General features: G+C 64.9%; 115 protein-coding genes and 1 pseudogene. 65 read left to right on the top strand and 51 right to left on the bottom strand.

From position 1 onward, the window contains the following. Nucleotides 1-98: 98 nt before the first annotated feature. From ccoG to ccoS, 4 genes are read left to right on the top strand one after another with little or no spacing between them, the layout of a single operon-like run. Nucleotides 99-1,529 (top strand): cytochrome c oxidase accessory protein CcoG, encoded by a 1,431-nt coding sequence (ccoG, locus tag LHL23_RS03965; RefSeq protein WP_226428879.1) that lies wholly within the window; start codon nucleotides 99-101, stop codon nucleotides 1,527-1,529. 2 nt (nucleotides 1,530-1,531) lie between these two features. After that, nucleotides 1,532-1,996 carry a FixH family protein gene (locus tag LHL23_RS03960; RefSeq protein ID WP_222479322.1) on the top strand — a complete coding sequence of 155 codons (465 nt, stop codon included), beginning with the start codon at nucleotides 1,532-1,534 and terminating at the stop codon, nucleotides 1,994-1,996. Nucleotides 1,997-2,001: 5 nt separating this feature from the next. Next, nucleotides 2,002-4,179, top strand: coding sequence for a heavy metal translocating P-type ATPase (locus LHL23_RS03955; RefSeq protein WP_226428878.1), 2,178 nt, complete (start codon nucleotides 2,002-2,004; stop codon nucleotides 4,177-4,179). Between the two features lie 30 nt (nucleotides 4,180-4,209). Next, on the top strand, nucleotides 4,210-4,368 hold the full coding sequence (gene ccoS, locus LHL23_RS03950) for a cbb3-type cytochrome oxidase assembly protein CcoS (RefSeq protein ID WP_222479326.1): 159 nt from the start codon (nucleotides 4,210-4,212) through the stop codon (nucleotides 4,366-4,368). A 148-nt stretch (nucleotides 4,369-4,516) separates the two neighbouring features. On the opposite strand, the gene LHL23_RS03945 is transcribed toward ccoS, so the two are convergent. The 3 genes from LHL23_RS03945 to LHL23_RS03935 form a co-directional block, all read right to left on the bottom strand. Continuing rightward, nucleotides 4,517-6,154 carry a D-alanyl-D-alanine carboxypeptidase family protein gene (locus LHL23_RS03945; protein WP_413229463.1) on the bottom strand — a complete coding sequence of 546 codons (1,638 nt, stop codon included), beginning with the start codon at nucleotides 6,152-6,154 and terminating at the stop codon, nucleotides 4,517-4,519. 260 nt (nucleotides 6,155-6,414) lie between these two features. Then, nucleotides 6,415-6,741, bottom strand: coding sequence for a hypothetical protein (locus LHL23_RS03940; protein WP_226428877.1), 327 nt, complete (start codon nucleotides 6,739-6,741; stop codon nucleotides 6,415-6,417). Between the two features lie 65 nt (nucleotides 6,742-6,806). Beyond that, a complete protein-coding gene (locus LHL23_RS03935; RefSeq protein ID WP_222479332.1) occupies nucleotides 6,807-7,520 on the bottom strand; it encodes an HAD family hydrolase in 714 nt (237 codons plus the stop codon). 106 nt (nucleotides 7,521-7,626) lie between these two features. On the opposite strand from LHL23_RS03935, the gene clpS reads away from it, so the two are divergent. From clpS to LHL23_RS03910, 5 genes are all read left to right on the top strand, one after another. Next, the gene (clpS, locus tag LHL23_RS03930; protein WP_226429038.1) at nucleotides 7,627-7,950 is read left to right on the top strand and encodes an ATP-dependent Clp protease adapter ClpS; all 324 of its coding nucleotides are present in this window, start codon (nucleotides 7,627-7,629) and stop codon (nucleotides 7,948-7,950) included. 12 nt (nucleotides 7,951-7,962) lie between these two features. After that, the gene (locus LHL23_RS03925; protein WP_226428876.1) at nucleotides 7,963-8,952 is read left to right on the top strand and encodes a methyltransferase; all 990 of its coding nucleotides are present in this window, start codon (nucleotides 7,963-7,965) and stop codon (nucleotides 8,950-8,952) included. Nucleotides 8,953-9,037: 85 nt separating this feature from the next. Continuing rightward, nucleotides 9,038-9,841: an SDR family NAD(P)-dependent oxidoreductase gene (locus LHL23_RS03920; RefSeq protein WP_222479336.1), complete on the top strand. Its 804-nt coding sequence runs from the start codon at nucleotides 9,038-9,040 to the stop codon at nucleotides 9,839-9,841. A 24-nt stretch (nucleotides 9,842-9,865) separates the two neighbouring features. Next, complete coding sequence (gene hemF / locus LHL23_RS03915) at nucleotides 9,866-10,747, top strand: oxygen-dependent coproporphyrinogen oxidase (RefSeq protein WP_264181145.1); 882 nt, start codon at nucleotides 9,866-9,868, stop codon at nucleotides 10,745-10,747. 178 nt (nucleotides 10,748-10,925) lie between these two features. Next, nucleotides 10,926-11,747, top strand: a complete 822-nt coding sequence (locus LHL23_RS03910) for a glycoside hydrolase family 25 protein (RefSeq protein ID WP_226428874.1) — start codon at nucleotides 10,926-10,928, stop codon at nucleotides 11,745-11,747. Between the two features lie 127 nt (nucleotides 11,748-11,874). Here LHL23_RS03910 and hemC read toward each other — a convergent pair whose 3' ends face one another. Continuing rightward, nucleotides 11,875-12,834, bottom strand: a complete 960-nt coding sequence (hemC, locus tag LHL23_RS03905) for a hydroxymethylbilane synthase (protein ID WP_222479342.1) — start codon at nucleotides 12,832-12,834, stop codon at nucleotides 11,875-11,877. 185 nt (nucleotides 12,835-13,019) lie between these two features. Between hemC and hemE the strand changes: the two genes are divergently transcribed. Both hemE and LHL23_RS03895 read left to right on the top strand, forming a co-directional pair. Further along, nucleotides 13,020-14,054, top strand: coding sequence for a uroporphyrinogen decarboxylase (gene hemE / locus LHL23_RS03900; RefSeq protein WP_226428873.1), 1,035 nt, complete (start codon nucleotides 13,020-13,022; stop codon nucleotides 14,052-14,054). A 63-nt stretch (nucleotides 14,055-14,117) separates the two neighbouring features. Beyond that, the gene (locus LHL23_RS03895) at nucleotides 14,118-14,285 is read left to right on the top strand and encodes a hypothetical protein (RefSeq protein ID WP_174146211.1); all 168 of its coding nucleotides are present in this window, start codon (nucleotides 14,118-14,120) and stop codon (nucleotides 14,283-14,285) included. Nucleotides 14,286-14,287: 2 nt separating this feature from the next. Here the strand turns inward: LHL23_RS03895 and LHL23_RS03890 are convergent, their stop codons facing one another. Together LHL23_RS03890 and LHL23_RS03885 are read right to left on the bottom strand one after the other, a co-directional pair. After that, nucleotides 14,288-15,373, bottom strand: a complete 1,086-nt coding sequence (locus LHL23_RS03890; RefSeq protein ID WP_226428872.1) for a CaiB/BaiF CoA transferase family protein — start codon at nucleotides 15,371-15,373, stop codon at nucleotides 14,288-14,290. 47 nt (nucleotides 15,374-15,420) lie between these two features. Continuing rightward, entirely contained in the window at nucleotides 15,421-16,281 is an 861-nt protein-coding gene (locus LHL23_RS03885; RefSeq protein ID WP_226428871.1) for a helix-turn-helix domain-containing protein, read from the bottom strand. 104 nt (nucleotides 16,282-16,385) lie between these two features. Here LHL23_RS03885 and pobA point away from each other — a divergent pair, with 104 nt between their 5' ends. Then, nucleotides 16,386-17,567, top strand: coding sequence for a 4-hydroxybenzoate 3-monooxygenase (gene pobA / locus LHL23_RS03880; RefSeq protein ID WP_226428870.1), 1,182 nt, complete (start codon nucleotides 16,386-16,388; stop codon nucleotides 17,565-17,567). A 208-nt stretch (nucleotides 17,568-17,775) separates the two neighbouring features. Here pobA and LHL23_RS03875 read toward each other — a convergent pair whose 3' ends face one another. Then, entirely contained in the window at nucleotides 17,776-18,447 is a 672-nt protein-coding gene (locus LHL23_RS03875; protein WP_226428869.1) for an NAD(P)-dependent oxidoreductase, read from the bottom strand. A gap of 176 nt (nucleotides 18,448-18,623) precedes the next feature. Here LHL23_RS03875 and LHL23_RS03870 point away from each other — a divergent pair, with 176 nt between their 5' ends. The 11 genes from LHL23_RS03870 to LHL23_RS03820 all read left to right on the top strand — a co-directional run bounded on the left by LHL23_RS03870 (nucleotide 18,624) and on the right by LHL23_RS03820 (nucleotide 27,723). Beyond that, nucleotides 18,624-19,151 (top strand): CoxG family protein, encoded by a 528-nt coding sequence (locus LHL23_RS03870; RefSeq protein WP_226428868.1) that lies wholly within the window; start codon nucleotides 18,624-18,626, stop codon nucleotides 19,149-19,151. A gap of 111 nt (nucleotides 19,152-19,262) precedes the next feature. Further along, a complete protein-coding gene (locus LHL23_RS03865; RefSeq protein WP_226428867.1) occupies nucleotides 19,263-20,222 on the top strand; it encodes an ABC transporter ATP-binding protein in 960 nt (319 codons plus the stop codon). Further along, the gene (locus tag LHL23_RS03860; RefSeq protein WP_226428866.1) at nucleotides 20,219-20,980 is read left to right on the top strand and encodes an ABC transporter permease; all 762 of its coding nucleotides are present in this window, start codon (nucleotides 20,219-20,221) and stop codon (nucleotides 20,978-20,980) included. The genes LHL23_RS03865 and LHL23_RS03860 overlap by 4 nt, the downstream gene beginning before the upstream one ends. A 300-nt stretch (nucleotides 20,981-21,280) precedes the next feature. Further along, nucleotides 21,281-22,078: a S49 family peptidase gene (locus LHL23_RS03855; RefSeq protein ID WP_226428865.1), complete on the top strand. Its 798-nt coding sequence runs from the start codon at nucleotides 21,281-21,283 to the stop codon at nucleotides 22,076-22,078. Nucleotide 22,079: 1 nt separating this feature from the next. Continuing rightward, nucleotides 22,080-22,253, top strand: a complete 174-nt coding sequence (locus LHL23_RS03850; RefSeq protein WP_019297160.1) for a hypothetical protein — start codon at nucleotides 22,080-22,082, stop codon at nucleotides 22,251-22,253. Then, on the top strand, nucleotides 22,250-23,212 hold the full coding sequence (locus tag LHL23_RS03845; protein WP_226428864.1) for a calcium/sodium antiporter: 963 nt from the start codon (nucleotides 22,250-22,252) through the stop codon (nucleotides 23,210-23,212). The genes LHL23_RS03850 and LHL23_RS03845 overlap by 4 nt, the downstream gene beginning before the upstream one ends. Then, nucleotides 23,193-24,023: an SDR family oxidoreductase gene (locus tag LHL23_RS03840; RefSeq protein WP_319005198.1), complete on the top strand. Its 831-nt coding sequence runs from the start codon at nucleotides 23,193-23,195 to the stop codon at nucleotides 24,021-24,023. Before LHL23_RS03845 ends, LHL23_RS03840 begins: the two co-directional genes overlap by 20 nt. 299 nt (nucleotides 24,024-24,322) lie before the next feature. Further along, complete coding sequence (uvrC, locus tag LHL23_RS03835; RefSeq protein WP_226428862.1) at nucleotides 24,323-26,215, top strand: excinuclease ABC subunit UvrC; 1,893 nt, start codon at nucleotides 24,323-24,325, stop codon at nucleotides 26,213-26,215. A 188-nt stretch (nucleotides 26,216-26,403) separates the two neighbouring features. Then, on the top strand, nucleotides 26,404-27,027 hold the full coding sequence (pgsA, locus tag LHL23_RS03830) for a CDP-diacylglycerol--glycerol-3-phosphate 3-phosphatidyltransferase (protein WP_226428861.1): 624 nt from the start codon (nucleotides 26,404-26,406) through the stop codon (nucleotides 27,025-27,027). Then, nucleotides 27,027-27,272: a molybdopterin converting factor subunit 1 gene (moaD, locus tag LHL23_RS03825; protein WP_226428860.1), complete on the top strand. Its 246-nt coding sequence runs from the start codon at nucleotides 27,027-27,029 to the stop codon at nucleotides 27,270-27,272. The genes pgsA and moaD overlap by 1 nt, the downstream gene beginning before the upstream one ends. A 4-nt stretch (nucleotides 27,273-27,276) precedes the next feature. Next, nucleotides 27,277-27,723, top strand: coding sequence for a molybdenum cofactor biosynthesis protein MoaE (locus LHL23_RS03820; protein WP_222479371.1), 447 nt, complete (start codon nucleotides 27,277-27,279; stop codon nucleotides 27,721-27,723). A 324-nt stretch (nucleotides 27,724-28,047) separates the two neighbouring features. On the opposite strand, the gene LHL23_RS03815 is transcribed toward LHL23_RS03820, so the two are convergent. From LHL23_RS03815 to ubiA, 3 genes are read right to left on the bottom strand one after another with little or no spacing between them, the layout of a single operon-like run. Beyond that, nucleotides 28,048-28,362, bottom strand: coding sequence for a hypothetical protein (locus LHL23_RS03815; protein ID WP_222479373.1), 315 nt, complete (start codon nucleotides 28,360-28,362; stop codon nucleotides 28,048-28,050). Then, nucleotides 28,362-30,248 carry an OmpA family protein gene (locus LHL23_RS03810; RefSeq protein ID WP_226428859.1) on the bottom strand — a complete coding sequence of 629 codons (1,887 nt, stop codon included), beginning with the start codon at nucleotides 30,246-30,248 and terminating at the stop codon, nucleotides 28,362-28,364. The genes LHL23_RS03815 and LHL23_RS03810 overlap by 1 nt, the downstream gene beginning before the upstream one ends. 60 nt (nucleotides 30,249-30,308) lie before the next feature. After that, nucleotides 30,309-31,271, bottom strand: coding sequence for a 4-hydroxybenzoate octaprenyltransferase (gene ubiA / locus LHL23_RS03805; protein ID WP_226428858.1), 963 nt, complete (start codon nucleotides 31,269-31,271; stop codon nucleotides 30,309-30,311). A 12-nt stretch (nucleotides 31,272-31,283) separates the two neighbouring features. Between ubiA and LHL23_RS03800 the strand changes: the two genes are divergently transcribed. From LHL23_RS03800 to LHL23_RS03785, 4 genes are all read left to right on the top strand, one after another. After that, nucleotides 31,284-32,009 carry a 16S rRNA (uracil(1498)-N(3))-methyltransferase gene (locus LHL23_RS03800; RefSeq protein ID WP_226428857.1) on the top strand — a complete coding sequence of 242 codons (726 nt, stop codon included), beginning with the start codon at nucleotides 31,284-31,286 and terminating at the stop codon, nucleotides 32,007-32,009. Next, nucleotides 32,010-32,990 carry a hypothetical protein gene (locus tag LHL23_RS03795; RefSeq protein WP_226428856.1) on the top strand — a complete coding sequence of 327 codons (981 nt, stop codon included), beginning with the start codon at nucleotides 32,010-32,012 and terminating at the stop codon, nucleotides 32,988-32,990. It abuts the gene before it with no gap. Further along, nucleotides 32,987-33,514, top strand: a complete 528-nt coding sequence (locus tag LHL23_RS03790) for a hypothetical protein (RefSeq protein WP_222479381.1) — start codon at nucleotides 32,987-32,989, stop codon at nucleotides 33,512-33,514. The genes LHL23_RS03795 and LHL23_RS03790 overlap by 4 nt, the downstream gene beginning before the upstream one ends. 65 nt (nucleotides 33,515-33,579) lie before the next feature. After that, the gene (locus LHL23_RS03785) at nucleotides 33,580-34,950 is read left to right on the top strand and encodes a glutamate--cysteine ligase (protein ID WP_226428855.1); all 1,371 of its coding nucleotides are present in this window, start codon (nucleotides 33,580-33,582) and stop codon (nucleotides 34,948-34,950) included. Nucleotides 34,951-35,054: 104 nt separating this feature from the next. On the opposite strand, the gene LHL23_RS03780 is transcribed toward LHL23_RS03785, so the two are convergent. Continuing rightward, on the bottom strand, nucleotides 35,055-35,531 hold the full coding sequence (locus LHL23_RS03780; RefSeq protein WP_019297145.1) for a YHS domain-containing (seleno)protein: 477 nt from the start codon (nucleotides 35,529-35,531) through the stop codon (nucleotides 35,055-35,057). 240 nt (nucleotides 35,532-35,771) lie between these two features. Here LHL23_RS03780 and lfb1 point away from each other — a divergent pair, with 240 nt between their 5' ends. After that, nucleotides 35,772-36,122 (top strand): LIC10280 family protein, encoded by a 351-nt coding sequence (lfb1, locus tag LHL23_RS03775; RefSeq protein ID WP_226428854.1) that lies wholly within the window; start codon nucleotides 35,772-35,774, stop codon nucleotides 36,120-36,122. On the opposite strand, the gene LHL23_RS03770 is transcribed toward lfb1, so the two are convergent. The 6 genes from LHL23_RS03770 to LHL23_RS03745 are packed head-to-tail and all read right to left on the bottom strand — an operon-like array spanning nucleotide 36,112 to nucleotide 40,165. Beyond that, nucleotides 36,112-36,384, bottom strand: a complete 273-nt coding sequence (locus LHL23_RS03770; protein ID WP_226428853.1) for a hypothetical protein — start codon at nucleotides 36,382-36,384, stop codon at nucleotides 36,112-36,114. The genes lfb1 and LHL23_RS03770 overlap by 11 nt on opposite strands. After that, nucleotides 36,381-36,986 (bottom strand): glycerol-3-phosphate 1-O-acyltransferase PlsY, encoded by a 606-nt coding sequence (gene plsY, locus LHL23_RS03765; RefSeq protein WP_226428852.1) that lies wholly within the window; start codon nucleotides 36,984-36,986, stop codon nucleotides 36,381-36,383. Before plsY ends, LHL23_RS03770 begins: the two co-directional genes overlap by 4 nt. Continuing rightward, nucleotides 36,986-38,296 (bottom strand): dihydroorotase, encoded by a 1,311-nt coding sequence (gene pyrC, locus LHL23_RS03760; RefSeq protein WP_226428851.1) that lies wholly within the window; start codon nucleotides 38,294-38,296, stop codon nucleotides 36,986-36,988. Before pyrC ends, plsY begins: the two co-directional genes overlap by 1 nt. Beyond that, nucleotides 38,293-38,676, bottom strand: a complete 384-nt coding sequence (locus LHL23_RS03755) for a hypothetical protein (RefSeq protein WP_226428850.1) — start codon at nucleotides 38,674-38,676, stop codon at nucleotides 38,293-38,295. Before LHL23_RS03755 ends, pyrC begins: the two co-directional genes overlap by 4 nt. Continuing rightward, entirely contained in the window at nucleotides 38,676-39,209 is a 534-nt protein-coding gene (locus LHL23_RS03750; protein ID WP_226428849.1) for a hypothetical protein, read from the bottom strand. Before LHL23_RS03750 ends, LHL23_RS03755 begins: the two co-directional genes overlap by 1 nt. A 5-nt stretch (nucleotides 39,210-39,214) precedes the next feature. Then, entirely contained in the window at nucleotides 39,215-40,165 is a 951-nt protein-coding gene (locus LHL23_RS03745) for an aspartate carbamoyltransferase catalytic subunit (RefSeq protein WP_226428848.1), read from the bottom strand. 153 nt (nucleotides 40,166-40,318) lie between these two features. Between LHL23_RS03745 and LHL23_RS03740 the strand changes: the two genes are divergently transcribed. The 6 genes from LHL23_RS03740 to LHL23_RS03715 all read left to right on the top strand — a co-directional run bounded on the left by LHL23_RS03740 (nucleotide 40,319) and on the right by LHL23_RS03715 (nucleotide 47,833). Beyond that, a complete protein-coding gene (locus tag LHL23_RS03740) occupies nucleotides 40,319-41,083 on the top strand; it encodes a uracil-DNA glycosylase (protein WP_226428847.1) in 765 nt (254 codons plus the stop codon). An 8-nt stretch (nucleotides 41,084-41,091) separates the two neighbouring features. Continuing rightward, the gene (locus tag LHL23_RS03735; protein ID WP_226428846.1) at nucleotides 41,092-41,691 is read left to right on the top strand and encodes a metallophosphoesterase family protein; all 600 of its coding nucleotides are present in this window, start codon (nucleotides 41,092-41,094) and stop codon (nucleotides 41,689-41,691) included. Next, nucleotides 41,688-42,308 (top strand): LysE family translocator, encoded by a 621-nt coding sequence (locus LHL23_RS03730; RefSeq protein ID WP_226428845.1) that lies wholly within the window; start codon nucleotides 41,688-41,690, stop codon nucleotides 42,306-42,308. The genes LHL23_RS03735 and LHL23_RS03730 overlap by 4 nt, the downstream gene beginning before the upstream one ends. Then, entirely contained in the window at nucleotides 42,309-42,851 is a 543-nt protein-coding gene (gene moaB / locus LHL23_RS03725) for a molybdenum cofactor biosynthesis protein B (RefSeq protein ID WP_222479407.1), read from the top strand. Nucleotides 42,852-42,977: 126 nt separating this feature from the next. Further along, on the top strand, nucleotides 42,978-44,432 hold the full coding sequence (locus LHL23_RS03720) for an efflux RND transporter periplasmic adaptor subunit (RefSeq protein ID WP_226428844.1): 1,455 nt from the start codon (nucleotides 42,978-42,980) through the stop codon (nucleotides 44,430-44,432). A 5-nt stretch (nucleotides 44,433-44,437) separates the two neighbouring features. After that, entirely contained in the window at nucleotides 44,438-47,833 is a 3,396-nt protein-coding gene (locus LHL23_RS03715) for an efflux RND transporter permease subunit (protein WP_222479412.1), read from the top strand. Here LHL23_RS03715 and LHL23_RS03710 read toward each other — a convergent pair. Both LHL23_RS03710 and LHL23_RS03705 read right to left on the bottom strand, forming a co-directional pair. After that, entirely contained in the window at nucleotides 47,803-48,264 is a 462-nt protein-coding gene (locus tag LHL23_RS03710) for an NUDIX hydrolase (RefSeq protein WP_226428843.1), read from the bottom strand. The two genes, LHL23_RS03715 and LHL23_RS03710, sit on opposite strands and share 31 nt — an antisense overlap. Next, nucleotides 48,261-49,082: a protein-disulfide reductase DsbD domain-containing protein gene (locus LHL23_RS03705; protein WP_413229462.1), complete on the bottom strand. Its 822-nt coding sequence runs from the start codon at nucleotides 49,080-49,082 to the stop codon at nucleotides 48,261-48,263. Before LHL23_RS03705 ends, LHL23_RS03710 begins: the two co-directional genes overlap by 4 nt. 179 nt (nucleotides 49,083-49,261) lie before the next feature. Here LHL23_RS03705 and LHL23_RS03700 point away from each other — a divergent pair, with 179 nt between their 5' ends. Further along, entirely contained in the window at nucleotides 49,262-49,819 is a 558-nt protein-coding gene (locus tag LHL23_RS03700; protein WP_222479416.1) for a YqgE/AlgH family protein, read from the top strand. Nucleotides 49,820-49,943: 124 nt separating this feature from the next. Here the strand turns inward: LHL23_RS03700 and LHL23_RS03695 are convergent, their stop codons facing one another. Further along, nucleotides 49,944-50,894: an L-threonylcarbamoyladenylate synthase gene (locus LHL23_RS03695; RefSeq protein ID WP_226428842.1), complete on the bottom strand. Its 951-nt coding sequence runs from the start codon at nucleotides 50,892-50,894 to the stop codon at nucleotides 49,944-49,946. A gap of 142 nt (nucleotides 50,895-51,036) precedes the next feature. On the opposite strand from LHL23_RS03695, the gene LHL23_RS03690 reads away from it, so the two are divergent. From LHL23_RS03690 to LHL23_RS03670, 5 genes are all read left to right on the top strand, one after another. Then, entirely contained in the window at nucleotides 51,037-52,740 is a 1,704-nt protein-coding gene (locus LHL23_RS03690; RefSeq protein WP_226428841.1) for an acyl-CoA dehydrogenase, read from the top strand. A 5-nt stretch (nucleotides 52,741-52,745) separates the two neighbouring features. After that, nucleotides 52,746-53,792 carry an MBL fold metallo-hydrolase gene (locus LHL23_RS03685; RefSeq protein ID WP_226428840.1) on the top strand — a complete coding sequence of 349 codons (1,047 nt, stop codon included), beginning with the start codon at nucleotides 52,746-52,748 and terminating at the stop codon, nucleotides 53,790-53,792. Nucleotides 53,793-53,820: 28 nt separating this feature from the next. Then, on the top strand, nucleotides 53,821-54,273 hold the full coding sequence (locus tag LHL23_RS03680; protein ID WP_226428839.1) for a DUF6173 family protein: 453 nt from the start codon (nucleotides 53,821-53,823) through the stop codon (nucleotides 54,271-54,273). A gap of 172 nt (nucleotides 54,274-54,445) precedes the next feature. Next, entirely contained in the window at nucleotides 54,446-54,580 is a 135-nt protein-coding gene (locus tag LHL23_RS03675) for an aa3-type cytochrome c oxidase subunit IV (RefSeq protein WP_226428838.1), read from the top strand. A gap of 16 nt (nucleotides 54,581-54,596) precedes the next feature. After that, nucleotides 54,597-55,214 carry a hypothetical protein gene (locus tag LHL23_RS03670; RefSeq protein ID WP_226428837.1) on the top strand — a complete coding sequence of 206 codons (618 nt, stop codon included), beginning with the start codon at nucleotides 54,597-54,599 and terminating at the stop codon, nucleotides 55,212-55,214. A gap of 180 nt (nucleotides 55,215-55,394) precedes the next feature. Here LHL23_RS03670 and LHL23_RS03665 read toward each other — a convergent pair whose 3' ends face one another. Beyond that, entirely contained in the window at nucleotides 55,395-55,724 is a 330-nt protein-coding gene (locus tag LHL23_RS03665) for an AzlD domain-containing protein (RefSeq protein ID WP_226428836.1), read from the bottom strand. Next, nucleotides 55,721-56,449, bottom strand: a complete 729-nt coding sequence (locus tag LHL23_RS03660) for an AzlC family ABC transporter permease (RefSeq protein ID WP_222479432.1) — start codon at nucleotides 56,447-56,449, stop codon at nucleotides 55,721-55,723. The genes LHL23_RS03665 and LHL23_RS03660 overlap by 4 nt, the downstream gene beginning before the upstream one ends. 64 nt (nucleotides 56,450-56,513) lie before the next feature. On the opposite strand from LHL23_RS03660, the gene LHL23_RS03655 reads away from it, so the two are divergent. From LHL23_RS03655 to LHL23_RS03640, 4 genes are read left to right on the top strand one after another with little or no spacing between them, the layout of a single operon-like run. After that, nucleotides 56,514-57,389, top strand: coding sequence for a formate dehydrogenase accessory sulfurtransferase FdhD (locus LHL23_RS03655; RefSeq protein WP_226429036.1), 876 nt, complete (start codon nucleotides 56,514-56,516; stop codon nucleotides 57,387-57,389). A 27-nt stretch (nucleotides 57,390-57,416) separates the two neighbouring features. Continuing rightward, nucleotides 57,417-58,061, top strand: coding sequence for a molybdenum cofactor guanylyltransferase MobA (mobA, locus tag LHL23_RS03650; protein ID WP_226428835.1), 645 nt, complete (start codon nucleotides 57,417-57,419; stop codon nucleotides 58,059-58,061). Continuing rightward, a complete protein-coding gene (mobB, locus tag LHL23_RS03645) occupies nucleotides 58,058-58,549 on the top strand; it encodes a molybdopterin-guanine dinucleotide biosynthesis protein B (protein WP_226428834.1) in 492 nt (163 codons plus the stop codon). The genes mobA and mobB overlap by 4 nt, the downstream gene beginning before the upstream one ends. Then, the gene (locus LHL23_RS03640) at nucleotides 58,546-60,678 is read left to right on the top strand and encodes a molybdenum cofactor synthesis domain-containing protein (protein ID WP_226428833.1); all 2,133 of its coding nucleotides are present in this window, start codon (nucleotides 58,546-58,548) and stop codon (nucleotides 60,676-60,678) included. The genes mobB and LHL23_RS03640 overlap by 4 nt, the downstream gene beginning before the upstream one ends. A 184-nt stretch (nucleotides 60,679-60,862) precedes the next feature. Here the strand turns inward: LHL23_RS03640 and LHL23_RS03635 are convergent, their stop codons facing one another. The 3 genes from LHL23_RS03635 to LHL23_RS03625 form a co-directional block, all read right to left on the bottom strand. Continuing rightward, nucleotides 60,863-61,897, bottom strand: coding sequence for a hypothetical protein (locus tag LHL23_RS03635; protein ID WP_222479442.1), 1,035 nt, complete (start codon nucleotides 61,895-61,897; stop codon nucleotides 60,863-60,865). Between the two features lie 19 nt (nucleotides 61,898-61,916). Then, nucleotides 61,917-62,387: a transcription elongation factor GreA gene (greA, locus tag LHL23_RS03630; RefSeq protein WP_222479444.1), complete on the bottom strand. Its 471-nt coding sequence runs from the start codon at nucleotides 62,385-62,387 to the stop codon at nucleotides 61,917-61,919. Between the two features lie 245 nt (nucleotides 62,388-62,632). Beyond that, on the bottom strand, nucleotides 62,633-63,013 hold the full coding sequence (locus tag LHL23_RS03625) for a VOC family protein (RefSeq protein ID WP_226428832.1): 381 nt from the start codon (nucleotides 63,011-63,013) through the stop codon (nucleotides 62,633-62,635). Nucleotides 63,014-63,111: 98 nt separating this feature from the next. Between LHL23_RS03625 and soxR the strand changes: the two genes are divergently transcribed. The 4 genes from soxR to LHL23_RS03605 all read left to right on the top strand — a co-directional run bounded on the left by soxR (nucleotide 63,112) and on the right by LHL23_RS03605 (nucleotide 68,072). Next, complete coding sequence (soxR, locus tag LHL23_RS03620; protein WP_174146155.1) at nucleotides 63,112-63,591, top strand: redox-sensitive transcriptional activator SoxR; 480 nt, start codon at nucleotides 63,112-63,114, stop codon at nucleotides 63,589-63,591. A 168-nt stretch (nucleotides 63,592-63,759) separates the two neighbouring features. Next, on the top strand, nucleotides 63,760-65,409 hold the full coding sequence (locus LHL23_RS03615) for an electron transfer flavoprotein-ubiquinone oxidoreductase (protein WP_222479448.1): 1,650 nt from the start codon (nucleotides 63,760-63,762) through the stop codon (nucleotides 65,407-65,409). Between the two features lie 136 nt (nucleotides 65,410-65,545). After that, complete coding sequence (locus tag LHL23_RS03610) at nucleotides 65,546-67,261, top strand: tetratricopeptide repeat protein (RefSeq protein WP_226428831.1); 1,716 nt, start codon at nucleotides 65,546-65,548, stop codon at nucleotides 67,259-67,261. Next, on the top strand, nucleotides 67,251-68,072 hold the full coding sequence (locus LHL23_RS03605) for a 4-(cytidine 5'-diphospho)-2-C-methyl-D-erythritol kinase (RefSeq protein WP_226428830.1): 822 nt from the start codon (nucleotides 67,251-67,253) through the stop codon (nucleotides 68,070-68,072). Before LHL23_RS03610 ends, LHL23_RS03605 begins: the two co-directional genes overlap by 11 nt. Before the next feature lie 181 nt (nucleotides 68,073-68,253). Here LHL23_RS03605 and LHL23_RS03600 read toward each other — a convergent pair whose 3' ends face one another. After that, nucleotides 68,254-69,252 (bottom strand): polyprenyl synthetase family protein, encoded by a 999-nt coding sequence (locus LHL23_RS03600; protein ID WP_226428829.1) that lies wholly within the window; start codon nucleotides 69,250-69,252, stop codon nucleotides 68,254-68,256. Nucleotides 69,253-69,309: 57 nt separating this feature from the next. Between LHL23_RS03600 and LHL23_RS03595 the strand changes: the two genes are divergently transcribed. Beyond that, entirely contained in the window at nucleotides 69,310-69,525 is a 216-nt protein-coding gene (locus LHL23_RS03595) for a putative signal transducing protein (protein WP_039181733.1), read from the top strand. A 10-nt stretch (nucleotides 69,526-69,535) separates the two neighbouring features. Further along, entirely contained in the window at nucleotides 69,536-70,303 is a 768-nt protein-coding gene (locus tag LHL23_RS03590) for a tRNA1(Val) (adenine(37)-N6)-methyltransferase (protein WP_226428828.1), read from the top strand. Nucleotides 70,304-70,328: 25 nt separating this feature from the next. Here the strand turns inward: LHL23_RS03590 and LHL23_RS03585 are convergent, their stop codons facing one another. Next, nucleotides 70,329-70,487, bottom strand: a complete 159-nt coding sequence (locus LHL23_RS03585) for a hypothetical protein (RefSeq protein WP_226428827.1) — start codon at nucleotides 70,485-70,487, stop codon at nucleotides 70,329-70,331. Between the two features lie 51 nt (nucleotides 70,488-70,538). Here LHL23_RS03585 and LHL23_RS03580 point away from each other — a divergent pair, with 51 nt between their 5' ends. Further along, the gene (locus LHL23_RS03580; RefSeq protein WP_222479456.1) at nucleotides 70,539-70,712 is read left to right on the top strand and encodes a YdcH family protein; all 174 of its coding nucleotides are present in this window, start codon (nucleotides 70,539-70,541) and stop codon (nucleotides 70,710-70,712) included. Nucleotides 70,713-70,792: 80 nt separating this feature from the next. Here LHL23_RS03580 and yddG read toward each other — a convergent pair whose 3' ends face one another. Then, complete coding sequence (yddG, locus tag LHL23_RS03575; protein ID WP_222479458.1) at nucleotides 70,793-71,656, bottom strand: aromatic amino acid exporter YddG; 864 nt, start codon at nucleotides 71,654-71,656, stop codon at nucleotides 70,793-70,795. Next, on the bottom strand, nucleotides 71,653-72,600 hold the full coding sequence (locus tag LHL23_RS03570; protein WP_226428826.1) for a transcriptional regulator GcvA: 948 nt from the start codon (nucleotides 72,598-72,600) through the stop codon (nucleotides 71,653-71,655). Before LHL23_RS03570 ends, yddG begins: the two co-directional genes overlap by 4 nt. 111 nt (nucleotides 72,601-72,711) lie before the next feature. Between LHL23_RS03570 and LHL23_RS03565 the strand changes: the two genes are divergently transcribed. Continuing rightward, entirely contained in the window at nucleotides 72,712-72,861 is a 150-nt protein-coding gene (locus tag LHL23_RS03565) for a hypothetical protein (protein WP_226428825.1), read from the top strand. Between the two features lie 79 nt (nucleotides 72,862-72,940). On the opposite strand, the gene phbB is transcribed toward LHL23_RS03565, so the two are convergent. From phbB to LHL23_RS03525, 8 genes are all read right to left on the bottom strand, one after another. Continuing rightward, nucleotides 72,941-73,663: an acetoacetyl-CoA reductase gene (phbB, locus tag LHL23_RS03560; RefSeq protein WP_222479465.1), complete on the bottom strand. Its 723-nt coding sequence runs from the start codon at nucleotides 73,661-73,663 to the stop codon at nucleotides 72,941-72,943. Between the two features lie 211 nt (nucleotides 73,664-73,874). Continuing rightward, complete coding sequence (locus LHL23_RS03555) at nucleotides 73,875-75,050, bottom strand: acetyl-CoA C-acetyltransferase (RefSeq protein WP_222479467.1); 1,176 nt, start codon at nucleotides 75,048-75,050, stop codon at nucleotides 73,875-73,877. Between the two features lie 478 nt (nucleotides 75,051-75,528). After that, nucleotides 75,529-76,368 (bottom strand): EAL domain-containing protein, encoded by an 840-nt coding sequence (locus tag LHL23_RS03550; RefSeq protein WP_226428824.1) that lies wholly within the window; start codon nucleotides 76,366-76,368, stop codon nucleotides 75,529-75,531. A 126-nt stretch (nucleotides 76,369-76,494) separates the two neighbouring features. Then, nucleotides 76,495-77,427, bottom strand: coding sequence for a sterol desaturase family protein (locus LHL23_RS03545; protein ID WP_226428823.1), 933 nt, complete (start codon nucleotides 77,425-77,427; stop codon nucleotides 76,495-76,497). Beyond that, nucleotides 77,424-77,822, bottom strand: a complete 399-nt coding sequence (locus LHL23_RS03540) for a hypothetical protein (protein WP_226428822.1) — start codon at nucleotides 77,820-77,822, stop codon at nucleotides 77,424-77,426. The genes LHL23_RS03545 and LHL23_RS03540 overlap by 4 nt, the downstream gene beginning before the upstream one ends. A gap of 89 nt (nucleotides 77,823-77,911) precedes the next feature. Then, complete coding sequence (locus LHL23_RS03535) at nucleotides 77,912-78,256, bottom strand: hypothetical protein (RefSeq protein WP_222479475.1); 345 nt, start codon at nucleotides 78,254-78,256, stop codon at nucleotides 77,912-77,914. A 95-nt stretch (nucleotides 78,257-78,351) separates the two neighbouring features. Beyond that, entirely contained in the window at nucleotides 78,352-78,981 is a 630-nt protein-coding gene (locus LHL23_RS03530) for a hypothetical protein (RefSeq protein WP_226428821.1), read from the bottom strand. A gap of 63 nt (nucleotides 78,982-79,044) precedes the next feature. Further along, nucleotides 79,045-79,608 carry a TlpA disulfide reductase family protein gene (locus LHL23_RS03525; protein ID WP_226428820.1) on the bottom strand — a complete coding sequence of 188 codons (564 nt, stop codon included), beginning with the start codon at nucleotides 79,606-79,608 and terminating at the stop codon, nucleotides 79,045-79,047. Between the two features lie 22 nt (nucleotides 79,609-79,630). On the opposite strand from LHL23_RS03525, the gene argH reads away from it, so the two are divergent. The 5 genes from argH to LHL23_RS03500 all read left to right on the top strand — a co-directional run bounded on the left by argH (nucleotide 79,631) and on the right by LHL23_RS03500 (nucleotide 85,993). Continuing rightward, complete coding sequence (gene argH, locus LHL23_RS03520; RefSeq protein WP_226428819.1) at nucleotides 79,631-81,025, top strand: argininosuccinate lyase; 1,395 nt, start codon at nucleotides 79,631-79,633, stop codon at nucleotides 81,023-81,025. A 36-nt stretch (nucleotides 81,026-81,061) separates the two neighbouring features. Next, a complete protein-coding gene (locus LHL23_RS03515) occupies nucleotides 81,062-81,241 on the top strand; it encodes a hypothetical protein (protein WP_222479483.1) in 180 nt (59 codons plus the stop codon). Between the two features lie 92 nt (nucleotides 81,242-81,333). Next, nucleotides 81,334-81,486: a hypothetical protein gene (locus LHL23_RS03510; RefSeq protein ID WP_222479485.1), complete on the top strand. Its 153-nt coding sequence runs from the start codon at nucleotides 81,334-81,336 to the stop codon at nucleotides 81,484-81,486. 562 nt (nucleotides 81,487-82,048) lie between these two features. Further along, a complete protein-coding gene (lysA, locus tag LHL23_RS03505) occupies nucleotides 82,049-83,314 on the top strand; it encodes a diaminopimelate decarboxylase (protein ID WP_226428818.1) in 1,266 nt (421 codons plus the stop codon). Between the two features lie 48 nt (nucleotides 83,315-83,362). Then, a complete protein-coding gene (locus tag LHL23_RS03500) occupies nucleotides 83,363-85,993 on the top strand; it encodes a TIGR02302 family protein (protein ID WP_226428817.1) in 2,631 nt (876 codons plus the stop codon). 61 nt (nucleotides 85,994-86,054) lie between these two features. On the opposite strand, the gene LHL23_RS03495 is transcribed toward LHL23_RS03500, so the two are convergent. Then, nucleotides 86,055-87,053: a zinc-ribbon domain-containing protein gene (locus tag LHL23_RS03495; RefSeq protein WP_226428816.1), complete on the bottom strand. Its 999-nt coding sequence runs from the start codon at nucleotides 87,051-87,053 to the stop codon at nucleotides 86,055-86,057. Between the two features lie 206 nt (nucleotides 87,054-87,259). Here LHL23_RS03495 and LHL23_RS03490 point away from each other — a divergent pair, with 206 nt between their 5' ends. The 4 genes from LHL23_RS03490 to LHL23_RS03475 all read left to right on the top strand — a co-directional run bounded on the left by LHL23_RS03490 (nucleotide 87,260) and on the right by LHL23_RS03475 (nucleotide 90,746). Beyond that, nucleotides 87,260-87,937, top strand: a complete 678-nt coding sequence (locus tag LHL23_RS03490) for a cell division ATP-binding protein FtsE (RefSeq protein ID WP_039181773.1) — start codon at nucleotides 87,260-87,262, stop codon at nucleotides 87,935-87,937. Further along, nucleotides 87,934-88,833, top strand: a complete 900-nt coding sequence (locus LHL23_RS03485; RefSeq protein ID WP_226428815.1) for a cell division protein FtsX — start codon at nucleotides 87,934-87,936, stop codon at nucleotides 88,831-88,833. The genes LHL23_RS03490 and LHL23_RS03485 overlap by 4 nt, the downstream gene beginning before the upstream one ends. Further along, nucleotides 88,830-89,579, top strand: a complete 750-nt coding sequence (locus LHL23_RS03480) for a lysophospholipid acyltransferase family protein (RefSeq protein WP_226428814.1) — start codon at nucleotides 88,830-88,832, stop codon at nucleotides 89,577-89,579. Before LHL23_RS03485 ends, LHL23_RS03480 begins: the two co-directional genes overlap by 4 nt. 159 nt (nucleotides 89,580-89,738) lie before the next feature. After that, on the top strand, nucleotides 89,739-90,746 hold the full coding sequence (locus LHL23_RS03475) for a sterol desaturase family protein (protein WP_226428813.1): 1,008 nt from the start codon (nucleotides 89,739-89,741) through the stop codon (nucleotides 90,744-90,746). Nucleotides 90,747-90,797: 51 nt separating this feature from the next. Here the strand turns inward: LHL23_RS03475 and LHL23_RS03470 are convergent, their stop codons facing one another. After that, entirely contained in the window at nucleotides 90,798-91,106 is a 309-nt protein-coding gene (locus LHL23_RS03470; protein WP_226428812.1) for an EthD family reductase, read from the bottom strand. Between the two features lie 249 nt (nucleotides 91,107-91,355). Between LHL23_RS03470 and LHL23_RS03465 the strand changes: the two genes are divergently transcribed. Continuing rightward, nucleotides 91,356-91,763: a hypothetical protein gene (locus tag LHL23_RS03465; RefSeq protein WP_226428811.1), complete on the top strand. Its 408-nt coding sequence runs from the start codon at nucleotides 91,356-91,358 to the stop codon at nucleotides 91,761-91,763. A 59-nt stretch (nucleotides 91,764-91,822) separates the two neighbouring features. Here LHL23_RS03465 and lpdA read toward each other — a convergent pair whose 3' ends face one another. The 11 genes from lpdA to mdh form a co-directional block, all read right to left on the bottom strand. Beyond that, nucleotides 91,823-93,214, bottom strand: coding sequence for a dihydrolipoyl dehydrogenase (gene lpdA, locus LHL23_RS03460; RefSeq protein ID WP_226428810.1), 1,392 nt, complete (start codon nucleotides 93,212-93,214; stop codon nucleotides 91,823-91,825). A 70-nt stretch (nucleotides 93,215-93,284) separates the two neighbouring features. Continuing rightward, nucleotides 93,285-93,554: a hypothetical protein gene (locus LHL23_RS03455; RefSeq protein ID WP_222479505.1), complete on the bottom strand. Its 270-nt coding sequence runs from the start codon at nucleotides 93,552-93,554 to the stop codon at nucleotides 93,285-93,287. A 164-nt stretch (nucleotides 93,555-93,718) separates the two neighbouring features. Further along, the gene (locus LHL23_RS03450; RefSeq protein ID WP_226428809.1) at nucleotides 93,719-94,111 is read right to left on the bottom strand and encodes an MAPEG family protein; all 393 of its coding nucleotides are present in this window, start codon (nucleotides 94,109-94,111) and stop codon (nucleotides 93,719-93,721) included. A 114-nt stretch (nucleotides 94,112-94,225) separates the two neighbouring features. After that, complete coding sequence (locus tag LHL23_RS03445; RefSeq protein WP_226428808.1) at nucleotides 94,226-95,077, bottom strand: sulfotransferase family 2 domain-containing protein; 852 nt, start codon at nucleotides 95,075-95,077, stop codon at nucleotides 94,226-94,228. A 12-nt stretch (nucleotides 95,078-95,089) separates the two neighbouring features. Next, complete coding sequence (odhB, locus tag LHL23_RS03440; RefSeq protein ID WP_226428807.1) at nucleotides 95,090-96,595, bottom strand: 2-oxoglutarate dehydrogenase complex dihydrolipoyllysine-residue succinyltransferase; 1,506 nt, start codon at nucleotides 96,593-96,595, stop codon at nucleotides 95,090-95,092. Between the two features lie 12 nt (nucleotides 96,596-96,607). Then, a complete protein-coding gene (locus LHL23_RS03435; protein WP_226428806.1) occupies nucleotides 96,608-99,559 on the bottom strand; it encodes a 2-oxoglutarate dehydrogenase E1 component in 2,952 nt (983 codons plus the stop codon). Next, the gene (locus LHL23_RS03430; protein WP_226428805.1) at nucleotides 99,556-100,062 is read right to left on the bottom strand and encodes a DUF805 domain-containing protein; all 507 of its coding nucleotides are present in this window, start codon (nucleotides 100,060-100,062) and stop codon (nucleotides 99,556-99,558) included. The genes LHL23_RS03435 and LHL23_RS03430 overlap by 4 nt, the downstream gene beginning before the upstream one ends. Before the next feature lie 95 nt (nucleotides 100,063-100,157). Next, nucleotides 100,158-101,042 (bottom strand): succinate--CoA ligase subunit alpha, encoded by an 885-nt coding sequence (gene sucD, locus LHL23_RS03425; RefSeq protein WP_222479516.1) that lies wholly within the window; start codon nucleotides 101,040-101,042, stop codon nucleotides 100,158-100,160. A 13-nt stretch (nucleotides 101,043-101,055) separates the two neighbouring features. Next, on the bottom strand, nucleotides 101,056-101,883 hold the full coding sequence (locus tag LHL23_RS03420) for a glycosyltransferase family 25 protein (protein ID WP_226428804.1): 828 nt from the start codon (nucleotides 101,881-101,883) through the stop codon (nucleotides 101,056-101,058). Nucleotides 101,884-101,895: 12 nt separating this feature from the next. After that, nucleotides 101,896-103,089 carry an ADP-forming succinate--CoA ligase subunit beta gene (gene sucC, locus LHL23_RS03415; RefSeq protein WP_222479521.1) on the bottom strand — a complete coding sequence of 398 codons (1,194 nt, stop codon included), beginning with the start codon at nucleotides 103,087-103,089 and terminating at the stop codon, nucleotides 101,896-101,898. 301 nt (nucleotides 103,090-103,390) lie between these two features. Further along, nucleotides 103,391-104,353: a malate dehydrogenase gene (gene mdh, locus LHL23_RS03410; protein ID WP_222479523.1), complete on the bottom strand. Its 963-nt coding sequence runs from the start codon at nucleotides 104,351-104,353 to the stop codon at nucleotides 103,391-103,393. Nucleotides 104,354-104,512: 159 nt separating this feature from the next. On the opposite strand from mdh, the gene LHL23_RS03405 reads away from it, so the two are divergent. Further along, a complete protein-coding gene (locus tag LHL23_RS03405) occupies nucleotides 104,513-105,268 on the top strand; it encodes a sulfite exporter TauE/SafE family protein (RefSeq protein ID WP_222479525.1) in 756 nt (251 codons plus the stop codon). Between the two features lie 99 nt (nucleotides 105,269-105,367). On the opposite strand, the gene LHL23_RS03400 is transcribed toward LHL23_RS03405, so the two are convergent. Next, nucleotides 105,368-105,682 (bottom strand): hypothetical protein, encoded by a 315-nt coding sequence (locus tag LHL23_RS03400; RefSeq protein WP_226428803.1) that lies wholly within the window; start codon nucleotides 105,680-105,682, stop codon nucleotides 105,368-105,370. Nucleotides 105,683-106,032: 350 nt separating this feature from the next. Between LHL23_RS03400 and LHL23_RS03395 the strand changes: the two genes are divergently transcribed. Beyond that, complete coding sequence (locus LHL23_RS03395; protein ID WP_226428802.1) at nucleotides 106,033-106,887, top strand: HpcH/HpaI aldolase/citrate lyase family protein; 855 nt, start codon at nucleotides 106,033-106,035, stop codon at nucleotides 106,885-106,887. Between the two features lie 34 nt (nucleotides 106,888-106,921). After that, nucleotides 106,922-107,027 (top strand): annotated as a pseudogene (locus LHL23_RS23625) (NnrU family protein); the annotation flags it as partial.

The raw sequence follows: 107,027 nt of genomic DNA, 5'->3' as shown, positions 1-107,027 counted from the left end.
AAACATGATTGTGTGATGCGCTTTTTGATCCACGTCAAAGTTCCGGCACTTTGCATCTGTGACAAGGGCGCGAGACAGCCACAAGACGGAGAGAGTCCGTGAGCGATTCCAACCCGGCCCCCAGCCTGTACGCCGCCAGAGAGCCGATCTTTCCGCGGCGCGTGTCCGGCCCCTTCCGGAACCTGAAATGGTACATCATGGCGGTGACGCTGGGGATCTACTACCTGACCCCGTGGATCCGCTGGGACCGCGGGCCGTCGCTGCCGGATCAGGCGGTGCTGCTGGATCTGGCGAACCGCCGGTTCTACTTCTTCTGGATCGAGATCTGGCCGCACGAGTTCTATTTCGTGGCGGGTCTCCTCATCATGGCAGGGCTTGGGCTGTTCCTGTTCACATCGGCGCTGGGCCGGGTCTGGTGCGGCTATGCCTGCCCGCAGACGGTCTGGACCGACCTGTTCATCCTGGTGGAACGCTGGATCGAGGGGGACCGAAATGCCCGCCTGCGCCTGCACCGGCAGAAAAAGATGGATTTCCGCAAGGCCCGCCTGCGGGTCACCAAGTGGACCGCATGGTTCCTGATCGGCCTCGCCACCGGCGGCGCCTGGGTGTTCTATTTCGCGGATGCGCCGACGCTGGCCTATGATCTGGTGACGCTGAACGCGCATCCGATCGCCTATTCCACCATGTTGGTGCTGACCGCGACCACCTTCCTGTTCGGCGGTTTCGCGCGCGAGCAAATCTGCATCTACGCCTGCCCCTGGCCGCGCATCCAGGCTGCGATGATGGACGAGGACACGCTGACCGTCGGATACCGCGATTGGCGGGGCGAGCCGCGCGGCAAGCTGAAGAAGGGCCAGGTGGCGGAAGGGCAGGGCGACTGCATCGACTGCATGGCCTGCGTCAACGTCTGCCCGATGGGGATCGACATCCGCGACGGCCAGCAAATGGAATGCATCACCTGCGCGCTTTGCATTGATGCCTGCGACGACGTCATGGCCAAGATCGGTAAACCGCGCGGCCTGATCGACTATATGGCGCTGTCGGACGAAACGCTGGAGCGCACCGGCCAGCCGCCCAAGAACGTCTGGAAGCACATCCTGCGCCCGCGCACCATCATGTACACCAGCCTGTGGTCGCTGGTCGGGCTGGGTCTGCTGTTCGCCCTGTTCATCCGCTCCGACATTGAGCTGACGGTGGCGCCGGAGCGCAACCCGACCTACGTCACTCTTTCGGACGGTTCCATCCGCAACACCTACGACGTGCGCCTGCGCAACAAGCATGGCGAGGACCGGGTGTTCAAGCTGTCGATCAAGGGCGATCCGACCCTGCGCCTGCAGCTTGAGGGGACCATATACCACGCGGTCAATGTGCCTGCCGACACTGCGCTGCTGCAACGGGTCTACATCGTGACGCCCAAGGGGTCCGGCCCCGCGCAAACCGGGTCCACCCCGGTTCGCATCTGGGTCGAGGATCTGATAAACGGGGAACGTGCCCACAAGGACACCAGCTTTAACGGCAAGGGGAACTGAGCATGGCCAAGCGCGAACGGGAATTTACCGGCAAGCACGCACTGATGCTGTTCGGCGGCGCCTTTGCGGTGATTATCGGGGTGAACATCATCCTGGCGGTCAACGCGGTGAAAACCTTTCCGGGGCTGGAGGTGAAGAACTCCTACGTCGCAAGCCAGGAGTTCGATCAGCGCCGTTCTGCGCAGGAGGCGCTGGGCTGGTCGGTCTATGCCTCCTCGCAAGGCGATCAGGTCAAGCTTGAGATCACCGATGCCGATGGCAACCCGGTGGAGGTCGCCAAGCTGAGCGCGACGCTCGGCCGGGCGACCCATGTGCAGGACGACCAGCAGCCGGAGTTCACCTTTGACGGCCGCGCCTATGTGGCGCCAGCCGACCTGGGGCCGGGCAACTGGAACATCCGCATGGTGGCGCGGGCCAAGAGCGGCACCGAATTCACCCAGCGGGTGATCCTCCATGTGAAGGGCTGACCGCCATGACCGCGCAGCTCCGTCCTTCGCTTGCCGCTTGTCCCGCCTGCGTCGCGGCCCCGCCCGACAGTTCTGATCACGCGCCGGCCGAGGCACGGCTGGCCCTGTCCTTGCCGGGCATCCACTGCCAGGCTTGCATTTCGGCGGTGGAGCGGGCGCTGAATGCCCATCCCGGCATCCATTCGGCGCGGGTGAACCTGACGCTCAAGCGGGCGCTGATCGAGGCAGAGCCAGAACTGCGCGCGGCGGATCTGATCCCGCTGCTGGAAAGCATCGGCTACGAGGCGCACGAACTGGATCTGGCAGCCCTGGCGGCAACCCAGAACGACAAGATGGGCCGGGACCTGCTGATGCGCCTGGCGGTGGCCTTCTTTGCCTCGATGAACGTGATGCTGCTGTCCATTTCAGTCTGGTCCGGGGCCTCGGATGCAACCCGCGACATGTTCCACTGGATCTCCGCCGCCATCACCTTTCCGGCAATCGTCTTCTCGGCGCAGCCGTTTTTCGCCAATGCCTGGACGGCGCTGCGCGTCAAGCGCCTCAACATGGATGTGCCGATCGTGCTGGCCCTGGTTCTGGCGCTGGCAACGTCGCTGTGGGAGACCTTCCTGTCGGGTGAGCACGCCTACTTCGATGCGGCGCTGACGCTGACGTTTTTCCTGCTGGCAGGCCGCTACCTAGATTACCGGACCCGCGCCGCGGCGCGCTCGGCGGCGGAGGAGCTGGCCGCGCTGGAGGTGCCCCGTGCAATCCGGCTTCTGGACGGCGATGAATACGAGGTGCCGGTTGCCGATCTGGCAATCGGCGACCTGATCCTGGTGCGGCCCGGCGGGCGGATGCCGGTGGATGGCGAAATCGTTGCGGGCCAGTCGGAACTCGACCGCTCGCTGCTGACTGGGGAAACGCTGCCGGTCTTTGCGGAACCGGGCCTGGCGGTTTCCGCCGGCGAGGTGAACCTCACCGGCCCGCTGACCATTCGCGCGACGGCAGTGGGCGAGGATACCTCTCTGCATCGCATGACCGACCTGGTCGCGATCGCGGAATCGGGCCGCTCCCGCTACACCTCCCTGGCCGACAGCGCAGCAAAACTCTATGCGCCAGGCGTGCATATCCTGTCGGCGCTCGCCTTTGCCGGCTGGTATCTTTACACCTTCGACATCCGCACCGCGCTGAACATCGCCGCCGCGGTGCTGATCATCACCTGCCCCTGTGCGCTGGGCCTCGCGGTGCCTGCCGTGACCACCGCCGCCTCGGGCCGGCTATTCAAGAAGGGCATGCTGATCAAACACGCCACCGCGCTGGAGCGGCTGGCGGAAGTGGACACCGTGGTGTTCGACAAGACCGGCACGCTGACCGCCGGCACGCCGCAGGTCACCAATCTGGGCGATCATGCCCGGGCAGACCTGGAGATCGCCCTGGCGCTGGCCGAAGGCTCTTCGCATCCGCTGTCAGTGGCGCTGACCCGCGCCGCGCGGGAGGCCGGGATCAGGCCCGCTGGCGTTCAGGACATCACAGAGGTGCCGGGCTACGGTGCCGAAGGCCTGTTCCGCGGCCGAACTGTGCGGCTGGGCCGCGCGGCGTGGGTCGGGGCTGAGCAGGGCAGCCAGACGGCGGCCTGGCTGGACAGCGGGGCAGGAGCGGCAAAACCGTTCCTGTTCACCGACGCCCTGCGCCCCGGCGCCGCCGAGGCCGTGCAGGCGCTAAAGCAGACTGGCAAGGAAGTCCTGCTGATTTCCGGCGACACCACCGGCGCGGTGGAGGATCTGGCGCAGCGTCTGGGGATCACCAAATGGGTGGCCGAGGCGCTGCCTGCCGATAAATCCGCCCGGGTGCAGATGCTTGCCGATCAAGGCAAGAAGGTTCTGATGGTGGGCGACGGCCTCAATGACACCGCGGCGCTGGCTGCGGCACATGTGTCGGTATCGCCCGCCTCGGCGCTGGATGCGGCGCGGGTTGCGTCCGACATCGTGCTCTTGGGCCAGGACCTCAGCCCGATTGCCGAGGCCTGCGGCGTGGCGCAGAAAGCCACCCGCCGCATCCGCGAGAACTTCCGCATTGCCACCCTTTACAATGTGGTTGCGGTGCCGCTGGCGATTGCGGGGCTGGCCACGCCCTTGATTGCAGCGCTGGCGATGTCTACCTCTTCCATTACTGTTTCCCTCAATGCGCTGCGGCTGCGCTAAGCCCCCGCTGACAATACCGGTACCGAAACCATGAGTGTCCTTGCCTATCTGATCCCGATTTCTCTGATCCTCGGCACGGTGGGTCTTGCGGCGTTCTTCTACACGGTGCGCAGCAACCAGTATGATGATCCCGAAGGCGACTCCCGCCGCATTCTCAGCGATGAATGGGACGACAAGCCCAAACCCTGAGCGCTGCCCGGAAATGGCTTCCTGCCTCTTCGGATGCGCTGGCGGACGCTGGAAACTCCGTATCTGCACAGCGGTCTGGTGCCAGAGGGCCGGAATGAAAAAGGCGCCTCATGGGCGCCTTTTCTGCTGACTGTCCAGGGCTCTCCGGTCAGGACGGGCCGATCGGATTGCAGGTCACGTTGCGGGCGTTCAGGCGGCGGCAGGCCAGTTCCGCCTGCTCCTGGCTCATGCCCAGGAAATTGGCCTCGAAGCCGCGGCGGGTCTTTGCGACCTTGCGCAGGGTTCCGTCCAGCGTTTCCAGCTCGGACAAAGCGGTACGCAGCAGCACTTTCTCGGCCTGGTAGCGGCTGGTGTAGAGCCCGACGTTGACGCCCCAGTACCGGCCGCCGGAGGTGGACAGACGGGTCACGACCACCGGCTCCGGCTCCGGTGAGGCTGCTGCCAGGCTGGCCGGGCGGGCAACCGGACGCAATCCGGTGAACGGCACTTTCTGCACGGCCGCGATGACGGCCGGGGTTGCCGCTTCGGCAGCCGCCGCCTGGGGTTCCGCCTCGGCCTCAGCCAGGGCAACCGCGATGCTGTCGCGCAGCGCATCTTCCTGCACAGCGGCATCTGCGCTGACGGTCTGAACGTTCTCGATCGGCCCTTCCGCAGCACCGGTCTCTGCGGTGTCAGCCGGTGCAGTATCAGCCTTAGCTGCCGGTTGCTCTGCGGGCGGGGTCTGCAGCGCTTCCTCAAGCGCCGCCACCAGCACCGGCGACCCGTTGCTGCCCGGGCGCGTCTTGGGGCGCAGGCTGGTGTTCACCTGGCCGCTTACCCGGATGGTCTTGCCCGCCACTCCGTGCGAGGGCCTGTCGTCCGCATCGGCAACCACCACATTGCCCGCCCCCTGATAAGAAGGACGCTGCGGCTTGCGCAGTGCCGCGCGCGAAGGCGCCCGTCGGAAGCCGAGATCCAGCAGTTCTGCCACTTTGGCGTTGCGCGAGGTGGAGGACTTGCCGCCGAAAACGGTTGCGATGATCCGTTCATTGCCGCGCTTGGCGGAGGCAACCAGGTTGAAGCCGGCCGCACGGGTGTAGCCGGTCTTGATGCCGTCGGCGCCGCGGTAGGCGGCCAGAAGGCGGCGGTTGGTATTGGGAACTTCACGCACGCCGGCATTGGTCGAGCGGCGCGAGAACAGGTTGTAATACTCCGGGTAGTCATACAGCAGATGCCGCCCCAGCGTGGTCATGTCGCTGGCGGTCGACAGATGCCCGCTGGCAGTCAGGCCGTGCGCGTTCTTGAACGTCGTGCGGCTCATCCCCAGCGCCTTGGCGGTGCGGTTCATGCGGCGGGCAAATGCGGCCTCGGACCCCGACAGGGTCTCGCCGATGGCCGTGGCGGCGTCATTGGCGGACTTCACTGCGGCGGCGCGGATCAAGTAGCGGAAGGCGATCTTCTGGCCTGACTTGAGCCCCAGTTTCGACGGCGGCTCGGCAGCGGCGTTGCGGCTGATCCTGACCTTGGTGTCCAGCGTGATTTCGCCGTTCCGGACCGCTTCAAAAGCGATGTAGAGCGTCATCATCTTGGTCAGCGAGGCAGGGTGCAGCCGGGTGTCGGCATTGCGTGAATGCAGCACTTCACCGGTGCGCGCATCGATCACCATGGCCGCGTACGGGGCCGCTGCGGCCCGCTGCGGCTGCAGCGCCATCACCATCGTTGCAAGAAATAGAGCCGCGGCTGCCCATAGGAGCCGGGTACGGGGATACCGGCTGGACGCCGGATTGACCTGCGTGATCACTGCCATGTTTGCCTCGTGCCGCCGGTTTTCCGGCTGACGTTTTTGCCTGTTACTAAAAGCCTAACACAGGGTTGCCAAGGAATAAACAGGGGCAGGATAGGGCAGACAGCCCGATGCGCGTCTGTCTGCCGGCATTTTGTGGGTGAGCGTGGCAACCTCTCTAGATGCGGTAAGTGCTAACAGAAGGTTACTGAAAAAAGTTGCACACCGCGGCTGATCGGCAGCGGAATTTCCGGCCTGCAAACGGCGCAGGGGCTGTTTCGCCGTTAAACCGCGTGGAAATTGGTCACGTAAAACGGCGTGGAATAATTGAGCCCAAGCGAGAATTCGCAGGGCTGGTGCAGCCGTGCCTTGATCCGGGATTCGAGGTCTGCCAGCAGCGCGTTGGAAAACGCCTCGTCCCGGTGCGGCTTGCTCAGCAGGGCAACACTGATTGTGATATGGGTGCGGTGGAAACGGTCCGCCGGATAGGCCCGTCCCTTGCAGGCGCCGGCGCCGCCGTCGTGCTCCAGTATCACCGTTTCGATCTCAGCGAGGATGGCCTCGGCGTCGAGATCCAGATTACTGGAGTATTTCAGTTCGGCGTGCGGCATGTCTCCGGGGCTCCCTTGAAGTTTGTCAAAGGGATAGCGGCACGGGCCCGGCCCGTCCAGCGCGCTTACTCCAGGCTGTCCACCAGCGCCGCCAGCCCGCTCAGATCCGGGATCTCGGTGTAGCGCGGGCTGTGCTCCGGCGCCTCGGCGTGTTCCACCTCCCAGACCAGCCCGTGCGGCACATAGGTGCCCCAGCCGCCGGCCTCGATCACCGGCACCACATCCGACCGCATGGAATTGCCAACCATCATGGCGCGGCTGGCGCCGTCGCCGTGGCGGGCAAAGATGTCGTGGTAGACCTCCGGTGTCTTTTCCGAGACCACTTCGACGCCGTCAAACAGTTCGCCAAGGCCCGACTGCGCCAGCTTGCGCTCCTGGTCCAGCAGATCGCCCTTGGTGATCAGCACCACCTTGTAGCGGTCGGCAACCGCCTCCACCGCCTCCCGCGCATGCGGCAGCAGTTCGATCGGGTAGGACAGCATCATCTGGCCCGCCGTGATCAGCTCCTTGACCACGGCAGCAGGCACGCGCTCGCCCGTGACCTCGATCGCGGTTTCGATCATCGACAAGGTGAAGCCCTTCACCCCGTAGCCGTAGCGCCCCAGATTGCGCTTTTCGGCGTCCAGCAACTGCCGCTCCAGCTGTTCGGGGCCGACATCCGCAGGCGTGTGATCCTGCAGCAATTCGGCAAACCGTTCCTGCGTGACGCGGAAGAACCGTTCGTTGTGCCAGAGGGTATCATCGGCATCAAAGCCGATTGTTGTCAAATTACGTATCAATCTGCGTGTCTCAGTCTCTTTTCCTGAACACCATAGAGGCTATATAAGCCTCACAGGAAATTCCATGCACCACTGGATCAAATTGCTTATGCCGCTGCAGCCCATAATGATGACCGATCATTCAGACGACGACACGGAATCCGGCGTCCTGACCAAGACGCGGCCGAAGACCAAGCGCCCGCCGCGTTACAAGGTGCTGCTGCTGAATGACGACTACACCCCTATGGAATTCGTGGTCATGGTGCTGGAGCGGTTCTTTGGCATGACCCATGCACAGGCGTTTGAGATCATGCTGACGGTGCACAAGAAGGGCGTTGCCGTGGTCGGCGTGTTCAGTCATGAGGTGGCTGAAACCAAGGTCGGCCAGGTGATGGATTTCGCCCGCCGCCACCAGCACCCGCTGCAGTGCACCATGGAAAAAGAAGACTGAAGAGGCTCTTAGATGTCCGTACGCCTGTCCCTGGCCGCCCAATCGGGCGGCTTTGCTGTTCCGTCGGAGGGCCGCATCGCCGTGTTCCATCCGCGCAGCGAGCATGACCTGTCGGCGCTGCCCAAGGAGCAGCTGCTGATCATCCAGCCGTTCCGCCCCGACCACGACCACTTCGCCGCGCAGGGCTATGCCTGCGCCCCGTCGCCGGAGGCGGGGGCGGAGTATGCCGCCGCCGTCGTCTTTCTGCCGCGGGCCAAGGCGCTGGCCCGGATGCTGGTGGCGCAGGCCGCTGCCGCCACCTCGGGCCAGGTGCTGATCGACGGCGCCAAGACCGAAGGCATTGATTCGGTTCTGAAGGACCTGCGCAAGCGCTGCGAGCCTTCTGCCCCGGTCTCCAAGGCGCATGGCAAGATTTTCTGGATCGAGGGCGGCACCGATCTGTCCGATTGGCTGCCCGAAGGGCCGCAGCAGGTCGAAGGCTTCATCACCGCACCCGGGGTGTTCTCGGCCGATGGCATCGACCCCGCTTCCCGCATGCTGGCCGCTGCGCTGCCGCAGAAGCTGGGCCGCTGCGTGGCCGACCTGGGCGGCGGCTGGGGCTATCTCTCGGCCCAGGTGCTGAAGCGCGAGGGTGTCGAGGAACTGCATTTGGTTGAGGCGGATCATGCCGCGCTGGCCTGCGCCCGTCTGAATGCAGCGGACCCGCGGTCGCAGTTTCACTGGGCTGATGCCCGCAGCTGGAAGGCGCCGGGCCCGGTCAGCACCGTGGTGATGAACCCGCCGTTCCACACCGGACGCGCGGCGGAACCGTCGCTGGGGCAGGCCTTTATCGCCGCGGCGGCGTCCATGCTGGCGGCCAACGGCAGCCTGTGGATGGTGGCCAACCGGCATCTGCCCTATGAGACCGCGCTGGCGGAACGCTTTGCCCAGGTGCGCGAAGAGGGCGGCGACAACCGCTTCAAGATCCTGCACGCGGCCAAGCCGAAACGCGGGCGCAAGTAACCGCGCGCAGGGCGCAATGGCGGTTTCCAAACCGGCCGGCGCGGTCTAACGTGCGGTCCAGATTGCCTTAGGGGAGTACCCTTTCATGTCCTTTTCCATTTCCGGAAAGACCGCCATCGTGACCGGCGCCGCCAGCGGCATCGGCCTGGCGATCGGCAAACAGTTCGCCGATGCCGGCGCCAACGTGATGTTTGCGGATCAGTTTGAGGCACAGCTGGTCGATGAACTGGGGGAACAGGCCGACGACGGCAACATCCGCTATTTCGCCGGCGACCTGCGCGAGCGGCTGACCATTGCCAACCTGCTGTCAGCCACCATCGACGCTTTTGATGACATCGACATCCTGGTCAACGGCGCCCGGCAGGTGGTGGCCACCAATGCGCTGGATCCGCAGGACGAGACGCTGGACCAGCTCTTGAACCAAAGCCTGCTGCCGACAGTGCGCCTGTCCCAGCAGGTTGCCAAGCGGATGATCAAGCAGGGCGAAGAGCGCGAGGACGACGGCCCCCTTGGCAGCATCATCAATCTTTCGTCGATTGCGGCCCGCCGCACTCATCCGGACCTGATGGCCTATTCCGTGGCCTCCGCCGCGCTGGATCAGGCCACCCGCTCGCTGGCGGTGGCGCTGGCGCCGCACCGGATCCGGGTGAACTCCATCGCTTTCGGCTCGGTGATGAGCGCCTCCATGCAGGCAACGCTGAAGGAAAACCGCAGCTTCCGCCATGATATCGAGGCGCATACCCCGCTGGGCCGGGTGGCCTCGCCCACCGAACTGACCGAAACCGCACAATACCTGGCCTCCGACGCCGCCGGTTTCATGACCGGGCAGGTGGTGACGCTGGACGGCGGCCGCACCCTGCTGGACCCGGTGTCCGCGCCGATGCACTGATTGGAAAGACCTGTGACTGCTGAAATGAAAGAAGAAAAGGCCCGGGCGGCTGCCTGGTTCCGGGAATTGCGCGACCAGATCGTTGCGGCCTTTGAGGCGCTGGAGGACAGCCACAGCGAAGGCCCGTTTGCGGACATGGACCCGGGCCGGTTCGAAGTGACTGAAACCAAACGCACCTCGGAGGACGGCTCCGATGCGGGCGGCGGGCTGATGAGCGTGATGCGCGGCGGCCGGGTTTTCGAGAAGGTCGGCGTCAACATTTCCGAGGTCTACGGCACCCTGGGCGAACGCGCGCAAGCCGCGATGGCGGCGCGCAAGGGCATTCCGGGGATGAAGGACGACCCTAGGTTCTGGGCCTCCGGCATTTCGCTGGTCGCCCATATGCGCAACCCGCATGTGCCCGCCGTGCACATGAACACCCGCATGTTCTGGACCCCGCACGCCTGGTGGTTCGGCGGCGGCTCGGATCTCAATCCCTGCATCGAATACGCAGAGGATACCGCGCATTTCCACGGGCAGCAGAAACAGCACCTGGACCCGCACGGGGAAGACCAGTACCCGCGGCTCAAGGAATGGGCGGACGAGTATTTCTACATCCCCCACCGCAAGCGCGCCCGCGGGGTAGGCGGCATCTTCATGGATGACCAGAACTCCGGCGACTGGGCCGCGGATTTTGCGCTGACCCAGGACATCGGCCGCGCCTTCCTGCCGGCCTTTGTGCCGCTGGTCGAAAAGCGCCGGGTGCAGGAATACTCCGAGGCCGACAAGGACGCCCAGCTGATCCACCGCGGCCTCTATGCGGAATACAACCTGGTCTACGACCGCGGCACCAAGTTCGGGCTGGAAACCGGCCACGATGCCAACGCCGTGCTGATGAGCCTGCCGCCGCTCGCCAAATGGGTCTGAACCCGCCAAAGCCCTAGCATTGCAAACGCGCCGCCCCGCAGCGGCGCGTTTTTTCTTGCGGCGGATTTATGCTGATTTCTTTGCGGCGGCCGCGACTTTGGGCCAGCCTGCGCTAAAGTGAATGTGAACAGGCAAAGAAAAGAGCGGTTTTCACGAAGCGAGGCAGGGAGCACATCACATGCGCAGACTGGTTCTTGGGGCATTGGCATTGGCACTGGCATTGGCAGCAGGATGCGGCAGGCCGCCTGAAAAGGCCACCAGCGCGCCGGGAGTGACCCGCACAGAGCCCGCCAATGCGCGGCTGGCCGGGCTCTCCACCTATCCCCGCTTCGGCGACCGCGACCCGCATGACTGGGAGGGGCGCAAGCCCTGGTCCTACCCGGTCCACGGCATCGACGTCTCGCGCTACCAGGGCGAGATCGACTGGCACAAGGTGCGCCGCTCCGGTGTGTCATTCGCCTATATCAAGGCGACCGAAGGCGGCGACCATACCGACGCCAAATTCCGCGACAACTGGCGCGGCGCCCGCGCGGCGGGGCTGAAGCACGGCGCCTACCACTATTACTATTTCTGCCGCCCCGCGGCAGAACAGGCGCGCTGGTTCATCCGTCATGTGCCGAAAGACCCCAGCGCGCTGCCGCCGGTGCTCGATATGGAATGGAACCACCGCTCCCGCACCTGCCGCACGCGGCCTGACGGTGCAACGGTGCGGGCCGAGGCGCGCAAGTTCCTCGACATCCTAGAACGCCACTACGGCAAGCGCCCGGTGGTCTACACGACAGTGGATTTCTACCGCGACACCGGTATCGGGCGGCTCAGCGGCACCGAGTTCTGGCTGCGCTCCGTGGCGGGCCACCCGCAGAAGGTCTATCCGGGCCGAAGCTGGAGCTTCTGGCAGTATTCCGGCACCGGCCAGGTGCCGGGGGTGGCTGGCGACGTGGACCTCAACACCTTCCGCGGCAGCCCGGAGAGCTGGCTGAGGTGGTCCGGGCAGATCTAGCGCAGGCAGGGGGCTTTGCCCCCTCGCGCCCTTTGGCGCTCACCCCCAGGATATTTTCAGCCAGATGAAGAGCGGGTCCTCCATTCATCTGGCCCCAGGTATCCCGGAGCGCGAGGCAGAGCCTCGCTCAGGCTCTCCAGTCAAAGAAGCCCTTACCGGCTTTCTCCAGGAGCTTGGCCGCCATCTCGCGGCCGAGTTCGGCGCCGTCTTCAACTGCGCAGCTCTGGTCATCGCTGATCGACTCTGAGCCATCCGGGCGCAGCACCTCGCCGCGCAGCCGCAGGGTGGTGCCGTCCAGTTCCGCAAGGCCGGCAATCGGCGTCTCGCAGGAGCCGTCGAGCGCGGCGAGGAACGCCCGCTCCGCTGCCAGCCGCTGGCCGGTCTCGCGGTCATGGATCGCCGCCAGCATTTCCGCGGCGCGGCTGTCATCCGCGCGCCGTTCGATACCGATCGCACCTTGCGCCACCGCGGGCAGCATGTCGCTGGTCCCGATCGCGGTGGCGGGCACATCGTCCATCGCCAGCCGGTTCAGGCCGGCCATCGCCAGGAAGGTGCATTCCGCCACGCCCTCGGACAGTTTGCGCAGCCGGGTCTGCACGTTGCCGCGGAATTCCACCACATTCAGATCGGGGCGGCGGTTCAAGAGCTGCGCCCGGCGGCGCAGCGACGAGGTGCCGACCACCGCGCCCTCGGTCAGATCGTGCAGCGATTTCAGCGATGGAGAGATGAAGGCATCGCGCACATCCTCGCGCGGCAGATAGGTATCGAGCAGCAGCCCTGCGGGCTGCGCAACCGGCATGTCCTTCATCGAATGCACGGCGATGTCGATGGCGCCCGACAGCAGGTCCTCTTCGATCTCCTTGGTGAACAGCCCCTTGCCGCCCAGTTCCTTCAGCGGCTTGTCCGCCGCGATCAGGGCCTGGTTGTCGCCGGTGGTCTTGATCACCACGATCTCGAACGCCTCTTGCGGCAGGCCAAAGGCTGCGGCGAGGCGCGCACGGGTCTCATATGCCTGTGCCAGCGCCAGCGGCGATCCGCGGGTGCCGATTTTCAGGGGCGAAGCGGGGGAGGGCAGGGTCAGTGTCATGGAGAAAGCCATAAATCAGTTTGCGTCCCGGTGGAAACCGGTTTTTGTGCATGTCCCACAAGCAATGCGCTGGGGCTTTGACATAGAACAAAGCGCAGCGGGCTTGGGCGCGGCAGATCGCTCCTGCTCTTGACATTCCGCCCTTCAGGCGTGACCTCAAGGGGCGAATGATAGCGAGGATGACCATGGCCGGACAAAAGAAGCTGCTGCGCGCATTGGCGGGTGAGAAACAGGATGTGCCGCCGATCTGGATGATGCGCCAGGCGGGCCGTTACCTGCCGGAATACCGTGCAACGCGGGCCGAGGCCGGGGATTTCCTGTCGCTGTGCTACAACTCCGACCTGGCCGCCGAGGTGACGCTGCAGCCGATCCGCCGCTACGGTTTTGATGCCGCGATCCTGTTTGCCGACATCCTGCTGGTGCCGCAGGCGCTGGGTGCCGACCTGTGGTTTGTGACCGGCGAAGGCCCGCGGCTGTCGACCATCACAACTGAGGCGGATTTTGCCAAGCTGGGCCCGGCGAGCGACATCCACGATACACTGAATCCGATCTATGAAACTGTCCGCATCCTGTCGCGTGAGCTGCCGTCCGAGACCACGCTGATCGGTTTCGCCGGCGCGCCCTGGACCGTCGCAACCTATATGATCGCGGGCCGCGGCACCCCGGATCAGGGGCCGGCCCACCGCTTGCGCGAGGAAAACACGGCCCTGTTCGAGGCGCTGCTGGCGCGGATCACCGAGGCGACCATTGACTACCTCTCCAAGCAGATCGAGGCTGGCGCCGAAGTGGTGAAGATCTTTGACAGCTGGGCCGGCTCGCTGAAGGGCGAAGCGTTCCAGAAATACGCGCTGGAGCCCTGCCGCCAGATCACCGCGGCACTGAAGGAGCGCCACCCGGGCATCCCCGTCATCGGCTTCCCGCGCGAGGCGGGCGAGAAATACGTCGGCTTTGCCAAAGCGACCGGCGTGGACTGCGTGGCGCTGGACAACTCTGTTGATCCGGTCTGGGCGGCTGCCAATGTGCAGGTCGACGGCTGCGTGCAGGGCAACCTGGCCTCCCGCCACATGGTGACTGGCGGGCAGGAGCTGGTGGACGAGACCCGCCGCATCGTCGAGGCGTTCAGAAACGGCCCGCATATCTTCAACCTCGGCCACGGCATCACGCCGGATGCCAACCCGGACAATGTGCAGCTGATGATCGACACCGTTCGAAACGGCTGATCTTGTGTTATCCATGAAGATGCGGCAGTAGCCGCATCTTCGGATACATCCAGAGGTCTCACGATGGACTACAGCAGAATGGGCGGCGCCCGCATGGGCAGCAACAAGCCCCGTCATTCGGAACATAATGCCAAGGGCACCAAGAAGAACCCTTTTGGCAAGCAGTCGGACAAGACCGAACTGCTCAAGCGGATGAAAGCCGCGGCTGAAAAGGCCAAGAAAGAAGACTGACCTTACTTCTGGGCCAGTTCTGCCAGGATTTCCTCCGTGTGCTGGCCGCGCCGGGGGATCTCCGGCGGCGTCCATTCCGGCTGGCCTGAAAACCGCGGGGCCGGGGCGGCCTGCAGCGCGCCCTCCGTCTCCACCCAGGCGCCGCGCGCATTCATCGGATGCGCCATTGCCTCCTCCGGGTTCAGCACCGGGGCTACACAGGCATCTGATCCCTCGAACAGCGCCGCCCAATGATCGCGTGGCTGGCTGGCAAAGATCCCGGCAAGGCGGCCAGTCAGGGCAGGCCAAAGCCCTTTGCCGAACTGCTGCTGAAACTCAGGATCCTCCGACAGCCCCAGTTTCTCCAGAAACTGCGCATAGAACTTCGGCTCCAGGCATTGGACCGAGACATAGCCGCCGTCTGCGCAGGCATAGGTGCGGCACCAATGCGGCCCGTCAAGCAGGTTTGCTCCACGTGCAACGCCAAAGTTTCCAGCCTGGCGGATGCTCATCAAGAGGTTCATCATGTGGGCCGACCCGTCATAGATCGCGGCATCGACCACGCAGCCCTCGCCGGTGGCCCCGGCCTTCAGGATGCCCGCCAGCATCCCGGCCACCAGATACATCGCTCCGCCGCCGATATCGCCGACCAGCGTGGCGGGCGTCAGCGGCGCGTCGCCGGGGGCGGAGGCGTACCACAGCGCTCCCGACAGCGAGATGTAATTGAGGTCATGCCCCGCCGCATGGGCCAGCGGGCTGTCCTGTCCCCAGCCGGTCATCCGGCCATAGACCAGGCCTGGGTTCACCGCATGGCACTCTGCCGGCCCCAGCCCCAGCCGCTCCATCACACCGGGACGGAAACCCTCGATCAGCCCATGTGTGGTTTCGGCAAGTTTCAGGAAAGTGTCGGCACCGGCGGGGTCCTTGAGGTCCAGGGTGATCGACCGCTTGCCGCGGTCCAGAAGCGAGTTTTCCGGCATCCCCGGTGTACGCCCGGTGTACGGCCGGTGCACGCAGATCACCTCCGCCCCGAGGTCGGCCAGGGTCATCCCGGCAAAGGGGCCGGGGCCCAGGCCTTCGACTTCCAGAATGCGGATCCCCTGCAGCATTTGGCGCTCCTCTATGCGGTGTCCGGTTCGGCACAGTCTGCGGCGGCTCAGGCGGTTCCGGCAAGCTGCTGGCGGAATTTCCGTGGCGGCATTCCGGTTCCCTTGGCAAAGACCCGGCTGAAATGGGCCGGATCATTGAACCCCAGCTCATAGGCGATCTGCGCCGCAGTCAGGTTGGTGTAGATCAGCAGCCGGCGCGCCTCGCGCAGGACGCGGGCATTGACCAGCGCCGAGGCAGCCTGCCCGGTCGCCTGCTGAGCGATCCGGTTCAAATGAGTCGGCGATACTGCCAGCTCATCCGCGTATTCCGCCAGCGGGCGGCGCAGGCGGAAGTCGCGCTCGACCAGCGCTTCGAACCGTGTGAACAGCGGGCTGGCAGAGGATTGCGAAGCGGCGTCCTGATCGGCGGCAATGGCGCGCGCGGCGGCCGAAGTCACGGACAGCGCCAGTCCGCGCAGCATCTGCGCGCGGCCAAAATCCCGGCGGCCGTATTCGCCGAAAAGCTGCTCTGCCAGATCCTGAAGGCCTTCGGGCAGCTGCAGAACGGCGGGCAGGTCCAGCATCGCGCGCACCCCTTCGCCCGGGATCAGGTTCTGGTCGAGGAAGTCGGAGGCAAGAGTAATGACCCAGCCGGTTGTGCCTTTGCCAAAACGGAATCCATGCACCACGCCGCGGGGAACATTAATCAGGCAGGGCGGGGCAAGCGCATGGCTGATTCCGTCAATATCTGCAGCACCTCCGCCCCCCGTCAGGATCAGCAGCTGATGCAGCCGCGCGTGCCGGTGCGGCCGCAATTCCCAGTCGTGCAGCTCTGAACGGGCGCGGATCGTCTCCACATGCAGCACATCGGCCAGTTCGGCTGTTTCGCCGAACAGGTTGTAGCTGTCGATGCGGGCTGAGCGCTGCATGTGCGAAAAATACAAGTTTTAGCGCGCTTGGTCCATTCGCAAGAACAGGCGGCCAGCGCATAATCTCCAGTGCACGAATACAGCAAACGATCAGGGGAACGCGCATGTCCACGCATCAGACGCAGGTTGTCATCATCGGCGGCGGGCCTTCGGGGCTGCTGCTGTCGCAGCTTTTGCACCGCAAGGGGATCGGCTCGATCGTGCTGGAGAAGCATGCCCGGGAGCATGTGCTGGGCCGCATCCGGGCAGGTGTGCTGGAGCATGGTTTCGTCAACCTGATGCGCGAGGCGGGCTGCGGCGCACGCATGGACCGCGAGGGCGAGATCCACGAGGGGTTCCACATCGCCCATCAGGGCCGGCTGGACCGCATCGATCTGGCAAGCCGGACCGGCGGCGAGACGGTGATGGTTTACGGCCAGACCGAGGTGACCCGTGATCTCTACGAAGCGCGGGATGCGATGGGCGGGGCGATCATTCACGAGGCGCAGAATGTGCAGCCGCAGGCGCTGACCGAAGCGCGCCCCTTTGTCACTTGGGAGCAGGCCGGAGAGGCCCAGCGGGCCGAGTGCGATTTCATTGTGGGTGCCGACGGGTTCCACGGGGTCAGCCGCAAGTCCATTCCCTCCGATGTGCTGAAGGAATATGAGAAGGTCTATCCCTTTGGCTGGCTTGGTGTTTTGTCAGAGACGCCGCCGGTGGCGGAAGAGCTTATCTATGCCCGGCATGAGCGCGGCTTTGCCCTGTGCTCGCTGCGCAGCCGGATGCTTAGCCGCTACTACATCCAGGTGCCGCTGACCGACCGCGTGGAGGATTGGAGCGATGCGGCGTTCTGGGAAGAGCTGAAACGGCGGCTTCCGCAGGATGTGGCTGCAGGCTTGCAAACCGGCCCGTCGATCGAAAAGTCCATCGCGCCGCTGCGCAGCTTCGTGGCCGAGCCGATGCGCTATGGCAATCTGTTCCTGGCAGGCGACGCTGCCCATATCGTGCCGCCCACCGGTGCCAAGGGGCTGAACCTGGCGGCGTCAGACATCCACTATCTCTACCATGGCTTCCTGGACCACTACCTGAAAGGGGACAGTGCGGGGCTGGATGCCTATTCGGAAAAGGCGCTGGCGCGGGTCTGGAAGGCGGAGCGGTTCAGCTGGTGGATGACCAACCTTCTGCACCGGGCGCCGGAGGGATCGGAAACAGACCTGCGGCTGCAAAGAGCGGAACTGGACTACCTGTTTTCCTCAGATGCGGCGCAGGTCTCGCTGGCGGAGAATTATGTGGGGCTGCCCTACTAAGGAGTTGTTCTGCGGCTGACCCGGTTCTCCGGCAGGCCAGCGGCTCCCGCACCCTTGCCAGGCATCGCAGATGCCCGGCAAGGCCTTGGGCGCGGCGCAGTCCCGCAGAACACCTCCGGGCCATTGTGAGCTTGACCGCGGGCCTGAAGCGAAGCCGCTGCAGCGCGCTTTGCGCGCTGCCAGGCCCAACGCGGCCCAAGGTCCGGCGTCAGCCGGCCGCCAGGGCAGGGGCGGGACCGCCCAAGGCGACTGTCAGCTTCTGGCCGCCGCGCGGGGATTCGGCCAGGTCCAGCAATGCTGCGCCAAAATCTGCAAAGGAAATCTGAGAGTTGCCTTCATCATCAGTGACCAGCGTGTCGGTGCCAAAGCGGTAGCTGCCGGTCAGCGGCCCCTCTGACAGCATTGCGGGCGGGCGCAGGCAGGTCCATTGCGCCTCGGTCTCCGCCTCCAGCAGCGCGTCCTGTGCCGCACAGGCCTCGGCAATCGGGCGGACGCTGCCGGGCAGGAAGCCTGGTGCGCTCAGCACCGTGTGGCCGCTGCCGTCTGCCAGTTTCAGCGTTGCGGCGCCGCCGGTCACCAGCACGGGAATGCCCGCCTGCCGCGCAGCCGACAGCGCAGTGCGGGTCAGCGGCACCAGGTCCTCCTCGCGGCCGGCCGGCGGGCGCAGGGCGCTGATCACCAGATCGTGCCCCATGGCCGCATCCGCCGCGGCGTCTGGCTGTTGCAACAGATCCAGCGGCAGTGGCGTGACATTTGCGCTGATGGCACCAAGGGCCTGCGGCTTGCGCGCCACGGCAGTGACGTGATGGCCACGGGAAACAGCGGCCTTTAATGCTGCGCCGCCAACGTCGCCGGTGGCGCCAAAAAGAATGATTTTCATGACTTCCTCCTATTTGTCTTGAGGTCGAGATATATGGTATTAAATCTTGACGTCAAGATAAATTTGTCCGGCGGATTGCCAAAGACGGCCAGGCAAGCAGCCGCGGGCTTGGCAGGGCGGGACGGGGCGGCTAGGTCTGATAGGAGCCGCAACAGAGCGCCAGGGAGGCCCAGCACATGCAGATGAGTGACCAGAAAGAGATCGCCGCCGATCCGGCAACTGTCTATGCGGCGCTGCTGTCCCCGGAGGTGCTGAAGGCCTGCGTGCCCGGCGCGCAGGAGGTGACCGGCACGCCGGAGGACGGTTTCGAGGCCACGGTCACCCAGAAGGTCGGCCCGGTCAAAGCCACATTCAAGGGGCAGGTTGGGCTGTCGGACATGGTCGAAAACGAAAAGCTGACCATTTCCGGCGAGGGCAAGGGCGGCGCGGCCGGCTTTGCCAAGGGCGGCGCTGTCGTGACGCTGGCGCCTTCGGAGGGGGGCACGCTGCTGTCCTATGATGTGGAGGCCAAGGTCGGCGGCAAGCTGGCGCAGCTTGGCAGCCGGATCATTGATGGCTTCGCCAAGAAGATGGCGGACCAGTTCTTTGCCAATCTGCAGGCGCATCTGGGGCCGCAGGATCCCGGCGGCGACGGTGATGCGCCGGGGGGTGAGGGCAATGATGAGAAAAAAGGCTGGTTCAGCAAGGTGACCGGCCGCGGCTGAGCAGGCCCTGCGTCTGCGCAAGTGCACATGTCATTCTGCGGCGCGGGGGCTGGCAGATGCGGCATGCCGCCGCTAGGGTGGCCGGAGATTTGAGCATCTTCCGGAGGCAAAATGGCGGCCATCCTATCCATACGCGATCTGCGCAAGGTCTACAGCGGCGGCTTCACCGCGCTGAAGGGCGTGTCGCTGGACATTGAGGAAGGCGAAATCCTCGCCCTGCTTGGCCCCAATGGTGCCGGGAAGACCACTTTGATCTCAACGGTTTGCGGCATCACCACTGCGACTTCCGGCTCTGTTGCCGTGGGCGGTTTCGACAATGTCTCGCAGTTCCGGCATGCGCGCGCCCTGATCGGGCTGGTGCCGCAGGAAATCACGCTGGAGCCCTTCACCAAGGTGCTGGACACGGTCACATTCTCCCGCGGTCTGTTCGGCAAGCCCGCCGATCCGGCACTGGTAGAGGAGGTGCTGCGCAAGCTGTCGCTGTGGGAGAAACGCGACAGCCGGATCATGGATCTGTCCGGCGGCATGAAACGGCGGGTGCTGATTGCCAAGGCGCTGGCGCATGAGCCGCGCATCCTGTTCCTGGACGAGCCGACCGCCGGCGTGGACGTCGAACTGCGCAAGGACATGTGGGAGATTGTCCGCGAGCTGAAGGCGGGCGGCGTCACCATCATCCTGACAACGCATTATATCGAAGAGGCGGAGGCAATTGCCGACCGCGTCGGCGTGATCACCGGCGGGGAGCTGCTGCTGGTCGAGGAGAAGGAGCAGTTGATGGCGCGGATGGGGCAGAAGCAGCTGGAAGTGCAGCTGACCGCGCCGGTCGGGGTGATCCCTGCCGCGCTGTCGCAGCACAATCTGCAACTGGTCAATGGCGGCGGGGCGCTGCTTTACACTTATGACGCCCGGGCTGAGCGGACCGGTATCACCACCTTGCTGAATGATGTGGCCCAGGCTGGACTGGTGCTGGCGGATGTGCAGACGCGGGAATCCAGCCTGGAGGATATCTTTGTCGGCCTGGTCTCCGGCGGGCCGGCCTCGAAAGGCGCAGCCGCAGGAGACGCAGCATGAACTGGACCGCAGTTGCCACCATCTACAAGGCGGAAATGGCGCGGTTCTGGCGCACCTTCCTGCAAAGCTTCATCTCGCCTGTCTTGTCCACGTCGCTTTACTTCGTGGTGTTCGGAAGCGCCATCGGCAGCCGCATCCAGGAAGTTGACGGGGTCGAATACGGAGCGTTTATCGTGCCGGGGCTGGTGATGCTGTCGGTGATCACCCAAAGCATCTCCAACGCGTCGTTCGGGATCTACTTTCCTAAATTCATCGGCAATATCTACGAAATCCTGTCGGCGCCGATCAACTTTCTGGAAGTGGTCGCGGGGTTTGTCGGCGCGGCGGCGACCAAATCGCTGTTCATCGGCACCGTGATCCTGTGCACCGCCTCGCTGTTTGTGGACCTTTCGGTCCAGCACCCGCTGGCGATGGTGGCGTTTCTGGTGCTGACCTGCCTCAGCTTTTCCTTGATGGGGTTCATCATCGGCATCTGGGCCGGGAATTTCGAACAGCTGCAGCTGGTGCCATTGCTGGTGGTGACACCGCTGGTGTTCCTGGGCGGATCCTTCTACTCGATCTCGATGCTGCCGCCGGTCTGGCAGACGATCACCCTGTTCAACCCGGTGGTCTATCTGGTCTCCGGCTTCCGCTGGGCCTTCTTCGGCCAGGCGGATGTGCCGGTGCTGCTGAGCCTTTGCGCCATTGGCGGCTTTACCTTGGCCTGCATGGGCGTGATCTGGTGGATCTTCAAAACCGGCTGGCGCATCCGGGCCTGATCCGGGCACCGGAGAAAAGGCGGCGGTGCTCCCGCTCGCTGCGGTGCCCGCTGGGCACCTTCCCGATTGGGCCCGGCACGCTGCGCGTGCTGGGCCTTTGCGCATTTTAGTGGCACCAGGCTCGAAGGGCTGCCGGAAATACCAGGCCGCTGCCTTTCCGGCCGGGGCGAGTCAGGGGGTATTTGCCAGGTGCAAACCAGCGTTGCATTTATGCCCGTGGCTGTGCGGTTTTTGCATTTCAGATCAATTCCCCAGGCGGCGCACCTTGTTTCACCCGGGGCGGCCCTCTACATCGGCGCCATGAGATTTCACCTGCCTTTCCTGAAAAGACAGCCGCTGGTGGCGGTGGTGCGCCTCAACGGGGCCATCGGCATGCCCGGCCGCGGCTCCTTGAGCGACAACGCGGTGGCACCGGTGCTGGAGCGCGCGTTCCGCAAGGGGAAACCCGCAGCCGTGGCGCTGGAGATCAATTCGCCCGGCGGGTCGCCGGTGCAAAGCTCGCTGATCGGTGCCCGCATCCGCCGCCTGGCCGAGGAGATGGACATCCCGGTCTATGCCTTTGTCGAGGACGTCGCGGCATCGGGCGGCTACTGGCTGGCTGCAGCCGCGGATGAGATTTGGGCTGACGCCAGTTCTGTGCTGGGCTCGGTCGGAGTTATTTCGGCGGGTTTTGGGGCCCACGTGCTGCTGGCCCGCCAGGGGGTGGAGCGGCGCGTCTATACCGCTGGCGACAGCAAATCCATGCTGGATCCGTTCCGCCCGGAAAACCCGGAGGACGTGAAGCGCCTCAAGGTCATCCTGAACGATATCCATGCCAACTTCATCGACCACGTCACCGAACGCCGCGGCTCCAAGCTGCACGGTGATGAAAACCTGTTCACCGGCGAAATCTGGCTGGCGCGCAGGGCAGAAGAACTGGGCCTGATCGACGGTATAGGCCATCTGAAGCCCAAGATGCAGGAACGTTACGGCGAGAAGGTCCGCTTCCGCCGCTATGGTCTCAAGAAACCGCTGCTGAGCCGTTTTGGCATGCAGGTCGCGCAGGATGCGCTGGCCGGGATCGAGGAGCGCGCCGAATACGCGCGTTTCGGTCTCTGACGTGCTGTTCAAGATCGTTGCAATCTTTCTGGTGGTGATGGCCGTGCTTGCGATGTTCGGCAAGCTGCGGTTTCCCGGCCAGAAGCAAATCAATTCCAGGCGCTGCCCGTCCTGCGGCCGCTTCAAGATCGGCAAGGGGCCGTGCGCCTGTAAGAAGGGGGATCGTGGCAAATGATGCCATGGCTGTATTCGGCGCTTGGTCTGGTCATCCTGCTGCTGGCGGGCGACGCGCTGGTGCGGGGTGCGGTGAACCTCAGCCTGCGGCTGGGGGTGCCTGCGCTGATTGTCAGCCTGACCATCGTTGCCTTCGGCACCTCGGCGCCGGAACTGCTGATTGCCATCAGCGCCGTGCGCGACGGCGCCGACGGCATTGCGCTCGGTAACGTGGTGGGGTCCAATACCGCCAATATCCTCCTGGTTCTGGGCATTCCTGCGTTGATGCGGGCCCTGCACACCAGTGAATGCAGCACCCGCAGGAACTATGTCTTCATGCTGGGCGCCTCGCTGTTGTTCATCGGCTTGGCCTTCGGAGGCACCTTCACGCTCTGGTCCGGCCTGATCCTGCTGGCCGCGCTGTCTGTAGTGTTGGGGGTGGCCTTCCGTGACGCCCGGAACCATCGCCGAAACGGCAATGGCAATGGCTGTGCCGCGGATACAGACTTGGAAGAGATCGAGGAAGCTGATCCGGACATGCCGTACTGGCGTGTGGGCATCTACCTGCTGCTGGGCCTGATCGGCCTGCCGCTGGGGGCCGACCTGCTGGTCGACAACGCCACCATCATTGCCCGCCTCTACGGTGTCAGCGAAACCGTAATCGGCCTGACACTTGTGGCGATCGGCACCTCGCTGCCTGAGCTGGCGACGACCGTGATGGCCGCGCTGCGCCGCCAGGCCGATGTGGCGCTGGGCAATGTGATCGGCTCCAACATGTTCAACCTTCTGGCAATCATCGGCATCGCCACCTTTGTCGGACCGATCAGTGTGGACCCGGAGTTCCTGCAGTTCGACCTCTGGGTGATGCTGGCGGCCTCGCTTCTGCTGATCCCATTTGTTTTCTTCAAGCAGGACATCACCCGCATCTGGGGCGTCATCCTGACCGCTCTCTATCTGGCCTATCTCTTCGTCCTGTTCTAACTCTGTCAGTGCAGGCAGCAGCAGGGAGGCGCAGATGCGGGCATTGGTGACCGGAGCGGGCAGGCGGCTGGGCCGGGCCATGGCGCTGGAGCTGGCGGCGCAAGGTTATGACGTTGCTGTGCACTACGCATCCTCTGCTCAGGAAGCCGAGGGAACGGCCGCGCAGATCCGCGAAATGGGCTGCCGGTCCGTGGCGCTGCAGGCGGACCTTCTGATCGAAGAGGAGGCCGCAGCGCTGCTGCCCCGCGCGGCTGCGGCGCTTGGCGGCCCGGTTGCATGCCTGGTCAACAACGCCTCGGTGTTTGAGCATGACACGCTGGATTCGGCCACCCGGCGCAGCTGGGACCGGCACCTGAACAGCAACCTGCGCGCACCCTTTGTGCTGCTGCAGGCCATGGCCGCGCAGGAGGTGCCGCTGGAGCAGGATGCGGGCGGCGAGCCGCGCGCCTGGGGGCTGGCGGTCAACATGATCGACCAGCGGGTGCGCAAGCTGACACCGGAGTTCATGAGTTACACCCTGGCCAAATCGGCGCTGTGGACACTGACGCAGACTGCGGCCCAGGCACTGGCGCCGCGGATCCGCGTCAACGCCATCGGGCCGGGGCCGACCCTGCAGGGGCCGCGGCAAAGCGCAGAGCAGTTTTCACGCCAGCGCAAGGCCACGATTTTGCAGCGCGGCGCGGATGCCGGCGATATCACGGCGGCGCTGTCCTACCTGCTGCAGGCCAAGGCGGTGACCGGCCAGATGATCTGCGTGGACGGCGGTCAGCACCTTGCTTGGCAGACCCCTGACAGCGACGGTCTTGAGTGACGCAAACAGGGGTAAAACTGTCCCTTTCGCTGCAAGTTTTGCACCGGTTCACTTGCCGTCACGGAAGCGTTACAAAAGTGCCTTTCTTTTCAAAACCTTGTCAGGGTTACGATAAAAAGTTCCGTTAATTCAGAACTTTATCAAAGCGCCTAAATTTTAGGCATCCGTCGAAAACCACCCGGAAATAAGAGAAAACGCGGGATAGCCCAAAGATATCTCCGTAGTTATCCACAGCTTCCGTGGATTTCCCCGCTCTTGATCCGGACAGGCAAACGTTGCAGCCAGGCACAGGGAATCATATGTCTGGGCGCATGACTGAACAGCCCGCCGGAACAGCCCCGGATTCGCCCGTACGCACCGGTTATGCGGTGATCCAGGATTATGTAAAAACGCTGGACGCATCGCCCGGCGTTTACCGGATGCTGGATGCGGACAGCCGGGTTCTCTACGTGGGCAAGGCGCGCAACCTCAAGGCGCGGGTTTCGAACTATACCCGGCCCGGCAACAGCCCGCGGATCGAACGGATGATCGCGCTCACAGCCTCGATGATGTTCCTGACCACCCGGACGGAAACCGAGGCGCTGCTCTTGGAGCAGAACCTGATCAAGCAGCTGAAGCCCAAGTACAATGTGCTGCTGCGCGATGACAAAAGCTTCCCGAATATTCTGGTCGCCAAGGATCACGCCTTTCCGCAGATCAAGAAGCACCGCGGCGCCCGCAAGCAGAAGGGCAGTTACTTTGGCCCCTTTGCCAGCGCCGGCGCGGTGAACCGGACCCTGAACCAGCTGCAAAAGGCGTTCCTGCTGCGCAACTGCTCGGATTCCATGTTCGAGACCCGCACACGCCCCTGCCTGCAGTATCAGATCAAACGCTGCACCGCGCCTTGCACCGGGCTGATCAGCGAAGAGGATTACGCCGCCAGCGTGCGCGACGCCGAACGTTTCCTGTCCGGCCGCTCCACCAAGATCCAGGAGGAGCTGGCAGAGCAGATGATGGCCGCCTCCGAGGCGATGGAATTTGAGCGCGCCGCCGCGCTGCGCGACCGGATCAAGGCGCTGACCCAGGTGCAAACCTCGCAAGGCATCAACCCGCGCGGGGTGGCAGAGGCGGATGTGATCGGCCTGCATATGGATGGCGGCCAGGCTTGCGTGCAGGTCTTCTTCATCCGTGCCAACCAGAACTGGGGCAATCAGGATTTCTACCCGCGGGTGGATGCTGACAACAGCCCGGCGGAAATCATGGAGGCGTTCCTGGGCCAGTTTTACAGCAACAAGGAACCGCCGCGGCAGCTGATCCTGTCCGACGGTATCGAAAATGCCGACCTAATGGAGGCTGCGCTGAGCGAGAAAGCAGACCGCAAGGTCGAGCTGCTAGTGCCGCAGCGCGGCGAAAAGACAGAGCTGGTGGCCTTTGCGGTGCGCAACGCCCGTGAAAGCCTGGCCCGCCGCATGGCCGAAAGCGCCACCCAGGCCAAATTGCTGCGCGGTCTGGCCGACGCCTTCGGCCTGGACGGCCCGCCGCAGCGGATCGAGGTCTATGACAACTCCCATATCCAGGGCACCAATGCCGTTGGCGGCATGATCGTGATGGGGCCGGATGGATTCCTGAAGAACGCCTACCGCAAGTTCAATATCAGGGGGGACGACCTGGTTCCGGGCGATGACTTCGGCATGATGAAGGAGGTTCTGAACCGCCGCTTTTCGCGCCTGCTGAAGGAAGATCCCGACCGCGCCAAGGGCCTTTGGCCGGATCTGCTGCTGATCGACGGCGGCGCCGGGCAGGTCTCTGCCGTGGCGGAGATCATGGAAGAGCACGGCGTGCAGGACATTCCGATGGTCGGCGTCGCCAAGGGCGTGGACCGCGATCACGGCAAGGAAGAATTCTACCGCCCCGGCGAGAGTGCCTTTGCCCTGCAGCGCAATGACCCGGTGCTCTATTTCATCCAGCGGATGCGGGACGAGGCGCACCGCTTTGCGATCGGCACCCACCGGGCCAAACGCGCCAAGGCGGTCAGCGCCACTCCGCTGGACGAGGTGCCGGGGGTCGGGGCCTCGCGCAAGCGGGCGCTGCTGGCGCATTTCGGCAGCGCCAAAGCCGTCAGCCGTGCCAACCTGGCCGACCTCAAGGCGGTGGACGGGATCTCCGAAGCCCTGGCAGAGCGGATTTACGACCACTTCCATGCGCAGGGGTAACTGTCCGTTCTGGCCGAAAACGCAGACGCGCTCTTCCAGATGGGCATGTTCACCGGACAAACGGCGCACCTCACGAGAGCGGCTGAACCGGATTGCCGCCAACTGCCGAGGTTTGCCAGTGCCAGCTATCGCCGAATTTTGTTCAAGCCCGCTTTCCACTTGGGAAACAGCCGGATAATGTGCGCCGCATGAAGTGGACCTTGCCGAATATCCTCACCCTGCTGCGGCTGATCGCGGCGCCCGGCCTTGCCGTGATGTTTTTGTACTTCACCCGGCCTTATGCAGACTGGTTTGCCTTGCTGCTGTTTGTGACAGCGGCAGTGACCGACTGGTTCGACGGCTACCTGGCCCGCGCCTGGAAGCAGGAAACCAAGATGGGCGCGATGCTCGACCCGATTGCCGACAAGGCGATGGTGGTGATCGCGCTGATGATCCTGGTCGGATATGCCGAAGAACACTGGACCCCTTGGCTGGTTTTGCCTGCAACGGTGATCCTGTTCCGCGAAGTGTTTGTCTCGGGCCTACGGGAATACCTGGGCGACACCGCCGGCACGCTAAAGGTGACACATCTTGCCAAATGGAAGACCACTGCGCAGATGATCGCCATCGCGACGCTGTTCTCGCAAGGCATCTTCGAACACTACCTGCTCAAGCGTCCGGAAGACTTTGCCGGGCTGAACTGGATTGACGCCGGTGTGGAATGGTCAGGTCGGCTTGGCCTGTGGCTGCTATGGATTGCCGCCGTTCTGACAGTAATCACAGGGATCGACTATCTGCGCAAGGCAATGCCGCATCTGAAGGAGGCACACTGATGGATGTCCTTTATTTCGCCTGGGTGCGCGAACGCATTGGCCTGCCGCGCGAGCGGGTGGAGACCAATGCCGCTACGGTCGCGGATCTGGTCGAAGAACTCCGCGCCCGCGAGGAGCGCTATGCCGCTGCCTTTGCCGACCTGTCGGCGCTGCGGGTAGCGCTGGACCAGGAGTTGTCGGAATTCGACGCGCCGCTTGATGGCGTGCGCGAGGTCGCCTTTTTCCCGCCGATGACCGGAGGTTGAGGCAATGCGGATTTCCGTGCAGGAAGCCCCGTTTGAACTTGGCGCCGAAAGCGATGCCTTTGCCGCCGGTGTGGCGAATGCAGGCGCCGTGGTGACCTTTACCGGTGTGGTGCGCGATGCCGACCAGGGCGGGCTTCAGGCGATGGAGATCGAGCATTACCCGGGCATGACGGAAAAGGCGCTGACCGCCATTGCGGAGGAGGCCATGAGCCGCTGGTCTCTGGCCGATGCGCTGGTGATCCACCGCCACGGCCGCCTGGCCCCGGGCGAGCGTATCATGATGGTCGCCACCGCGGCGCGCCACCGCAAGGATGCGTTTGAAGCGGCGGAATACCTGATGGATTACCTGAAATCCCGCGCGCCGTTCTGGAAGAAGGAAATCCTGGCCGGAGGCACCTCCGACTGGGTGGCCGCCAAGGACGCCGATGAGGATGCCCTGAAGCGCTGGTAAGCCAGGGAAGCGGGGATGAGGATGCCCTGAAGCGCTGGTAAGCCAGGGAAGCGGGGCGGGGGCTCCCGCCAGCTGTTCAATCATCCGGGATGATTGCCATCTGTTGGGCCCGGCGCCGCGCGTTGCGCGGCGTTTTCCCTTTGCTGAGGAGGCTTGAACGGGCAGGTCTGCCCATTCAGGCCCAGCTTGAGTTTGATTGAAGACTGGCGCGGCAAGGAAAAGCCGCTTCGCGGGGCCTGCGGCCTTCTTGTCCCGCCGACGGCACGAAGCGGTCCGCGGCGCGCATCAGCGCGGCCTGCAGGCGCGGGAGCATCCCCGGCTAAGTCAGTGCGGGATCTGGCTGCGCAGTTCCTCTGCTTCGCGGCGGGCCTCGCGAAGGCCGTCCATCGCGGCACGCAGTTCCGCCTCGGTCTGGGTCAGCTGATTGGTCAGTTCCGCCTCGCGCTGCTGCAGGTAAGTGATCGCCTGGTCGCGGGTTTCCTCCGCCTCATGCAGCTCCTGGCTCATCCGGTCGAGGTCGGCCACGTCGCTCTGCCGCACCCGGGTGAAACGGTGCACCAGCCAGTTGGCAAACCAGCCCATGGCAAAGGCCGCAAACAGGATGATCGCGGTGGTGATGATGAACTCGGTCCTGTTCATTACTCTGTGGTCTCCTGTGCGTCATCTGCGCTATCGGCGGCCTCGCCGCTATCCTGGCCATCTGCCGCCGCCTGCTCTGCCGGGCGGACCAGCTTGAACTCGATACGGCGGTTGGCCTCGCGGCCCTCTTCGGTGCCGTTGTCGGCAATCGGTTCGCTCTCGCCATAACCCTTGGCGGCAAAGGTGGAAGTCACCACACGGCGCGCCCGCAGCTCGTTCAGCACCGATTGCGCCCGTGCCTGGCTGAGGTTCTGGTTCATCGACTCGCGGCCCTGGCTGTCGGTGTGGCCCTGGATCTCCAGCCGCACCGGGCCGCAATTGCCCAGCACTTCGGCGATCCGGTCCATGGTTCCGGCGCTTTCCGCCGCGATGGTGGCAGAGCCGGGCTCAAAGGCGATCTTGGCCTCGCTCTGGGCGCTGGCCAGCTGCGCCTCGCAGAGTTTCGGCGGAATCGGTTCGTCCGCGGGGGCGGGCGGTTCCTCGTAGCTGATGTCGAGGCCGTAGGTCTCTGCCTCGCCCAGCTTGGCGGACAGGAAACGGGCGATCTCGGAAAGCGCATCCTTGCGGTAGCTCATACCGCGCAGTTCCAGGTTCTCCGGAGTCACCGTGACCGCGCCGCGCTGCAGATAGGACAGCGCCTCCAGCCCGGCCAGCACCCGCACCGGCCAGTCGGCGGGCAGGTCGGCGACAACCCGGGTGGCGGTATGCACATTCGCCGAGCCGAAGCGCGCCTTGGCATAGCTGTCCGCCACGGTCCGCAGCGCCGCGTCGCTCAGCCGGCCGCGGAGCTGCACCTGGCCTTCGGGGCTTAGGGTGGCGGTGAATTCCGGCGGCCCGGCAGTGGCGCTGGCTTCGGGCACCGGCAGCACCGCATGCAGGGCAAAGACCCGGGGCAGGGCGTTTTCCAGCTCGCCCACCACATGATCGAAGGTGCCGCTAGCGGTGCCTTCCGCGGCAACCAGGGTGATGTCGGCATTGGCAATGGTGACGGAGCCTCCGCCCAGTTCGGCAACACTGGCAATGCTCAGCTCCGCCGCGCGGGCCCAGTTGGGCGAGGGCACGCCCATGCCGATCACGCAATCGGCACCGCCGTCCAGCCCGGCCGTGCGCGCCGCGGCGAGGATGCGATTGCGGCTTTCCTCGCTCTCGGCGGAACAGGCGTCGAACTGGGCGCCGTCCTTGTCCAGCAGGAACCGCAGGGTGAAGGGGGTGATCACTGGCCGCGGCGCGGCAATGTCCATCGCCAGCCGCAGCCCCGGCGGCGCCAGCCGGCCCAGCTCTTCCTCCAGCTGGTGCTTGGCTTCTTCGCTGCCCGAGATCGCGGTTATGGAGACTTCGCCGGCCTCAACCGAGATCTTGGCACGCGGCAGCAGTTTCAGCGCCTCGACGGCAAAATCCAGCGACTCCTGCCAGCCCTCCGGCTTGTCATAGCGGGCGGTTTCCAAGAGGTCCGCCACATTGCCTTCGCCGGCCAACGCGTTAAGCTTTTTCACCATCGCGGCCCGCCCGGACCCGGACGGCATCAGCCCGATGATTGAAATGCCGCTGTCATTGCGCAGGATTTCCGCGGAAAACCGCGGCGGCGCCAGCCCTTCGGCGGGCGGAACCTCCATCCCGTCGATGATCCGCGCCGCGTCGACGACGCTGCCGACCAGAGAAATCACCGAAAACCGGGTTGCTTCATCCGGGGCAGTGCCTTCAAGCAGCACCTGCAGCCCGTCGGCGGTCACCTCGGCCCAGGTAAACCCCGCGCGGTCCAGCGCCTGCCGGACCCCGGTTTCGGTGCTGTGCTCCACAGCGGTGACGGCAAAACCGGCGGTGACAAGGCTCAGCCCTGCGGCGGCGGTGAAGGCCAGGCCTGGGATCAGCAGAGAAGACAAGCGCATATGGCGGCAATTTCCCTTGGTCAGTTAGTGGCTCTTACCCTGCACAGGGCCGCGGTTCAATCAAACGAACATCGCCAGCACAAAGAAGATAAGCGGGATCAGGCCGGTATCGCGGTTCAGCCGGAACAGCTGCAGCAATCTGCCGGTGTTTTCCGCATCAAAGGCGCGCAGCTGCCAGGTCATGTGCCACCCCATCGCCCAGGGGGCGGCCAGCGCCAGCACCAGTGCCAGCACCGAAGCGCTATCCAGCATTGCCGCAATCACCGCCAGCGCCATCAGGCTGACAAAGGCCACGATGAAGCGGCGCAGCCACATCGGGGTTTGCGTGCCGAACAGCCGGGCGGTGGACTTGACGCCGATCAGCGCGTCGTCCTCAGTGTCCTGATGGGCATAGATGGTGTCATAAAACAGCGTCCAGGCGATACCGGCCAGATACAGCAGCACCGGCGGCCAGCCCATGGAACCAGTGTGCGCCACCCAGGCCAGCATGGCGCCCCAGTTGAAGGCGAGGCCCAGAAACACCTGCGGCCACCAGGTAAACCGCTTGGCAAAGGGATACACCGTCACCGGCAGCAGCGACAGGATGCCCATGGCGATGGCCGCCTGGTTGAAAGTCAGCAGAATCGCAAGGCCAGCCAGGCATTGCAGCCCCATCCAGGCCAGCGCTCCCTTGACCGTGACCTGGCCGGAGGGGATCGGGCGGGAACGGGTGCGTTCCACTTGGCCGTCGAAGTTGCGGTCGGTGATGTCGTTCCAGGTGCAGCCCGCCCCGCGCATCAGCCAGGCGCCGGCGGCACAGCCCGTCGCAATCCACAGATCGCCCCAGCGCGGGCTCTGATCCGCCAGGATCGCCAATGCCAGCCCCCACCAGCAGGGGATCAGCAACAGCCAGGTTCCGATCGGCCGGTCGGCGCGGGACAGCCGCAGATAGGGCCGCGTCCACTCCGGTGCATGTGTGTCGACCCAGTTTCCCCTGACCGCATCCGCGACCTGACCCTCTGGCGCTGGCTTTTGGCCTTGCATATGTAGGACCCCATGAGTGCAAAAATCAGACTGTATGTAGAGCACCCTTTGGGGGCAGGGCAATCGGTTCCCTTGGATCGTGATCAGGCCCATTACCTGTTCGGGGTGATGCGGCTCGCTGCGGGCGCCCATGTGGCGCTGTTCAATGGCAAGGACGGCGAATGGCTGGCCGAAGTGGCGGAGGCCGGAAAGCGCGGCGGCACGCTGGCCTGCCTGGAACAGACGAAGCCGCTGCAGATGCCGCCGGACCTGTGGCTGATGTTTGCCCCGATCAAGAAGGCGCGCACCGATTTCATTGTCGAAAAAGCAGCGGAAATGGGGGCTGCGCGCATTCTGCCGGTGCAGACCGAGTTCACCAATTCCGAGCGCATCCGCCAGGACCGGCTGCAGGCGCACGCGGTCGAGGCGGCGGAACAATGCGGCGGCACCTGTGTGCCGGAGGTGGCGGATTTGCAAAAGCTCTCCCGCCTCTTGGACCAATGGCCGCAGGAACGCCAGTTGATGTTCTGCGACGAAGCCGAGGTGGGCAATGCGCTGCAACTGGCCGCAGAGACGCAGAAAGACTCGCCTTGGGCCATTCTGATCGGTCCAGAGGGGGGCTTCTCAGATTCTGAGCGCAAGCGGCTGCACGCGCTGCCGCAATCCCATGTGGTCAGCCTTGGCCCCCGCATCCTGCGTGCAGATACTGCAGCGGTGGCGGCGATGACCCTGTGGCAGCAGACACTGGGAGACTGGTAAATGAAAGATTTCGTGCGGTCCTTAGCGTCAAGGCGGCCGGAAGGCGTAGAGCGGCAGTTGACGCGGGTGCAGCGCCAGGCAAATCTGAGGTGGCCTCGCCACCGGGCGCTGCTGGGGTCAGCCCTCAGGATTTCTCCTGAATCATCCGTTTTTCGGGGTGAGTGGGAAGCCCGCCCGGTGGTCGTCAAAAAATTTTGGGGTCTGGGAAGCCGTCGCAATTTTGTCGGACAGACGAGGGTGGCACTGGACAGACTTGCTTCGCTTGGACATCATCCGGCGTTTACCTTCAATGAACTTTTAGCCACTTCCGGGCATCTCGGCCTGGTAATGGTGAGCTTTGAAAACGGGACCCCTGTTAACAAGCTGCTGGAAGAACCGGGCGTCAACCGCAAGCAGCTGATCAAGCGCTGTTGCGATTGGCAGCATTGGGCAGGGCAAGGGGACTTCGTTCAAACCGAGCTGAACGCGGACCGTCTTGCCGCCGAAATCAACCAGATTTTGCAAAACTGCGGTGAGCACCGCGATGCCGGGTTGCTGGCAGAACTCGGCAGCGCTTTGCTTGACATGCTGGGCGGGCTGGCAGGAAGGCCAGTGCTGTATGCGCCGGGTCATCCCGACTTTGCTCCGCGCAATTTTATCATGCGCGAAGACGGTGTCCTATCCGCGGTAGACATTCACCGCGCGGGAAGGATTTTAAGAACCCGCCAGGCCGCAATGTTCGTGGTGTCAAAGGATTTTCGGGAGATGGAGATTTCCCGGCCGCTGTTGTACGGGCTGAACCGGCAGGAACTGCGCCAGTTCCTGGCGCACGGCACTGTTCCCGACCAAGAGATCAATTCCCTGCTGATTTTCTTCATCGGGCTTACATACTTTACCATGTACGCTAGGAATCCGGGCAAGCCATGGAAAATGCGGGTCAGGCGCCGAAGAATCCGGGTGTTTCTGGCTCACCTCCGGCAAGGCAAAAGGATATTGAGATGAGTTTCATCCGCCCCGAAGCCCGCGACACCCTGTGGCAATGGCGCGAGGTCCTTGCCGCCGCGCTGATGTTCCTGCTGGGGCTGAAATGGGCGTTTTCCGCGGCCGGCTTTACTGCGATCACCGGCTGGGCGTTGGTTGCCACCGGGCTGGTGGCTGCCGTCATCGGCGCCCAGCGGATGCGCTTCCGGCGCGGCACCGGCGGGCCGGGGGTTGTGCAGGTGGACGAGGGGCAGATCGCCTATTTCGGACCGCTCACCGGCGGCGCCGTGGCGGCCTCGGAACTGGAACGGCTGGCGCTGGATCACACCTCCAAACCGCCGCACTGGCTGCTGGAGCAGCCCGGCCAGCCGCCGCTGGCAATCCCGGTGAATGCCGAAGGCTACGAGGCGCTGTTTGACGTCTTTGCCGCACTTCCGGGCCTCAAGACAGAGCGGATGCTGGCAGAACTGCGCCGCCGCGGCCCTCACCAGGTCGTGATCTGGGAGCGCGCCGCCAGCCGCCCGGAACATCAGCGCCTGCATTGACACCGGCGGCGATTCCGCCCACGACTGACCCTTCAAGACAGATCTAACAGGACGGAGTGCCAGGCATGTCCATTCCCCAGTCCGGCGGCGGGCCGATCGAACGCCACGAGCAGCTTGCCCAGTATCTTGCCGACGGCTGCAAACCCAAGGAAGACTGGCGCATCGGTACCGAGCATGAGAAGTTCGGCTTCTGCAAGGACACGCTGAAGCCGCTGCCCTATGCCGGTGAACGCTCCATTCTGGCAGTTCTCGAAGGCTTGCGCGACGGCCATGGCTGGGCGCCGCTGACCGAAGGCGAAAACCTCATTGGCCTGACCAAGGACGGCGCCAACATCAGCCTGGAGCCAGGCGGCCAGCTGGAGCTTTCCGGCGCGCCGCTGGAAACCATCCACGAGACCTGCGACGAGGTGAACGCCCACCTGCGCGACGTCAAGGACATCGCTGACAAGATCGGTGTCGGCTTCATCGGCCTGGGCGCTGCGCCCATCTGGAAGCATGAAGACATGCCGCTGATGCCCAAGGGCCGCTACAAGCTGATGGACGGCTACATGCAGGAGGTCGGCACCATGGGCACCACCATGATGCGCCGCACCTGCACCGTGCAGGTGAACCTCGACTTCTCCTCCGAGGCCGACATGGTGCAGAAACTGAGGGTGGCGCTGGCGCTGCAGCCGGTGGCCACGGCACTGTTTGCCAATTCCCCGTTCCTGGACGGCAAGCCCAACGGCCACAAGTCCTGGCGCGCCCGCGTCTGGCGCTCGCTGGATGCCGACCGCACCGGCATGCTGCCGTTTGTGTTCGAGGAAGGCTTCGGTTTCGAGGCCTGGGTTCAGTATGCGCTCGATGTGCCGATGTATTTCGTCTACCGCAATGGCGAATACATCAACGCGCTTGGCATGTCCTTCCGCGACTTCCTGAAGGGGAAACTGCCCGCGCTGCCAGGCGAGACCCCGACGCTCAGCGACTGGGCCGACCACCTGACGACAATCTTCCCCGAGGCCCGCATCAAGAAATTCATCGAGATGCGCGGCGCTGACGGCGGCCCCTGGCGCCGCCTGTGCGCGCTGCCTGCCTTCTGGGTCGGCCTCACCTACGATCAAGGCGCGCTCGATGCAGCCTGGGACCTGGTCAAGGGCTGGGACGCAGAAACCCGCGACGCCCTGCGCGTTGCCGCCTCGGAACAGGGGCTGCAGGCCAAGGTGGGCGGCATCAGCATGCACGAACTGGCCCGCGAGGCGGTGGCGATCTCCGAAAGCGGCCTCAAGGCCCGCGCGCGCCCCGGCGCCGGCGGTCTGGTGCCGGATGAAACCCACTTCCTGAATGCGCTGAAGGACAGCCTGGAAACCGGCAAAGTGCCCGCGGATGAGCTGCTGGAGCGCTACAACGGCGCTTGGAACGGGGACCTTTCCCGCATTTACAGCGAGTTCGCTTATTAACACTAAATGAAAAGGCCGCGCTTCGGGTGCGGCCTTTTCCATTGAAAAACCGGCGGCAGGTTGCCCCGCCGCCGGCTGTTTTTCGTGAGTGGCAGCTTCAGGCCTTACTGCGCCTGAAGTTCTTCCGGGGTCTTGTCAGCAATATCGGTCCAGTTGACGCTGGCCTTCTCGATGAAGCCCGGGATGTCGCCTTCCCAGCGTTCCTGAATGTCCTGCGACAGGTTCAGGTACAGGGTGTTGTCAACGATCTTCCAGTGGTTCGGATCACCGTCGAACTTGAAGCCCATCGCGGTGCCAAAGGCGCAGTAGCCGCCGTAGGCCGGCACATAGGCTTCGGGATTCTTTTCAAATGCCGCTTTGTGCTCTTCCGAGGCGAAGCGGTAGGTTGCGTCATTGTAAATGGAAGTGATTTTGTAGCTGCCCTTGGTCGGGGCACCGTCCGTGAAATATGCGACCGGGTCATAGCCCTGCATGGCCAGGCCGGTGGAGGATGCGTTGATCTCAACGCCCGCCGCCAGTGCCGAGGTTGCCATCGCAACCGACAGAGCCACACCGCTGATCAGTGCTTTTACTTTGTTCATGGTCCCGTCCTTTCTAATCCCGGCCGCGGCGTTCCCAAATGCTTGCCCGGCCGGCGTTTCACCATGTGTGCCGCGGTATGCTGCGGGTCACGGCACCGATGTGGAGAGCCGGGCGATCACATTCAAAACAACTCAATTTGACTGTGCGCGGGGCGGATGCCGCCTGTGCAATTCCGCGCAGAACGGGTGACAGGCAGCATGGTTGCGGGCAGACTGGGCACAGGAAACCCGGAGGACAGGATGACACGCTCATTCACAACCCGCCGCGCCGTGCTGGGCGGCCTTTTGGCGGCAGCAGCCTTTACAGGGGCGGCCGCAGCCCAGAGCATCAGCGGCAGCTACCGCGCCGAGGGCCGCAACCCCGATGGCAGCACCTATACCGGCACGGTGCAAATCCAGGACAATGGCGGTGCGATCGAGATGAACTGGCAGGTCGGTGCCCAGGCCTATGCCGGGACCGGTACCCGCAATGGCGATGTGGTCTGGGTCGACTGGGGCGATACCTACCCGGTGGTCTACGTGCGGATGCCCAGCGGTGAGTTGCACGGCACCTGGTCCAACGGCCGCGCTTTGGAGCGGCTCATTCCATAACCTGCAGTGCCAGCACGAAGCGGACCACCTTCTCCGCAGGCATCTCGCAGGGTTTGAGGCGGGCGCCGGACGTGAGCCGGTAGAGGTTGAGGCTGATGTAATCCATGCCGCCCAGTTCCCGCGCCACCAGCTTTTGCGATTTGCCGCCGGCCAGGTCTTCGCGGGACACCATGTATTTGCACCCTTCCGCAGTCCCGGTGAAGGCGCCCAGCGGCAGGGCGTCGAAAGCTGCAAGAAAGGCCTGCAGCTTTTCCGGCGTCACTTCTGGCCGATCCGCGGCTCAGTGCCCGCCCGCAGGCGGGCGATATTGGCCGAGTGCCTGATGAACACCACTGCCGCCAGCATCGCGGCCAGCAGGGCAACCGGATGGTAGCCCAGCAGCAAGGCCCAGACCGCGCCTGAAGCGGCCGAAACCAGCGCGCCCATCGAGGAAATCCGGGTCATTGCCGCTGCCGCCAGCCAGGTCAGGCAGCAGGCGATGCCCACCGGCCAGGCCAGTGCCAGCATCAGGCCGAGGAAGGTTGCCACCCCCTTGCCGCCCTTGAAGCCCAGCCAGACCGGAAAGCAATGGCCGAGGAAGGCCATCAGCCCTGCCATCTGCGACGCATCCTCGCCGGCCAGAGAGCGGGCCAGAAGCACCGCCGCCGCGCCCTTGCCGCCGTCCAGAAGCAGCGTCAGTGCCGCGGCGGCCTTGCTGCCGGTGCGCAGCACGTTGGTGGTGCCGATATTGCCCGATCCGATTTCCCGCAGGTTGCCGAGGCCGAAAGCCTTGGTCACCACCAGCCCGAACGGCACTGAGCCGAGGCCGTAGCCGATAACCGCCCACAGGATCAGAACCGCCGCAGAGCTTTCGAGTACTGGCATCAATCCCTCCGGTAGACGGGCTCGCCCGCCACATATGTCGCCTCGACCCGGCCCTGCATCCGCTGGCCGTCATAAGGCGTGTTCTGTGATTTCGAGCGCAGCTTGAAGCGGTCCAGCACAAACGGCACATCCGCATCGAACAGCACCAGATCCGCGGGCGCCCCCGCGGCCAGGCGGCCGCTCTCCAAGCCCAGCCGCCTGGCCGGGTTCAGCGACATGGCGCGGAACAGGGTAGGCAGATCCAGAAGTTCGGCGTGGTAAAGCCGCAGCGCCGCAGGCAGCAGCGTTTCCAGCGCCACTGCGCCGGCCGCGGCTTCCTCGAACGGCAGGCGCTTGCTTTCCTCATCCTGCGGCGTGTGCATCGAGGAGATGATGTCAATGAGCCCGGTCCGCACCGCCTCAACCACCGCCAGGCGGTCGTCCTCTGAGCGCAGCGGCGGCTTCACCTTGAAGAAGCTGCGGTAGCCCGCCACGTCCAGCTCATTGAGCGTCAGGTGGTGGACCGAGGTGCCTGCAGTGATGTCGAGCCCGTTCTTCTTGGCGCGTTCCAGCGCGGGCAGGGCGCGCGCGGTGGTGATCTGGTCGGCGTGGTATTTCGCACCGGTCATTTCCAAGAGCGCAATATCGCGGTCCAGCCCCATCCGTTCCGCCATCGGGGAGACCGCAGGCAGGCCATACAAGGCTGCGAACTTGCCGCTGGTGGCGGCGGCGCCCTTGCTCAGGACCGGCTCCTGCGGGTGGGCGATGACCAAAGCTCCGCAGGACCGTGCATATGTCAGCGCCCGCTGAAACACCTTGGTGTTGCTGACCACATGGTCGCAGTCGGAAAACGCCACCGCGCCGGCATCCATCAGAAAGCCGATCTCGGTCATCTCCCGGCCTTCGCGCCCCTTGGTCAGCGCCGCCATCGGCAGCACGTTCACCGGCGTGTCCGCCTGCGCGCGCCGGGTCACAAATTCCAGCGTCTCCGGGCTGTCAATTGCCGGGGTTGTGTCGGGCCGGGTGATGATAGTGGTCACGCCGCCCGCCGCGGCGGCGAGCCCGGCGGTTTTGTAGCTTTCCTTGTGCCGCTCACCCGGCTCGCAGACCTTGACGCCGATATCGACAATCCCCGGCGCCAGGCATTTGCCGCCACAGTCCACCTGGGTGACGTCGTCCGGGCCGGCGTTATGCGCGCGCAGCAGCTGGGCGGGGTCGGCGGCATTCTTTTCGACCGCCGCGATCCGCCCGTTCTGCACCAGAACCGCGCCGGGCGTGTCGGTGCCTGCCTCGGGATCGATCAGGCGGGCGTTGATGAAGAGAGTGCTCATGCCTTGGCTCTTTCAATTGCGTTGAGGGTCGCGGCCGGGTCGGCCTGGTATTTGATCAGGTGCTTGTCGCCGGTTTTGGTGACCACTTGCACATAGCTGCCCATGGTGCGGACGGTTTCTATCTGGTGCAGCGGCACTGAACGCCCGGCCGGGCCTGAGAGGCTTTCCCGGGTCAGTGTCCAGACCACCGCCAGCTCCTCGCTGGCCATGTACCAGCCGCGAAAGGCAATGGCGGCCAGCCCGCCCACGGCGCCGGTCCAGATATGCGGGCTGTCCATGAACCATAGGACCGCCATCGCGCCGCCCATGCCAATCGCCGCCATCCAGGCGTGGGCGCGGACATAGGCGCTGCGGTCGGGTTTGAATTCAGCCGCTGCCATCAGAACACCAGGGCCCAGACAGCCAGGGCAATCAGGGTCATGACTATGGCAAAAAGCGTGGCCCCGATGCGGCGGGCCTTGCTGCGGGCCTCGCGCGGGGGCAGCTTGGGCGCGGAGTAGGGCTTGGCGCTTTCGGCGGAAACCGGCGGGGCGCTCCAACTGGTCTGCCGCTCTCCGTAGGTGCCTTTGAGCACGATCTGCTCCGCCGGGGTCAGCCGGGTCTCGTCACCCCCGAAGGCGCGGGAGCGGATCAGCAGCACGTGGCCTTCCAGCGCCTGCAGCATCTCCCGGTCCTCTTCGACCTGCGCCCGCGGCACGCCGCAGCCCTCGGTCAGGTAGCCGGTCAGGCCGATGTCCTCGAGATCAGAGACCGGGAAGACCTCTACTTGGTCCATGTCGAGCGCCTCGATCCCCAGCACCTGCGCCAGCGCGCCGGGTTCCTTCAGGAACGCCGCCTGTTCCGGCCGCATGTCCAGCGCAAAGAGCCGGATCACGCCGCGCTCGCCTGCCGGGATATGAATGACACCCTCCAAGTGGCTCAGCCCGCTTTTTCCTGGCGTTCGGCGCGCAGGTTGCGGGCCAGGAGGTCCATCGCCGCCATCCGCACCGCAACCCCCATCTCGACCTGCTCCTGAATGACAGAACGGTTGATGTCATCGGCAAGCGTTCCGTCGATCTCCACCCCGCGGTTCATCGGGCCGGGGTGCATGACGATGGCGTCGGGCTTGGCCAGCGCCAGTTTTTCGGCGTCGAGACCGTAGCGGTGGTAATACTCGCGCTCCGACGGAATGAAGCCGCCGTCCATGCGCTCCTTTTGCAGGCGCAGCATCATGACGACATCCACGTCCTTCAGGCCTTCGCGCATGTCGTCGTAAATCTCGGCACCGAATTCTGCGAACTGGCCCGGCACCAGGGTCGGCGGGCCGATCAGCCGGATGCGGTTTTCCATCTTGCCCAAAAGGATCAGGTTGGAACGGGCAACACGGGAATGGGCGATGTCGCCGCAGATCGCGATGTTCAGCCGGTGCAGGCGGCCCTTGGAACGGCGGATGGTCAGCGCATCCAGCAGCGCCTGGGTCGGGTGCTCATGCTTGCCGTCGCCGGCGTTCAGAACTGCGCAGTTCACCTTCTGGGCCAGCAGGTCCACCGCGCCGGAATGCGGGTGGCGGACGACCAGCAGGTCCGGGTGCATCGCATTCAGCGTCATCGCCGTGTCGATCAGGGTTTCACCCTTTTTGATCGAGGAGGCCTGCATCGCCATGTTCATCACATCGGCGCCCAGCCGCTTGCCCGCCAGCTCGAAACTCGCCTGGGTGCGGGTGGAGTTCTCGAAGAACATGTTGATCTGGGTGAGGCCGGCCAGCACGTCGGAGTGCTTTTCCGGGCGGCGGTTCAGCGCCACATAGTCATCGGCCAGATCAAGGATCGCGGTGATCTCATGCGGCTTCAGCGGTTCGATGCCAAGCAAGTGGCGGTGTTCGAAGGACATATGGGGCGGCTCCGCTTGATTTGCCGGTTCTTATAGGCGGGGCAGGCGGAGCGGGCAACGGCTGGCAGTGCTGTAGAACAGGGAAATCGAGTATTTGCAGCAAGATGATGGCGAGGTGTTCCGCTTGCCGGCTGGGCGGAGTAGCTTGGGCGCATGGAATCGGCATTGGATTACTGGAGCGCCCGGGCGCTGTTGGAGTGGCAGGCGGAGCTTGGCGCCACCGAGGCGCTGTGCGACGAACCGGTCGACCGGTATGCGCTGGAGCAGGCCGCTCCCAAGCCGAAACCGGGCGCAGCCCCGGCGCCGCCGCCGAAGCCGAAAGAAGTGGACCCAATCGAGGTGGCCCGGAAGGCGGCCAGAGGCGCGGCCTCGCTGCCCGCCCTGCGCGATGCGATGGACGGCTTCAGCCACTGCGACCTGAAACGCGGCGCCCGCAATCTGGTGTTCTCCGACGGCCAGGCCGGCGCGCGGGTGATGATCATCGGCGAGGCGCCGGGCCGCGACGAGGACCTGCAGGGTAAGCCGTTTGTCGGCCGCGCAGGGCAGCTTCTGGACAAGATGCTGGAGGCGATCGGTCTCAGCCGCGCGGAAAATGCCTATATCACCAATGTGCTGCCCTGGCGGCCGCCGCAGAACCGCGACCCGCTGCCCGCCGAGATTGCCATGCTGACACCCTTTCTGGAGCGGCATGTGGCGCTGGCAGAACCTGACATTCTGGTGCTGATGGGAAATATCAGCTGCCAGGCGGTGCTGGGCAAACGCGGCATCACCCGGCTGCGCGGGCAGTGGGACCAGGCCTGGGGCAAACCTGTCATTCCGATGTTCCACCCCGCCTACCTGCTGCGCCAGCCTGCGCACAAACGGCTGGCCTGGGCGGATCTGCTGGAGCTGAAGGCGCGGCTGGGGAGCTTGTCCTGAGGTAGCCCATGAAAATACTGGCATTCTCCGATCTGCATCTTTCAGCCTCCCACGCTGCGGACATCGTGGCGGCCAGTGCGGGCGCGGATCTGGTGATCGGGGCCGGTGATTTCTGCAACATGCGGATGGGCATGAACAGCGCCGTGATCATGCTGGCAGGGCTGAAGGCGCCGATGATTGCCGTGCCCGGCAACGGTGAAAGCGCCGAAGAACTGCGCGCCGCTGGATTTGCAAATACCACCGTTCTGCACGGAGAAGGCACGGATTTCGAAGGGCTGCGTCTGTTCGGTTTGGGATACGGCGTGCCGGAAACGCCTTTTGGCGGCTGGTCCTGCGATCTGAGCGAAGTGCAGGCGGGCGCGATGCTGGCGGCCTGCGATCATGCGGATATCCTGATTTCCCATTCTCCGCCCAGGGGGCTGGGCGATGTGACCTCCCGCGGGCAGTCTGTCGGTTCCACCGCGGTCCGGGCCGCGGCAGAGCGGATCCAGCCGCAGCTGTTGCTGTGCGGCCATGTGCATGACTGCTGGGGCTTTCGCGGCAATCTGGGCAAGACGGAGGTGGCAAACCTCGGTCCCGGCGTGAGCTGGTTCGAGGTGGAGCCGTGATTGATCCCGTGACCCTCCTGGCCTTCATCCCGGCGGCGCTGGCGCTGAACCTGACGCCGGGCGCGGACATGATGTTCTGCCTTGGGCAGGGGCTGCGCTCCGGCCGCGCCGCGGCGGTGGCAGCCAGCGCCGGCATCTCTGCGGGCAGCATGGTGCATGTGGCGCTGGCCGGTCTCGGGCTGGGGGCTGCGGTCTCTGCCATGCCTGCGCTGTTTGATGTGATCCGCTGGGCCGGCGTGGCCTATCTGCTGTTCCTGGCCTGGGATGCCTTGCGCAGCGGGCCGGCCCGGGCAGATGCGCCTGCGGTGCCTGCCCGGCGGGCGTTCCGCTCCGGTTTCCTCGTCAACCTGACCAATCCCAAGGTGATCCTGTTCGTGCTGGCCTTTGTGCCGCAATTCGTGACGCCTGCGGCCGGGCCGGTGCTGATGCAATTCCTGATCTTCGGGCTGATCCTGGCTGCGGGCGGATTCATCATCAACGGCCTGGTGGGCATTTTCGCAGGCCAGGCCGGGCGGCAGCTGACAGGCTCGCCGGTCATTGCGCGCTGGCTGGGCCGGGTCTCGGCCGGAATTTTTGCAGGGCTGGCCGTTCGGCTGGCAATCATGGAGAGGGCGTAGATGTCCCGTATTGACGAAAGCATGGAATTCATCCCGGTCCGCATTGCGGTGCTGACGGTCTCGGATACCCGCAGGATGGAGGACGACCGCTCCGGCCAGGTGCTGGTCGACCGGCTGCGGGAGGCGGGCCATACCCTGGCCGACCGCAAGATCATTCCCGACGAGCGGGCAGAGATCGCCGCCCAGCTGCGGGCCTGGATTGCCGATCCCAAGGTGGACGTGGTGATTTCAACCGGCGGCACCGGCCTGACGGGGCGCGACGTAACGGTGGAAGCGCACCGCGACGTATACGAGAAGGAGATCGAGGCCTTCGGCACCGTCTTCACCTGGGTCTCCATGCAGAAAATCGGCACCAGCGCGGTGCAGTCGCGGGCCACTGGCGGCGTTGCGGGCGGCACCTACCTGTTCGCGCTGCCCGGCAGCCCCGGCGCCTGCAAGGACGGCTGGGATGAAATCCTGTCAAAACAGCTCGATTACCGCCACCGGCCCTGCAATTTCGTGGAAATCATGCCCAGATTGGAAGAACATCTGCGACGGAAGTAACCGTGCACGGCGTGTAACCTCGCAAACCTGCGCGGAAAATCGTATATTTCCAAGCGGGCACAAGGCATTTGCGCTTTGGCAGCCCATGCGCGGCTCCGGCAGCAGCCGCCACCGGAAGGGAGAGACATGCGCTTTTTGCGTCAGAGTTTGATGGGGCTTTTCCTGGCGTCGCTGACGGCGGCTCTGCTGCTTTATGCCGGGCAGCTGATCTTTGGCGCCATCGAGGCGCAGCTCACTGCCGAACGCAAGGCGCCGCCGGTGCGGGAACGGGTGTTTGCGGTCAATCTGGTGACTGCGGACCTGCAGACAGTGGCACCGGAACTGACCGCCTTCGGCCGGGTTGAAAGCCGCCGCACATTGGAATTGCGCACGGCTGTCGGCGGCCGGGTGGTTCAGCTTTCTGAGGATTTCGAGGAAGGCGGTGCGGTGCAGGCGGGCGAGGTGCTGGTGCAGATCGACCCTGCGGATGCGCAAGCGGTGCTGGACCGGGCAGAGGCCGACATGATGGATGCCCGCGCCGAGGAGCGCGACGCGGGCCGGGCGCTGATCCTGGCGCAGGACGAATTGCAGGCGACCCAGGACCAGGCGCAGCTGCGCGAGCGCGCGTTCCAGCGGCAGCTGGACTTGCAGGAACGCGGCGTCGGCACCGCAGCCACGGTTGAAACTGCGGAACTGGCTGCGGTGCAGGCCCGCCAGACCGTGATCTCTCGCCGCCAGGCGGTCAGCCAAGCTGAGGCGCGGGCGGATCAGGCCGCCACGCGGGTGGCCCGGGCGCAAATCGCACTGGACGAGGCGCGGCGCGATCTGGACGACACCACCATCAAGGCAGGCTTTGACGGCACATTGCAATCGGTCAGCCTGGTGCAGGGCCGGCTTGTGTCCGCCAATGAGAAACTCGCGGATTTGGTCGACCCGGACCTGCTGGAGGCGGCGTTCAGGGTCTCGACCGCGCAATATGCCCGGCTGCTGGACGGCGACGGCCATCTGCTGAAAGCCCCGGTGCGGGTGTCGCTGGATGCGGCTGGCGCCGGTCTCAGTGCAACCGGGCGGATTTCGCGTGCCAGCGGTGCAGCGGGCGATGGGCAGACCGGGCGGCTGGTCTATGCCAGCCTGGACGCTGCGCCGGGTTTCAAGCCGGGGGATTTCGTGACCGTCCATGTGACAGAGCCGGAGGTCCGCGCGGTGGCGCGGGTTCCGGCTTCTGCGCTGGGCGCCGATGGTTCGGTGCTGCTGCTGGGCCCAGAAGACCGGCTGGAGGCGCTGCCCGTGGAACTGGTGCGCCGCCAGGGCGATGACGTGCTGATCCGCGGATCCGGGCTGGAGGGGCGCGAAGTTGTCACCGGGCGCACGCCTTTGCTGGGTGCGGGCATCAAGGTGCGTCCCGTGCGCCAGGGCGCGGGGGTGCAGGCGCTGCCGGAGCTGATCGAACTGACGGACGAGCGCCGCGCCCGGCTGGTGGCGCTGGTTGAGGGCAACAGCCGGATGCCCTCGGAGATGAAGGCCAAGATGCTGCAGCAGCTCGCCGAGGCGAAAGTGCCCGCGCAGCTGGTCAGCCGGATTGAATCCCGGATGGGAGGCTGAGGCCGATGGCGCGCAGGCTCCCCCGGCAGGCCCGCGGGCTGTTCAGCTACTTCACCCGCCACCGCACGGCGGCCAATCTTCTTCTGGTGATCATGCTGGTGCTGGGCGCTGCGGCGATGCCCAACATGCGGGCTCAGTTTTTCCCCGATGTGATTGTCGAAAGCGTCACCGTCACCGTCGAATGGGAGGGCGCCGGCCCCGAGGATGTGGACAGCGCCATCGTTCAGGTGCTGGAACCCGCCCTGCTGGCGGTGGACGGGGTGGAGGAGACCTCCTCCACCTCCCGCGAAGGGCGGGCGACGCTGACGCTGGAGTTTGAGCCCGGCTCTGAAATGGGGCAGGCCACCGACGATGTGCAAGCCGCGGTGGATAGTATCACCACTCTGCCGGAAGAGGCCGAAAAGCCGGAAGTGCGGCGCGGCGCCTGGCGGGACCGGGTGACCGACGTGGTGATCACCGGGCCGGTCGGGGCGGGGCAGCTGGGGCTGTTTGCCGATGAACTGGTGGTGCGCCTCTTTGAGGCCGGCGTCACCCGCACCACGATCCGCGGCATGGCGGCACCGCAGACCATCGTCGAAGTGCCCACCGCCAAGCTGATCACCCACGACGTCACCATGCGCGAAATTGCCGAAGCTATTGCTGCGGAGGTCGATGCAGATCCCGCTGGCGATGTGAGCGGGGCCAACGCCCGCGTGCGCACCGGCAGCGAGAAACGCAGGCCGGATCAGCTGAATGCCATCGTCCTGCGCACCAATGCCGACGGCTCGGTGCTGACCATCGCCGATGTGGCGCGGGTGCGGGTTGAAGGCGTCGATCGCAACCGTTCCTATTTCGTCGATGACAACCCGGCGATGTCGATCAGGGTGGACCGCTCGGATCAGGGCGATGCGATCCGGCTGCAGCACCAGGTGCAGCAAGTGGTGGACGAGATGCAGGCCAGCCTGCCGCAGGGAGTGACCGCGCAGCTGATCCGCACCCGCGCCGAGCGCATCACCGACCGCCTGGACATTCTGGTCGACAACGGTCTGATGGGGCTCGGGCTGGTGCTTTGCCTCCTGTTCCTGTTCCTCAACACCCGCATTGCCTTCTGGGTGGCGATGGGCATACCGGCCTCGATGTTTGCTGCGGTGGCGCTTATGTATGCAGCCGGGATCACCATCAACATGGTCAGCCTCTTTGGCCTGATCATCACCCTGGGGATCGTGGTGGATGACGCCATCGTGGTGGGCGAACACGCCGACTTCCGGTTCCGGCGGCTGGGCGAAAGCCCGATGCAAGCGGCTGAGAATGCCGCCCGCCGCATGGCGATGCCGGTTTTTGCCGCAACTCTCACCACCATTATTGCCTTCTTCGGCCTGACCCTGGTGGGCGGGCATTTCGGCACGCTGATCCGCGACATTCCCTTCACCGTGATTGCGGTGCTGGCGGCATCCCTTGTGGAATGCTTCCTGATCCTGCCCAACCACCTGGCCCATGCGCTGGCCCATGCCCAGGCGCACCACTGGTACGACTGGCCGAACCGGATGGCGAACCGCGGCTTCCGCTGGCTGCGCGACCATGCCTTCCGCCCGCTGATGGGCGTTGTTGTCACCGCGCGCTATGCGGTGCTTGCAGGCGCGCTGGCGATCCTGGCCAGCCAGGCGGCCTTGTTCATCAACGGCGATGTGCAATGGCGCTTCTTCAATGCGCCGGAGCGCGGCTCGGTCACCGGCAATTTCGCCATGGCGGAGGGCGCCACCCGCGCCGACACCCTGGCGATGATGCGTGAAATGCAGCGCGCGGCTGAGGCACTGGGCGCCGAGTACGAAGAACGCTATGGCCGCAACCCCTTGGAGTTCGTGATGACCGAGGTGGGCGGCAATGCCGGCCGGGGATTGAGCGGGGCGGAGACCAAAGACAAGGATCTTCTCGGCGGCATCTCGATCGAACTGATCGACGCCGACTTGCGCCCCTATTCCAGCTTTGCCTTTGTGGCTGAGCTGCAGGAGCGGGTCGTCCAGCACCCGCTGGCGGAAACGGTCTACTTCCGCGGCTGGCGGTCAGGGCCGGGCGGCGATGCGCTCGACGTGCAATTCTCAGGTTCCAGCATTCAGGTGCTGAAAGATGCTTCCGAAGACCTGAAAACCGCGCTGTTGCGCTTCCCGGAAGTCTCGGCTGTCGAGGACAATCTCGCCTATGACAAGGAGGAGGTGATCCTCGACCTTACCCCTCAGGGGCAGGCGCTGAACTTCACCATCGGCAGCCTGGGCCAAGCGCTCCGGGCGCGGCTCAACGGCATTGAGGCCGCGACCTATCCCGACGGCCCGCGCAGCGCCAAGATCCGGGTGGAACTGCCGGAGAACGAGCTGACCGCCGATTTTCTGGAGCGCACCCTGATGCGGGCGCCCAGCGGCATCTATGTGCCGCTTGCCGATATCGTCTCGGTCACACAGCGCACCGGTTTTTCCACTGTGCGCCGCGAGAACGGCATCCGAGTGATCAGCGTGACCGGCGATATTTCCGAGGACAATCCGGCCCGCGCCGAGGCGGTGACGCAGGCGCTGCAGAACGAGATCCTGCCCAGGATCGCAAGCGAGCGGCAAGTGGAATGGCGCCTGTCAGGATTGGCAGAACAGGAACAGAGCTTCCTGCAGGAAGCCGGCACCGGGCTGATCCTCTGCCTTACCGGAATCTATCTGGTTCTGGCCTGGATCTTTGCCAGCTGGACCCGGCCGCTGGTGGTGATGGCAATCATCCCCTTCGGCCTCGTCGGCACCATCTGGGGCCATTACATGTGGGAGGTGCCGCTTTCCATGTTCACCGTGGTGGGCCTGTTGGGGATGACCGGGATCATCATCAATGATTCCATCGTGCTGGTGACAACCATTGACCAGTATGCCGAGGACCGCGGGCTGATCCCGTCGATCATCGACGCGGCGGCAGACCGGCTGCGCCCGGTGATGCTGACCACGATGACCACGGTTCTCGGCCTGGCGCCCCTGCTGTTTGAGCGTTCGCAGCAGGCGCAGTTCCTGAAGCCGACGGTGATCACGCTGGTCTACGGCCTTGGCTTCGGGATGTTCCTGGTGCTGCTGGTGGTGCCTGCGCTGGTGGCGATGCAGCGCGATCTGTCGCGGCCGCTGACCTCCCTGCGCCGCGCCCTGCGGCAACAGGCGGGGCGCCTGCGCTGGCTGGTCCTGGGCACGGCGCTGGCGCAGCTGGGCTGGCTGGTGCTGACGCTGGGCTGGGCGATGGCCTCCGGCGCCCTGCATCCGGCGCTGCGGATGATTCCGGTGCTGGCGGCGATGGAACCGGTGCGGGCGGGTCTGCTGGCATTTGCCGCAGGCGCGCTGCTGCTGGCATTGCTGGCCTATGCAGCGGGCGGTATCGCTTACCGGCTCAACACCCGCCAGCGGGCCTGAGCCAGCCTCGCCACCTCAGCCACCTGGTCCAGCAGCTGCAGGCCGCGGGTCTCGATGCCGTCAACGGGGATCCACTCTGCCTGTTCGGCGTCATCATCCGGCACCGGGTCACCGCTCAGGTGTTCGCACAGCACCACGGTCAGCAGATACTGGCGCAGCGCCGTACCCGGCGCTCCGCGCGAGATCACATCCACATTGGTGAGATATTCCAGCGGCCGGGCAGTCACACCGGTCTCTTCCATCAGCTCGCGCGCAGCGGCCTGCAGCGCGGTCTCGCCCATTTCCACATGGCCGCCGGGAAATCCCCACCAGCCTGCGTTCGGCTCCTTGCCGCGCTGCACCAGGATCACATGATCCTGGCCGCCGAAATGGCGGCAGACAACGGCAATGGTGCCAAGGACCGGGCGGGCAGGGCCGTCTAGCGTGCTCATCCAGCACTGCAGCCCTGAATATCAACAGCATGGCTTTTCCCCAGCACCGTAATCCGCAGCTGCGAGCGGTCGATGGCATAGGCCTTGCCGTCCGCCGGCAGGAACTCGGTCTCCGCCACCAACTGCCCGCCTTCGCGCCGGGTCTTGGTTTCGCCGGCATAAAGCTTGGGGTTGCCCGGTTCGATCACTGCAACCTCCTCGCCGCCGGCAGAGGGCATCGAGATGCGGGCAGTGACCGTCATGCCGTAGTCGGAAGGGCGCAGGCTGCAGGATGCCGCACGCACACCCGCCTCCTTGGCCGACCAGGGGCGGCTGGCCATTGCGGCGGCAATTGCTGGGTTGCGGCCTGAATTGCTGTCCAGCTGATGGTCGAACTTCAGCTCGGCCGGCACGCAAACATCCTTGCACACCCCAAGCTGCATCCGCCCCTTCAGGCGCACCGGCTTGCCCGGGTTCTCGGGGGTGATTTCCACCGGCAGCACCAGTTGATCATGGTAGCCGATGGTGCGGTAGCCGGACGTCATAAACACCTCGGGCGAGGGCCAGGTGATCGACAGTGCGCCGACATTGCGGGCGCCGCGCCAGGAAAAGCTGGGCGGAATGCCGGCATCGCCAGGCGCCCGCCAATAGGTCTTCCATCCGGGCTGCAGGGTGATCTTCAGCGCACCCATGTGGGTGCCGCGCGGCGTCATGCCGCCGTCCAGAACCTCGATCCGCACGATATCGCCATCCAGGCTGCCGGAATTGGCTGGCGCGGCGGCAGCGGCGGCAAACAGGGCAGCCGCGGCGGCAGCGGATTTGGTCAGCATCTGTCTCATGCAAGAATAAATGCGCCCGCCAGCCCGGTTTGCCAAGTCACGATCCGGTCATAATCCCATCATCCCCCTGTGTTTGCGGCAAATTTGCCGGAGCCTGCGCGGGGTTGCGCCGATGCGCCCCTTGCGCGGGAAGCGGGCGCGCGTCATGGTGGGGGGAGGCAGCAGAAAGACGGAACTTCATGGATCTGACTGGCAAGCTCTTGATTGCAATGCCCGGAATCGGCGACCCGAGATTTGAGCATTCGGTGATCTTCCTGTGCTCGCACGGCGAGGAGGGCGCGATGGGCCTGATCGTCAACAAGCCTGCGGACGGGGTGGCGCTGGGGGATTTGCTGGAGCAGCTGGACATGGGCGGCGAAGGCAGCGCTGCATCGGCGCTGCCGGTGCGGTTCGGCGGCCCGGTGGAGACCCAGCGCGGCTTCGTGCTGCACACGCCGGACTACGAATCGGATGTCAGTTCGCTGAAGGTGCCTGGCGGGTTCTCGATGACAGCAACGCTGGATATTCTGGAGGACATTGCCCGCGGCGAGGGGCCGCAGGACCTGCTGGTCCTGCTGGGCTATGCCGGCTGGGGGCCGGGGCAGCTGGAATCGGAGATCGCCATGAACGGCTGGCTGACAACGGATGCCAGCCCGGAACTGGTGTTCGGCCTCGCGGATGACAGCAAATGGGAGGCGGCCCTGAAGACCCTTGGCGTCGATCCGCTGACCCTCTCCGCCAGCGCCGGCCACGCCTGACCGCACGCGGCAGAGGCCGTGCTGGGGGAAGGCTCCCGCGCGTTTTTTTGATTATCGGAGATAATCCCAAACCCCTTGGGGCAGGGCGCCCATCCGCGATGGGCGCTGCCGCGGTCGGCGGTTCTCAGTCCCGCGGTGCGGCGGCGCGGCGCAGGCGGTCGTTGATGGCTTCGCCCAGCCCGTGCTCCGGCACCGGGGCGACAGCGATCGGCTTGCCAAGCGCGTCGAGCTGGTGGAGATGGCCGAAGAGATTGGCCGCGGCCTCCGCCAGATCGCCATGTTCGGACAGGTTCAGGTCGCAGGGGCCGGGGCCGAAGCCGAGATACAGCTCGTCCTCGGCGGGCGCGTCAGCATTCAGTCGCACGGGCGCGCCAGGGGCATAGTGCGACAGCAGCTGCCCGGGGGCGGTCAGCGGGTCGTGCACATCCCGCTCTGCCAGCTTGCGGCCCAGCACTGCCTCGATCTCCTCCGCCGCCAGCCCGCCGGGGCGCAGAAGCACCGGTTCCGGCCCCGCCAGCCCGATGATGGTGGACTCCAGCCCGACCCCGCAGGCGCCATCGTCCAGGATCGCGGCAATCCGGCCGTCCAGCCCGGCCTTCACATGGGCCGCCGTGGTCGGGCTGATCTTGCCGGAGGGGTTGGCGGATGGTGCTGCCACCGGCCCGTCCAGCTCCCGCAGCAGCGCCTGCGCCGCCGGATGCGCGGGCACCCGCACGCCGAGCGTCTCCAGCCCGGCGGTGACCAGCGGCGAAATCCCGTGGCCCTCCCGCAGCGGCAGCACCAGGGTCAGCGGTCCGGGCCAGAACGCCTCTGCCAGCTGTTCCGCAACGTCATTCCATTCCACGTAGCGCCGCGCGGCCTCCGCCGAATGCACATGGGCAATCAGCGGGTTGAACGAGGGCCGCCCCTTGGCCTCGTAGATCGCGGCAACCGCTTTGCCCTGCCGGGCATCGGCGCCCAGGCCATAGACCGTCTCGGTCGGGAAGGAGACCAGCTGCCCGGCCTGCAGAAGCTGCGCGGCGCGGGCAATGCCGCCTGCCGTTGCGGCAAGAATTTCAGTGCTCTGCTGGGGCATTCCGGGTGACGCGGCGTTTTGGTTGATTGAATTGGGCGCCCGGTTAGGTAATCGGACAAGCCACAGACAATAATAGGCCCGGGCCGGGAAGCCAAGACTGCCCGTGACCGCACGCCCCAGAAACCCCCGTCAGAGGACGCCCATGACTTTTCGCGCCCCCGTTTCCGAGTATGAATTTCTGCTGAACCACGTTGTGGGCTATGACAGCATCCCCGCCACTGACCGTTTTGCCGAGGCCACGCCCGACACCGTGAGCGCAATCCTGACAGAGGCAGGCAAGCTGTGCGACGAGGTGATGGCTCCGCTGCAGCGCAACGGCGACCTGCATCCCGCGCATCTGGAAAACGGCGTGCTGCGGACCTCGCCCGGATTTGCCGATGGCTACCAGGCCATTCGCGAGGGCGGCTGGGTCGGCATCAGCGCTGCGGAGGAGCACGGCGGCATGGGGCTGCCGCAGACGGTTGCGGTCGCAGTCTACGAGATGATGGCCGGCGCCTGCCTGTCGCTGCAGCTGGCGCCGCTGCTGAGCCAGGGCCAGATCGAGGCGCTGGAGCACCATGCCGCGGATGCAATCAAGGAGCTGTACCTGCCCAAGCTGATTTCGGGCGAATGGTCCGGCACCATGAACCTGACCGAACCGCAGGCCGGGTCCGATGTCGGCGCACTTACATCGAAGGCGGAGCCCAATGGCGATGGCACCTACGCCATTTCGGGGCAAAAGATCTTCATCTCCTGGGGCGACAACGACTTCTGCGGCAACGTCTGCCACCTGGTGCTGGCGCGGCTGCCCGACGGGGTGCCGGGGACCAAGGGGATCTCGCTGTTCCTGGTGCCGAAATACCTGCCGGATGCGGACGGCAACCCGGGCAAGGCCAATGATCTGAAGGTGGTGAGCCTGGAGCACAAGATGGGCCTGCACGGCTCCCCCACCTGTGTGATGCAGTTCGACGGCGCCACCGGCTGGCTGGTCGGGCCGGAGCACGGCGGCATGGCTGCGATGTTCACTATGATGAACAATGCGCGCGTCGGCGTCGGCGGACAGGGAGTCGGCGCGGGTGAGGGCGCCTATCAGCACGCGCTGGCCTATGCGCTGGAACGCAAGCAGGGCAAGACCGCCAGCGGCTTCATCGCCGACCATGCCGACGTGCGCCGGATGCTGATGGAGATGAAGGCGGACCTGTTTGCCGCCCGCGCGATCCTCATGGCCTGCGCCCGCGCCATCGACATGCAGACCGCCACCGGCGACAGCAGCTGGGCCGCCCGCGCGGCGTTCCTGACGCCGATTGCCAAAGCCTTTGGCACCGACACCGGCATGCGGGTCTCGGAAACCGGGGTGCAGGTCTATGGCGGCATGGGCTTCATCGAGGAATCTGGCGCCGCGCAGTATTACCGCGACGTGCGGGTGACGGCGATCTACGAGGGCACCAACGGCATCCAGTCGATGGACCTGGTGGCGCGCAAGATGATGGACGGCGGCGAAATGGCCTTTGCCCTGATCGACGAGATCGAGGAACAGGCCGAACGCGCCCGCGCCACCCATCCGAACATGGCCGAAGCTGTCTGGCAGGCCTGCGAGTCCCTGCGCGAAGCCACCGAATGGCTGGTAGCGCAGCAGGACATGCAGGACCGTTTCGCCGGCTCGGTTCCGTACCTGCGCGCCTTTGCCCGGGTGCTGGGCGGCCATTACCACCTGTCTGCCGCAATGGCGGACCGGGGCGGTGCGCGCGAGAAGCTGGCGCGCTTCTACATCACCCGGATGCTGCCGGAGCATGCGGCGCTGCTGGCCCATGCGCAGGCCGGGGCAGAGGGCACCTTCGCACTCAGCCTCGACGAACTGGCGGGCTGACAGCCGTGACCGACATCCCCGACGTCTCCCCCCGCACCCCGTGGGAAGAACCGCCCGCGCAGGGCGAGGCGATTGAGGTGGCCGAGGGCGTCCTCTGGATGCGCCAGCCGCTGCCGATGAAGCTCGATCATGTGAACATCTATGCGCTGAACGAGGGCGACGGCTGGACGGTGATCGACACCGGCTTCAACTCGCGCAAGAGCCGCGGGATCTGGGAGAGCCTGATGGCCGGCCCGCTGCAGGGCAAGCCGGTGACGCGGGTAGTAGGCACCCACCACCATCCCGATCACATCGGCCTTGCCGGCTGGTTTCAGAGCGAACACGGCGCCGAGCTGGTCACCACGCGCACCGCCTGGCTGTTTGCCCGTATGCTGACGCTGGACGTGCAGGAGGTGTGGCCGGAAGAAACCCTGGCCTATTACCGCAGCGCCGGCATGGCGCCGGAGGTCTATGACAAGCGCGTCAAGGACCGGCCCTTCAATTTTGCCGACACCGTGCATCCGTTGCCGCTGGGCTTTACCCGCATCAAGCAGGGCGACGTGATCCGCATGGGCGGGCGCGACTGGGATGTGCACACCGGCAACGGCCACGCGCCGGAGCACGCAACCTTCTGGAGCCGGGATGACAATCTGGTGATCACCGGCGATCAGATCCTGTCGACCATCAGCCCCAACATCGGCGTCTACGCGACCGAGCCGATGGCCGACCCGCTGGGCGAATGGCTGGAAAGCTGCGAGCGGCTGTCGAAACTGGCGCGCTCGGATCATCTTGCCCTGGGCGGCCACAAGCTGCCGTTTTCACGTCTGCCGCTCAGGATGCAGCAGCTGATCGGCAACCACCACGGCGCGCTGGAGCGGCTGATGGATCACCTGTCCGAGCCCCGCACTGCCGCCGATTGCTTTGCGCCCCTGTTCAAGCGCACAATCGGCGAGGGCGAGTACGGGCTTGCACTGGTCGAGGCGGTGGCCCATGTAAATCATCTGTACCATACTGGCCAGGTGGACCGCTGGAAGCGCAACGACGGCGCCTGGCTGTATCAGAACAAGGGGTGATGCGCACCCCGCAGGAAGGGGAAGCACCATGGGCGACGAGATTTCCACCAGCGCCGAGGCGGCAGAGGCGGCGGTGCTGCCCTGCGTGCATGAAGTCCACTCCGATCCTGATGCCTGCGCAGGCCTCAGCAAGGTGCCGGAGAAGCTGCAGAAACCGGATGCCGCCAAAAGCCCGGCCCGCTGGGCCTACGAGCGGCTGATCCTCTATATCCAGAACTTCGAGCAGCAACTGGACGCCGAACACGAGGTCGCGATGGGTTTTACCGGCGGCAATACCGGCGTGCTCAGGATCGAGGGGATGGGGTATTTCGACCCCGATATCATCACTTTCTACGGCAGCGAACCAAACGGCTCCCGCACCCAGCTGGTGCAGCACGTGAGCCAGCTCAATGTGATGCTGCGCGCGGTGCCGAAAGCGCGTGAGGAAGCGCCTGCCAACCGTATCGGCTTCCGCCTGGCCTCGGACCTGCAGCAGGACTGACCCGCAGCGGGCCGCGCGATTCGCCGCACGGGCAGCCGCCGCGGAAAACCGGCCGGTTTTCCGCGGTTTTCCAGGGGCATTTCACCCGGATGCGCCCGAATGACGTGGTGACAGGACGCGGCAAATCCGGTAATCACCGTGAAAATGCACGTGAATTCGAGGGATAACTCACATGGCTGAACATCAGCACGGCACCATGGACACCACCGTTCAGGAAAAAACCTACTCCGGCTTCCTGACCTTTGTGACCCGCTTCTGCATTGCGATGGTCTTCCTGGCGCTGTTCCTGGCCGTTTTCGCTTCCTGAAATTAAGGACGCCTTGATGCGCAATCTGCTCTGCCTCGGCGCGGTGATGCTGGCGCTTGCGGGTTGCGCGGCACCGCAGCAGCCCAACGCTGATGCCGAAACCCTGGCCAAGGTGGCCTACCGCCACCCTGGCCCGCCCGCGCTCACCCTGTATACGATGATCAACAACCGCACCGGGCGGGGCGGCCACACATCGCTCATGATCAATGCCTCCGAGCGGGTGATTTTCGATCCGGCCGGGTCTTTTTATGCTTCCGTTGTGCCGGAACGAGACGACGTTATTCACGGCATTACACCGGCTGTAGAAAAGGCCTACCGCGGGGCGCATGCACGCAGCACTTATCACGTTGTCGTGCAGCGTATCGAGGTTGCTCCGGAACAGGCAGAGAAAGCCTATCAGCTGGCGATAAACAATGGCCGGGTTCCCGGCGCTTTCTGTGCCCAGGCGACAATTGGCATCCTGCAGCAGGTTCCGGGGTTCGAAAGCCTGGACCGCACCTTTTATCCTGAGAAGCTGGCAGAACAGTTTGGGCAGCTTCCCGGCGTGGTGACCGAACGCTACTACGAAAACGACAGCGCAGATTTGCAGGCGGGTATCACCAAGAGCGATGCTGCGCTGAACGCGGCTGAGTAAACCTTCCCCTGTTGCAAGCGCGGGCCACGCTGCGCACGGCTGGGATTTGCTGAGAAGGCCTTGAAGGGCAGGTTTGCCCTCAAGGCCGTTGCCAAGTCTACCGCATTCCCCGCCGCCTCAAGGGCAAGCCGCGCCTATGGGCGCGGACGCTTGCGCGTCCCTTAACCCGGCAAGCAGCGCTCAGGCGGCGAGATACAAAAGCAGCAGGCACAGCCCGCCGGTCCCAAGGCCGATCAGCACGTTGCGGGTCAGATAACCCGCGGCAAAGGTCGCGGCGGCGGCTGCAAAATGCATCAAGCTTGGGTCTCCGCCTGTCGGGGCAGGCCAGACCACCAGCGGCGCCACCAGGGCCGGGATGATTGCCACGGCGGTATAGCGCAGATGCCGCATCAGCCACTCGGGGATTGGCTTTCCGCCCATGAAACCGATGAAGGCAAACCGCAAGCCATAGCTGCCAAGCGCCAGCCCGATGATCACGGTCCACAAGACGGGTGTGGGGATACTGCTCATTTTGCGCCCTCCGCCTTGGCCTTTTGCCGTTCCAGCCACAGTTCGGCCTGAGCGCCCGCGACCATGCCGGCAATCCCCGCCACAATCAGCCCCAGGTTATAGGGCAGGGCTGCCGCGGGCAGCGAGGCCGCAACTGCCACAAAACACGCTGCGACATGCGCAGGTGTGCGCAGCATCGGCCCGATCATTGCCAGAAAGGCCAGCGGCAGCACGAAATCCACCCCCCAGCTCTCCGGGATGCGGGTGCCGACCAGCGCCCCCAGCGCAGTGGCAATCACCCAGGCCGGGGTGATCAGGCCATTGGTGCCAAAGAAATACGCGACCCGCTGCGGTAGCGGCATTTCCGGCTCTGTCTCGAACTGCACGACCGACAGCGCATAGGACTGATCGACGATGAAATAGGCGGCAATTGCCCGCTGCCACATTGGTGCATCGCCCAGGTAGGGCGTCAGCGAGGCCGAATACATCGCCATCCGCAGGTTCACTGCCAGTGCCGATATCAGGATAATGATCAGCGGCGCATTTTCCTGCATCAGCTGCAGTGCTGTGAACTGGGCGGCGCCGGCAAAGACCGTCAGCGAGAAGGCAAAGGCCTCCGGCACGATCAGCCCGGCCTCTGCTGCCAGCACCCCGAACAGAAAGCCGAAGGGCGAAGCCATGAACAGGAAAGGCGCGCTGTCGCGAAACCCCTTCCAGAAGGCCGATTTGGTGGTGGTGATTGCCATCTGCGCGTCCTAGATTGCGTTGAACCGCCCTACGGCGGACGCAGAAGGAATGCAATTGGTGAGTATGGATATCACGTCAGAATATCTGATCGCCCCCGGTGTCTCCGACCCGCGGCTAACGCGCGCCGTCACCGGTGTCGACCAGAATGGCGAGCAAAGCGAGATCGCTGTGGTCGAGGAGCGCCCGCTGACCATCTTCCTGAACTCGCAGGAAATTGTCACCGCGATGACCATCGGCGACTACCCGGAATATCTGGCGCTCGGCTTCCTGCGCAACCAGCGGATGCTGCGCGACGAGGATGAGGTGACCCGCGTCGATTATGACGAGGACCTGGAAACAGTGGTGGTGCGCACCGCGGTAGAAACCAGCCACGAGGAGAAGCTGAAGAAGAAGACCCGCACCTCCGGCTGCGCGGTCGGCACCGTCTTCGGCGACATGATGGAGGGGCTGGAGGACGTGCGCCTGCCGCGGGCCGAGGTCCGCACCTCCTGGCTGTATGCACTGGCGCATAAGATCAACCGCACGCCTTCGCTCTATCTGGAGGCTGGCGCCATCCATGGCACCGTGCTCTGCCAGCAGGACCGCCCGCTGGTCTATATGGAGGACGTCGGCCGCCACAACGCGGTGGACAAAATTGCCGGCTGGATGCTGTCGGAGCAAGCCGAGGCCGCGGACAAAATCCTTTACACCACAGGTCGGCTGACCTCTGAGATGGTGATCAAGACCGCGATGATGGGCATCCCGGTGCTGGCCTCGCGCTCCGGCTTCACCGCCTGGGGCGTGGAGATTGCGCGCGAGGTCGGTCTCACCCTGATCGGCCGGATGCGCGGCCAGCGGTTCATCTGCCTCTCGGGCGAGGAGCGCCTGGTGCGCGACATGGACCCCAAGGACGCGCCGGTGGAGGAGAAAAAACACAGGCGGAAGAGTGCGGACGGCTAACCGGAGGCCGGCTCTGGAGGAGAATAAATGACAGAACAGAAGCCTTTGGGCGTTATCCTCGCAGGCGGCCTTGCCACCCGGATGGGCGGCGGCGACAAGGGGCGGCTGCTAGTCCGCGGCCAAAGCCTGCTGTCCCGTGTCGTAGACCGCCTGTCGCCGCAGGTCGCAGGCCTGGCGCTCAACGCCAATGGCGATCCGGAGCGGTTTGCCGACCTGGGGCTGCCGGTCATTGCCGACTCGATCGAAGGCTATGCCGGTCCGCTTGCGGGCGTGCTCGCAGGTCTCGACTGGGCGGCAGAGCAAGGCGCGGACACCATCGTCACTGCCGCTGCCGACACGCCCTTCTTTCCGCAGGACCTAGTGGCCCGGCTGACCGCAGCAGCCAATGGCATGGACCAGCCGCTGGTGCTCGCCACCACACCGCGCACCGGCGACGAGGCGCTGAAATCCGGCGGCGGCAAGCGCATCAACCGGCACCCGGCCTTCGGCCTCTGGCCCGTCGCCCTGCGCGATGACCTGCGCGCGGCGTTGCAGGACGGATTGCGCAAGGTCGTGCTCTGGACCGACCAGCACGGCGGCCGCGAAGCGCTGTTTGAGGCAGACCCCTTCGACCCGTTCTTCAACATCAACACGCCGGATGATCTGGCCCGGGCGGAGGCGCTGCTGAAGTGAAGATCTACGGCGTCACCGGCTGGAAGAACAACGGCAAGACCGGGCTGATGGAACGGCTGGTGGCGGAGTTCTGCGCCCGCGGATTCTCCGTTTCCACCATAAAGCACGCCCACCATGCAACGGACGTGGACCAGCCCGGCACCGACAGCCACCGCCACCGCCAGGCCGGCGCGTCAGAGGTGGTGCTGGCCTCAGCCGGCCGCGTCGCCATCATGCAGGAACTGCGCGGCGCGGCAGAGCCGCCGCTGGCGGAGCTGCTGGCCCGTCTCAATCCGGTCGATCTGGTGCTGGTGGAGGGCTTCAAACGCGAACCGCATCCCAAGATCGAGGCCTTCCGGCAGGCGGCAGGCACCGAACTGATTGCGCTGCGGGACCCCAGCATCCGGGCCGTCGCCAGCGACACCCCGCTGGAGCTGGACCGCCCGGTGTTCGATCTGAACGACACGTCAGCGATCGCGGATTATATCCAGGCGGAATTGGGGCTGTGACCCCCTTTGATACCGTCCTGGCCGTCGACTGGTCCGCGGCCAAGCGCAAGCCCCGGCGCCCCAGCAAGGACGCGATCTGGCTCGGTGTGGCGCGCGGCGGCACCGCGGAGCAGCCGGTTTACTGCCGCAGCCGGATGGAGGCAGAGGCATGGATCAGCAGCTTTCTCGCCGAGGAAAAGGCTGAGGGGCGGCGGGTGCTGGCGGCTTTTGATTTCCCTTTCGGATACCCGCGGGGATTTGCGCGCCGGATTACCGGATCGGATGACCCCTTCGCCCTTTGGCAATGGCTGGAAGAACGGATCGAAGACGCAGAGGACGGCAGCAACAACCGGTTCGGCGTCGCCTCCGAGATGAACCGGAAGTTTGGCGGCGCCGGTCCGTTCTGGGGCACGCCCGATGAAGCAAGCTGGCCGGACATTCCATATCGCAAGTTCGGGATAACCTATGAGGACGTGGCGGAACGGCGCAGCGCGGATCTGGCAGCCAAGGCGGCCTCCTCCTGTTTTCAGCTGTTTTTCAATCCGACGGTTGGCAGCCAGGTTCTGATGGGGCTGCCGGTGCTGCAGCGGTTGCGGCTCCGGCACAAGGCCGCGGTTTGGCCTTTCGAGAATGTTGCGAACGCGCAAATTGTGTTCGCGGAAATTTGGCCAGGATTGATCGAGCCGGCCGTCAAGGCTGCAATGGCAGTTGCAGGCCGGGAAGAAATACGCGACCGGGTGCAAATGCGGCTGTTGTCGCAAACGCTCAGCCGTATTCCGGCAGAAGAGCTTGCCGGAATGCTGGCATCAGCGCCGCAGGAGGCACAAGAGGAGGCTTGGATATTGGGCACAGGGCACGAGGACCGCTTGAATGCACTGGCTGCGGATGAGGCGGGCGGGCTGACGCCGCCGCCGCTCAGCAACGATTGTTTTGCCCTGCCTGCGGGCGTGGACTGGACCCCGGTCGATGACGCGCTGGCGTTGCTCCGGGGCAGGCTGGGGCCGGTGACCGGCGCAGAGACCGTGCCGCTGACAGATGCGCTGGGCCGGGTGCTGGCAGAGGATGCACTGGCCAAACGCTCCAACCCGCCGCTGCCGAACACGGCGGTGGACGGCTACGGTTTTGCCGGCGGCCGCGAGGCGGGTCCGCATGTGCTGCCGCTGGTGCAGGGCCGGGCCGCTGCCGGGGTGCCGTTTGACGGCACCGTGCCCGAAGGCAGCGCCATCCGGGTCCTGACCGGCGCGGCGCTGCCCGATGGCGTGGACACGGTGATCCTGGAGGAAGACGTCAACACTGACGGCACCCGGATCGCCTTCAACGGCCCCCTGAAGCACGGCGCCAACACCCGCAAGGCGGGCGAGGATGTCTGCGCAGATGAGGTCATCCTGCCCGCAGGCCGGGTCATCACCCCTGCCGATCTCGCTCTGGCCTCAGCCACCGGGCTGGCAGAGCTTACGGTGCGGCTGCCGCTGCGCGTGGGTGTGCTCTCCACCGGCGACGAGCTGGTCGAAGCCGGGGAACCCGCAGGCAAGGGGCAGATTTTCGATGCCAACCGGCCAATGCTGCTGGCGCTGATCCGCCAGCTGGGATTTGTGCCGGTGGACCTGGGCAAGGCGGAGGACGACCGCGGGGCGCTGCGGGCGCATCTGGACGGCGCTGCGGTGCAAACGGATGTGATCCTGACCTCCGGCGGTGCGTCCGCCGGGGACGAAGACCACATGTCGGCGCTCTTGCGCGAGGCGGGCGCGATGCAGGAATGGCGCATTGCGCTGAAACCCGGCCGGCCGCTGGCGCTGGGCATGTGGCAGGGCACGCCGGTTTTCGGGTTACCGGGCAATCCTGTGGCGGCGCTGGTCTGCACCCTGATCTTTGCCCGCCCTGCCATGGGGCTGATGGCCGGTGCCGGCTGGCAAGAGCCGCAAGGCTTCGAGGTGCCGGCCGCTTTCGAAAAGCGCAAGAAACCGGGCCGCCGCGAGTACCTGCGGGCGCGGGTGCGGGACGGCCGTGCGGAGGTGTTCAAATCCGAGGGTTCCGGCCGCATCAGCGGTCTCAGCTGGGCGGAAGGATTGGTGGAGCTTGGCGACGGCGCCGCTGAGATCAAGCCCGGCGATCCGGTTCGCTTCATCCCTTACGGCAGTTTCGCGATGTAGGCGCAGCGCTCCCGCCCGCGGCCCGGCGCATCACAGATGCTTGCCCGCCTTTGGGCCGGGCGCAGCGCTGGCGCGCGGCGGGACGCCCGTCTTTTTCATCTTTCCGGAAAATACTCGTGCCGGCTGCCCTGCAGGCGGCTTTGCCGTCGGCAGGGGAGGCAGCGGACCGCCAGTGCCGCCCCGATCAGTCGAAGGTCCCGGCCACCCGGCCCAAAAGCATGAAGGCGCGGGCGGTGCGGGTGTTTCCAAGCGCGGAAATCTCGCCGTCGGTGGCCTCGGCCTCGAAATCCGCAAACATCTGGTCGAACCGGCGCAGGAAGTGGTGCGCCGCGTCGCGGAAGATCGGGTCCTGCTTCATCCGCGCCGCGGTCAGCGCCAGAGAGGTGCGGTCGCGCACGCCGCCAAGCGCCGCCACCGCGCGGCCGCGCGCGCCCTGGCCGAACTGGCGCCAGATCTCGGGCCGGGCCATGTCGGGGCGCAGGTCGTCCATGTAGATGCCGTCCTGGCTCAGCAGCGTCAGCACATCCTGCGCCGCCTGGATCACCTGCGCCGCCTTGCGGTCGCGCAGCGCCGCGCGCAGGGCGGCAAAGCCTTCCTCGTCCTCGGCGGTTTCCGGGAAGTTCAGCGCCCGAATGAACTGCTCGGCGGGCAGCGGCGGCACGGTGTCCGCCGCCTGGGTGCCCAGCGCCAGCGAGCCCTGCTCGGCAGCGGTCATCTCTGCCGCCTCGGCCGGGATGGCCGGGCGCAGCGGGTTGGCGCGGCGGCTGGTGTGGAAGGTGGCCAGCGCGGTCTCGGTCTTGCGGGTGGCTTCGGCGATTTCCTCCAGCCGCTTCGCGACCGAGGTCTCGGCCACCGCCGCATGCTGCTGGGCCTGGGCAAGGTAGCTCTGGCGCAACCCGTCGATGGCGGCTTGCAACTGCTCGCTCTCCTCCCGCATCACCCGGGCCGAACGCGCAGCAGAGGCCGCGACCCAAAGCATCGCCAGCGGCAGCACCACCGCCAGCACGCTGGTGATCAGATCCGCCCACTGTGACAGGCCGGTATCTTCCGGCGCAAGGACATAGAAGCCCACCGCCGCCAGCAGCCACAATGCGCCGAGGGCGATGGCGGCCATCTCGGCCCCGCCCAGCCCATTGCCGGCAGGCCCCTCGAGCCGCCGCAGCGGGCTGCCGCCTGCGGGACGGGAACCGGAGCCGGGACTGCTGCTGGAGCCTGTCATCACCACTCGGCCTCTCGGATCAGGAATAGACGATCTTGAGAATCTCATAGGCGCGCTCGCCGCCGGGCGTGCGCACTTCCACACTGTCGCCTTCGTCCTTGCCGATCAAGGCGCGCGCGATCGGGGATTTGATGTTCAGAAGGCCCGCTTCGATGTTGGCCTCATGCTCGCCCACGATCTGCCAGGTCTTTTCCTCGTCGGTGTCCTCGTCCACCACCGTCACCTTGGCGCCGAACTTGATGGCGCCGGACAGCTTGGCCGGGTTGATCACATCGGCCAGCGACAGGATGCCTTCCAGCTCCTTGATGCGGCCCTCGATGAAAGACTGCTTTTCGCGGGCCGAGTGGTATTCGGCGTTTTCCGACAGATCGCCCAGCTCGCGGGCTTCGGCAATCGCCTGGATGATGGCCGGGCGCTCCACGGATTTGAGGTTCTTCAGTTCGCTTTCCAGGGCGGAGAAACCCGCCGGGGTCATCGGGATCTTTTCCATGTGATTGGTCCAGGTCGCTCTATTGTTCTTGTCTCTATGAAAACCGCAGCCCCGCAGCATGAGCCGCGGGGCCTCCGGTCCGGTTGACAATTACCTGACCCAATCCTGCGCCCGATTTCAAGTGGCCGCAGAGGCCCGCCGGACGCAATTCCGCCTAACCGTGCAGATTATGCGGGTTTTCCACAGGTTTGCGCGAAAAAATGCCGTGCGGGGCGGCGGCAGGCGCCGCCGCCGGCCGCAACAGCTCAGTCATATTGCACCGCCTCGTACTCGATGCCGTTCTCATCGTGAAAGTAGAACCGGCGGCCCGGTTCGTAATCGCCGTGGTTCATCGGGGTGAACCCGGCGGCCTTCACCGCGGCCTCGGTGGCGTCCAGATCCTCGACGATCACCGCCAGGTGGTTCAGCCCGCCGATGATGCCATAGCTTTCCGGCGCTTGGCCTGCCGCAGTGCGCGGCGTGTAAAGCGCGAGGTAGCTGTTCTCGCCGCCCACATGCACGGTATAGCCGCCGTTCTTGGCCTCGCCCTGCCAGCGCACATGCCAGCCAAAGATCTTTTCCATCCAGGCGGCGGTGCCATTGGGATCTGCCACGGTGACATTTGCGTGTTCCAATACTGCGCTCATTGAAAAACTCCTTTTCGGCTTGAGCAATACTGTTGATGCGACTCACCGTAATTCCTAAACCTAACTTTAGCTCAAGAGATTTCTTCAGGGAGGTTGCCATGCCCCAGTCCGCCGGGATTTCCATCGGCTATCTGGCCGAACGCACCGGCCTCGCGGTGTCCGCGATCCGCTACTACGAGGCGCAAGGTTTGGTGGAGCCCTGGCGCAACGCAGGCGGCCAGCGCCGCTTTCACCGGGCCGACATCCGGCGGCTCAGCTTCGTCATGATCGCCCAGCAGTTCGGTTTCTCGCTGCCGGAAATCCGCGGCTTTCTCAAAAGTCTGCCGGGCAGCCGCACTCCGACCAAGGAGGACTGGGCCTGCATTTCGGACACCTTCCGCAGCCACCTGGACCAGCGAATCGAAACCCTGGTCAAACTGCGCGACAATCTGGACGGCTGCATAGGCTGCGGCTGTCTTTCGCTTCCGAATTGCAAACTTTACAACCCCGAAGACCGGGCGGCACAGAAGGGGCAGGGACCCCGATACCTGATGGGAGACCGGCCTGAGACAGAAGCTGAGGCGGAAAATGCTCCTTGAGTGACGAAAATGGACGCACTTTTTGTCTCAGTTGCCTGTTTTACAGGTGTTTGACGCGGAGTTTGGATTGACCCATAGGGGCGCCAAACGCTAAGCACCGCGAAAGAAAATTGCGCCCGCAGACTGTTGTGGGGCCGGTAGCGAATAGAAAGCCAAGGAGCGCCGCAAATGGCCGAGATTGAACGCGAAGCGATGGAATACGACGTGGTGATCGTCGGGGCCGGCCCTGCTGGTCTGTCTGCGGCCATCCGCCTGAAACAGCTGGACGCCGACCTGCAGGTCGTGGTCCTGGAAAAAGGCTCCGAAGTGGGCGCGCACATCCTGTCCGGCGCGGTGCTGGACCCCTGCGGCCTGAACGCGCTGATCCCCGACTGGAAGGAAAAGGGCGCACCGCTGAACGTGGAAGTCAAGGAAGACAACTTCCTGATGCTGGGCGAGGCCGGCAAGGTCCGCATTCCCAACTTCCCGATGCCGCCGCTGATGAACAACCACGGCAACTACATCGTTTCCATGGGCAACGTCTGCCGCTGGATGGCAGAGCAGGCCGAGGAAATGGGCGTCGAGATCTTCCCGGGCATGGCCTGCTCCGAGCTGGTCTACGGCGACAACGGCGAAGTGAAGGGCGTGGTTGCCGGCGAGTTCGGCAAGAACCCCGACGGCACCCCCGGCCCGGCCTATGAGCCCGGCATGGAGCTGCACGGCAAATACGTCTTCCTGGGCGAAGGCGTGCGCGGCTCGCTCTCCAAGGAAGTGATTGCCAAATACGGCCTGTCGGACGGCAAGGAGCCGCAGAAATACGGCGTCGGCATGAAAGAGATCTGGGAGATCGACCCGGCCAAGCACAAGGAAGGCACTGTCACCCACACCATGGGCTGGCCGCTGGGCTCCAACGCGGGCGGCGGCTCGTTCATCTACCACCTGGACAACAACCAGGTTTACGTGGGTTTCGTGGTGCACCTGAACTACAAGAACCCGCACCTGTTCCCCTACATGGAATTCCAGCGCTTCAAGCATCACCCGGTGGTTGCCGACCTGCTGAAGGGCGGCAAGCGCGTGGCCTACGGCGCCCGTGCCATCACCGAGGGCGGCTGGCAGTCGATGCCGAAACTGGTGGCGCCGGGCGTTGCGCTGCTGGGCTGTTCCGCGGGCATGGTCAACGTGCCGCGCATCAAGGGCAACCACAACGCGATGCTGTCGGGCAAGGCCGCAGCCGAAGCCGCCTATGACGCGATCAAGGCGGAGCGTTCGGGCGATGAACTGACCGCCTATGAGGCCGACGTGCGCGACGGCGCCATCGGCAAGGACCTCAAGATGGTCCGCAACGTCAAGCCGATGTGGTCCAAGTGGGGCCTCACCGCCTCGCTGGCGCTGGGCGGCCTGGACATGTGGACCAACAACCTGTTCGGCTTCTCCTTCTTCGGCACCCTTGGCCACGGCAAGAACGACGCCCAGTCGACCGAGGAAGCCTCCAAGCACAAGCCCATCGACTACCCCAAGCCCGATGGTGTGCTGTCCTTCGACCGCCTGACCAACGTCAGCTTCTCGATGACCAACCACGAGGAAAGCCAGCCCTGCCACCTGCGCCTGGGCAACCCGGACACCCCGATCCAGGTCAACCTGCCGAAGTTCGCGGAACCGGCGCAGCGCTACTGCCCGGCCGGCGTCTACGAGGTGGTCGAAAAGGACGGCAAGCCGGAGTTCGTGGTCAACTTCCAGAACTGCGTCCACTGCAAGACCTGCGACATCAAGGACCCGTCCCAGAACATCACCTGGACCACGCCGCAGGGTGGCGACGGCCCGAACTACCCGAACATGTAACGGGAACGTTAGGTTTCCGGCGGGCTTTTGCCGGATTTTATGGGGCGGTCCTTGGACCGCCCCATTGCGTGTTGACGGGCGCCGCACTACGCTTTCTTAGAAGAGCAAAGAGCAGTAAACCGTAAGGGGGTCCCCAGTGCCCGTATCCATTCTTCGCACCCTGTCCTGTGCGGCCCTGATGGCCGCCGCCGCCGCACCCGCCGTGCAGGCCGAAGGACTGGCGGGATCCTATCTGGCCGGGCGGGCCGCGACCTACGACAGCGATTTCGCCGCCGCGGCGCTTTATTACACCCAGGCGCTGGCGCGCGACCCGCAGAATCCGCTCCTGATGGAAAACGTGGTGTTTGCGCAGCTCGCCATGGGCAAGGCCGACCTGGCGGTGCCGGTGGCCGAACGGCTGCGCCAGACCGGCGCCCGCAGCCAGGTGGCCAATATCGTCATTGCCGGCGGCTATGCTGCCAAAGGCAACTACCAGGCAATCCTGGACCGGGATCTGGAACAGGAGGCGATTCACCCGCTGGTCGATGGCCTGCTGCAGGGCTGGGCGCATATTGGCGCGGGCTCCGTGTCCAGTGCTCTGACCGCCTTTGACAGGCTCGCCAAGGACGGCAGCCTGAAACCCTTTGTGCTCTACCACCGCGCCTTGGCGCTGGCCTCTGCCGGCGACTATGGCGGGGCAGAGGAGCTGTTTGCCGCCGAGGACGGCCGCCTTGCAACCCTCAGCCGCCGCGCCGCGGTGGCGCGGGTCCAGATCCTGTCGCAGCTGGGCCGCAATGAAGACGCCCGCGGCGCGCTCAAGGCCGCCTTCGGCAGCAGTTTCGACCCCGGGCTTGAGGCGCTGGACGCGCAGCTCGCCGCCGGTGAAACCCTGGCCTTTACCATTGCCCCCAGCCCGCAGGACGGCATTGCCGAGGTGTTCTTCACCCTCGGCGCTGCGCTGAACGGCGATACCGCCAACGACTATGTGCTGATGTATGCCCGCATGGCCGCCTCGCTGCGCCCTGACCATGTGGACGCCATCCTGCTCAGCGCGGGCCTGCTGGACCAGCTGGGCCGCTATGAGCTGTCGGTTGCTACCTACAAACAGGTGCCGAGCCACCACCCGGACTACCACGCCGCCGAAATGGGCCGCGCCGAGGCGCTGCGCCGCGCCGCCAAGCCGGATGCGGCCATCGAGGTGCTGGAGAAGCTGGCCCGCGACTTCCCGGCGCAGTCCAGCGTCTACATCAGCCTCGGCGACCTGCTGCGCCAGCAGGAGGATTACGCCGCCGCGGCCCGCGCCTATGACAAGGCGCTCGCCAATACGCCCGAAGATTCCGGCAGCCGCTGGTTCCTGCTCTACGCCCGCGGAATCTGCCACGAGCGCTTGGACCAGTGGGAGCAGGCCGAGGCTGACTTCCGCGCCTCTCTGGAACTGGATCCGAACCGGCCGCAGGTGCTGAACTACCTCGGCTATTCGCTGGTCGAGAAGAGCAGCAAGCTGGACGAAGCGCTGGACATGATCGAACGCGCCGTCGCGGCCCGGCCCGATTCCGGCTTCATCGTCGACAGCCTGGGCTGGGTGCTTTACCGCATGGGCCGCTTTGACGAGGCCGTCGCCCATATGGAGCGCGCGGTGGAGCTGATGCCGGTCGACCCGGTGGTCAATGACCACCTTGGCGATGTCTACTGGGCCGTGGGACGCGCCCGCGAGGCGGAGTTCCAGTGGAAGCGGGCGCTTTCCTTCATCGACCCGGAGGATGCCGACGGCGAGGCCGACCCCGAGCGCATCCGCCGCAAGCTGGAAGTGGGCCTAGACGCCGTTCTCGCCGAGGAAGGCGCCCAGCCCCTGAAGGTCGCCAATGGCGGCTGAGGTCTTTGCGCCTGCCAAGATCAACCTGACCCTGCATGTGACCGGCCGCCGCGATGACGGCTACCACCTGCTGGACTCGCTGGTGGTCTTTGCGGATACCGGCGACCGCCTGCAGCTCGCGCCGGGACCGGAACTGTCGCTTGAGGTTTCCGGCCTGTTTGCCGAGGGCGTGCCCGCAGATCGCAGAAATCTGGTCTGGAAGGCCGCTGCCGGCGCGGGCTGGACCGGCCGGATCAGCCTGGATAAGCAATTGCCGCATGGGGCGGGTATCGGCGGCGGATCATCGGATGCCGCCGCAGTCCTGTGCACGCTGGCCGGGCAGGGCGCCAGTATCCCCGAAGCACTGCCCTTATCGCTGGGCGCCGATGTGCCGGTCTGCATGGTGGCCCGCGCGGCGCGGATGCAGGGCATCGGCGAACAGGTCACTCCGGTGGAATTGCCCCAGCTGCACGCGCTCTTGGTCAATCCGGGCGTACATGTGCCCACCGGCCCGGTGTTTTCCGCACTCGCCTCACGCGAGAACCCGCCAATGCCGGACGTCATCCCGTCCTTCAGCTCGGCTGAAGAGTGTGCGGCCTGGCTGGCAGAGCAGCGCAACGACCTGGAGGCCCCGGCCCGGAAGCTCGCCCCCGTTATCGACCGGACCCTCGCGGACCTGCAAAGCTCCCGCCAGTCCTTGCTGGCACGCATGTCCGGCTCGGGCGCCACCTGCTTTGCGCTCTATCCTACGAAAAAGGCGGCCCATATGGCCGCCTATGAAATCGGCGCAGAGCATCCCGAGTGGTGGTGCAGCGCGGTCACCCTGACTTGAACCGCCCCTTTGTGCACAGGGATCTCCCGCCCGCGGCTCAGCGCATCACAGATGCTTGCCCGCCGTTTGGCCGGGCACCGTGCAGGCGCACGGCGCGGCACTGCGATGCCTATTCACCTTTGTGGAAATACTCCGGGGGTGAGGCCGAAAGGCCAAGGGGGCAGCGCCCCCTGGCCCGGTGTCAATTCAGCCGCGACACCACGTAGTCGGCCAGATCGCTCAGCATCGTGCGGATCTCGTGGTCGGGCAGCACCTCCAGCGCAGCCCGCGCCTTGGCGGCCCAGCCATAGGCGTCCTCGCGGGTGGCTTCCAGCGTCTTGTATTTCGCCATCAGCGCCAGCGCCAGCTCCAGGTCTCCGTCTTCCTGCTTGCCCTTCTCGATGGTGCGGGTCCAGAAAGCGCGCTCCTCGTCCGTGGCCTGCGCCACTGCCTTGATCACTGGCAGCGTCAGCTTGCGCTCGCGGAAATCGTCGCCGACGTTCTTGCCGGTTGCCTTGCTGTCGCCCTGGTAGTCCAGCAGGTCATCGGCAATCTGAAAGGCGATCCCCAGCGCGTCGCCGTACTCGAACAGCGCCTTTACTTGATCCTCTGGTGCGCCGGCAATCACTCCGCCCACCTCGGTTGCGGCCGAGAACAGCGCCGCGGTCTTGCCGCGCACCACCTGCAGATAGACCTCCTCGTCGGTCTTCAGGTTCGACGCCGCGGTCATCTGCAGCACCTCGCCCTCGGCAATGGTGGCAGAGGCATTGGCCAGGATGTCCAGCACCCGCAGGCTTTCCGTCTCGACCATCAGCTGGAAGCTGCGGGCAAACAGGTAATCACCCACCAGTACTGAGCTCTTGTTGTCCCACAGCAGGTTTGCGGTCGGCCGACCGCGCCGCTGGGCGCTTTCATCGACCACATCGTCATGCAGCAGGGTGGCGGTGTGGATGAACTCCACTGTCGCCGCCAGTTTCAGGTGATGGTCGCCCTCGTAGCCGCACAGCCGTGCCGCGGCCAGCGTCAGCATCGGCCGCAGCCGCTTGCCGCCCGCCTCGACGAGATGCGCAGTCACCTCGGGAATGCGCGGCGCGTGCTTGGAGGCCATCCGGGTGCGGATCAGCGCGTTCACCGCGTCCAGCTCCTGGCTCAGCGTTGCGGCCAGCATCTCATGCGGTTTCCTGGTCATCACTTGGTCCATCACTTTCCCGCTCGCAAGTCTCGACAAGGGGGACGCCTTGCCCTTAGATCCATCCCCATGAAAGAGCTTCTGCGCAGCACCGATCCGACGATCATGGCCTTTGCCTCGGCCCTCCTTGAGGGTGAGGATATAGACTGCTTTCAAATGGACGTAAATATGAGCATCCTGGAAGGCGGGATCGGAATTTTCCCGCGCCGTCTGATGGTTCACGAGGATGACTACGACGCTGCCGTGATCGTGATGCGCGACAATGAAATCCCGCTTGGCCGATGAGGCCCGTACGATGACGGCCTTTTCCGATGATGAGCTGACCCGCAACGGCTTTCTCGGCGGCAGGGTGCAGCTGTGGCAGCCGGTCAAGGGCTACCGTGCCGGGGTGGACCCGGTGCTGCTGGCGGCGGCGGTGCCCGTGCGGGCAGGGGAGGCAGTGCTGGAACTTGGCTGCGGCGCCGGCCAGGCGCTGCTGTGCCTGGGCGCGCGCGTGCCGGGGCTGTCGCTGGCCGGGGTGGAGCTGCAGGCGCCGTATGCGGACCTTGCCCGGCGCAACGCCCAAGCCAACGGTCAGGATATCGAAGTTTTCGAGGCCGACCTTTCCGCCCTGCCGGAGGCATTGAAACAGCGCCAGTTCGGCCACGTCATCGCCAACCCGCCTTATTACAAGGCCGGCACCCACAGCCAGGCCCGCGACGACGGCCGCAAGGTTGCACTGGGGGAGGGCACGCCGCTGGCGGACTGGATCGCCGCCGCCGCCCGCCGCCTTGCGCCCAAGGGCTACCTGCACATGATCCAGCGCGCCGACCGGCTGCCGGACATGCTGGCGGGCTGCGGCAGCGTGCTTGGCTCGGTAGAGGTGCTGCCGCTGGCGCCGCGCGAGGCCCGCGCAGCGGAGCTGGTGATCCTGCGCGCGCGCAAGGGCGGGCGGGCGGATTTCCGGCTTCATGCGCCGCTGATTCTGCATGAAGGCGCCCGGCACCAACGCGACGGGGACAGCTACCGGCCCGGAATCCGCGCCGTTCTGCGCGACGCGGCCTCCTTGCCCTGGCCCCTCTGAGGCGCAGTTTTCCGGCGGCGCAAAGTTAGGCGCGCGGTCTGCCGGTTTCAACCTTTGGCGAATCAAAATCAGCTGGTTTCTGCCGGAATGCGCCGCCGCCTGCAGCAAAATGCGCGGCGCATAGCCGATATGAAAATTTCATGACAAAAATAGTGCGGCTGCAGCGTGACAGACGCGTAAACATGTGCTCCACTCTTTCTGTCAAACACATCTAGCTCAATAAAGGAGGGTTGCCATGAGCCTCAGCTCGCATCTGACCGAACTTAAGAAGAAGCACGAGCATCTGAGCATGGAAGTGGAACAGGCCCAACGATCGCCGAGTAGCGATGATCTAGAAATCGCAGCAATGAAAAAGCAGAAGCTGAAGCTGAAGGAAGAGATTACGCGCCTGACAGCCGAAGCAGTCTAAAGAGTTCCCGCCGGTGCGGATAACCGGCACAGCAAAACGGAGGGCCTGCCAGCGCGGCGGCCCTCCTTTCGTTTCCGGAGTTACTTGGTGGCGCTCGCCCGTGCCGCAATCAGCGCGCCGCCAGTGATCAGCGCCGCCGCCAGCGCCAGCCCCCAGGATGCTGCGGCAATCCCCGCCAGCACCAGGATCAGGGTCGACAGCAGTGGCGCAGCGTATGAGCTGGTGCCGAGCATCTGAATGTCGCCCTGCTTGACGCCGATGTCCCAGACATAGAACGCCAGCCCGACAGGGCCGAGCCCCAGCAGCAGGGTCGAGACCCAGCCCAGCGTGCCATCGGGCCACACGGTCTCCTCCAGCGCGAAATGCAGCCCCCAGGAAGCCACGGCAGTGGCCAGGCAGAACACCGCGACCGAACTGGTCGGCGCCCCGCCCACCAGCCGCGACAGCACCGAGTAGCCGGACCATGTCAGCGCGCATAAGAGCGCCAGCCCGTAGCCCGGCAGATACTGCGCCTCAAACCCGCCTCCGCCGCCGGAAATGATGGTGGCCGCCCCGGCAAAGCCCAAGCCAGCCCCGATCAGATGCCCCGCCTTCAGCTTCTCGCCGGGCAGCAGGCCGGAAAACAGCACGATCAGCAGCGGCCACAAATAGGCGATCAGCCCGGCCTCCGCCGCCGGGGCCAGCCGCAGCGCAGAGAAATAGAGCGCGTGATAGCCGAACAGCCCCAGGGTGCCGAAGAGATAGACCCTCAGCGGCACATGGCGCAGCTGCCCCAGCTTGCCCGCCGCCGCGGTCCAGATCATCCCCAGCGTGCCGCCGATGGTGAAGCACAGCGCATTCAGCAGCAGCGGCGGGGTTGGTTCCGAGCCGACGGTCAAAAGCGCCAGCAGCGCCCACAGCAATACAGCGATGAAACCGATGGCGGTCGCACGGGTCTTGGTCATTGGGATTGCAGATCCTGAATCGGGATAATCTTGATGTCGCCCCACATATGCGCGGTTTTCTCGATCTCCGCAAAGTACCACTCGCGGAAGGCCGCGATCTGCGGCCGGTCCTTGGCTTCCGGCAGGCACAGGAAGCGGAACCGCGCGTCTGACTGGATGGCGATCTTGAAGGGGGCCACCAGCCGCCCCTCCCGCACGTCCTTGATGATCAGCGGCCGCCGCCCCAGCGCAACGCCCAGCCCCGCGCAGGCCGCATCGATGGCATGATCGGGGGCGGAGAAATGGGTGCCGCTGGTGGGGGTAAAGCCAACCCCCGCCGCCTGGAACCAGGTCGGCCAGTCGCAGCCCGGGGCCACCTTGCTGATGGAATCATCAAAGATCAGCGGCGCGCTCATCAGCGACTCGGGAGTGGGAAACTGTTCATGCAGCTCCGGCGTCATCACGGGCGTCAACCAGTCGGGCCGGGTGCCATAGGACGCGAGCCCCGCGTCGTCCGACACTCCGAAACGGATCGCCACATCCACATCGCCGCGGCGCAGGTCCACCACCTTGAGCGACGCCGACAGCCGCAGCTCGATCTCTGGATGGCTGCGGGCAAATTCGAACAGCCGCGGCGCCAGCCATTTTGCCGTCAGCGCGGGCCCTGCGGTCACCGTCAGTGTGGTTTCATCCAAGAGCCGCCGGGTGTCCTGCCAGGCCTGGCTCAGCAGGCGGAAGCCCTCGTCCGCGCCGGGCGCCAGCGTCCGGCCCGCCTCGGTCAGCTCCACCGCGCGGTTCAAGCGGCGGAACAGCGGCTGGCCCAGATGCTCCTCAAGCGATTTGATCTGAAAGGACAGCGCGGCAGGCGTCACGTTCAGCTCCTCCGCTGCCTTGGCAAAGGACATGTGGCGGGCTGCAGCGTCAAAGGCACGCAAGGCAGTGAGAGGGGGCAGGCGGTCAGACATTTCACATAAGTATACCTTAACTGAAGCTCTGCAAAGTCTCGTTTGTCACTTTGACGGAACGTCCTCATATTGGGTCCAGGTAAAGGATACTGATCCGAAAGGAGGCCTGAAATGCTGGAATATTCTGCTGATGCCGCCGTGAAGTCCGCCATGGCCCGCGCCCACGCTGAACGCGGCCAGGCGCTGAAACGGGCCTGGACCTGGCTGTTCGGCAAGCGCCCGGTGCCAGCCCTCCGCCCCAAGGTTTCCCGCTGGGCCTGAGCGCGCAAGCGTCCTTACGGGATAGGAAAAGGGCCGGTCCATCTGGACCGGCCCTTGCCGTTTCTGCTGATGAATTGGATCAGACGAAGAACTGCGCGCCGTTGGCGGAAATGGTCGAGCCGTTGATGAAGCCCGAGTCGTCGGACGCCAGGAAAGCCACGCAGCGGGCAATCTCTTCCGGCTCGCCCAGGCGGCCGGCCGGGATCTGGCCGATGATCGCTTCACGCACCTTCTCCGGCACCGCCATCACCATCTCGGTGGCGATATAGCCGGGGCAGACCGCGTTGGCGGTGATGCCGGCGCGGGCACCTTCCTGGGCCAGCGATTTCACGATGCCCAGGTCGCCTGCCTTGGTGGCGGCATAGTTCACCTGTGCGAACTGGCCTTTTTGGCCGTTGATCGAGGAGATCACGATGACGCGGCCGAACTTGCGCTCGCGCATGCCGGGCCAGATCGGGTGCACGGTGTTGAAGACGCCGGTCAGGTTGGTGTCGATCACCTCCTGCCACTGCTGCGGCGTCATCTTGTGGAACGGCGCGTCGCGGGTGATGCCGGCATTGGCCACCACGATGTCGATCGGGCCCATTTCCTCTTCGACCTTGGCGATGCCCGCAGCGCTGTCCTCATAGCTGCCGACGTTCCACTTGTAGGTCTTGATGCCGGTTTCCTCGGTGAATTTAGCCGCGGCTTCGTCATTGCCGGCATAGGTCGCAGCGACGTTGCAGCCCTGCGCCTTCAGCGCCTGGGAAATTGCTGCGCCGATGCCGCGGGAACCGCCGGTGACGAGTGCAGTACGTGCCATTCGAGAATCCTCCAGTATTGGTCACTTGGTAATCTTGCTACAGTTTTCACTGCCGGGGAGCAACAATATTGCGCAGGGAATTCGCTGCGGTGCCGCGTAAAAATTGTCGCACCCGCCGCGCAGGTCTTGCTGCAGTTGCATTATAGCCTTTGATTGTAAAAGAAAAAGGACGCCGCGAGGGCGTCCTTCACTTTTTGCGGTTTTGCGCCGATTACGGGCGCTCAACGCACATCGCAACGCCCATGCCGCCACCGATGCAAAGGGTGGCAAGGCCTTTTTTGGCGCCGCGGCGCTTCATTTCGAACAGCAGGGTGTTCAGCACCCGGCAGCCGGAAGCGCCGATCGGGTGGCCGATGGCGATGGCGCCGCCGTTCACGTTGACGATCGACGGATCCCAGCCCATGTCCTTATTCACGGCGCAGGCCTGAGCGGCAAAGGCTTCGTTGGCTTCGACCAGATCCAAGTCGTTCACCGACCAGCCGGCCTTTTCCAGCGCCTTGCGGGAGGCATAGACCGGGCCGACGCCCATGATCGACGGGTCCAGGCCCGCGGTGGCATAGGAGGCGATGCGGGCCAGCGGCTCAATGCCGCGGCGCTCGGCCTCATCGGCGCTCATCAGCAGGGTGGCGGCGGCGCCGTCGTTCAAACCGGAGGCGTTGGCCGCGGTGACGGAGCCGTCCTTGGTGAAGGCCGGGCGCAGCTTCTGCATCGCTTCGATGGTGGCGCCGTGGCGGATGTACTCGTCCTGGTCCACCACGATGTCGCCCTTGCGGGTCTTGACGGTGAAGGCGGCGATCTCATCGGCGAACTTGCCGGCCTTCTGCGCCGCTTCCGCCTTGTTCTGCGAAGCAACCGCAAACTCGTCCTGCATGTCGCGGGAAATCTGCCACTGCTCGGCCACGTTCTCGGCGGTCTGGCCCATGTGGTAGCCGTTGAAGGCGTCCCACAGCCCGTCGCGGATCATGGTGTCGATGTATTTCATGTCGCCCATCTTGTGGCCGGCGCGCAGATGCGCGGCATGGGGGGACAGGGTCATGTTTTCCTGGCCGCCGGCCGCCACGATGGAGGCATCGCCCAGCTGGATGTGCTGCGCACCCAGCGCCACGGCGCGCAGGCCGGAGCCGCAGACCTGGTTGATGCCCCAGGCGGCGCTTTCCTTGGGCAGGCCTGCGTTGATGTGCGCCTGGCGGGCCGGGTTCTGGCCCTGGGCCGCGGTCAGCACCTGGCCGAGGATGGTCTCGGACACCTCGGATTTATCCACGCCGGCGCGTTCCACCACGGCTTCCAGCACCGCAGCGCCCAGGTCATGGGCCGGGGTGTTGGCGAACGAGCCGCCAAAGGAGCCGACGGCGGTGCGCGCGGCGGATGCGATTACAACATTGGTCATTGATTTCTGGTCCTCTGCCATCAATTCAGGTCTCACGGCGAGCGCCGCGCAAACAAATATGCGGTGTTTGCGCAAGAATCTTTCCCGAGTCCTGCGGGTGCCGACATAATCTATTGCTGCACCTGCAGCAATTGACAGCCTGTCTCAGGCGGGGCGGAAGAGTCAACCGCGAGATGCGCCATGGCTTGCAGGATTTCCGTCAGCCGGGGCGGGCGGCCGGCAAAACGGCCGGGGCCGCCGCAGCCAGGGACCGGGCAGGCTGCCGGAAAGCCCATGGGAAAACATCGGGTTGGCCGCAGGCGGGATGGACGGTGCCAGCCTCAAACTGCAGTTGGCGGCGCGTTTTTGATACGCTGAGACCCGCTCAGCCGGTCAGCGGGGCGGGCCAGGGCTTGGGCCGCGGCTGCGGCGGCAGGCCGCACGGCACAGTTCGCGCTGGCAGGCGGTGTCGCCCTGCGCGTTGGCCCCGGCGCGGCGCCTAGCCGGCTTTCTTGCCCTGCTTCATGTCCTCGATCCAGGGCGGCGAGACCGAGGGCGCGCCGAACAGGTAGCCCTGCAGGCAGTCGACGCCGTTTTCCACCAGAAACTCCGCGTCCTCGCGGCTTTCGACTGATTCCGCGACCACGAACATGTCGAACTGCTTGGCAATGCCGATCAGGGCGCGGACAACCGACTGGTTGTCGTGGCTGGCGTGGATGCCGCGCACGAACTGGCCGTCGATCTTGACCGCGTCGAAGAAGAACTGGCGGAAATGCCCGATCGCGGTGGTGCTGGCGCCGAAGTTGTCGAGCGCGAAGGAGATCCCGTGCTGCTGCATCCGGCCCATGAAATCGGTGACCAGTTCCGGCGCCGCCATGGCAGAGGCCTCGGTGATTTCCAGCACCAGCCGTTCGCCCAGCGTGGCGTCGCGTTTCAGGAACCGGTCCAGCACTTTGTTCCAGCGCTGATAGCCGATGGAGCGGGCGGACATGTTCACCGACAGGCGGATCTGCGGATATTTCTCCAGCGCCCGCAGCCCGTGCTGCAGCGCCAGGCAGTCCATTTCGCGGCCGATTTCCTTGTCCTCGACCACATGGATGAACTCGCGCGCGGGGATCACCCGGCCGGTTGGATCCAGCACCCGGATGTAGCCCTCGTAAAAGGCGACGCCGTGCGGCGGCATCGCCTGCATGATGGGCTGATAGGCCAGCACGGTCTGATTGTGGCGCACAGCCTCCGCGACCATGTCCAGGGTCGACCGGTCGCGGCCCGCAACCGCCGCGTTCAGCGGGCTTTCGGCGCCTTCGGGAAGATCTGCCATCGCATGTCGTTTGTTCATGTGTTTCCGGGACCCTGTTTGCGGCAAGATTGGGGGCAGTATGATGCTCCCGGCAGCCTGCCGCAAAAGGGTTGAGGCAGGATTAAAGATCGAATTTGAATGATCTGCCCGCGGCGGCGCCGGCGGTCAGCCGCTGAAGCCGGGGGTGCCCGCATCCTCGGGGTGGCGTGCCAGATGCGCGGCCTTGATCCCGGCCGAGGTGTCGCGGCTGCCGTCGTGGCTGTAGCCGGGCGGCGCAAAGGCATAGAGCAGCCGCTGTTTCCAGGTCAGGCCGGGCTGCGCCATGTCCTTGAAAATGCCTGCCCATTCATGAAAGGCGACGCGCAGCGGATTGAAGGTGGCGATGTTGTGGACCAGCCCGTAATCGGGGCGGTCGTGGTCCTGCTCCGGCACGAAGGTGCCGAACATCTTGTCCCAGATGATGAAGACGCCGGCATAGTTGCAGTCCAGATAGCGCGGGTTCCTGCCGTGGTGGGCGCGGTGATGGCTGGGCGTGTTCATCACCGCCTCGAACCAGCGGGGCAGGCGGGTGACCGCTTCGGTGTGGATCCAGAACTGGTAGATCAGGTTCAGCCCGCCGCAGAACAGCACCAGCGCCGGGTGGAACCCCAGCAGCACCATCGGCGCCTTCACGATCATCATGAAGGTAAAGGTGCCGGTCCAGGTCTGCCGCAGGGCGGTGGTCAGGTTGTAGTGCTGGCTGGAGTGGTGATTCACATGCGACGCCCAGACCCAGCGCACCCGGTGGCCGAACCGGTGCACCCAGTAATAGCGCAGGTCATCCAGCACGAAGCAGGCCAGCAATGCCCAGACCGAGGTTCCCATGTCCAAGGGCGTCAGCTGCCACAGGAACATGAACAGCGCCCAGGCAATGAAACCCAGCAGCAGCCCCTCCGCCACGCTGCCCGCCCCCATGATCAATGAGGTCACGGCATCGCGGGTCTCATACCGGCCGCCGCGCTTTTTCAGGGCGATCCACAGGACCTCAGCCAGGATCGCGGCAATGAAGAACGGCACTGCCAGCTGGGTCGCATCGGGGTAATGGACGGGATCGGTCATGCGGCCTCCGCTGCGGTTGCAATCTGCGCCAGCCAGGTTCGGCGTTCGCGCTCCGGCAAGGGCAGCGAGAGGCCGGGGGCCGCGAAGTCATTGAAATCAAAGCGCAGACCGGTGCTGGTTTCGCGGACCTGGCCGATGGCCAGATGGCGGCCAGCGGTGTCGGCGCCAAAGGCCCAGAGCAGCCCTGGCCCGCCTTCGGTCAGCACCAGCGCGGCCCGTCCGCTGGCGGCGGGCAGCACGGTGATCACACTGTCCCCGGGAAAGTGGCGCAGCCAGTCAGCGCGGGCGCTGGCAGCGGTCAGAACCACCTGCCGGGAGCGTCCTGTCAGATGCAGCAGCACGGCAATTCCAGATATCCCGCCCAGAACCAGGGCCAGCAGCAGTTCCAGCGGCATGCGCGTCCTCCCGCGGGCAGACTGGCGGCCCGCCGGGAAGCTGTCAAAGGTGGCGTGGGGTCAAGCAGTCAGGCAAAGGGCGGTGCTGCCTAGTCCGGCGCCGTGACTGCGTGGTGGTACTGCGGCAGCACTTCCATCTGCACCACCCGTTCGACAAAGGGCACCAGCCCCTCCGGCCCGGAAGCGCGGTCCTTGAGGTGGATGCAGACATCGGGCCTGAGCGACGCGATGATGCCGATCAGATCGCCGCGGATCTGGTCGTCCAGCCCGGCCCCCATGATCACGCAGCCGATGCGCGGCTCGGTTTCCAGCTGGCGCACCACTTCGGAATGGTCGTGCGCGCCAAGCCATTGGATCGGCAAATGGTCCAGCTGCTCGGCCACATTGCCGATCACATGCGGCAGCTTTCCGATCAGTAGCACAACAGGTTTCATTTCACTCTCCACCCAATACACAAGTGGGGGCGCCCTGCGCGGGCGTCCCTCGGTTTAAGGGTAGTGCGAAATTCTGCCGGGTCAGTGGGCGGCTGTCAGGGCTTCGTAACGTGGATAACGCGGCAAGTGCCGCTTTCGTCACTCATGACATTCTGAACGAGGTGAGCACCAGTATTCTTGTTTATTTGTTCCACACTCTGTTCACAAAAACGAATGGCGGTAGCTCTTGCTTCGATTTCAGAGTGCTGATTGCGGCTATAGCCGGGAGCACCGTATTCAGTCGTAGCAAATGCGCTGAATGTGCCATCTTTATGCGACATTTGGTACTTTCGGAACAGGCGATTCCCTGCCTGGCTAAGAGTGATACCTTTACCGTTTGAGGGTGACTTGGGACCGACCGTTGCATAAAGCTGGCAATTGGACGGGTTTTGAGATTTTAGATGGCAGGACTTCCTGGCAGTTTGCTTCGCAAGTTCCATGTTTCTGGTATCCCAAAACTCACCCCCGACGTCTTCCTGGATGTTGAGATACAAGGCTCCATAAAAGTCAGCGTTTTTCTTGAAATAGGTGAACTGCTTTTTAACTTTGCCTTTTAGGCGCTCTTCAGAATGAACCGTTACTTTAGGTTTTGTGCCTTCAAGTAAAATTTCTTCTGCCAAAGCATATGTGGTTATCGATGACAGTGCCGTTACGATCACTGCAGCGTTCAAAAAGTGCTTCCTCACGAACTTAGTCTCCTGGAGCCGCCAATTTGGCCCCAAGCTACTCACTTGAAATTCAAGCGCAAGCTACTTTGAGGCGATCATCGCCTGAACAATCGCCTTGGCGCTGTCCGAGTTCCACTCGGCATCGCCCAGGAGCCGCGCAACCTCGTTGCCGTCACGGTCCAGCAGCACCGTGATGGGCAGACCGATCACTGCCATTTCCCGCGCCAGCGCCTGTTGCGGGTCCTGGTGGCGGGGCAGGCTGTTGATGCCGTTCTCGTCAAAGAATTTCTGGATGCCCGCCGGAGAATTGCGCCCCGTCGCGATGGTCAGCACTTGGAAATCCTCGCCGCCAAACTCCTGCTGCAGCTCTTCCAGCTGCGGCATTTCCTTGCGGCAAGGGGCGCACCAGGTGGCCCAGAAGTTCAACAGCACGATCTTGCCCTGGTAATCTCCCAGGGTTGCGGTGCCCTGCTCATCCTCCAGGTTGAAGGCTGTGGCGGAAACCGGCTTGGGCTCGGCATGCACCACCAGTTTCTTCATCGAGCCGTCGCGCAGCGCTTCCAGCTGCGCCTGATCCGCCGCAAAGGCGGCATTTGCACCCAAGGTCAGGGCCATATAAAGGGAAAGCTGACGAAACAGACGCATTTTATCTCCGGGGTTCCACACCATGACAGATCAATCCTCGAACCAGATGTGGGGCGGCCGCTTTGCCGCTGGCCCGGACGCGATCATGGAGGCGATCAACGCCTCGATCGGGTTCGACAAGCGGATGGCAGCACAGGACATTGCCGGCTCCAGGGCCCATGCGGCGATGCTCGCCGCCACAGGCGTCATTACGGATAATGATGCCGAGGCCATTCGGGAAGGGCTGCTCACCGTTTTGTCAGAGATCGAGGGCGGAACCTTCCAGTTTTCCACAGCACTTGAAGACATCCACATGAATGTGGAGGCCCGCCTGAAGGAGATCATCGGCGAGCCCGCAGGCCGCCTGCACACCGGCCGCAGCCGCAATGACCAGGTGGCGACCGATTTCAAACTCTGGGTGCGCGACCAACTGGACGCAGCCGAAAGCGGCCTCTTGGCGCTGATCCGCGCGCTTCTGTCGCAGGCCGAGGCCGGCGCCGATTGGGTGATGCCGGGCTTCACCCACCTGCAGACCGCGCAGCCGGTGACCTGGGGCCACCACATGATGGCTTACGTCGAGATGTTCGGCCGCGACCTCAGCCGCGTGCGCGACGCCCGTGCGCGCATGAACGAATCGCCGCTGGGCGCGGCGGCGCTGGCCGGCACCTCCTTCCCGATCGACCGGGAGATGACGGCATCGGCGCTGGGCTTTGACCGCCCGGCCGCCAACTCGCTGGATGCGGTTTCCGACCGCGACTTCGCGCTGGAGTTCCTCAGCACCGCCTCGATCAGTGCCGTGCATCTCAGCCGCTTTGCCGAGGAGCTGGTGATCTGGTCCTCGGCCCAGTTCCGCTTCGTGACGCTCAGCGACCGCTTCTCCACCGGCTCGTCGATCATGCCGCAGAAGAAGAACCCGGATGCGGCTGAGCTGATCCGCGCCAAGGTGGGCCGGATCTTTGGCGCCAACACCGCGCTGATGATGGTGATGAAGGGGCTGCCGCTGGCCTATTCCAAGGACATGCAGGAAGACAAGGAACAGGTCTTCGATGCTGCCGACAACTGGATGCTGGCGCTGGCGGCGATGGAAGGCATGGTCAAGGACATGACCGGCAACCGCGAGAGCCTGGCCGCGGCTGCGGGTTCCGGCTTCTCCACTGCCACCGACCTGGCCGACTGGCTGGTGCGGGTGCTGAAGGTGCCGTTCCGCGATGCCCACCATGTGACCGGCACGCTGGTTGCGATGGCCGAGCAGCGCGGCTGCGACCTGCCGGACCTTTCGCTGGCGGACATGCAGGGCGTTCACGAAGGCATCACAGAGGACATCTTCTCTGTGCTCGGCGTCGAAAACTCGGTAAACTCGCGTATGTCCTACGGCGGCACCGCGCCCGCCCAGGTGCGTGCGCAGGTGGCCCGCTGGACAGAGATGCTGGCAGGCTGAGCCCCGCAAGGGGCGGCCGCGGCAAGGAGGCAGACAATGCGCAACATGATCTTTGCTTTGCTGGGGCTGATGGTGCTGTCGGCCTGCGGCGCCGACGGCGAGCCGGTGCAGCCGACCCTGAACGCCGGTGTCGGCGTCGGCAGCGGCGGCGGCGTCCACGTCGGCGGCGCTGTGGGACTGCACAAGGGGCCGCTCAGCGTGTTTCTGGGCTTCTAGCGCCCGGCGCCCTTGATGCAGCGCAGCTGAGCAACCACTTCAGAACCGCCCCCGCCGCTGTGCCGGGGCGGTTTTCATTTGAGGATGTTGCGATGAAAACAACGTTTGCTGTGCTGGCCCTAATTGGCCTGGCGGCCTGTGAAACCGGCGCGCCGGCGGCAAACCCGCCGCAAAAGCATGAACCCGCGGCAACCGGTATCAAAGTGTCCGGTTATGCCCGCGCCGGGGTGTCCGGAACGTTCTAAAAACACAGATAATGGCCGGAGCGGGTATCTTTCCCGTCCGGTTGCCGCCTGCTTTGGTGTGTTCCGTATCTGATATGCTGAACATCAGCAGTTAGGAGTGGCGGCGCCGCCAAGGGGCGGAGGCGGGACGGGAGGGGTTCTCCCGCACGCGAAACGTCGTCTGTGCGTGCCCGTGCCAATGGGCCCTGTTCCAAAGTGCCGGGTTTGTCAGGCCCGGCGGTGACCGCGATCAGGGGTTACTATGCCAACCCGGGCTTAATATGCCGTGACAGCGGCGTGCGCCGGATGCGCAACACCACAGGCGCCGCGTGTGCCGCTGATGCCGCGCAGTGAGTATTTTTGGAAAGGTGAACGCGCAGGCCCGGTGTTTTCATCTTTCCCCAAATACTCAAATACGGCCGCCCGCGCGGAACGGAACGCCAGCGGGGGGTGATGCGGCCCGCCGCGCGCCAGCGCATCTTTGATGCGTCTGCGGCGGGCGGGAGAGCCGCTTTGTGTCCGGCAAGGCGCGCGGGTCGGAATCATTTGATCCATCTGCCCCTTTTGCCCTAAACGCGGGGTCATGGATCATTTTCTCTACCGTGACGGCGCGCTCTGCGCCGAAGACGTTCCCATCTCCGAGATCGCCGCGGCGGTGGGCACCCCGTTCTATGTCTATTCCACCGCCACCCTCTTGCGCCATTTCCGCCTGTTCGACGAGGCGTTGGAGGGCACCGACCATCTGGTCTGCTTTGCGATGAAAGCGGCCTCCAACCAGGCGATCCTGAAGACCCTGGCGCAGGCAGGCGCGGGCATGGACGTTGTCAGTCAGGGCGAATACCTGCGCGCCAAGGCGGCAGGTGTGCCGGGTGACAGGATCGTGTTTTCCGGCGTCGGCAAGACGGCAGAGGAAATCCGCGTGGCGCTCACCGGCGGCATCCGCCAGTTCAACGTGGAATCCGAGCCGGAAATGGAAGTCATCAGCGCCGTGGCTGTGGAACTGGGCGCAGTGGCCCCGGTCACCATCCGGGTCAATCCAGACGTGGACGCCAAGACCCACGCCAAGATCGCCACCGGAAAATCCGAGAACAAGTTCGGTATCCCAATTGCCCGCGCCCGCGAGGTCTACGCCCGCGCTGCCGCGTTGCCGGGGCTGGAGGTGGTGGGGATCGACGTCCATATCGGCTCGCAGCTCACGGATCTGGAGCCGTTCCGGCTGGCCTATCAGAAGGTGGCCGAGCTGACGGAAACCTTGCGCGCCGATGGCCACGATATCCGCCGCCTGGACCTGGGCGGCGGGCTTGGCATTCCTTACGAGCGCTCCAACACCGCGCCGCCGCTGCCCGTGGAATACGGCCAGATGGTCAAGGAGACCCTGGGCCACCTCGGCTGCGAGATCGAGATCGAGCCGGGCCGGCTGATCGCGGGCAACGCGGGCCAGCTGGTGTCGAAGGTGATCTATGTGAAATCCGGTGAGGGGCGCGATTTCCTGATCCTGGACGCCGCGATGAACGACCTGATCCGCCCGGCGATGTATGAGGCGCATCACGACATTATCCCTGTGCAGGAACCTGCGGCAGGCACCGAAAGCCAGCCCTATGACATCGTCGGCCCGGTCTGCGAAACCGGCGATACTTTTGCCAAGCAGCGCGACCTGCCGCCCTTGGCAGCGGGCGATCTGGTCTCCTTCCGCAGCGCCGGCGCCTATGGCGCGGTGATGGCGAGCGAGTACAATTCGCGCCCGCTGATCCCCGAAGTGCTTGTGCACGGGGATCAATTCGCGGTTATTCGCCGGCGGCCGGACTATGAAGAGATGATAAACCGCGATACCATCCCGGAGTGGCTCTGAAGCGATCCGGGCGCGATCCGGCGCGGGCCATCAGATCATGAGGCCCGAATGCCCTTTCTTCGCCGAACTGACCGCCGGGCCGGCCAGCAGGCCGATCCGGTCCTGAAACAACTGCGCTGGCCCCTGCGCCTGACGCGGGCCGGGCTGGTGGCGGAACGAGCCTTGCGCGCCTTCTGGCCGCTGGCCTCGGTGCTGATGGCGGCGCTGGCGGCGCTGATGCTGGGGCTGCACCAGATGCTGCCGGAGCGGCTGGTCTGGACCGGCGCGATGGCGGTTCTGATTGCCGCCGCTGCGGCGCTGGGGCGGGGCCTCTGGCGCTTTCGCTGGCCCAGCCGGGCCGCGGCGCTGGAGCGGCTTGACAGCACCCTGCCGGGCCGCCCGGTCACCGCACTCTTGGACACCCAGGCCATCGGCGCAGAGGATGCCGCCTCAGCCGCGTTGTGGCGGGCGCACCAGCGCCGGATGGCCGCAGCTGCGGCCAATGCCAGAGCGCCGGCGCCTGATCTGAATATTGCGTCCAATGATCCTTACGCCCTGCGCTATATGGCCGGGCTGCTGCTGGCGGTGGCGGTGCTGTTCGGCTCGATCTGGCAGGTGGCCGCGGTGAAGGACTTGGGTTCGGGCAGCGGTGCCGCGCTGAACGGCCCGGCGTGGGAGGGCTGGGCGGAGCCGCCCGCCTACACCCGGCTGCCGGTGCTTTACCTGAACGACCAGGACGGCGGCCTTCTGCATCTGCCGGAAGGCAGCCGCGTGACCCTGCGGTTCTATGGCGAGGCAGGAGCGCTTGAGCTGGCGGAAAGTGTGTCCGGCCAGGGCGGAGGCGAACCGGAAACCCCTCAAACCGCTATGGAGTTTGACGTCGCCCGCAGCGGCGCCGTCTCAATCGAAGGCAGCGGCGGCCGCAGCTGGCAGGTGGAAGTGATCCCCGACAGCCCGCCCAAGGTGGCGGTTGCGGGCCAGCCGGAACTGGAAAACGACGGCTACACCTCGCTGGCCTTTGCTGCGCGCGATGACTACGGCGTTGCCGCCGGGCAGGTGCGGATCACGCTGGACCTGCCAGCGGTGGAGCGGAGCCACGGGCTGGCCGCCGCCCCGGATCCGCGCGAGGCGCTGGTGCTGGACCTGCCGCTGCCCCTGTCCGGTTCGCGCAAGGAATTCACCGAGAAGCTGATCGAGGATTTCGCCGAGCATCCCTGGGCCAACCTGCCTGTGGTCTTCACCTTTTCCGCGGTGGATGAAGCGGGGCAGTCCGCAGCCGCCGCGGGCTTTGGCGCCAGCCTTCTGACCCGCCGCTTCTTTGATCCGCTGGCCGCCGCGGTGATCGAACAGCGCCGCGACCTGTTGTGGACGCGCGCCAATGCGCCGCGGGTGGCACAGATCCTGCGCACCCTGTCGCACCGGCCGGAGGGGCTCTACCGCGATTACGGCGATTACCTTCGGCTGCGCACCATCCTGCGGCGGCTGGAAAGCTATACCGTGAAGGGCTCGATCCCGGAACCGCGGCAGGAGGAGATCGCCGCTGCGCTGTGGGACCTGGCGATCCAGCTGGAAGAGGGCGATGTCGGCGACGCGCTGGAGCGGATGCAGCGGGCGCAGGAGCGGCTGAGCCAGGCGATGCGCGACGGTGCCAGCGACCAGGAGATCGCCCGGCTGATGCAGGAGCTGCGCGAGGCGACCCAGGACTACCTGCGCCAGCTCAGCCGCCAGGCCGAGGCCAACGGCGAGATGATGGACCCGGGTGAGATGTCCGGGGACATGATGACCCTCAGCCAGGACGACCTGCAGGCGATGATGGACCGCATCCAGGAGCTGATGGAGCAGGGCCGCATGGCCGAGGCCGAACAGGCGCTGCGCGAGTTTCAGCAGATGATGGAGAACATGCGGATGACCCGCTCGCAGCAGGGCCAGGGCCAGGGCGATGAGGGCCGCCAGGCGATGGAGGGGCTGGCCGAGACCCTGCGCGAGCAGCAGGGGCTGTCGGATGAGGCGTTCCGCGACCTGCAGGAGCAGTTCAACCCCGGCGCCCGCAGCGGCGAGAGCCAGGGCAACGAGGGCCGCGACGGCGGATTGGGCCGCGGCCAGAGCCATCAGGGCGGCCAAGGCGGTGACAGCGGCCAGGACGGCCAGGGCGGCGAAGGGGCACAGAGCCGCAATCCCGATGGCCAGGGCGGCAACGGGCGCGAACAGCCGGGGCGGGGCGGATCGCTGGCGGACCGCCAGCAGGCCCTGCGCCAGCAGCTGCAGCAGCAGCGCGACGGGCTGCCCTACCTGGGCGGCGAGGCCGGTGACGCCGCGCGCGAGGCGCTGGACCGTGCAGGCCGCGCCATGGAGGGGGCGGAAGATGCGCTGCGCGGCGGCGACAATGCCGAAGCCATCGACCGCCAGTCCGACGCGATGGAGGCATTGCGCGAGGGCATGCGCAGCCTTGGCGAGGCGCTGGCGCAGCGCGATGACGGGCAGCGCAACGGCCAGGGGCAGCCTTCTGCCACCGCGCAGGGCGAACGGCTGGATCCGCTGGGCCGCGGCAACGGCACCGTGGATGACGGCGGCAAGGTGGGCGAGGGCAATGCCTACCGCCGCGCCTGGGATCTTCTGGAGGACATCCGCCGCCGCGCCGGCGAGCGCGAACGCAGCGAGCGCGAGCGCAGCTACCTGCAGCGGCTGCTGGACCGTTTCTGAGCCCCGGCAACTGGCCGCCCCTGCTGCGGGGCGCGGGAGGCTGAGCGCGGAATAGCGGGCGTTACTGCACGCTGATCAGGGATTTCACCTGCCCGTCCAGCCACAGCCGTGCCTGATCTACCCAGACAACATAGCTCTGAAGGGCGGGATCCGCTGACGGCAGTTTCTCCGCGATCAGCGGCGCGTTGTCATAGACCAGGACCAGCACCAGGGCCGCAATCAGCGACAGGGTGAACCCGCGGGCGAAATTGCTCTTGCGCGGCGCCGTCGACGCATAGGTGGGCGCCTGCGGGGCGGGGGCCGCAGCGGTGCCGGAGCGCAGGGTGGAATTGATCTCTTCGATGTCCGGCAGCAGTTCCTTGCGCGAGCCGCTTTCGGCGGCGGCGATCTGGCGTGGATCCTCGCCCCGGATGCGGGCCATCCGGTCGCGGGCCTGGCGGCTGCGCTCCGCGGCATCTTCCTCGGCCGCGGCGGTGTCCAGCCCCAGATCGGGCTGGGTTTCCAGGTTCTGGCGTTCCGCGGCCCGCAGCGAGGCTTCCCGCTCGGCCTCTTCGCGCAGGATGTCGGTCATGGCCGGATCCAGCGACCGCGGCCGTTGCGCCGCCGCGGCGGGACCCGCGCCGCCGTCCTCGGCAGCAGTAACGGGCTGCCCGGCCTCTTCCTCAGCTGAGCTGTCCATCGCCGCGCCGGCGTTTTCCGGCTCTTCCTGCGGCGCGGCCTCTGCCTCTTGCAAAACCTCCTCCGGCGCGCTGTCTTCCGGCTCCGGCTCCGGCTCCGGCTCCGGCTCCGGCTCCGGCTCCGGCTCCGGCTCCGGCTCCGGCGAAATGGCTTGTGGTTCCGGCGTCATGTCCTCGGGTTCCCGTTCGGGCTCTGCTTCAGCCGGCTGCGGGGAGGCGTCTTCGGGGCCGGTGCCGGCAGGCGCATCTTCCGCCGCCGAGCCTGCGGCTTGCTGGAACCAGGTCTGGCCGCAGTTAGAGCATTGCACATCCCGCCCTTCGGCAGGGATCACATCCTCAGGCACTTCGTACTGGGCTGCACAGTTCGGGCAGGTCAGGCGCATCATGCTCTCCTCGGCACCATCCCGCCGCCCTGGCGGCGGCAGGTTGTTTTTTAAGGGACTATAGGCATCCGCAGCGGCTGGTGAAAGTGCCATTTGCGGCGGCATCCGGGCACCGGGTTTCCCGGCAACAGAGCCCCCATTGAAACTGCCGGCCCCTTGGGGCAAAACAGCCGGGCGCAAATAACGGGCGCGTTCAGGGGGCAGCAGTGATCGAGCTGGAAAATGTGGGCTACAATTACGGCGGCGGCGAGCTGCTGAATGCGGTGTCGGTGCAGCTGGCGCCGGGCTCCTTCCATTTCCTGACCGGCCCCTCCGGGGCAGGCAAGACCACGCTTCTGAAACTGTGCTACGGCGCGCTGATGCCGACCGCGGGCCGGGTGCGCGCCTTCAACATGGATGTGCACGGGCTGGACCGCGACCAGATGGCCTATCTGCGCCGCCGGGTCGGCGTGGTGCACCAGGACTGCCGGTTCCTGGACCACCTGCCGGTGATCGAGAACATCGCGCTGCCGCTGCTGGTGTCCGGCCGGGAGCTGAGCCACGAGGAGGCCAACCTTCAGGAACTGCTGAACTGGGTCGGCCTCAGCGAGCGCGCCCATGCGCTGCCTCCGGAACTGTCGGGCGGCGAGCGCCAGCGGGCTGCCCTGGCACGCTCGGTGATCCTGTCGCCGGATGTGATCATTGCCGATGAGCCGACCGGCAACGTCGACTGGGAAATGTCGCAGCGGCTGCTGCAGCTGCTGGTGGAGCTGAACCGGATGGGCAAGACCATCCTGGTCGCCACCCATGACCTGTCGCTGATCCGGGCCGCCAAGAACCAGGTGCAGGCGCGGGTGCTGCGGATTTCCAACCGGCAGCTGCAACTGGCGGGGGCGGACCTATGAGCGAGGGCAGGCTGCGCAAGCTGATCCTGGGCGATACCCAGGCCGACCGTGTGGTGCCGCCGAGCGGCTTTACCGCCCAGCTGACATTGTTTGTCTCCGGCGCCATGGCCTTCCTCACGGTTTTTGCATTGGCGCTGTCGATGGCGTCGGGGCGGCTGGCGGACCAATGGGCCGAGGAACTGGCCCGCGCCGCCACCCTGCGCATCAACGCCCCGGCAGAGCAGCGCGCCGCCCAGACCGAGGCGGCGCTGGAGATCCTGCGCCAGACACCCGGCGTCGCCACTGCGCGGGCGCTGACGGGAGAGGAGCAGGCGGCGCTGCTGGCGCCCTGGTTCGGCGCCAGCGTTCCGGTGGGCGATCTGCCGCTGCCGCAGCTGATTGAGGTGACCGGCGACGACGCCGGCTATGACGCCCAAGGTTTGCGGCTGCGGCTGCAGGCCGAGGTGCCGGGCGCGGTGCTGGATGACCACACCCGCTGGCGGGCGCCGCTGGTGGATGCCGCACGCGCGCTGCGCCGCCTGGCCTGGGTGTCGATCCTGCTGATCGGCGGCGCCACCGCGGCAATGATCACCCTGGCCGCCAACGCGGCGCTGGCGGCCAACGCCCAGGTGATCGAGGTGCTGCGGCTGGTCGGCGCGCTGGACAGCTATATCGCCCAGGCCTTCATCCGCCGCTTCACCTTGCGGGCGCTGACCGGCGCTGCCGCGGGCATGCTGCTGGGCATGATCGGCGTCTGGCTGATGCCTGAAGCTTCCGATGAAGGCGGCTTCCTCACTGGTCTCGGCTTTCAGGGCTGGGGCTGGCTGGTGCCGCTTTTGATACCGCCGCTGGGCGCGCTGGTGGCCTTTGCCGCCACCACCCGTGCGGCCACCAAACGTCTGGGAGAACTGTCGTGAAAAATCCCGTCCAATGGCTGCGCTCCTTTGTGTTCATCGTGCAGATGTACCTGGCGATGCTGGTGCTGGGGATCGTGTTCGCGCCCTGGGCGATGGCCTCCCCCAAGGGCGCGCGCGTCGCCTGCAAGAGCTTTGCCCGCTGGGCGCTGTGGACGGCCCGCTGGATGGTCGGCATCCGCACCGAGGTGCGCGGGCTGGTGCCTTCGGGCGAGGTGATCATCGCGGCCAAGCACCAAAGCTTTCTGGACATCATCATCATCTTCAACGCGGTGCCCTCGGCCCGGTTCATCATGAAGCGCGAGCTGATGTGGACGCCGGTGATCGGCGTCTATGCTAAGCGGCTAGGCTGCGTGCCGGTCGACCGCGGCAAGCGCGGCGCGGCGATCGCCAAGATGGTCAAGGATGTCGCCAAGGAGACCAAAGAGCCGGGCCAGCTGGTCATCTATTCGCAGGGCACCCGCGTCGCTCCCGGCGCCCGGAAGCCCTACAAGATCGGCACCGCAGTGCTTTACGAGGGGCTGAAGCAGCCCTGCATCCCTGCCGCCACCAATGTCGGCGTGTTCTGGCCGCGCACCGGCATCTACCGCAAGCCGGGGCTGGCGGTGGTGGAGTTTCTAGAGCCGATGCAGCCGGGGATCGCCCGCGGCGACTTCATGGAGCAGCTGGAAGCGCGTGTCGAAAACCGCTCCGACGATCTGATGCGGGAAGCCGGGTTCGAACCGGAGCAGGCCGCGGTTCAGGCCTGACCTGCCGCCAAGGCGGTCCGGGGCAAACCAGCTGTCAAATTGCCGGGGTGACGCCTTGCCCGAAACAGGTTAGCGTCATGGCAAAGGCGCAGCAGGCTGCAGCTTTGCGGCAGCGCGGCCGGCCGTGGACAACAAGAGCCAACAACGGGCAGTGAACGAATGAGCGATTTTCTGGCTTCCTATCTGGCCTATGCCAGAGATGTCGTCCTGTATTTTCTCGACCCCGGGCAGCGTGTTTTTTACCTGTATATCGCGACCTCCGTTCTGGCGGCATTCGGGGTTTACCTGTTCCAGCGCAGGCAGAGCCGTTCTGCCGGACGGGGTTCTTTCCTGGCGTTCCTGTTTCCCAAATCTGTATGGTCGCACCCCTCCGCCTGGCTCGACGTGCGCTATTTCTTCTTTCACAAGCTGCTGGCGCATTTCCTGCTGTTGGGCCTTTTTGCCGGTTCCGCAGCCACGGTGTTCCGGTGGATCACCGGCCATGCGATCACCTCTCTGCCCGCCACCGCCGAGGGCGCCGCAGGGTGGGGGATTGTGATCGGCTACATGCTGGTCAGCACAATTGTCCTCGATCTGATCGGCTATACCGTGCACTACCTGCAGCACAAGGTGCCGATCCTGTGGGAATTCCACAAGGTGCACCACAGCGCCGAGGTGATGCATCCGCTGTCCAACTACCGCGAGCACCCGGTGGACAATTTCTTCTACCTGCTTCTGATCGGCGCGGGCTACGGGGCAGTAGCGGGCGGTGTCTACCAGTATGCCGCAGTGGTGCCGAGCGTTCCCAGCATTCTGGGCGTGCCCGTGCTGATGTTTGCCTTCAACATCCTGGCCTACAATCTGCGCCATTCCCACGTCTGGCTGCGCTGGCCCGGCGTCTGGTCCAAGGTGTTTCCCTCGCCCGCCCATCATCACGTGCACCACAGCTGCCACCCGGATCATTTCGACAAGAACTTCGCCTTCATGTTCCCGGTCTGGGACGTGATTTTCGGCACCTATGAAATGCCGGAGGACAACCGCGATGTGAAATTCGGCGTCGCGGGCATGAAACCGATGGAGATGGACACCTGCTGGAAGCTCTATTCCATCCCCTTCATCAAGGCTGCGCGCCGTCTGAAACGGAACGGCAAGGCGGCCGGGGCCAGCAGCCGGACAGATGCCGGATGATCGCGGTACGGACCGCCGCGGCGCAGGGACGGTCCAGCGGCGCCTGGGAGATCAGCGGATCACTTCGCCGATCAGGATCTGCGGCTGAACATCAGTGAAATTCGGAATGTCGTCCAGCGCAGGCCCTGCCGCCTGCATCGCCGCGTCCATCGCGGCCTGATCGGCAAAGACGAATGTGGCAATGGCAAAGAACGGCGCCGGGACATGCGGTCCGCCCGCCAGCCCCTTGGTCACCACAGCCGATTGGATGTGCGGCCCCATGTGCTGGTCCACGATCTGCATGTGGGTGTCTGCGTAGTAGGCGTGGTCGAAGGTCTTGCCTTCGGCAGCCGGGTAGATGACTTGCAATGAAACGGCCATGGTGTGTCTCCTGGGGGGGGAAAAGCTGCAGCTGCTTGTAGGTTGGTTTTCCGCTGCTCCAAAGGAAAAAATGGGTTTTCAGCGAATAGTCTCGGATGCAAGAAGTTACTTGAGAACAGCTCTTAGTGGTTGAAAAACTCTACTTTCTCCTTTTGGGCGTTTTTGATAACTGGATTTTGACCGTTCGGATTAATTACGTGAAGGGGCGGTGCAAGACCGCTGGAAAATATCAAATAATGGAACAATATGATGCTGAAAAAGATTGGCGCTGCTGCGTGCGTCTCTGCGATGCTTGCCTCAGGCTGTGCCCAAAAAAGTGAAAATGTAGCAGGTGCATATGTTTCGCCTCTCGCCTATCAAGGGCTGAGTTGCCGCCAGATCGAATCCGAAGCTCGGCGTGTTTCCTCGCGGGCAGCATCCGTTTCAGGTATCCAGGATAAGAATGCCTCGAATGACGCCGTCGCAACAGGCGTGGCGCTTGTACTCTTCTGGCCAGCTGCATTCTTTATCAAGGGAAACAAAGAAAATGCAGCGGAACTCGCCCGTCTGAAAGGCGAGCTCGAAGCACTTGAGCAGATTTCGATACAGAAAAATTGTGGAATTGTGTTCCAAGCACCTGTAGCGGAAAAGCCGAAGGCGACGGAAGAAGAAGCCTGAACTGCGGTTCTCTACCGGTGAACAATTAGAGGCGGTGCAATTGCACCGCCTCATCTTTCTTAGCTGTGGATTGGCCCGTCGCCGCAGGCCAGCGCGGCCTCGCGCACTGCCTCGGAATAGGTCGGGTGGGCGTGGCAGGTCAGTGCCACATCCTCGGCGGAGGCGCCGAATTCCATTGCCACGCAGAGTTCGTGGATCATGTCGCCCGCCGCCGGGCCGATGATCGCGGCGCCCAGGATGCGGTCGGTGTCCTTGTCGGCGATGATCTTGACGAAGCCGCCCTCGGCCTGGTTCACCGCCTTGGCGCGGGCGTTGCCCATGAACATGAACTTGCCGACCTTGATTTTCTTGCCTTCAGCTTTCAGCGCGTCCTCGGTGGCGCCGACGGTGGCAACCTCCGGGGTGGTGTAGACGACGCCGGGGATCACGCCATAGTTCACATGGCCGTGCTTGCCGGCGATCTCCTCGGCCACCGCCATGCCCTCATCCTCGGCCTTATGCGCCAGCATCGGGCCTTCGATCACGTCGCCGATGGCATAGATGCCGGGGATATTGGTGCGCCAGTGGTTGTCGGTGGCGATCTGGCCGCGCTCGGTCATCTTGATGCCAAGCGCATCGAGCCCCAGCCCCTCCGAGTAGGGCTTGCGTCCGGTCGCAACCAGCACCACGTCGGCGTCCAGCACCACCTCGTCGCCGCCTTTCTTGGGCTGATACTTGACCTTGGCCTTGGTCTTGGAGGTTTCCACCCCCTGCACCGCAGCGCCCAGGATGATGTTGAGGCCCTGCTTTTCCAGGATCCGCTTGAAGGAGCGCTGCACGTCCTTGTCCATGCCGGGGCAGACCGCGTCCATGTATTCCACCACGGTCACCTCGGAGCCGAGGCGGGCATAGACCGAGCCCAGTTCCAGACCGATCACGCCGGCGCCGATCACCGCCAGTTTCTTCGGGATCTTCGGCAGCTCCAGCGCGCCGGTGGAGGAGACCACGATCTTCTCGTCGATCTCGACGCCCGGAATGGAGGCGGGCACCGAGCCGGAGGCGATCACAATGCTCTTGGCCTCGTGCACCTCGTCGCCGACCTGCACCTTGCCGGCCGCCGGAACGGAGGCCCAGCCCTTGATCCAGTCGATCTTGTTCTTCTTGAACAGGAATTCGATGCCGCCGGTGTTCTGGCCGATCACCTCGTCCTTGTAGGCCTTCATCTGGTCCCAGTCGACCGAGGGGCTTTTGCCCTTGAGGCCCATATGGGCAAAGTTGTGCTCTGCCTCATGCAGCAGGTGGGTCGAGTGCAGCAGCGCCTTGGAGGGGATGCAGCCGACGTTCAGGCAGGTGCCGCCGAGGGTCTCGCGGCCCTCGACAACAGCTGTTTTCAGTCCCAGCTGGGCGCAGCGGATGGCGCAGACATAGCCGCCGGGGCCGGCGCCGATTACGATGACGTCATATTGGGACATGGGTCTGTCTTCCTCTGTTCTCCCTGGTTCCGTTTTCCGGAACACGCGTTAAGGGATAGTGGTCTTAGGATCAGACGGGGGTCAACATCTTGATCGAGATATTGATGACCCCGTCGCGTTCAAGGTGCATGGCCAGTTCCTCCGATCCGAAGAAGGCGCGGGCCTTTTCCAGATCGGTGATCGCGAACAGCGCCACGGCGTGGTTTTTCTGGTCCGGATCGCTCCAGACGTTCAAATCGGTGATGCCCGCGGCCTGCCGGTTGCGCTTGTCCTGCCGGAACACGGTGAGCCAGGCATCGAAATCGGCCACATCGGCCTGCCAGAGAACATGGGTTGCCATTGGTTATACTCCTTTTCCGTATTGAAGGCAGGATGCCCTGGCAAGGGTAAGGAGTGCTTTGATTCCACTCAAGAAAGGCAGGTGTTGCAGCAGTTTCCGAAGAAAAGGGGCGCTGCCCCCGGCCTGGGTTGAGCCATTTTGAGTATTTTCGGAAAGATGAAAGCTCATGCGAGGAGCACCCCCGCAAGCATTGCGGCCAGGCCGCTGGTGGCGATGAGCCAGATGGCGGTGCGCAGGTAGGGCACGCCGCTGAGGTAGGCGGGCAGGTAGAGGGCGCGGCCCCCGAGATAGGTGTAAAGGCCGGTGGTGATCAGCGCACTTTGCAGGCCACCCAGTTCGGCCACCAGCGCCAGGCTGATGAAGACCGGGGCGGTTTCCAGGAAGTTGACAAACGCCCGCCGCGCCCGTCCGGCCAATGCGCTGCGGGAGACGGAGCTGTCGCGCGGGCCTGCGGTCCAGGCATTGCCGACGGAGAGCTTCAGCAGGAAGCTGTCGCAGCTCACGTGGATCAGGGCGAGGATCGAGAGGCAGACAAGGCCCCAGAGCGGGAGGGTCATATGCACGGGCCATATAGGAATGGAAGGATGGCAGGCTGCTGCTTCTGGGCACGAGCTTGCGCCTGCAGCCCGGAGTTAAAGGTGTCCCAGGTCGCCTGCATGCTGATTTGCTCCTCAGGCCCAGCCCGGCTGATAGCCGAATTGCTCGAAATCTTGCACATAGATCTTCTCGATAAGCTTGCGGGCTGCCGGAGACATCAGCTTAGCCCGCGCCGTCTGGTCCGGGTTCTTGTTGGCAGCAGGAGCTTCCCAGCTGCCGGGCAGCGGCTGATCGAGCTGCTCTGCTATTTTTTTGAAAAACTCCGGCAGAGCCTCGGTCTTGCCGATCAGTCCGGGCAGGAAAATCTCCGGTCGGATGGTTGCATGCTGGGGGCGCCAATGGGGATCGACGGATTGAGGGCCCCGGTTTTCGACGCAGATTTCAATGTAGCGGAGGAACTTCTCAAAACCGCGCGGCGTGCGCATGTCGTTTTCCCAGTCAAATTGAACCAGCGCGTTCATGTGAAGTCGGTCCCGGACAAACCATTGAAACCCAAGTTCATTGGATTTGCAGAGATAGAGAAAGGCGGAAACCGCCCGGCTTTCCGGATGGCGGACCGTTGCCAGCCGCAGGGCCTGCGCAAAAACGTCCAGCCCGTCAGGCATGAAAGACAGCGGCCGGAACACATCCGAAGCGATGAGCTGATGGGAAACAGCATCGGGATTGATGTCGGTGGTGCTGAGGAAACGGGCATTCAGGCGGGCACCAAACTCCAGCTCGAAAAGAAAGCGCTTTGCCGAGGAGGTTCCGCTTTTGCCATTGCTGCAAAAGACCCATCTGCGGCTGTGCGGCGCGCAGATAGCAGTCAAATAAGCAGCGGCGTCATCCTTTACTTTGAACTGCTCTGGGAAATTACGAACCGCGGCGTCAAGCAGGGCTTGGCGCCGCGGGCCGCGCAGTCTGGGGTGGTGGAACGTCGACGGCACACCTGGCTCCGTTTACAGATCCATAAGCAGACGGCGCGGATCCTCCAGCGCTTCCTTGACGCGGACCAGGAAGGTCACGGCGCCTTTGCCGTCGACGATGCGGTGGTCGTAGGACAGGGCCAGATACATCATCGGGCGGATCTTGATCTCGCCGTTCACCACCATCGGGCGGTCCTGGATCTTGTGCATGCCCAGGATGCCGGACTGCGGCGGGTTCAGGATCGGCGAGGACATCAGCGAGCCGTAGACCCCGCCGTTGGAGATGGTGAAGGTGCCACCCTGCATCTCGGCCATCGACAGCTTGCCGTCGCGGGCGCGCTTGCCCTTCTCGGAAATCGCCTTTTCGATCTCGGCAAAGGACATCCGGTCGGCGTCGCGGATCACCGGCACCACCAGGCCCTGCGGGGTGCCCGCGGCAACGCCCATGTGCACGAAGTTCTTGTAGACGATGTCGGTGCCGTCGATCTCGGCGTTGACTTCCGGCACCTCCTTCAGCGCGTGGCAGCAGGCCTTGGTGAAGAACGACATGAAGCCGAGGCGGACGCCGTGCTTCTTCTCGAACTGGTCCTTGTACTGGTTGCGCAGCGCCATCACCTCGGTCATGTCCACCTCGTTGTAGGTGGTCAGGATCGCGGCGGTGTTCTGGGCGTCTTTAAGGCGCTTGGCGATGGTCTGGCGCAGGCGGGTCATCTTGACCCGCTCCTCGCGGGCGGCGTCATCGGCGGTCACCGGGCCGCGCACCTGGGCGGGCGCCGGGGCTGCGGCAGGCGCGGACTTGGCGGCGGCGAGGGCCGCGGCAACGTCTTCCTTCATGATGCGGCCGTCGCGGCCAGTGCCGGTGACCTGCGAGCCGTCGATGCCGGCCTCCGCCATCGCCTTCTCAGCAGAGGGCGCGTTGGCGACATCCTTGGCCGGAGCGGAAACCGCCGGGGCTGCTGCGGCGGCCGGGGCGGGGGCTGCGCCCGCTGCGCCGCCCGCGATCACGCCCAGCTGCGCGGCGGCCTGCACGGTGTCGCCTTCGGCGGCCAGGATTTCGGTCAGCACACCCGCTGCGGGCGCGGGCACTTCAACGGAAACCTTGTCGGTTTCCAGTTCGCACAGCATTTCGTCCTGCGCGACGGTGTCGCCCACTTTCTTGAACCAGGACGAAACGGTTGCCTCGGACACCGACTCGCCAAGCGAGGGGACCATGACCGGCACCGGCGCGCCGGCATCGCCGGAGGGCGCAGCAGCAGGAGCCGGTGCTGCCGCAGCAGCGGCGGGGGCGGTGGCGGCGCCATTGGCCTCGGACAGGGTCGCAAGCAGCGCGTCGACGCCGACGGTCTCGCCTTCTGCGGCGACGATCTCGCCCAGGGTGCCGGCGGCGGGCGAGGGGACCTCGACCGTCACCTTGTCGGTTTCCAGCTCGCAGAGCATTTCATCGGCATTGACGCTGTCGCCGGGTTTCTTGAACCAGGTGGCCACGGTGGCCTCGGTCACGGATTCGCCCAGGGTGGGTACGCGGACTTCGGTTGTCATGTCTCTTTATCCTCAGATGCTCAGCGCTTCGTTCACGAGGGCTGCTTGTTGGGCTTTGTGTTCGCTGGCCAGGCCGGTCGCCGGCGAGGCCGAGGTGGCGCGGCCCGCATAGACCGGCCGGGTGTGCTTGGCGCCGATGCGGCTCAGCACCCATTCGATGTTGGGCTCGATGAAGGTCCAGGCGCCCTGGTTCTTGGGTTCTTCCTGGCACCAGACCATCTCGGCCTGCTTGAAGCGCTCCAGCTCCTTCACCATGGAGATGGCCGGGAACGGGTAGAACTGCTCGATCCGCATCAGGTAGACGTCGTCGATGCCGCGGGCGTCGCGCTCTTCCAGCAGGTCGTAGTACACCTTGCCCGAGCACATGACGACGCGCTTGATCTTGTCGTCCGCCACCAGCCGGGTGCCGGAGTTGCCCTTCTGCGCGTCATCCCACAGCACCCGGTGGAAGCTGGAGCCGGTGGTGAAGTCCTCGGCGTTGCTGATTGCCAGCTTGTGGCGCAGCAGCGATTTCGGGGTCACCAGGATCAGCGGCTTGCGGAAGGTGCGGTGCAGCTGGCGGCGCAGGATGTGGAAGTAGTTCGCGGGCGTGGTGCAGTTGGCGACGATCCAGTTGTCCTGGCCGCACATCTGCAGGAAGCGCTCCAGGCGGGCGGAGGAGTGCTCCGGTCCCTGGCCCTCAAAGCCGTGCGGCAGCAGGCAGACCAGGCCCGACATCCTGAGCCATTTACTTTCACCCGAGGAGATGAACTGGTCGAACATGATCTGGGCGCCGTTGGCGAAATCGCCGAACTGGGCTTCCCACAGGGTCAGCGCGTTGGGTTCGGCCAGCGAATAGCCGTACTCAAAGCCCAGCACCGCGTATTCAGACAGCGCCGAGTCGATCACCTCGTACTGGGACTGGCCCGCGCGGATGTTGTTGAGCGGGTAGTAGCGCTCCTCGGTCTCCTGGTTGACGATGCCGGAATGGCGCTGCGAGAAGGTGCCGCGGGTGGCATCCTGGCCTGCCAGGCGCACCGGGTAGCCTTCCAGCATCAGCGAGCCGAAGGCCATCGCCTCGCCGGTGGCCCAGTCAAAGCCTTCGCCGGTCTCGAACATCTTGCCGCGGGCGTCCAGGAAGCGGCCCACCGTCCGGTGCAGCGGGAAGCCGTCCGGCACCCGGCTGAGAGCGGTGCCGATTTCGGCCATGGTTTCCGGTGCAATGGCGGTGCTGCCGCGCTGGTAGTCGGCGTCTTTCTTGTTCAGGTGCGACCAGCGCCCGTCCAGCCAGTCGGCCTTGTTCGGCTTGTAGTCCTTGCCGGTCTCGAACTCCTCGTTGAGATGGGCCTGGAACGCGGCCTTCATGTCCTCGATCTCGCCCTCCGGGATCAGCCCGTCCTTGACCAGCCGATCGGTGTAGAGGGTGAGCGTGGTCTTGTGGCCCTTGATCTTCTTGTACATCAAGGGGTTGGTGAACATCGGCTCATCGCCTTCGTTGTGACCGAAGCGGCGGTAGCAGAAGATGTCGATGACCACGTCCTTGTGGAACTTCTGGCGGAACTCGGTGGCGACCTTGGCGGCGTGCACCACCGCCTCCGGGTCGTCGCCGTTCACATGGAAGATCGGCGCCTCAACCACCAGCGCGTTGTCGGTGGGGTAGGGCGAGGAGCGCGAGAAATGCGGCGCGGTGGTGAAGCCGATCTGGTTGTTCACCACAAGGTGCATGGTGCCGCCGGTCTTGTGGCCGCGCAGGCCGGAGAGCGCAAAGCATTCCGCCACCACGCCTTGGCCGGCAAAGGCCGCGTCGCCGTGCAGCAGCACCGGCAGCACTTGGCTGCGGTCGCTGTCGCCCAGCTGGTCCTGCTTGGCGCGGACCTTGCCCAGAACCACCGGGTTCACCGCCTCCAGGTGGGACGGGTTGGCGGTCAGGCTGAGGTGCACGGTGTTGCCGTCGAACTCGCGGTCGGAGGAGGCGCCGAGGTGGTATTTCACGTCGCCGGAGCCGTCCACGTCCTCGGGCTTGAAGCTGCCGCCCTGGAATTCGTTGAAGATCGCCCGGTAGGGCTTCTGCATCACGTTGGCGAGGATGTTGAGGCGGCCGCGGTGCGGCATGCCGATCACGATGTCCTTCACCCCCAGCGCGCCGCCGCGCTTGATGATCTGCTCCATTGCCGGGATCAGGCTTTCGCCGCCGTCGAGGCCGAACCGCTTGGTGCCGGTGTATTTGACGTGCAGGAATTTCTCGAAGCCCTCGGCCTCGACCATCTTGTTGAGGATCGCCTTGCGGCCCTCTCGGGTGAAGGTGATTTCCTTGTTGTAGCCTTCGATCCGCTCCTTCAGCCAGGCGGATTGCTCAGGGTCGGAAATGTGCATGTACTGCAGCGCGAAGGTGCCGCAGTAGGTGCGCTTCACGATGTCGACGATCTGGCGCATGGTCGCAACCTGCAGGCCCAGCACGTTGTCGATGAAGATCGGCCGGTCCATGTCGGCATCGGTGAAGCCGTAGCTCTTGGGATCCAGCTCCGGATGCGGCGTCGCGGCGCGCATGCCCAGCGGATCGAGGTCGGCGGCCAGATGGCCGCGGATCCGGTAGGCGCGGATCAGCATCAGGGCGCGGATCGAGTCCAGCACTGCGCGCTGCACCTGGTCGTCGGTGACCTCGACGCCCTTGGCGGCGGCCTTGCCGCGGATTTTCTTGGCGGCGCCTTTGGCCTCGGCCGGGGCCGGCCATTCGCCGGTCAGCGCGCCGGTCAGATCGTCGTCCAGCGCCGGCGGCCAGTCCTTGCGTGCCCAGGAGGGGCCTGTGGCCTCAGCCTTCACGTCCAGTTCGGCGTCGCCCATCTGGCGGAAGAACTCCGCCCAGGCGGCATCCACCGCGTTCGGGTCATTGGCGTACTGGGCATAGAGCTGCTCCAGATACTCCGCATTGTGCCCCTGCATGAAGGAAGAGGCGTGGAAGAGGTCGTTGGGGCTTTGTTCGGTCATTTTAGTGCCTCGTGCGGGTTAGGACCGTATTTGTTGGTGCCGGGTTCCGAGGGCAGTATCAGCTGCCCTGCGAGCGGGCCGATCCAAAGGACCGACGCGAGAAGAACAAAAGGAAAGCTTAGCCAGTAGAGAGCAACCAAGAGGTAGGCAATCAGAACGGGGATACCTCCCAGTAGGGCGTCAAAGCCAAGTTCCCAAATCATCATTGAAGCAAAGAAGTATGCGATAGGCGTAAACGGCAGGAAAACGCCTTGTCCGGCTTCGCCTGTGTCCTGCAGACGCCGCGCGCCGGAAGCGAGCAACGGGAGGAAGGCCGCAAACGTCAGCATCAGTACGCCAATGGAAGGGTAGTCCACGTTTAAATACTTCTTCGAAAGCGGGAATGTCACAACCGGAAGCATAAGCCCGAAAGGTGCAAAGGCCCAAAATCTTGAGCGGGTAGTGCGCCCTCGGAAGTTTAATCCGTCGGCTAGCTCCAGAATTATGGTGCTTAGGACGCTCATGGATTTAGGGTAAACTTGGCCGAGACACGGCAGAATACCTGCCCCTGCAAGGGGCAGGCTTTGCAAGCCGCACATCTGCCCGGCTCACAGTCATCTTACTTGCCGATCGCTTTCAGAACCGCCTCACCCAGGCCGGCCGGACTTTCGGCGACCACGATGCCTGCGGATTTCATCGCTTCGATCTTGTCCTCGGCGCCGCCCTTGCCGCCGGCGACAATCGCGCCCGCGTGGCCCATGCGGCGGCCCGGAGGGGCGGTGCGGCCGGCGATGAAGCCTGCAACCGGCTTCTTGCGGCCCTTCTTGGCCTCATCGGCCAGGAACTGGGCGGCTTCTTCCTCGGCAGAGCCGCCGATTTCGCCGATCATGATGATGCTCTCGGTCTCGTCGTCGGCCAGGAACCATTCCAGCACGTCGATATGCTCGGTGCCCTTGATCGGGTCGCCGCCGATGCCGACGCAGGTCGACTGGCCCAGGCCCACGTCGGTGGTCTGCTTCACCGCCTCATAGGTCAGGGTGCCGGAGCGGGACACAACGCCGACGGAGCCGCGGCGGTGGATGTGGCCGGGCATGATGCCGATCTTGCAGGCGTCGGGCGTAATCACGCCGGGGCAGTTGGGGCCGATCAGGATCGACTTGGAATTCTCCAGCGCCCGCTTCACCTTCATCATGTCGAGAACCGGGATGCCTTCGGTGATTGCCACGATCACTTCCATCTCGGCGTCAATGGCCTCGAGGATCGAGTCCGCGGCAAACGGCGGCGGCACGTAGATCACAGAGGCATTGGCCTCGGTCACCGCCTTGGCCTCATGCACGGAGTTGAAGACCGGCAGGTTCAGGTGGGTCTGGCCGCCCTTGCCGGGGGTCACGCCGCCGACCATCTTGGTGCCGTAGGCGATGGCCTGTTCGGAGTGGAAAGTGCCCTGCGAGCCGGTAAAGCCCTGACAGATAACCTTGGTGTTTTCGTCGATGAGGACTGCCATGTTGTCGGTTCCTTCAAGCGGTATGTGTGTGTTGGGTCTGCGGGGTGGCCAGGGATCGGCCGTCGAAGCGGATTTTTTCGAGGGTGGCCCGCCCCAGGACCACATTGGGAAGTATTCGGAAACCGCCGCGGAACTCGAAAATCCCGCGCCGGAGTTTCTGGCGGATCAGCGGCCAGCCCTTGGGCCGGTGGCGCTTGGGGCCGATGCCTCTTTCGCCGCGCACATCATTGCCTTGTTCGGCCAGCGCCGGCTGAACCTGATAAATCTTGATGCCGCGCGCAGGCTTGGAGGCATCGAAGTTGAACAGCAGGTTGTCCAGCGTGATGTCGAACGGGCGGCTGTCGAGAAAGTGCTGCGCAGCCTGGCGCGAGATCACGTAAGCCGCGCCGCCCGAGTGGCGGGACATCAGCTGGCGCACCTCGCGGCCGAGATGGGTGAAACCGCCCTTGCCAAGCGCCACCTGCAGCCTTTTGGCCCGCCAGCGTTCGAACTTGACGATGCCGGCGTCGGCAGGCCACCAGGACAGATCGTCCAGCCAGGCGCCGGTGTCGGGCGACAGGAAAACGTCGTCCTCCAGGATCAGCGCCACATCGGCGTCAGAGGCCAGCAGCGCTTCCCAGGCCTTGGCATGGCTGAGGGTGCAGGCCATGTCCTTGGTCTGGAAATAGCCCCAGTTGCCCTCGTCCCGGCACTGCTCGAGCATCTCCTCGCGGCTGACGGCGGTGCTGTCCACCGCGTCGATCCGCGTGGCCGTGAGCCCGGCCTGATCCAGCTCCCGCTGCATCAGCTCCGCCCGGCCCACTGCCTGCTGCAAGCCTATGAGGTAGACAGCCGCTTTCACCGGATCAGGTCCTTAGCCCTTGACCGCCTTCACGATCTTCTCGGCGCCGTCCTTGAGGTTGTCGGCGGCGATCACGTCGAGGCCGGAGGTGTTGATGATCTCCTTGCCCTTCTCGACGTTGGTGCCCTCAAGCCGGACCACCAGCGGCACCTTCAGGCCGACTTCCTTCACCGCGGCAACCACGCCTTCTGCGATCACGTCGCAGCGCATGATGCCGCCGAAGATGTTGACCAGGATGCCTTTGACGTTGGGGTCGGAGGTGATGATCTTGAACGCCTCGGTCACCTTCTCCTTGGTGGCGCCGCCGCCCACATCGAGGAAGTTGGCGGGCTCGGCGCCGTAGAGCTTGATGATGTCCATGGTGGCCATCGCCAGGCCCGCGCCGTTCACCATGCAGCCGATCTCGCCGTCGAGCGCGATGTAGTTCAGGTCGTACTTGGAGGCTTCCAGCTCTTTCGGGTCTTCCTCGGTGGTGTCGCGCAGCTCTGCCACGTCGGCGTGGCGGTAGACCGCGTTGCCGTCGAAACCGACCTTGGCGTCCAGCACCTTGAGGTTGCCGTCGTCGCCGATGATCAGCGGGTTGATCTCCAGCATCTCCATGTCCTTCTCGACGAAGGCTTTGTAGAGCTGGCCCATCAGCTTGACGCACTGCTTGACCTGCTGGCCTTCGAGGCCCAGCGAGAAGGCGATGCGGCGGCCGTGGTAGGCCTGGTAGCCGGTGGCCGGGTCCACGGAGAAGGACAGGATCTTCTCGGGGGTGGCGGCGGCCACTTCCTCGATATCCATGCCGCCCTCGGTGGAGCAGACAAAGGAAATGCGCGAGGTCTGGCGGTCGACCAGCAGCGCCAGGTACAGTTCGGTCTGGATGCCGGAGCCCGCCTCGATGTAGATGCGGTTCACCTGCTTGCCCGCCGGGCCGGTCTGATGGGTCACCAGGGTGCGGCCCAGCATCTTCTTGGCTTCCTCGGCCGCTTCCTCCACCGATTTGGTCAGGCGCACGCCGCCCTTTTCGCCGGCGTCAGCCTCCTTGAAGGAGCCCTTGCCGCGGCCGCCCGCGTGGATCTGCGCTTTGACCACCCACAGCGGGCCGTCGAGTTCACCGGCGGCGGTTTTGGCTTCTTCGGCCCGAAGCACCACGCGTCCGTCGGACACCGGAGCACCGTAGCTGCGAAGGAGGGCTTTGGCCTGATATTCGTGGATGTTCATTTGAAACTGTCCCGTCTGGCTGCAATTGTCGTTGTTCAATAGGCCGTCTTAAAGCCAAGTGTTAAAGGTTTTTTTGACGGGCAGCGCAGAAATGCCGAAGATTTCCAGGCTTTGTGATCACAGGTTTTGGGGGTGTGATCACAAACCGGCGGGAGCCTGGTGCGGGTGATTCGAGCCGGCGGCCAAAGGCTGGCTCCGCCGCATCATGCATCAAAACCGTCAGCGCCGGACAGCGGGGCGCCGCGGCAAAAGAAAAGGGCCCGCACGGTGCGGGCCCTTGGTTTGTTCCGGGAGGCGGGCCTTAGGCCAGCGAGGCGTCGATGCCCTTGCAGGCCTCGACCAGGCCCTTCACAGCGTTGACCGAGTTGTCGAACATCAACTGCTCTTCCTCGTTCAGCTGGATGTTCACCACCTTCTCGATGCCGCCGGCGCCGATCACGGTGGGCACGCCCACATACATGTCCTTGACGCCCAGTTCGCCGTCGCAATAGGCGGCGCAGGGCAGCACGCGCTTCTGGTCTTTCAGATAGGCTTCGGCCATTTCGATGGCGGAGGTGGCCGGCGCATAGAAGGCGGAGCCGGTTTTCAGCAGGCCGACGATCTCGGCGCCGCCGTCACGGGTGCGCTGCAGGATCGCGTCCAGGCGCTCCTGGGTGGTCCAGCCCATCTGGACCAGGTCGGGCAGCGGGATGCCTGCAACGGTGGAGTAGCGCACCGACGGCACCATGGTGTCGCCGTGGCCGCCCAGCACGAATGCGGTGACGTCGCGCATGGAAACGCCGAATTCCTCGGCCAGGAAGTGGCGGAAGCGGGCCGAGTCCAGCACGCCGGCCATGCCGCAGACCTTATTGTGGGGCAGGCCAGAGAATTCGCGCAGCGCCCAGACCATCGCGTCCAGCGGGTTGGTGATGCAGATGACGAAGGCGTTCGGCGCGTGATCGCGGATGCCTTCACCGACGGATTTCATCACCTTGAGGTTGATGCCCAGCAGGTCGTCGCGGCTCATGCCCGGCTTGCGCGGCACGCCGGCGGTGACGATGCAGACGTCGGCGCCTGCGATGTCCTCATAGGACTGGGTGCCCTTCAGCGAGGCGTCGAAGCCCTCGGAAGGACCGGATTCTGCGATGTCCAGCGCCTTGCCTTCGGGGATGCCTTCGGCGATGTCGAACAGAACGACGTCGCCCAGTTCCTTGAGAGCTGCGAGATGCGCGAGGGTGCCGCCGATCTGACCTGCGCCGATGAGGGCGATTTTGGGTCGTGCCATTGGAAAATGTCTCCGGTCCGGTTGAAATTTCCTGATGCCTACGGCCTATCCGCCGCCCGTGCAAGGGTTCTGCGCTGCGGCATTCGGCTCTGTATGCTTGTGTATACCATGCTGATACCGCTAAACCGTCTGTAATCTGGGGGTTTCGGAGAGCGTGCCATGGCGGGATTTGAGGCGATGTTTTTCGTTTTTGCCATCCCGGCGGTCGTTTTTGCGGGCGTTTCCAAGGGCGGTTTCGGGTCCGGCGCGGCCTTTGCCTCGGCTTCGATTCTGGCGCTGGTGCTGGAGCCGGGCACCGCGCTGGCGCTGATGCTGCCCTTGCTGATGCTGATCGATGTTGCAACGCTGAAACCCTACTGGGGGCGCTGGAACCTGCGGGCGTCCTTGCTGCTGATCGGCGGCGGATTGCCCGGCGTGGCGCTGGGAGCCTGGCTTTATGCGGCGGTGGATGCGGATGCGATGCGGGTGCTGATCGGGGCGGTGTCGGTCGGCTTTGTGCTGTGGCAGCTGCGGGCGCGGCTGGGGCTGCGTCTGGCAGCAGATGCGCCGCTGTCCACGGGCGCGGGGGCGCTGGCCGGTCTGGCGGTGGGGTTCACTAGTTTTGTCAGCCATGCGGGCGGGCCGCCGGCCGCGGTCTACCTCCTCAGCCTGAAGTTGCGGAAGACCGAATACCAGGCCAGCACGGTGCTGATCTTCTGGGCCATCAACATCGCCAAAGCGGTGCCTTATGCCGGGCTGGGGATGTTCACACGTGAAACCCTGCTGCTGGATCTGCTGCTGGCGCCATTTGCCCTGCTGGGGGCCTGGCTGGGGGTCAAGCTGCACCATTCCATCCCGGAACGCTGGTTCTTTGCGCTCACCTATGTGCTGCTGCTGGTGACCGGCAGCAAGCTGATCTGGGACGGGCTGACCTGACCTGTATATCCAGGCGCCGCCCGCCGTGGCGTCCCCGGCCGCAGCGAATGCAGCCGGGATACCTGCCTCAATAACTGCTCGAACAACTGCTCGGGCTGCTCAGGCGTCGCTGTCGGTGTTTGGCAGTGCTTCTGCGAGCACTTCATAGGACTGGCCGGAGGCCACCAGGCAGGTCATGCCGTTGGGGGTGGTGACGGTGATGGTCCAGCTGCCGGTGTCGGCAGAGGCGAAGGTTTCCATCACCATGCCCTGCTGGCCCATGCCGATGCTCTGGCGGCTTTCGCCGTATTTCTCCGCCAGCCGTTTCACCACAATGTCGCGCGGGGCGCAGTTGCGGCTTTGCGCGGCGGCGGGTGCAGCGGCCATGGCAGATGCGGCCAGGGCCAGCGGGAGTGCAAGAAGTGTCTTTTTCATCTCGTTTTACCCTTTCCGGAACGGCCGGGCCGGGCAGGGAGCTGGAGGGCAGCCCCCGGTATCCCTGAGCGGGCCGGTGTGTGACGCGGTGCGGAATGCAGGCCCCATGCCTGCGGGCATCAGGTGCGGCCCGGTCGGGCGGCGGTGATCCTGTGCCTTGGTATCTTTCAGTGTGCCGGTCAGGTGCTGATAAGTGGTTAACCGGGCGCGCGCTGAAAATTCACGCATGTTATCAGGTGTTTGCTGCAAATGCGCGACGGGTTACGCTGCGCTGCGGCGGAATTGTACTTGAAAGTATACAATCGAATCTGTACCGCTTTACGCAACAAAATAACTTTAGGAGAGGCTCGATGGACCCGCGCACGCGCCCTTACCGTTCGGTTTTGTATATTCCCGGCTCCAAGCCCCGTGCGCTGGAGAAGGCCAAGACCCTGCCGGTGGACGCGGTGATCTTTGATCTTGAGGATGCGGTCTCTGTCGACGAAAAACCCAATGCCCGCGCGACTTTGGCACAGGCGCTGGAGGTCGGCGGCTTTGGCGCGCGGATGAAGATCGTGCGGATCAACGGGCTGGATACCGAATGGGGCCGCGAGGATGCCATCGCCGCGGCCAAGATGGATTGCGACGCGATTCTGCTGCCCAAGGTGAACGCGCCGGCGGATCTGGACGCGCTGGCGGAGATCACCGGGGACATTCCGCTGTGGGCGATGATGGAAACCCCGCGCGGCATGCTGAACGCCGCCGCAATTGCCGCGCATCCCAAGCTGCAGGGCATGGTGATGGGCACCAACGACCTGGCCAAGGAACTGCAGACCCGCTACCGCCCCGACCGGATGCCGATGATGGCGGGTCTGGGCCTGTGCCTGCTGGCGGCCAAGGCCGAGGGGCTGGTGATTGTCGATGGCGTCTATAACGCCTTCAAGGACGTGGAGGGGCTGGCCGCGGAATGCGCGCAAGGCCGCGACATGGGCTTTGACGGCAAGACCCTGATCCACCCGGCGCAGGTGGAGGTGGCCAATGCGGCCTTTGCCCCGACTGAGCGCGAGATCGACACTTCCCGCCGCCAGATTGCCGCATTTGATGAGGCGCAGGCCGCAGGGCAGGGTGTTGCCGTGGTCGACGGCAAGATAGTCGAGAACCTGCATGTTGTGACGGCGCGTGAGATTCTGGCAAAAGCGGATGCAATCGCCGCGCTTTCCGCATAGGTGTTAATCAGCTTAACATCTAAGAGGGGCTGATATGGCGCTTTTGATCCTGGGACTTCTGCTGTGGTGGGGCGGCCACCTGTTCAAACGGCTGGCGCCGGATATGCGCGCCTCCATGGGCAATGGCGGGCGCGGCGTGG

Origin of the sequence: Leisingera sp. McT4-56 (assembly GCF_020514995.1) — a bacterium.
Taxonomy (GTDB): domain Bacteria; phylum Pseudomonadota; class Alphaproteobacteria; order Rhodobacterales; family Rhodobacteraceae; genus Leisingera; species Leisingera aquaemixtae_A.
Note: the sequence above shows the minus strand (reverse complement) of the source record. Positions and strands in the feature narration are given on the sequence as shown.

What these genes read in the sequence shown, in the direction of transcription:
- LHL23_RS03960 (WP_222479322.1), top strand. Translation starts at nt 1,532, where the DNA reads ATGGCCAAGCGCGAACGGGAATTTACCGGCAAGCACGCACTGATGCTG.
- LHL23_RS03955 (WP_226428878.1), top strand. Translation starts at nt 2,002, where the DNA reads ATGACCGCGCAGCTCCGTCCTTCGCTTGCCGCTTGTCCCGCCTGCGTC.
- ccoS (WP_222479326.1), top strand. Translation starts at nt 4,210, where the DNA reads ATGAGTGTCCTTGCCTATCTGATCCCGATTTCTCTGATCCTCGGCACG.
- LHL23_RS03945 (WP_413229463.1), bottom strand. Translation starts at nt 6,154, where the DNA reads ATGGCAGTGATCACGCAGGTCAATCCGGCGTCCAGCCGGTATCCCCGT.
- LHL23_RS03940 (WP_226428877.1), bottom strand. Translation starts at nt 6,741, where the DNA reads ATGCCGCACGCCGAACTGAAATACTCCAGTAATCTGGATCTCGACGCC.
- clpS (WP_226429038.1), top strand. Translation starts at nt 7,627, where the DNA reads ATGATGACCGATCATTCAGACGACGACACGGAATCCGGCGTCCTGACC.
- LHL23_RS03925 (WP_226428876.1), top strand. Translation starts at nt 7,963, where the DNA reads ATGTCCGTACGCCTGTCCCTGGCCGCCCAATCGGGCGGCTTTGCTGTT.
- LHL23_RS03920 (WP_222479336.1), top strand. Translation starts at nt 9,038, where the DNA reads ATGTCCTTTTCCATTTCCGGAAAGACCGCCATCGTGACCGGCGCCGCC.
- hemF (WP_264181145.1), top strand. Translation starts at nt 9,866, where the DNA reads ATGAAAGAAGAAAAGGCCCGGGCGGCTGCCTGGTTCCGGGAATTGCGC.
- LHL23_RS03910 (WP_226428874.1), top strand. Translation starts at nt 10,926, where the DNA reads ATGCGCAGACTGGTTCTTGGGGCATTGGCATTGGCACTGGCATTGGCA.
- hemC (WP_222479342.1), bottom strand. Translation starts at nt 12,834, where the DNA reads ATGACACTGACCCTGCCCTCCCCCGCTTCGCCCCTGAAAATCGGCACC.
- hemE (WP_226428873.1), top strand. Translation starts at nt 13,020, where the DNA reads ATGGCCGGACAAAAGAAGCTGCTGCGCGCATTGGCGGGTGAGAAACAG.
- LHL23_RS03895 (WP_174146211.1), top strand. Translation starts at nt 14,118, where the DNA reads ATGGACTACAGCAGAATGGGCGGCGCCCGCATGGGCAGCAACAAGCCC.
- LHL23_RS03890 (WP_226428872.1), bottom strand. Translation starts at nt 15,373, where the DNA reads ATGCTGCAGGGGATCCGCATTCTGGAAGTCGAAGGCCTGGGCCCCGGC.
- LHL23_RS03885 (WP_226428871.1), bottom strand. Translation starts at nt 16,281, where the DNA reads ATGCAGCGCTCAGCCCGCATCGACAGCTACAACCTGTTCGGCGAAACA.
- pobA (WP_226428870.1), top strand. Translation starts at nt 16,386, where the DNA reads ATGTCCACGCATCAGACGCAGGTTGTCATCATCGGCGGCGGGCCTTCG.
- LHL23_RS03875 (WP_226428869.1), bottom strand. Translation starts at nt 18,447, where the DNA reads ATGAAAATCATTCTTTTTGGCGCCACCGGCGACGTTGGCGGCGCAGCA.
- LHL23_RS03870 (WP_226428868.1), top strand. Translation starts at nt 18,624, where the DNA reads ATGCAGATGAGTGACCAGAAAGAGATCGCCGCCGATCCGGCAACTGTC.
- LHL23_RS03865 (WP_226428867.1), top strand. Translation starts at nt 19,263, where the DNA reads ATGGCGGCCATCCTATCCATACGCGATCTGCGCAAGGTCTACAGCGGC.
- LHL23_RS03860 (WP_226428866.1), top strand. Translation starts at nt 20,219, where the DNA reads ATGAACTGGACCGCAGTTGCCACCATCTACAAGGCGGAAATGGCGCGG.
- LHL23_RS03855 (WP_226428865.1), top strand. Translation starts at nt 21,281, where the DNA reads ATGAGATTTCACCTGCCTTTCCTGAAAAGACAGCCGCTGGTGGCGGTG.
- LHL23_RS03845 (WP_226428864.1), top strand. Translation starts at nt 22,250, where the DNA reads ATGATGCCATGGCTGTATTCGGCGCTTGGTCTGGTCATCCTGCTGCTG.
- uvrC (WP_226428862.1), top strand. Translation starts at nt 24,323, where the DNA reads ATGTCTGGGCGCATGACTGAACAGCCCGCCGGAACAGCCCCGGATTCG.
- pgsA (WP_226428861.1), top strand. Translation starts at nt 26,404, where the DNA reads ATGAAGTGGACCTTGCCGAATATCCTCACCCTGCTGCGGCTGATCGCG.
- moaD (WP_226428860.1), top strand. Translation starts at nt 27,027, where the DNA reads ATGGATGTCCTTTATTTCGCCTGGGTGCGCGAACGCATTGGCCTGCCG.
- LHL23_RS03820 (WP_222479371.1), top strand. Translation starts at nt 27,277, where the DNA reads ATGCGGATTTCCGTGCAGGAAGCCCCGTTTGAACTTGGCGCCGAAAGC.
- LHL23_RS03815 (WP_222479373.1), bottom strand. Translation starts at nt 28,362, where the DNA reads ATGAACAGGACCGAGTTCATCATCACCACCGCGATCATCCTGTTTGCG.
- LHL23_RS03810 (WP_226428859.1), bottom strand. Translation starts at nt 30,248, where the DNA reads ATGCGCTTGTCTTCTCTGCTGATCCCAGGCCTGGCCTTCACCGCCGCC.
- ubiA (WP_226428858.1), bottom strand. Translation starts at nt 31,271, where the DNA reads ATGCAAGGCCAAAAGCCAGCGCCAGAGGGTCAGGTCGCGGATGCGGTC.
- LHL23_RS03800 (WP_226428857.1), top strand. Translation starts at nt 31,284, where the DNA reads ATGAGTGCAAAAATCAGACTGTATGTAGAGCACCCTTTGGGGGCAGGG.
- LHL23_RS03795 (WP_226428856.1), top strand. Translation starts at nt 32,010, where the DNA reads ATGAAAGATTTCGTGCGGTCCTTAGCGTCAAGGCGGCCGGAAGGCGTA.
- LHL23_RS03790 (WP_222479381.1), top strand. Translation starts at nt 32,987, where the DNA reads ATGAGTTTCATCCGCCCCGAAGCCCGCGACACCCTGTGGCAATGGCGC.
- LHL23_RS03785 (WP_226428855.1), top strand. Translation starts at nt 33,580, where the DNA reads ATGTCCATTCCCCAGTCCGGCGGCGGGCCGATCGAACGCCACGAGCAG.
- LHL23_RS03780 (WP_019297145.1), bottom strand. Translation starts at nt 35,531, where the DNA reads ATGAACAAAGTAAAAGCACTGATCAGCGGTGTGGCTCTGTCGGTTGCG.
- lfb1 (WP_226428854.1), top strand. Translation starts at nt 35,772, where the DNA reads ATGACACGCTCATTCACAACCCGCCGCGCCGTGCTGGGCGGCCTTTTG.
- plsY (WP_226428852.1), bottom strand. Translation starts at nt 36,986, where the DNA reads ATGCCAGTACTCGAAAGCTCTGCGGCGGTTCTGATCCTGTGGGCGGTT.
- pyrC (WP_226428851.1), bottom strand. Translation starts at nt 38,296, where the DNA reads ATGAGCACTCTCTTCATCAACGCCCGCCTGATCGATCCCGAGGCAGGC.
- LHL23_RS03755 (WP_226428850.1), bottom strand. Translation starts at nt 38,676, where the DNA reads ATGGCAGCGGCTGAATTCAAACCCGACCGCAGCGCCTATGTCCGCGCC.
- LHL23_RS03745 (WP_226428848.1), bottom strand. Translation starts at nt 40,165, where the DNA reads ATGTCCTTCGAACACCGCCACTTGCTTGGCATCGAACCGCTGAAGCCG.
- LHL23_RS03740 (WP_226428847.1), top strand. Translation starts at nt 40,319, where the DNA reads ATGGAATCGGCATTGGATTACTGGAGCGCCCGGGCGCTGTTGGAGTGG.
- LHL23_RS03735 (WP_226428846.1), top strand. Translation starts at nt 41,092, where the DNA reads ATGAAAATACTGGCATTCTCCGATCTGCATCTTTCAGCCTCCCACGCT.
- moaB (WP_222479407.1), top strand. Translation starts at nt 42,309, where the DNA reads ATGTCCCGTATTGACGAAAGCATGGAATTCATCCCGGTCCGCATTGCG.
- LHL23_RS03720 (WP_226428844.1), top strand. Translation starts at nt 42,978, where the DNA reads ATGCGCTTTTTGCGTCAGAGTTTGATGGGGCTTTTCCTGGCGTCGCTG.
- LHL23_RS03715 (WP_222479412.1), top strand. Translation starts at nt 44,438, where the DNA reads ATGGCGCGCAGGCTCCCCCGGCAGGCCCGCGGGCTGTTCAGCTACTTC.
- LHL23_RS03710 (WP_226428843.1), bottom strand. Translation starts at nt 48,264, where the DNA reads ATGAGCACGCTAGACGGCCCTGCCCGCCCGGTCCTTGGCACCATTGCC.
- LHL23_RS03705 (WP_413229462.1), bottom strand. Translation starts at nt 49,082, where the DNA reads ATGAGACAGATGCTGACCAAATCCGCTGCCGCCGCGGCTGCCCTGTTT.
- LHL23_RS03700 (WP_222479416.1), top strand. Translation starts at nt 49,262, where the DNA reads ATGGATCTGACTGGCAAGCTCTTGATTGCAATGCCCGGAATCGGCGAC.
- LHL23_RS03695 (WP_226428842.1), bottom strand. Translation starts at nt 50,894, where the DNA reads ATGCCCCAGCAGAGCACTGAAATTCTTGCCGCAACGGCAGGCGGCATT.
- LHL23_RS03690 (WP_226428841.1), top strand. Translation starts at nt 51,037, where the DNA reads ATGACTTTTCGCGCCCCCGTTTCCGAGTATGAATTTCTGCTGAACCAC.
- LHL23_RS03680 (WP_226428839.1), top strand. Translation starts at nt 53,821, where the DNA reads ATGGGCGACGAGATTTCCACCAGCGCCGAGGCGGCAGAGGCGGCGGTG.
- LHL23_RS03675 (WP_226428838.1), top strand. Translation starts at nt 54,446, where the DNA reads ATGGCTGAACATCAGCACGGCACCATGGACACCACCGTTCAGGAAAAA.
- LHL23_RS03670 (WP_226428837.1), top strand. Translation starts at nt 54,597, where the DNA reads ATGCGCAATCTGCTCTGCCTCGGCGCGGTGATGCTGGCGCTTGCGGGT.
- LHL23_RS03665 (WP_226428836.1), bottom strand. Translation starts at nt 55,724, where the DNA reads ATGAGCAGTATCCCCACACCCGTCTTGTGGACCGTGATCATCGGGCTG.
- LHL23_RS03660 (WP_222479432.1), bottom strand. Translation starts at nt 56,449, where the DNA reads ATGGCAATCACCACCACCAAATCGGCCTTCTGGAAGGGGTTTCGCGAC.
- LHL23_RS03655 (WP_226429036.1), top strand. Translation starts at nt 56,514, where the DNA reads ATGGATATCACGTCAGAATATCTGATCGCCCCCGGTGTCTCCGACCCG.
- mobA (WP_226428835.1), top strand. Translation starts at nt 57,417, where the DNA reads ATGACAGAACAGAAGCCTTTGGGCGTTATCCTCGCAGGCGGCCTTGCC.
- LHL23_RS03635 (WP_222479442.1), bottom strand. Translation starts at nt 61,897, where the DNA reads ATGACAGGCTCCAGCAGCAGTCCCGGCTCCGGTTCCCGTCCCGCAGGC.
- greA (WP_222479444.1), bottom strand. Translation starts at nt 62,387, where the DNA reads ATGGAAAAGATCCCGATGACCCCGGCGGGTTTCTCCGCCCTGGAAAGC.
- LHL23_RS03625 (WP_226428832.1), bottom strand. Translation starts at nt 63,013, where the DNA reads ATGAGCGCAGTATTGGAACACGCAAATGTCACCGTGGCAGATCCCAAT.
- soxR (WP_174146155.1), top strand. Translation starts at nt 63,112, where the DNA reads ATGCCCCAGTCCGCCGGGATTTCCATCGGCTATCTGGCCGAACGCACC.
- LHL23_RS03615 (WP_222479448.1), top strand. Translation starts at nt 63,760, where the DNA reads ATGGCCGAGATTGAACGCGAAGCGATGGAATACGACGTGGTGATCGTC.
- LHL23_RS03605 (WP_226428830.1), top strand. Translation starts at nt 67,251, where the DNA reads ATGGCGGCTGAGGTCTTTGCGCCTGCCAAGATCAACCTGACCCTGCAT.
- LHL23_RS03600 (WP_226428829.1), bottom strand. Translation starts at nt 69,252, where the DNA reads ATGGACCAAGTGATGACCAGGAAACCGCATGAGATGCTGGCCGCAACG.
- LHL23_RS03595 (WP_039181733.1), top strand. Translation starts at nt 69,310, where the DNA reads ATGAAAGAGCTTCTGCGCAGCACCGATCCGACGATCATGGCCTTTGCC.
- LHL23_RS03590 (WP_226428828.1), top strand. Translation starts at nt 69,536, where the DNA reads ATGACGGCCTTTTCCGATGATGAGCTGACCCGCAACGGCTTTCTCGGC.
- LHL23_RS03585 (WP_226428827.1), bottom strand. Translation starts at nt 70,487, where the DNA reads ATGTTTACGCGTCTGTCACGCTGCAGCCGCACTATTTTTGTCATGAAA.
- LHL23_RS03580 (WP_222479456.1), top strand. Translation starts at nt 70,539, where the DNA reads ATGAGCCTCAGCTCGCATCTGACCGAACTTAAGAAGAAGCACGAGCAT.
- yddG (WP_222479458.1), bottom strand. Translation starts at nt 71,656, where the DNA reads ATGACCAAGACCCGTGCGACCGCCATCGGTTTCATCGCTGTATTGCTG.
- LHL23_RS03570 (WP_226428826.1), bottom strand. Translation starts at nt 72,600, where the DNA reads ATGTCTGACCGCCTGCCCCCTCTCACTGCCTTGCGTGCCTTTGACGCT.
- LHL23_RS03565 (WP_226428825.1), top strand. Translation starts at nt 72,712, where the DNA reads ATGCTGGAATATTCTGCTGATGCCGCCGTGAAGTCCGCCATGGCCCGC.
- phbB (WP_222479465.1), bottom strand. Translation starts at nt 73,663, where the DNA reads ATGGCACGTACTGCACTCGTCACCGGCGGTTCCCGCGGCATCGGCGCA.
- LHL23_RS03555 (WP_222479467.1), bottom strand. Translation starts at nt 75,050, where the DNA reads ATGACCAATGTTGTAATCGCATCCGCCGCGCGCACCGCCGTCGGCTCC.
- LHL23_RS03550 (WP_226428824.1), bottom strand. Translation starts at nt 76,368, where the DNA reads ATGAACAAACGACATGCGATGGCAGATCTTCCCGAAGGCGCCGAAAGC.
- LHL23_RS03545 (WP_226428823.1), bottom strand. Translation starts at nt 77,427, where the DNA reads ATGACCGATCCCGTCCATTACCCCGATGCGACCCAGCTGGCAGTGCCG.
- LHL23_RS03540 (WP_226428822.1), bottom strand. Translation starts at nt 77,822, where the DNA reads ATGCCGCTGGAACTGCTGCTGGCCCTGGTTCTGGGCGGGATATCTGGA.
- LHL23_RS03535 (WP_222479475.1), bottom strand. Translation starts at nt 78,256, where the DNA reads ATGAAACCTGTTGTGCTACTGATCGGAAAGCTGCCGCATGTGATCGGC.
- LHL23_RS03525 (WP_226428820.1), bottom strand. Translation starts at nt 79,608, where the DNA reads ATGCGTCTGTTTCGTCAGCTTTCCCTTTATATGGCCCTGACCTTGGGT.
- argH (WP_226428819.1), top strand. Translation starts at nt 79,631, where the DNA reads ATGACAGATCAATCCTCGAACCAGATGTGGGGCGGCCGCTTTGCCGCT.
- LHL23_RS03515 (WP_222479483.1), top strand. Translation starts at nt 81,062, where the DNA reads ATGCGCAACATGATCTTTGCTTTGCTGGGGCTGATGGTGCTGTCGGCC.
- LHL23_RS03510 (WP_222479485.1), top strand. Translation starts at nt 81,334, where the DNA reads ATGAAAACAACGTTTGCTGTGCTGGCCCTAATTGGCCTGGCGGCCTGT.
- lysA (WP_226428818.1), top strand. Translation starts at nt 82,049, where the DNA reads ATGGATCATTTTCTCTACCGTGACGGCGCGCTCTGCGCCGAAGACGTT.
- LHL23_RS03500 (WP_226428817.1), top strand. Translation starts at nt 83,363, where the DNA reads ATGCCCTTTCTTCGCCGAACTGACCGCCGGGCCGGCCAGCAGGCCGAT.
- LHL23_RS03495 (WP_226428816.1), bottom strand. Translation starts at nt 87,053, where the DNA reads ATGCGCCTGACCTGCCCGAACTGTGCAGCCCAGTACGAAGTGCCTGAG.
- LHL23_RS03485 (WP_226428815.1), top strand. Translation starts at nt 87,934, where the DNA reads ATGAGCGAGGGCAGGCTGCGCAAGCTGATCCTGGGCGATACCCAGGCC.
- LHL23_RS03475 (WP_226428813.1), top strand. Translation starts at nt 89,739, where the DNA reads ATGAGCGATTTTCTGGCTTCCTATCTGGCCTATGCCAGAGATGTCGTC.
- LHL23_RS03470 (WP_226428812.1), bottom strand. Translation starts at nt 91,106, where the DNA reads ATGGCCGTTTCATTGCAAGTCATCTACCCGGCTGCCGAAGGCAAGACC.
- LHL23_RS03465 (WP_226428811.1), top strand. Translation starts at nt 91,356, where the DNA reads ATGCTGAAAAAGATTGGCGCTGCTGCGTGCGTCTCTGCGATGCTTGCC.
- lpdA (WP_226428810.1), bottom strand. Translation starts at nt 93,214, where the DNA reads ATGTCCCAATATGACGTCATCGTAATCGGCGCCGGCCCCGGCGGCTAT.
- LHL23_RS03455 (WP_222479505.1), bottom strand. Translation starts at nt 93,554, where the DNA reads ATGGCAACCCATGTTCTCTGGCAGGCCGATGTGGCCGATTTCGATGCC.
- LHL23_RS03450 (WP_226428809.1), bottom strand. Translation starts at nt 94,111, where the DNA reads ATGACCCTCCCGCTCTGGGGCCTTGTCTGCCTCTCGATCCTCGCCCTG.
- odhB (WP_226428807.1), bottom strand. Translation starts at nt 96,595, where the DNA reads ATGACAACCGAAGTCCGCGTACCCACCCTGGGCGAATCCGTGACCGAG.
- LHL23_RS03435 (WP_226428806.1), bottom strand. Translation starts at nt 99,559, where the DNA reads ATGACCGAACAAAGCCCCAACGACCTCTTCCACGCCTCTTCCTTCATG.
- LHL23_RS03430 (WP_226428805.1), bottom strand. Translation starts at nt 100,062, where the DNA reads ATGAGCGTCCTAAGCACCATAATTCTGGAGCTAGCCGACGGATTAAAC.
- sucD (WP_222479516.1), bottom strand. Translation starts at nt 101,042, where the DNA reads ATGGCAGTCCTCATCGACGAAAACACCAAGGTTATCTGTCAGGGCTTT.
- sucC (WP_222479521.1), bottom strand. Translation starts at nt 103,089, where the DNA reads ATGAACATCCACGAATATCAGGCCAAAGCCCTCCTTCGCAGCTACGGT.
- mdh (WP_222479523.1), bottom strand. Translation starts at nt 104,353, where the DNA reads ATGGCACGACCCAAAATCGCCCTCATCGGCGCAGGTCAGATCGGCGGC.
- LHL23_RS03405 (WP_222479525.1), top strand. Translation starts at nt 104,513, where the DNA reads ATGGCGGGATTTGAGGCGATGTTTTTCGTTTTTGCCATCCCGGCGGTC.
- LHL23_RS03400 (WP_226428803.1), bottom strand. Translation starts at nt 105,682, where the DNA reads ATGAAAAAGACACTTCTTGCACTCCCGCTGGCCCTGGCCGCATCTGCC.
- LHL23_RS03395 (WP_226428802.1), top strand. Translation starts at nt 106,033, where the DNA reads ATGGACCCGCGCACGCGCCCTTACCGTTCGGTTTTGTATATTCCCGGC.